The organism is Solibacillus sp. FSL R5-0449 (assembly GCF_037975215.1).
Classification (GTDB): Bacteria; Bacillota; Bacilli; order Bacillales_A; family Planococcaceae; genus Solibacillus.
In genome coordinates this window covers 2,081,414-2,196,756 of the sequence record NZ_CP150239.1, presented here as the reverse complement: position 1 = coordinate 2,196,756, position 115,343 = coordinate 2,081,414, and the positions used below count along the sequence as shown (strand labels likewise).

Genomic DNA, 115,343 nt, shown 5'->3' with positions numbered 1-115,343 from the left:
ATGGACGAACTACGTAAAATCGATATCCCGCGAATTCGCTTTACAACAAGTCATCCGCGCGACTTTGATGATCATTTAATCGAAGTCTTGGCAAAAGGCGGAAATCTCGTTGATCATATTCATTTACCGGTACAATCGGGTTCAAATGAAATTTTAAAAATTATGGCTCGTAAATATACACGTGAGCATTTCCTGCAATTAGTCGATAAGATTAAAGCGGCTATTCCAGGCGTAACATTGACAACTGATATCATTGTAGGCTATCCGAATGAAACAGAAGAGCAATTCCAGGAAACGCTTGATTTGTATCGACAAGTTGGCTTTGATATGGCGTTCACATATATTTATTCGCCTCGTGAAGGAACACCGGCTGCTAAAATGGTCGATAATGTAACAGAAGAAGAAAAGAAAGACCGTCTGCACCGTTTGAATGCGATTGTCGGGGAGTATTCTGCAAAAGCACTCAAAGACTTGGAAGGTCAAACAGTAGAAGTTTTAGTTGAAGGCAGCAGTAAAAGACGCGATGATGTGTTAGCTGGCTATACGCGCAAAAACCGTCTTGTTAACTTTAAGGCTGATCCAAAATATATTGGAAAGCTTGTAAATGTAAAAATTTTAGAAGCAAAATCATACTCATTAATGGGTGAATTTGTAGAAGAAGTGATAAAAGAGGGGGAGTTCGTAAGATGACAACAAAATTATATACAAAAGATGAGATTGTAGAAAAAGCAAAAGAAATTGCCCATATGATTGCGAATACCGAAGAAGTTGAATTTTTCAAAAAAGCAGAAGAACAAATCAATGAAAACCAATTTGTACGCGAAAAAATTGCTTCATTAAAAGCACTGCAAAAACAGGCAGTTAACTTCCAACACTTAGGGAAAGAAAAAGCACTTAAAATGATTGAAGGCAAGATTACAGGAATTGAAACAGAAATCGACGAACTACCAGTCGTTCAACAATTTAAACAATCGCAGACAGAAGTAAATGAACTGTTACAATTAGTATCAAATGCCATTGCGAACAATGTTACAGATGAAGTCATTGCTTCGACTGGCGGAGATTTACTAAAAGGCGAAACAGGCTCAAAGGTACGCAATAGTACACCAGGCTCATGCTCTTAAAATGATTTTAAGAGGCTGGGACATAAGTATAATTATTGCTAAATAAAAGGAAAGCCTTTATTAAGAAATGGATATATTGCAAAATTGATTGGAATGGAGGGCGACTCCTGCGGGAATAGCGTGACGCCTGAGACTACAGGCTCAGGCCACGCCCGCGGAAAGCGTCCCGGAATGGAAATCAATTTTAACGCTCAGCAAAAAAATGCTATTTTTCTTTCAGAGAAAAATAGCATTTTTGGGTTATGTCCCAACCTCTTTTTTAAATTTAATATTCTAAAACCTTAACAGTATGTGTAAATAATGGTGTCGATATTCCTACTTTCTTTTGTTATAATTTAAGTTAGTTAGAACTATATGGGAAGGACTTTGCCTATGTACGAATATGACGATCTAAATGTAAGTGATGAAGGAATGTACGTTTGGTTATGTCAGATGGCCAGGCAGATAGATGCGGCAGTAGCAATTATTAACCCCAATAAAGGTTATACAATTGATTTTACCAATCAGCTCTTTCTGCAAACAACAGGGTACGATGAAGCTGATGTAATCGGGTCGACATTTTCATTACTGCAAGGGCCTCTTACAGATATGGTAAATGAAAATTCAATTCGGGAAAGTATTGAAAATGGACTCACTTTTAAAACTTCATCCTTTCATTACCGTAAAGATGGTTATGCATTCTGGAATGAAGTCCGTCATTTGCCAATGTTCAATCAGCATGGAATACTCCAATATTGTGTCATCATTATGAAAGATGTAACAGACTCCATGAACATCGAATCATTGATTGAGCTGGAACGTGAAGTGTACTTCAGTCTGGAAACAGGACATCCAATCGAAAATGTCTTACGCAATATTTGCAGAACGGTTGAAATAACTTTCGGAAAGAAATGTCACTGCTCCATCGTACTTGTTGATGATAATGACCGGATGATTAATATTTACGGTGAAATGTGGAGAGATTTGAAAGAGCTCGATGAAAATATTTTATTATTAGATCTCAAAGACAAAAGAAAAAACAATAAACCTCTTATTATTAAAGATTTGGAGCAATCGGTCTATCATGAAGCATATCAGCCGATTATTGAAAAGTATCATTTAGTTTCAATGTGGAGCCAGCCAATTTTAAACTCGGAAGAAAAAACAATCGGCTTATTTACAATGTACTTTGAGCAACGGGCAGAACCAAAAGCGATTGAAATAAAATTTATGAATCGAATTGCACCCATTGTCACACTCGCATTAAAATATTTTGATCAGAAAAGTGCAATTCACCGTCTTGCTTTTCAGGATGTAGCATCCGGATTGAATAATTATGAGTGCTTTAAAATCGTATTAAAAGAGTTTGCTGCGGATCACCCAAATGGGCATTTATATATTATTGAACCGGGAGAATACCAAAATATAATTGATTTATATGGCCGCCAAGGCGGGGATGACGTGCTGCGTCAGCTTGCCAAACGAATTCAGAATATCTCGACATTCGGGGATTCAATCATTGCGAGATACACACATTCATCAATTATTGTAGCGACGTCACTGTCATTAAGGGAAATGAATATCCCACCCGTCGAAGCGGATCATGTTTTATCGGAGCCGTATTATATTGATGGAAAAGAAGTGTATTTAACTTTAAAAATAGGAACTTCATCTTTTAGTTCCAGTACTAACTACATAGAAGCAGTCCGCCAGGCGGATAATGCATTATCAAGTGCGCTGAAAGTAACGGGCAGTGCTATTAAAAGCTTTAATATGGGATTAATTGAGTCGGTCGAACAAGAGATGAAAATACTGGCCCATTTTACACGTGGTCTAAAAAACAGCGAATTTTTCCCGATGCTCCAACCGAAAGTGAACTTGATGACAGGGGAAATTGAAAGTTTTGAAGCATTGGCACGCTGGAATTCGGCCGAATTAGGTTTTGTTTCTCCAACGTTGTTTATTCCGGTTGCCGAAAATACCGGCAATATTTATAAGGTAGACCTCGAAATTTTCAAAAAGGTACTCCAATGGCAAAAACAGCGTCATGATGCGGGAATGAAATTGTATCAAGTATCGATCAATATATCACCGAGTCATTTTTATAATCCGGCATTTGTGGAAAGTTCCGTTGCCCTTATTGAAAGCTATAAAATCGATCCCAAATTCATAAAATTTGAAATTACCGAAAGTGTCGAACTGGAAGATGTATTACGGGCAAAAAAAATTATCGATGAGCTGCAACAGCTTGGTATTGAAACATCGATTGATGATTTTGGTGTTGGCTATTCCTCACTGAGTTATTTGCAGGAACTGCCGTTTAAAGAAATAAAAATTGATAAAAGTTTCGTCGATGATTTAGCGAATCCTCGGATGAATGCCGTTATAAAAACGATTATTCAGCTTTCGGATAATTTGAGCATGGTCTCGGTGGCAGAAGGAATCGAAACTGAAGAACAGCACCTTGAATTAAAGCGATTAGGCTGTCAGGTGGGCCAAGGATATTATTACTATAAACCGATGCCCATTAAACAAATTAATGAACTGCTTGATAACGAGATAAAAATTTCTTTCAACAAATAAAACTCTCAGTGGGACAAAAATATGGGCGAAACAACAAAAGGCTATGTAGGCCATATCCCGCAATAAATACAATCTACAAAAGAGACATTTGAGCGAAGGAATAGGAAAAGCGCTACTACAATTAAGGTTTGTAGTAGTTTTTTCTTTTCTAAAAACTCATTTCACCCTTTAGGCACCTGCCGCATACAATAAGTCGAGCAGTTGAAGAAAGGAGAGATGTTCGGTGAAGCGTTTACGTCAAATTGTGACGAAAGCAGTTATTGCGAAAGGGAAGAAGCGTACCGAATGTGTAGAAACGCTCTGTCCACCGAATGCGCCAACGAGCATATTAGGTTGCTGGGTGATTAATCATCATTATCAGGCAAAACGTAATGGTAAATTTGTTGAGGTGACAGGGAAGTTTGATGTGAATGTATGGTATGCATATAACAATCATTCAAAAACGGCAGTGCATACGGAGACGATTTCCTATAAGGATCGTGTCAAACTGTCATTCCGTGACGGTGAAGAAGTAGATTCGAATGATGTGAAAGTCCGTGTATTACAAGCGCCGAATTGTATTGAGGCAATTATTACAAAGCAAGGCGACAAAATTCAGGTAACGGTTGAACGTGAATTTTTAGTGGAAATTATTGGGGAAACGACAATTGTCATTAATGTACACCCGCTTGATTTTGAGGATGAGTGGTCGTTTGAAGAAAGTTCACAACAGCCATCCAGCAGTTCATCATCTTCGTCATCATCGTCGTCCGATTCCGGCGGCAAAGATTTTGGCAAAGATTATGATTCCTCATCTTTTTCATAAAAGAATCTATCGTTTAACAGGAAATATTTCGGCATAAAAAATTGTAAAATTCTATCGTAAACAGTTGGGAATTGTTTGAAGATTACTTTCAGACAATTCCTTTTCTTTGCGTTTGCAAGGCAAAATGCGAGTCAAATGGTATAATACTTGTACAAGTTTTAGCAAGTGAGGGAAATAAACATGACTACATATACACCGATGATGCAACAATATTTGCTCGTAAAACAAGATTACAAAGATGCTTTTTTATTTTACCGTCTAGGCGATTTTTATGAATTGTTTTTTGATGATGCCATTAAAGCGTCACAGCTGCTGGAAATTACATTAACAGCTCGTGCGGGGAATACCGATAATCCAATACCGATGTGTGGGGTCCCGCATCATTCTGCACAAGGCTATATCGAAACACTTGTGGCAAAAGGTTTTAAAGTGGCTGTATGTGAACAGACGGAAGATCCAAAGCATGCAAAAGGTGTTGTGAAACGTGAAGTCGTACAAGTAATTACACCGGGAACGATTACAGAAGGGAAAGCACTTGACGGGAAATCAAATCATTTTATTGCAGCGGCTGAAAGTAATGAAGATGGTGAGATCGTATTCGCCTATTTGGACGTATCGACAGGTGAAGCAAACTGTTCGGTTATTGAAGGAAGTGCAAAACAATTAATTCAGCAAGTCCAGGCCTATGCAATAAAAGAACTGATTGTGACCGAACAGCTGCAGTTACTTCTTGCCGATTATGCGGAAGCGGGAGGCATCGTCCTGTCTCTTGAAACAGAAGAAATGGATACAGATAAGGCGGACCAGTATGTTGCACACTTGCCGGTACAGCTGCAAGGTGTGGCAAAGCGATTATTACAATACGTTGAGCGGACGCAAATGCGTTCATTATCGCATATACAGCCGTTTGTCTATACGGAAGCGGATAATTTCCTTCGCATCGATACGAATTCCAAACGTAATTTGGAGCTGATTCAGTCCATACGCGGCGGAGATTCTAAAGGGACATTGCTGTGGCTTTTAGACGAAACAGTAACAGCAATGGGCGGCCGAAAACTGAAACAGTGGATGCATCAGCCGCTCGCAAAGAAAAATGCGATTGAGGCGAGACAGGCGATTGTTACGGAATTGCTTGAAGACTTCTTTTTACGCGATGAATTAACGACACTGCTGAAAAATGTCTATGATTTGGAACGTCTGGCAGGGCGTGTAGCATTTGGTTCTGTTGGTGGACGCGATCTGGCACAGCTGCGCGAATCGCTACGACAAGTACCAATGATCCAGCAAATGCTTGTAAACAGCGGGTTGGAAAAGTGTATGGTACTTGGTCAAAAGCTGGACGTGTGCGCAGATATTGAACAATTGCTGGCAGAAGCGATTACCGAACATCCGCCCATTTCAATCAAAGAAGGCGATGTCATTCGCGACGGGTACAATGCACAGCTCGATGAATATCGTGATGCATCCCGCAATGGGAAGGACTGGATTGCCCAGCTTGAGCAGAAAGAACGCGAACTGACAGGGATAAAAAATCTGAAAATCGGCTATAACCGCGTGTTCGGCTATTATATCGAAATTACAAAATCCCATTTGAATAATGCGGACCTGGCACGCTTTGAACGAAAACAAACTTTGGCGAATGCTGAACGTTTTATTACCGAAGAATTAAAAGAAAAAGAGGCACTGATCTTGAACGCTGAGGAGCAGAGCCTTGCATTGGAATATGATTTATTTGTAGCATTGCGAGAACAGTTAAAAGGGTATATACCACGCGTTCAGGCATTGGCTGCCCAGATCAGTGAGCTTGATGTTCTGATGAGCTTTGCGACGGTAACAGACAAATACCGTTTTACAAAGCCGGTATTCCATGAAGGGCGTGCCTTGAAAATTATTGAAGGAAGACACCCGGTTGTTGAAAAAATGCTCAATAAACAAAGCTATGTCCCAAATGATTGTGTGCTGACAGATGAAAAAAATATGATGCTGATTACCGGTCCGAACATGTCGGGTAAAAGTACGTATATGCGCCAAGTGGCACTGATCGTCGTTTTGGCACAAATGGGGTGCTATGTACCGGCTGATGAAGCAATCCTGCCAATTACCGACCAGATTTTCACGCGCATCGGTGCAGCCGATGACCTGGCGGCAGGTCAATCGACATTTATGGTGGAAATGCTTGAATCACAGCATGCCATTACACATGCAACAAAAAACAGTTTGCTGTTATTTGATGAAATCGGACGCGGTACTTCAACATATGACGGAATGAGTCTGGCGCAGGCAATGATGGAATACATTCATGATGAAATCGGTGCGAACACATTATTTTCAACTCATTATCACGAACTGACTGATTTGGAAAACGAGCTGGCAAGGCTGCAAAATGTTCATGTCAGTGCAACCGAGCAGGACGGCCGAGTGGTATTTTTGCATAAAGTGAAAAAAGGTGCTGCGGATAAAAGCTACGGTGTGCATGTGGCAGAACTTGCGGAAATGCCGGAAACGATTTTACAGCGTGCCCGTATATTACTGGAGCAGTTTGAAGCTACGAATGCTGAAAAGCCGCAAGCGATCAATTACGAACAACAACCACCACAAAGTCCGCAAATAGCGGAACAGGTGGCAGAGGACGATTTGCAGCTTTCATTATTTTCAATAGAGGAAGAACCAGCAATCGCACCAGAACAACAAGAAGTGCTCGATGCATTGAAAAAACTGAATGTGATGGGGACAACACCAATGCAGGCGATGACATTATTGTATGAACTGCAGCAAAAATTATTAGGAAATTAATAAAGGAGGGAACGGCTTTGGGAAAAATTCAAATAATGGATGAGTGGCTATCGAATAAAATTGCAGCCGGTGAAGTAGTAGAACGCCCTTCATCTGTTGTAAAAGAGCTAGTAGAAAATGCAATCGATGCAGGCAGTACGTCAATCGAAATTTTCCTGGAAGAAGCTGGCCTTCAATCGATACAAGTCATTGACAACGGAAGTGGTATGGACGAAGAGGACGCACTTAAATCCTTTTCACGCCACGCCACATCAAAAATAGAAAAAGAACAGGATCTGTTCCGGATTCGAACACTTGGTTTCCGTGGTGAAGCATTGGCATCGATTGCTTCGGTTTCCAAGTTAACTTTACGTACATCGGACGGGAATGGAGGTGTGCACCTGTATATGGAAGGCGGTCATTTGAAGGAACATCAGCCGACCGCCCTACGCAGGGGGACTGATATTACGGTTGCCCAGCTGTTCTTCAATACACCGGCGCGCCTAAAATATTTAAAAACGATTCAGACCGAGCTTGGACACACAATCGATTTTGTGAACCGGATTGCACTTGGCTATCCAACAATTGCGGTTAAACTTGTGCATAATGGGCAAACATTATTGCAAACGAACGGGCGCGGTCAGGTCCAGCAAGTTTTGGCAGCTATTTACGGTGCCCATAATGCGAAGAAAATGCTGCCATTTGAAGGTCAAAATCAAGATTATAAAATTCAAGGTTATGCAAGCTTGCCTGAGGTGACGCGTGCTTCGAAAAACTATATGTCGCTGTTCGTCAATGGACGCTGGGTCAAACATTTCGTGATTCAGAAGGCGATTACAGATGCATACCATACGTATTTACCGATTGAGCGATATCCGATCGTACTTTTGTATGTTGAGGGTGATCCGCAATTAACCGATGTCAATGTGCATCCGGCGAAACATCAGGTGCGCTTAAGTAAAGAACCGGAACTGCTGAAGCTTATTGAAGATACGATCCGTACTGCGATCCGCGATGTGATCCGCATACCACTCGCTGAAAAAAAAGAAAAGCCGGTTCGAACACCGACAGAGCAGATGAATATTTGGAATCCTGCCCCGGCATCCTCACAGCAGCCGACATTCAATGAAGATAAGCTGTCGACTATTGTTGAGCGATTATCAAGTGAAGCTTCTGTTGTAAAAGAGCCGTATGCTCCGGTTCCGACTTCGACTAAACAACAACCGGCCGTAGAGATTGATTCAACATCTATAACGGAAAGCGGTGAACAGCATAATCGGTCCGATTTCAATGAGCTTCCATCTGTTGAAGAGGAAATCTATCAACCTTATCCGGAAGAAACACCAATCGAAGAAACCGAATCAAAAAAGCATTTCCCACAAGTTGAAATTGTCGGTCAGATTCACGGAACGTATATTGTAGCCCAAATGGAAGACGGATTTTATTTAATTGACCAGCATGCAGCCCAGGAGCGGATCAAGTATGAGTATTTCCGGGATAAAGTCGGAGAAGTGAATGCAAACGAACGTCAGACACTCCTTATGCCGTTAACATTCCATTATGCTGCAGATGAAGCATTGCGTCTGATGGAATCGAAGGAAGCACTAGAAGAAGTAGGAGTTTTCTTGGAAGAATTCGGGCTTTCTTCATTTGTTGTACGGGAATATCCAACATGGTTCCCGAAAGGCGAGGAACAGGAAATTATCGAGGAATTAATCGAACAAGTGTTAAGTGCAAGGAAAACGGATATAAAGAAATTACGGGAAGATGCGGCGATTATGATGAGCTGCAAAAAATCGATTAAAGCGAACCACTATTTAAACAAAGAACAGATGGAAAGGCTGATCAATGATTTACGAAATGCGGACAATCCGTTTACATGTCCGCATGGAAGACCTGTACTCATTCATTTCACGTCTTATGAAGTGGAGAAAATGTTTAAACGCGTAATGTAATTCATACACAAGGGGATGGTTTTATGGAGCAAAGGTCATTTTTTGTCACCATGTCAGACGGGCATGAGATTTTCGTCCGTACGTATGCACCGAGTAAAAAGCGTATTGGACATATTCATATTTTGCACGGGATGTCGGAACATAGCGGGCGTTATGAAAATTTCGCTGAAAAGCTTTGTGACGAAGGATACTTTGTAACTGCTCATGATCATCGGGGACATGGTTTTACAGCGCAAAAAAACGGCATGTTCGGTTATTTCGGACCTGAAAAGGGTTTTGAACGTGTTGTAGAGGATGTTGTAGAAGTGCTCTCCTATTTAAAGAAAGAAACAACAGAGCAGCCTATTTTATTCGCTCACAGTATGGGCTCGTTCATAGCCCGCCGTTTTATTCAACAATATAGCGATAAAATTGAACGGTTGATTTTATCGGGAACGGGATCGCCGACATTGCTTCATAAGGCAGGACATATTATCGCGAAGCAGCTGGTAAATATGCAGGGGGCACAAATACAGAGTGATCTTATGAATGATCTTAGTTTCAGCAGTTTTAATCGAAAAATTAAGAATGCGAAAACAAACTTCGACTGGCTTACTACCGATGAAGAAGAGGTACAAAAATATATTGCCGATCCATTTTGCGGTGTAATCCCGACGAATCAATTTTTCGTTGATTTAACGGGAGGCATGCTGAAGATGGAAGATGAACAGGCTAATGCGCGTATCCGGTCTGACTTAAAAATACTCGTGGCAAACGGGACATACGATCCGATTGCAGGTCCTGAAGCAGAAGGAGCGTTTCGAGTCGGAAAACTGTTTGCACAGGCAGGTGTAGAGCATGTGAAGGTGCATATATTTGAGGGGATGCGCCATGAGATCCTTAATGAAAAAAAGAAGGAAATAGTAAAAGAAATAATTGTACGGTGGTTAAAAGATGAATAATAAAATCGATGTCGTGGCCATTATCGGTCCTACAGCATCCGGAAAAACAGCGCTAAGTATCCGCTTGGCAAAAGAGATTGACGGTGAAATTATAAACGGGGATTCCATGCAGATCTATCGCCATATGGATATCGGAACGGCCAAAATTACCGAAGCCGAAATGGAAGGTGTGCCGCATCACTTACTCGATATTAAAGAACCGACGGAAGGATTTTCCGTTGCGGAATATCAGCAGCTTGTTCGCGGTAAAATTGAAGAGATCCAAGCCCGAGGAAAAATGCCGATCATTGTCGGAGGAACGGGGCTATACGTACAATCTGTCCTGTATGATTTTCAGTTTGCCAAACAGGAAGTGGATGAAGCAGCACGCGAAAACTATTATAAAGAACTTGAAGAACTAGGTCCTGAAGCGATGCATGCAAAACTCGTGCAATTGGACCCGGCTGCTGCCGCATCCATCCATCCGAATAATACAAGACGTGTTATTCGGGCACTGGAAATGGTAGAACTGGGAGGAGTTTCTCGAGCGGAAGAGCAATTCAACCGGGGAGATATTCCGTTATATAACCATTTTATTATCGGGTTGGATATGGATCGTGAAAAGTTATATGAAAGAATTAACTTACGTGTGGATCTGATGATGGAAGCAGGTCTTGTTGAAGAAGTACGGGCATTATATGATGCGGGAATACGTGATGTTCAGGCGATTAAAGCAATCGGCTATAAAGAATTGTACGCGCATTTCGATGGACTTATTTCACTTGATGAAGCAGTGGAGCAGATTAAACAAAACTCCAGACGCTATGCGAAGCGCCAGCTTACCTATTTCCGAAACAAAATGGATATTGCGTGGATCGGAAATGATTGGAATAAAATAAAAAGTTTGTTTGAAACTCATTAAAAATAAAGGGAAATTTTGTCCGCATAACGAATAGGTAACTATTGCATGTATTTTATGGTAAGGGAGATTGAACAACGATGAAATCGATTAATTTGCAAGATACTTTTTTAAACAATTTACGTAAAAATAATGTTTTTGTAACGGTATTTTTGTTAAACGGCTTCCAATTAAAAGGACTTATAAAATCATATGATAATTTTACCGTACTATTGGAATCGGAAGGCAAACAGCAGCTTATCTATAAGCATGCAATTTCTACTTTTGTCCCGTCCAAAAATGTAGCATTATCGGAAGAAGAGTAACGCCACAGCCAAACTTGTAGCGAATTTTGGTTTGATTGATTATAATGACTAAGACGCTATAAGTATTGGAGGATTTTTGATGAAAACGATGACAACAGATGAACTGATCAACTTACTCGATGCAAATGAAGATTTAAATGTAATCGATGTTCGTGAAGATTTTGAAGTGGAACACGGAATGATTCCAGGTGCTGTACATATTCCACTTGGCTCAATCCCTGAACGTACTAATGAACTGGACAATTCAAAATCCTATATTGTCGTATGTAAAGGCGGCGTACGCAGTGCGAATGCATGCGAATATCTGGCAGAGCAAGGTTTTGATGTAACGAATTTAGATGGCGGAATGATGGCCTATGATGGAGAATTAGAATTTAAATAATTTTCAAGAGAAAGGGAGTGTCGGTTGATTCGACACTCCCTAAATTTATGCTACTTTGTATAATGAATTTTTTTCGATGGCAGGCTCCAGCCTTTTGTATAGGAATATATGCGCAAAATAGTAATGATAACAAATAATATATATAAAAACAGATCGGCCGAAAAAATTTTAAGGCCGATTAAAAATCCTGCACTGGCCGCCCATACCCCATAAATTTCGTGCCGTAATATAATAGGTCTTCTGCCGGCAAGCAAATCTCGAACAACCCCTCCTCCGGCACCTGTCAACACTGCTGCAACAATGACAGCCACAATCGGTAAATCCTGATGTACCGCATGCATGGCCCCTTGAATGGCGAAGGCGGATAGGCCGATTGCATCGGTCACATTTCCCCAACGATTCCAATGTTTAATTAGATGATGCGGAATTAAAAAGAAAATCGTAATTGCCAAAAGAGCAATTTGAAACAAAAACTCCTGGTTCCATAATGTCGATACCGGAAGACCAATCAAAATATTTCGAATGGCACCACCCCCAAAAGCTGTGACAATCCCTAATATGTACACCCCAAATAAATCGTACTCTTCTTCCATTGCCACAATGGCCCCGGAAACGGCAAAGGCAATTGTTCCGATCAAACTAAATACTTCCCAAGCCATAAACATCTCTCCCTTAATGTCCTTTCGACCATGACAATAGCAGTTTTTCAAACATTCGTCAAAACTATTTTTTTTCATGTATAATGGATACAGTTTGAACAGAATGGAGTAGTAAAAATGGCATTTCAATCAATATTAACAGCTGAAACATTAACACTTGCAGCAAAAGTGGAAGAAAAAGTCCGCACTTATCATCAGGAAGTGGATGAACGTGCGTTTTATAATCAGCAAAAGGTACTGGCAGCTTTTCGTGAAAATCAAGTAAGTGACTTTCATCTGCATCCTTCAACAGGATATGGCTATGATGATGAAGGCCGTGATAATTTAGAGCGTGTCTATGCGCAAACTTTCGGGGCAGAGGCAGCGATTGTACGTCCCCAAATTATTTCTGGGACACATGCAATTACATTAAGTTTATTTGGTGTATTGCGTCCTGGTGATGAATTGGTCTATATTACAGGCAAGCCATATGACACACTTCAGTCGATCGTTGACGGGGGCGAAAAAGATACAGGTTCTTTAAAGGACTATAAAATCGGCTATTCCCATGTAGATTTAATCGATAACAAGGAAATTGATTGGGAAGGTGTAAAACAGGCAGTAAACGAAAACACGAAAATGATTGCGATTCAGCGTTCAAAGGGTTACGCAACGCGTCCATCATTTACGGTCGAACAAATTGCTGAAATGGTTGTAAAAATACGGGTGATCGCACCGGACGCTGTGATTTTTGTCGATAACTGCTATGGTGAATTTGTAGAGTTGCTTGAGCCGACAGAAGTTGGGGTAGACTTGATGGCTGGTTCATTAATCAAAAATCCGGGTGGGGGCTTTGCTAAAATTGGCGGATACATTGCAGGTCGCGCGGATTTAGTGGAAAAATGTGCCTATCGTATGACATCACCGGGAATCGGTGCAGAAGCAGGGGCTTCGTTAAATACGTTGGCAGATTTTTACCAGGGCTTCTTCATGGCACCACATATCGTAGCACAAAGTTTAAAGGGTGCAATTTTTACATCGGCAATGCTTGAAGAAATCGGTATGACGACATCGCCGCATTACACTGATGTCCGTACAGATCTTATTCAATCGGTCTCATTCCAAACGGCGGAACAAATGGTAGCATTTTGTCGAGAAATCCAAGCTGCTTCACCTATTAACGCCCACTTTGCGCCTGAGCCTGCCTATATGCCGGGTTATGAAGATGATGTCATTATGGCGGCAGGTACGTTTGTCCAAGGTTCAAGTATCGAATTAACAGCAGACGGTCCAATTCGACCGCCATTTACAGCATTCATCCAAGGTGGCTTAACATATGAACATGTAAAATATGCCATTTGTACTGCGGTCCAAAAACTTAAATAATATATTAGGAATCGTCCTTTCATTGGACGATTTTTTATTGTGCATAAAATTCGCTTTATTCTGTCAACTATTTGCTCATTTACAAAATTAATGTGAGTTTTTCTGACATACATTTGACATTGTTAATAACAAGTCGTAATATAACTTTAAGGGAGGTGAATTAAATTGAGTAGTGAAATTCGACGTTCAATGCCACTATTATCGATAAGTATCGTCATGCAATTAACGGATCTGACAGCAAGACAAATCCGTTATTATGAAGAGCATGATTTAATTCAGCCGCACCGGACAGAAGGAAATCGACGCATGTTTTCTTTAAATGATGTCGATACTTTACTGGAAATCAAAGATATGCTTGAACAGGGCATTAATATGGCAGGGATCAAAAAAGTTTTTGCTTTGAAAAATGACCCTGCAGCTCAAAAAGCAAATAATGATATTTCAGATTCGGAATTACGCAAAATTTTACGTGAAGAAATGCGTCAGGCACAACGCATGCAAAAAACATCGTTACGCCAAGGGGATTTATCGCGCTTTTATCAATAGCGCGTAAATTATAAAAGATCGAGTAAAATCGGTACTGAACAAATTTAGGAGTGTGGAATTTAGTGGGCAAATATACAAAAGACGATATTAAACGTCTAGTAGAAGAAGAACAAGTAAAATTCATCCGTTTACAGTTTACAGATATTTTAGGAACAATAAAAAACGTAGAAATTCCTGTGAGCCAACTAGATAAAGCATTGGACAATAAAATGATGTTTGATGGTTCATCAATCGAAGGTTTTGTGCGTATTGAAGAATCAGATATGTACTTATATCCGGATTATGATTCATTCATGGTCTTCCCATGGACAGCTGAAAAAGGGAAAGTAGCACGTTTCATCTGTGATATTTACAACCCGGACGGCACACCATTTGCTGGCGATCCACGTAACAACCTGAAACGTGTATTAAAGGAAATGAAAGAGCTAGGATTCACGGATTTCAACTTAGGGCCAGAACCGGAGTTTTTCTTATTTAAACTGGACGCTAAAGGCGAACCAAGCTTGGAAGTAAATGACCACGGCGGTTATTTCGACTTGGCACCGACAGATTTAGGTGAAAACTGCCGTCGCGATATCGTATTGGAACTAGAGGAAATGGGCTTTGAAATTGAAGCATCTCACCATGAGGTAGCACCAGGACAACATGAAATTGACTTTAAATATGCGGATGCAATTACAGCTTGTGATAATATCCAAACATTTAAATTAGTTGTTAAAACAATTGCACGTAAACACGGTTTACATGCAACATTCATGCCAAAACCTTTATTCGGTGAAGCCGGATCAGGAATGCACTTCAACGTTTCATTGTTTAATGGAAAAGAAAATGCCTTCTTTGATGAATCTACTGAATTGGGTCTATCTGAAACAGCGATGCAATTCATGGCAGGTATACTTGACCATGTTCAAGGTTTTACGGCAATTACAAACCCGACAGTAAACTCTTATAAACGTTTAGTACCAGGTTATGAAGCACCATGTTACGTAGCATGGTCTGCACAAAACCGTTCACCATTAATCCGTATCCCTTCTTCTCGCGGCATTTCAACACGTGTAGAAGTTCGTTCGGTCGATCCATCAGCAAATCCATATTTGGCGATGGCTGTAATTTTAGAGGCTGGTCTTGAAGGAATTCGCAAAAAATCAACACCACCACCAGCAATCAACCGCAACATTTATGTGATGAGTGAAGAAGAGCGTAAAGCAAACGGCATCGATAACTTGCCTGCAGCTTTAGACGACGCTTTAAACTTACTTGCAAAAGATGAAGTTGTTCAACGAGCATTAGGCAACCACATCTATGCTAACTTTAAAGAAGCGAAAGAAATTGAGTTCGACATGTACCGTTCAACTGTCCATCAGTGGGAACGCGACCAATATATGAAAATGTACTAAGAAGAAAGCGCTGGAGCAAAAACTCCGGCGCTTTTTTGCGTAGTATGATGTTGAGGTCTGTTTCACATAATGAATGACAAAGAAACCGGCAATAACATGCCGGTTCTAAACTTTTTTATTTATTGCCGTTTTGGAATTTGTTCTTACCAAATTGTCCCGATGCTTGTTGTTTTTTAGCTTCGGCCTGCTGGTTTTGCTGTTTCACTTGGTTAACATCTGTTTCCATGCCGAACTCAGCGCCCATTGAAGAAAGCTTCTTCTGTAAACCGCTGTTTGCGAACAAACCGGAAGCTTGTTGCTTTTTGGCTTCAGCCTGCTGGTTTTGCTGCTTCACTTTGTTTACGTTAGTCTCCATCCCGAATTCAGCATTCAAGGAACTTGATTGCTTTTGTAAAGCGCTGTTAGCAAATAAACCAGAAGATTGTTGCTTTTTAGCTTCAGCTTTTTGGTTTTGCTGCTTTACTTGATTAACGTCCGTTTCCATACCGAATTCGACGTTTTTATTATTGATGTTGTTTTTATTTTTTGACATCAATATCACCTCCTGAAATTATTCTGTTCAGAGGTTGTTTTATTATGCGGTTAAATAATTTGCCAATTTTTAAAAAGGAGATTGAATCTTGCCTATTGGTGCTGTATATATTAACCAAATACTGTTTAAAATAGAATAGGAATCAACTGTACTGATTATTGAGAAGAACGTTATGTATGACGGACGATTACATCATATAATAGTAAGTGACAAATAATTTTACTAATGTAAGAGGAGGAAATTATGGAACTCGATACAATGATGCAAGAGTTAGAGGCTCTTGGAAAAGAACGTACGAAAAAGATCTATATGTCCAATGGAGCAAAGGAGCCGTTGTTCGGTGTAACGATCGGCTCAATGAAACCGTTCGTAAAACAAATAAAAATAGATCAGGACCTGGCTGAAAAACTCTATGCCACAGGCAACTATGATGCAATGTATTTTGCAGGTATCATTGCAGATCCGAAAGCGATGACTGAGGAAGATTATGAACGCTGGATAAAGCAGGCCTATTTCTATATGATTTCTGATTATGTAGTTGCCGTAACATTGGCGGAATCCGATATTGCGCAAGAAGTAAGCGATAAATGGATTGGCAGTGGTGAAGATCTGAAAATGTCGGCGGGTTGGCATTGTTACTGCTGGCTGTTAGGCAATCGTAAAGACGAGGAATTTTCAAAGGAAAAGTTAATGGGTATGCTTGTGTATGTAAAACAAAATATCCATAAGGCACCTCAACGCACTCAAGTGGCGATGAACAATTTTGTCATGACGGTTGGTGTTTCATTTAAACCTTTACATGAAGAAGCCATGCAAATTGCAAACGAAATCGGTCCAATTGAAACGAAACGTGAAGGGAAAAAACCGGGTCTGCTCCATGCTTATGCGGAAATTGAAAAGCAGGTGGAAAAAGGGCGGATCGGTTTTAAACGCAAATATGTACGTTGTTAATTGTAAAGAGTTATACCTTGTTTTTTCACAATAAAATTGTATAAACTAAAATCAGAAAATTTCAAGGAGGCTTATTACATGAAAAAAAGTATTGCTATCGATATGGACCAGGTGCTAGCTGACTTTTATTCGAAATTACGTGTTACATATAACGAAAATTTCGGAACAAATTTTACAGATGAAGAGTTTCTTCGGACAACTCAGCGTGATTTGCCTCGAGAAGATGCGAAAAAATTGTTTGCTTTATTAAATGAGCCGGACTATTTCAGGGATTTAAAAGTGTTGGATGAAGACGCAATTGAAGTTATTCAAGATCTGCAGGAGCATTATGAAATTTTTATTGCGACAGCTGCTATGGATGTACCGGGATCATTTACAGCGAAATACGAGTGGTTAATGGAGCATTTACCTTTTATTAAAACACAGAATATTGTATTTTGCGGTAATAAGGCGGTTATACATACCGATTATTTAATTGATGACAGTCCGCGTCAGCTAACGGCATTCAACGGAACGGGGATTTTATATTCGATGCCGTACAATCGCTCAGAAGAAGGCTTTATGCGTGTCCATAACTGGAAAGAAATAAAAGAATACTTTATAAAACAAATGGAAATTGTTTGAAAATCAAAGGGTTGCGAAGATGCAATCCTTTTTTATTTTTGTAGTCATTTAGTATAACGAAATAGTATAATTTAAATTATTGGAATTATCTATAAATTTTAAGGAGATAGAAATAATGAAACCGATGATTGGATTAACAATGTATGATTTTGACAAGAAATTGGATATTAACAATGCGTATTTGACTTCAATTGAACAGGCGGGAGGTATTCCCATCTGTATTCCGAATGCTACAGAAGAAAACGTGGATGCATTATTAAATATAATCGATGGCCTTGTTTTAATCGGGGGAGCCGATATCGACCCATTGCTGTTTAATGAAGAACCGCACCGCCATATTGGAAGTGTTGTAAGAAAACGAGATGACAGCGATCTTTTATTAATGAATGAGGCCTATAAAAGACAAATGCCTATTCTAGGAATTTGCCGCGGACAACAGATTATGAATGTAGCATTTGGGGGGACGATTATTCAGGATATCCCATCCCAAGTGGAGAATACAATTTTACATAAACAACCTTCAAAGCGCGGGGAATTGGCACATACGGTTGAAGTAAAGACATCCAAATTCAAAGAAATTTTTAAAGAGGACTCATTCCGTGTCAATACCTTTCACCATCAATCGGTCGGAAAGCTTGGGGAAGGGCTCGTCATTTCGGCTGTTGCGAAAGACGGGATCATAGAAGGGATAGAACATGCATCACATCCGTATTGTGTCGCGGTACAATGGCATCCGGAAGAGTTGGCTCCAATTGGAGACGTTTATGCACAGCGCTTATTTAATGGCTTTGTAGAAGCATGCAATAAATAATGGAAAGCTCAGTCGTCAACGGCTGGGCTTTTTAGTTTGAAAATAAAAAACTTGCCGATTCTATTAGAATGGCAAGTTTATAATTAATGGATATTTCGATAGAGGCCGACTACTTTACCTAAAATAGAAACCTGGTTGACAATGATCGGTTCCATTGAGCTATTCTCAGGCTGTAGACGGAAATGAGTTTTTTCTTTGTAAAAGCGCTTGACTGTCGCTTCATCGTCTTCCGTCATAGCTACAACAATCTCTCCATTGTTCGCAGTCGACGTTTTTTTAACGATGACATAATCCCCATTTAAAATACCGGCTTCAATCATGGATTCTCCCATAATTTCAAGCATAAACAATTCCTCTTCCGGTGAGCCGTAAGCATCAGGTAACGGGAAATATTCCTGAATATCCTCGATTGCAGAAATAGGCAGACCAGCTGTAACTTTACCGATTAACGGAACATGAATGACGCCTTGTTTCGCGATGTTCATCTCTTCCTGGTCCAATATTTCAATGGCACGCGGCTTAGTAGGATCACGGCGGATAAGCCCTTTACTTTCTAAACGAGCTAAATGCCCGTGGACAGTTGAACTGGAAGCTAAACCGACTGCTTCTCCAATTTCGCGAACTGATGGCGGATAGCCTTTAGCACGAACTTCCTCTTTTATAAAAGTTAGAATAGCTTGCTGCCGTTTTGAAATTTTTTGTGTCAACTAACTCACCTCTTTATCATGCTATTTTTCTTAAGGTAAGTATAGCAGTATGCGAACATGAATGCAAACATAAGTTCGAAAAAACGGTTGACAAAAACATATGTTCGTATTATTATGAGAACAAACATTCCGAACATACATTCGAAAGAGGGTTTTTCTAATGAAAAAAGGTAAATTAAATGGCTTCACATCAATGTTTCTACTATTCTCTGTACTCATGATGGTTTTATTCATGATGCAGGATGATAAAATTGAATTATACGAACACGTAAGCATAGAACATGGTGATACTTTATGGTCGTTGGCAGAACAATATCGTGGTAAAATGGCTAAGCATGATTGGATCAATGAAGTAAAAAAGGAAAATGGAATGCTGGATGAAAAAGTTGTTTTAGGACAAGTATTGGTTGTACCTGTAGAAAAAAATTCACAATACATTGCTCAGCTGAATGAATCCTCCGATATGCAAACGATTAAAGTGGCGAGAGGGAACAATGATAAAAACTAAAGCAGTAATATATTGCCGTGTCAGCACGGATAAAAATACACAAGAAACATCACTAGTACGTCAGCAGGAGGAGCTGACAAAATACGCAAAAACATTCGGCTATAAAGATGTGGAGATTTTCAATGATCAGCATAGCGGCTATGATGTTGATCGAGACGGATTGCTAGATATGCTTGACTATATGAAAGAGTACGGCATTAAAGCACTATTTGTACAGGACGAAACACGTTTAGGGCGCGGGAATGCCCGGATGGCGGTTCTTCATCTATTGCAAAAATATGAAGCGACAGTATATACATTAAATGATGCAGGCCCTGTCGTATTAAACGAAATGGATACAATGCTGCTCGAAATTTTAGCGATTGTCGAAGAGTATCAGCGTCGTATGCATAATGCGAAAATTCGCCGGGGAATGCGCCGTGCTGTAGAAAATGGTTACCAGCCGCAAAACAATTTGAAAAACCGTGGCAATATTGAAGGACGTGAACGAAAAGAAGTGCCTGTCGAAGAAATTGTTCAGCTACGCCAGAAAGGGTTAACTTTTGCTGAAATTGCTACGACTTTGTCAGGTTTGGGCATTTCTATCAGTAAAGCGACTGTACATAGAAGATATATTGAATATATGGAGCGACTTGAAGAGTAAACACTTGTTTTCAAGTCGTTTTTTTTATACCTTTGTAGTAGGTAGGAAGAAAGGTGAGATTCAAATGTTATCAAAAGAAAAATTAGCTCGCATTAATGAGCTTTCTAAATTAGCGAGAGAGGGCAAATTGACGGAAGAGCAGGCGAAGGAACGTACAGCACTGCGCAAAGAATATTTAGATACTTTCCGTACTACAATGCGCGATACAATCGAGCATGTGAAAGTAATTGATGAAGAAGGCAATGACGTGACACCTGAAAAATTAAAACAAATTAAATCACAGAAGAAGTTCTTAAACTAACAACATTTCATTAATATGTCACATTTAATATAAAGTATGACATATTTTATGGGACGTTTTTAGAAATTATTGTTTTCTTGTGAAAATTTGTCTACACTATAAAATGTATAAATATCGTACGAGGAAAGGATGTCACATAATGACACAACAGATGGATCAGTTAGCAATTAACGCAATCCGTACACTATCAATCGACGCAATTGAAAAAGCAAATTCAGGTCACCCAGGTTTACCGATGGGTGCTGCACCGATGGCTTATACATTGTGGACGAAGCAATTACGCCATAACCCGCAAAATCCTAATTGGTACAACCGCGACCGTTTTGTATTATCAGCTGGACATGGTTCCATGCTTTTATATAGTTTATTGCATCTAGGTGGCTACGGTTTAGAGATGGAAGAGATTAAAAACTTCCGTCAGTGGAATTCAAAAACACCGGGACATCCTGAATATGGTCATACAGTTGGTGTAGAAGCGACAACTGGTCCATTAGGACAAGGTATTGCAATGTCAGTAGGTATGGCGATGGCTGAACGTCACTTGGCTGCAACATACAACAAGCCTGGTAAAGACATTGTTGACCACTATACGTTCGCGTTATGCGGTGACGGAGATTTAATGGAAGGTGTTGCTGCAGAAGCAATTTCTCTTGCAGGTCACTTAAAGTTGGATAAATTAATTGTACTATATGATTCAAATGACATTTCACTAGATGGTGATTTAGAAAAGTCATTCTCGGAAAACATCCAAAAACGTTTCGAATCATACGGCTGGAACTATTTAAAAGTTACTGACGGTACAGATATTGTTGAAATTAATTCTGCTATTGAAAAAGCAAAACAAAATACTGGCGGCCCAACTGTAATCGAAGTGAAAACGGTTATCGGTTTTGGTTCTCCTAACAAATCTGGTAAATCAGATTCACACGGTGCTCCACTAGGCTTTGATGAAGTTACTTTAACAAAAGCTGCATACGCTTGGGAGCATGAGCCATTCTGCGTTCCAAATGAAGTATATGATACATTCAAAGCGGCAAGTGAAGTACAAGGTGTACAAGCTGAAGCAGCATGGAATGAGTTATTCGAAAGCTACAAAAACGAATATCCTGAATTGGCTGCGCAATTTGTCAATGCAATGGAAAACAAATTACCGGAGAACTTTGCTTCTGAGTTACCTGTATATGAAGCAGGTACTGCAGTAGCTACTCGTTCATCATCTGGTGATGCAATCAATGCTCTTGCAAAAACAACGCCATCATTCTTTGGTGGTTCTGCTGACTTGGCAGGCTCAAACAAAACAACGATTAAAGGCGCCGGCGATTTCTTTGCTGAAACTCCGGAAGGCCGTAACATTTGGTTTGGTGTTCGTGAGTTTGCAATGGGTGCTGCACTGAACGGTATGGCATTACATGGCGGATTAAATGTATTTGGCGGTACTTTCTTTGTATTCTCTGACTATGTACGTCCAGCCATCCGCTTATCTGCATTAATGGGATTACCGGTCACATATGTGTTTACACATGACTCAATTGCAGTTGGGGAAGATGGTCCTACACATGAGCCGATTGAGCATTTAGCATCATTACGTGCAATGCCGAATCTTTCAGTGATCCGTCCTGCAGATGCAAATGAATCTGTAGCAGCATGGAAACTAGCTGTAGAGAGCAAATCAACACCAACTGTATTAGTATTATCCCGTCAAAACTTGCCTGTATTGGATGTTGCTACAGAGACAGTTTACGAAGGTGTTGAAAAAGGCGCATATGTTGTGTCAGCTTCTGCTAAAGAAACTCCGGATGCTCTGTTAATTGCAACAGGTTCTGAAGTTGGCTTGGCAGTGGAAGCGAAAAAAGCATTGCTTGCAGAAGGAATTGACGCATCAGTTGTATCAATGCCATCAATGGATCGTTTTGAAAAACAGTCGAAGGAATACAAGGAATCCGTATTACCTAAAGCTGTAACGAAGCGTTTAGCAATTGAAATGGGCGCATCTCTTGGCTGGCATAAATATGTTGGCTTTGAAGGCGATGTATTGGCAATTGATAAATTCGGTGCATCGGCTCCAGAGAAAATTGTGTTAAAAGAATACGGCTTCACAGTAGAAAATGTAGTTGCGAAAGTAAAAGCACTTTAATTCGAAGCTTAAATGTCACTTGTCTACTATGGCAAGTGGCATTTTTTCATTTCTATACCAGTCGGAATTCAGGCCAAATATTGAAGGATAAGAAAAAAGCTTTGGCAAAAAGAGCAAATTCAGATACAATATGCCCATACTAAAAAATGGGTAACGTGCGATTTTACTGAAGAAATGGTACGATAATAAAGAAATATGGAAGTATCAGATGAAGGATGTGGATGAATAATGACAGCAGAAAATAAGCAAAAAGAAATTACTACATATATCGAACAGACACTTTATTACCTATCGAATAAAGCGGATCTTGAAAAATTCCAAACAATGCTTCAAAAAAATATCGATGAAAAAAGAGCTTCCTCCACTTCAACGACTGATTTTTATGATCGACTAATGTTAAATATTGCGTATTACGTGGAAAATAAAATGGCGTGGACAGATCTTGTTCGAGCAACATTCAGTTCAGGAAAAGTGCCTACTGTTTCTTATATCGAAAATGAATTAATGGCCCAGCAAATGCAAATCCGCAACAGTGTCGGAGAGAAAATGGACGATTATAAGAAAGCATTCCACCAGCAATATGACGCATTAAAGGTAGAAGATGAAGATGTGATATACGATTATGCATATGCATCTGTTGAACATGCTTACCGTATTGACTTTTTAACAGTTGCCTGTGCTAAAAATGCAAACATTTTAACAGAAGGCGATATCGAGGAAACAATCAAAATGCTGGATGGCTATATGGCTTATTATACGGATCAGCTTGTCAATAAAATGACGCTTTCTTAAAAGGAGATTTAAAATGAATACACCATTTACTTATTTACACAAAGCACCAAAAAAAGATGGAGATAAGCAACCTGCTATTTTTTTACTGCATGGATTAGGGAGCGATGAAAACGATTTACTTCAACTTGTTGATTCGTTTTCAACTAATTGTCATATTTTCAGCCTGCAAGGACCGATTAAGCATCGTCCCGGCTATGCATTTTATACATTCGAAGAAGAAGGTAAACCGAATCGTGCAATCTTTGATAAAGTACTGAAAGGTATTGAATTATTCATTAAAGAAGCGATTTGGGAATTCAATTTGGATGAAAAACAAATTTATGTAGTCGGCTTCAATCAAGGGGCAGCGGTTGCACAGTCACTTGCAATGGTGATGGGCAATGCCATTCGTGGAACAGCAGCATTAAGCGGTTATTTACCGGAATTCGCTGCACTTGAATATAGTAAAAAAACGATGGATAAATCCAAGATCTTTATTTCTCACGGGGAATATGATTATGATTTTCCAATTGATTGGGCAGAGCATGCCGTCCGATTTTTCAATGACTATGGCACGGATGTAACATTTAGAACGTATCCGGTAGGGCATGGGGTAAGCGAGCAAAATCTGCACGATTTAATCGCATTCCTATCGCAAGATTTACTGGACAACAATTTAAACTAAAGAAAACAGCTGACGGAAGAAGGGTGAATTACTTCATGTCAGCTGTTTTTTTCGTGTCCAGCAATTGCTCTGCTTCGGCAATAGACATCGGTTTGTAGAAATAATAGCCTTGACCAGCAGGACAGCCGAGTTGTTGAAGCATTGCCAACTGTTCTTCTGTTTCAATTCCTTCAGCAATGGGGCGCATTTGAATGTTTTTCGCCAATTGGATAATCGTTTGTACAATGGCATACATCCCAGGTTCGTTCATTGCGCTGACAAAGCTTCGGTCGATTTTGATTTCGGAAAAGGGTAACTGCGGCAAATAACTTAACGAAGAAAAGCCGATTCCAAAATCATCGATTGAGCACTCAATCCCCATACGTCTTAATTGATTCAGAATTTCTTTTGCTTTTTTGAAATCCACCAATTCGATGCTTTCCGTTACTTCCAGTTTTATATAATGCGGCGGGACATTATATTTGTAAAAGATGTCACTTATATTTTGCAGGAAATCCGGATCGTAGAAATGGTCCGGAGAAATATTGAGTGCAATCGGTAATATTCTTTTGTTCTCATTGATTCGATTTTGAAGCCAAATAAGGATCTGCTTGAAATTCAGTAAATCAATCGCTTTTATCTTACCGGTTTGTTCGGCAATCGGAATATATTTTACCGGTGAAATAAAACCAAGTTTGCTTGAGTTCCAGCGAGATAGTGCTTCAAAACCCTCCACTTCAATCGTTTGGAAGTTGATTTTAGGCTGCAAATAAACTTCGAACTCTTCATGTAAAAGCCCATAAGCCAATTGATTGAGAATATCCATTTCTTCCGTCAATTCTTTCGTACTATTATCTTCATAAATGGAATAGCTTGTCCCAGTACGTTTTTGTGCATTGGATAAGGCAATATCAGCCTGGTGAATGCTCTGTTCGACTGTCATCGACTGATTGAAAACCGTATAACCGATTTTTAAAGTAATATAGATTTCTTTACCGTCAATGATATAAGGTAATTGAGTGATCGATTCAAGATGCTGATTGTACGTAATGAAGCAATCCTTTTCGTCAACTATCCCTAAAATAAGCGAATTTGAAAATCGCGAAATCAGTGAATCATTTTCCGGAAAATAGATTTGCATTCGATCTGCCACTTGACGGAGTAAATCGGCTCCTGCGTTTCTGCCATACAAATCAACCACCTTATTAAATTCCGTAGGGTGCAGGATGGCGACTATTCCCGAATTACCATCATTAATCCATTCAGATAATTCTGACTTAAAATAATGGAGGTTCGGTAAATTTGTTTCGACATCAAAGAAGGCGAGTCTGCTAAGCTCAATTTTTTGTTCAGCATATTTAATTGCTAATTGGATCAGCAAGGCCAATCGGTTTAAGTAATTGATATCGATTTGCTTTAACTCTGTTGCATCCTGATTGAACAGTGTCAAAATGCCGCTTACTTCATTTTGAGGTGTCAAAATAGGCTTTGTCCATGAACCATGAACAACATTAAGGTCCCACTGTGTAAAAAGATCGATCTGTTGCTCTTCTTGTGCAAAGTCCTTTAAATAAACCGCATTCGAATTCAGATTCGTATTAGGGGTAATTTCTAATATGTCTAGTTGACTGAGAATCCTCTGTGGCAATGAATATGTACCTAACGATTTAATTTCTCCATGTTCATTAAAAATATGAATGGCACAATAGACATCACGAATGTAAAAAAGTTCAATCTTCTCGGTAATTAAATTTAAAATCGATTGCAGGTTATCCTCATGATCGATCGCTTCATACACTTCATGTTCCAATTTATAGACCATTTTATTTAACTCTGCTTCAGTCGTATCTTCGCAAGTTAGCAAAATATATTGAATGATATTATCTTCATTTCGAATCGGATGCAGTGTAATCGAGTTCCAAAAAGCGGATCCCTTTTTTGTATAATGCAAAATCGTGAATTTTTTTGCGACACCTGATTTTAAATGTAAATTTAATTCTTCAATAGATGTTTGATTCGTTCTGTGTCCATTAAAAATACTGATATTTTGATGCAATAATTCCTTCATTTCGAATGATGTAAACTTAAGAAACTGTGAATTAGCATGTAAAATAGATAAATTTTCATCATTTATATCAATGATGAGCGATCCTTTCGAAAGCTGGTTACTTAAGGTCTTTAGCCAATTAAATAAGCGGTCTTTAGATAGGGGTATAAATTGATCAATGGTCATTCTAACTTCCCCTTTAAAAAGTAGTGTGTATTTTAAAGTAAGTATAACAAAATTCCTATAAAATGAAAGTGGTATTATATTAATATAAAAAAATCCCTTTTATATAAGCCAAAAGTACTTATTATAAAATGGAGTATATTAACTATTTTAACGCAAAAAAAAGAAACTAGTAAATATAAAAATTACTAGTTTCTGTAAAAGCTATTTTCGATATTCATCGATTTTTGTTGTGATTTTATCTTTCACATCAGCAACTCTTTCCTGAGCTTCCCCTTTTAGCTGATCGCGTTGACCTTCCACTTGTAGAGATGGGTCATTAGTATTTTTGCCGATTTCTTCTTTTACTTCGCCTTTAATTTTGTTTCCTGCGCCTTTTAGTTTATCTGTAAATCCGTTTGACATAATATGACCTCCTAAATGTTTAGATGGTATATATATTCCCGCATATATTATTGCTAAACAAAATGGATAGAAAGGTCGGATTTAAGCAAAATAGCCAATATATTTATTTTATGTAGATTTTATAAAAGTGATGAAGGGTTTCCTGACCTGCTTCTTTTATCAATGGCTGTCCATCCATGTTCAATGTTGCTTGTGTTTTTGTTTCATCAATTTTGTAATTGTTGAATGAAAGTATTACTTCAACTTTTCCATGTTCTTTTAGCCGTTCTTTTTGGTCGGCAGAAAATGAGTGGTGTGCAAATAATCCATTATCTTGCCAAGTACCTGAGATTTTCAACAGCTTGGTTTTCCCGCTGTCGTCATATTCCCATTGGACATCGCGTAATATAGATTTAAATAGCTCGTTAATTGTAAAAGTTTGATTGTCGAATTTGATTTCTGTAGCTCGAACGGAATGAACATCGATTGAAATTGCAGAAGCTGCTTCATTCGCTTTTGAATTAATCCCTGCTGCCGCCTCTTTTAAATCTGCTACCGTATCACCACATCCAGCCAACAAAATTGAAGTAAAGAATACTACGAAAAATCTTCCCATTAGAGTCCCTCCAATGTCGTCATTTCATTCATCTTACTAAATTGCGGTGAAAGATTCGTACCGATTTTTAAACAGTTTGTGAAAAATTTGTAACAGTTCGTTTAACAGAATTCCTTTTTTCGAAAATGTTTGTTTTTACTGTTCATGAATAACGTTTGCAACTGTGGGTATGATTAGAAATAGATACGTATCGCTTGGTACTGAAAAGTCCATCATCTAAATAATCGAAAGTGAGTGATTTTATGCGGATTAATGATGAATTGCTAGACAAACTTGGAATTTACTTTGTTTATCATGAAGTATATAACAAATACGGCATTACTTTTGAAAGCTTTGTTGATCGTTGGACAAGAGGAATATTGGAAATATAATTTAGCATGATTGAAAAGTAGGAATAGAAAACAAAAACGGTTCAAATAATAATAAAGATGCGGCCTTGGTAGTAGGACGTATCTTTTTTTCTGTTTTCTTTTTGGAAAAACTTGTTTACGATGAAACGGAATACATAAATAAAGGAGAATCGACAATGAAAGTACGTGAACTAGGTATAACGATTGGACAATTGCCTTCAGGGTATAAAAATTGCATAACCGATATTGAAGGTGTAAGCGTCGGACATGTGACATTGGATTATCCATTAAATGATTCAGGAGATGCAGCCTGTACCGGAGTAACCGCTATATTACCGCATCCAGGTAATCTGTTCCGGGAAAAGGTGACAGCGGCGAGCTATGTATTGAACGGTTTCGGAAAAACAACCGGTCTTATTCAAGTGGACGAACTAGGTGTAATCGAGTCGCCCATAATGCTTACGAATACATTTGGAGTACCGAATGTAGCACAAGGGACACTTGAGTATTTACTTGAACAGAATGATGAGATAGGAATTTCGACCGGTACGGTTAATATCGTTGTCGGTGAATGCAATGATAGCCATTTAAACTCGATCCGTCATTTTCCTGTAAAACCTGAACACGCCGTTGAAGCGATACAGCGAGCAAAAACAGATGCTGTGGAAGAAGGAGCTGTCGGAGCGGGAAAAGGTATGGTTTGTTTCGGCTATAAAGGAGGAATTGGGACCTCATCACGTATTGTTGAAGATAAGGCTGGACAAAAGTATACTGTCGGATGCCTCGTACTTAGTAACTTTGGCAAGGCGAACGAATTTTTGAAAGACCGGTATAAGGTGACAGCTGCCAACGGTGAATCGACAATTAGTCCTACAGACGGCTCTATTATAATCGTAATGGCGACAGATGCACCGTTAAGCAGCCGGCAGTTGAAACGAGTTATAAAACGTTGCGGAATAGGGTTGGGGAGAACAGGCAGCCACTTTTCCCATGGAAGCGGAGATATTGTCATCGGTTTTACAACAGCTCGTACAGTACAGCATCAATTCGATGGAGAGCTGGAAAGTCGACAGCAAATTAGGGAAGATCATGACGTGATGAATGCATTGTTTATGGCAGCTGCTGAAGCGACAGAAGAAGCCATCTTGAATTCATTGTCGCAAGCTAGAAAGACAACCGGAAGAAATAATCACACAGTCCAAAATTATAATTTTGTCGAATAATGTATTTTTTTCATAAAGAAGTTTAGTGGGTCTTTTACACCATATCAGTGTAAAAGGCTTTTTCTTATGAAAATATAATACTATGGGGATAATATGTTTTGAATCTATTGTAGAAGATTGCTATTTATCAAGGTTTTAGCGCGATGAAAAATTAAAGTTTTATTTAGAAAACTATTAGAAAAAACTTCCACAATCGAAATAAGTATGGTATTTTATAGATTATAAATAAAAGACTGAAAAATCTAAATCTTTGAAATTATTATTCTAGACTGATGAACAAATAGCAATGAAAGGAGAATCGTTATAAATGAAAGTGTATATAAGTGCAGACATCGAGGGGATAACCGGCACAACGGTATGGAGTGAAACGGAACTGAACGCTCCGGATTACGCCCAGTTTCAAAAACAAATGACAAAAGAAGTGCTTGCCGCCATTGAAGGGGCATTTGCAGGTGGCGCTACGGAAATCCTTTTGAAAGATGCGCATGATTCCGGCCGAAATATTTTGATTGAAAATCTGCCTGAGAATGTAAAAATTATTCGTGGCTGGACGCAAGAGCCGATGTGTATGGTTGCGGGGTTGGACAGCAGTTTTGACAGGGCAATTTTTATCGGCTATCACAGTGAAGGCGGCAGTGAAAAGAATCCTTTGGCCCATACACTAAGTTTATTGGCCGATGTCAAAATAAACGGCGAATATGCCAGTGAGTTTTTAATAAATACATATGCAGCAGCCCTCCATGATGTACCGGTTGCTTTTGTCAGCGGAGATCAGGCGTTGACAGAACATATCGCCCGATACAATAACCAAATCGTCACATTCGCAACAAAAGAGGGAATCGGTCATGCAACAATCAATGTAAGCCCTCAAACAACATTAAAACAGACAAAACAGCTTGTAGAACAGGCAATGAAGATTGAACGTACAAAGCTTCAAATAGAGTTGCCGAAACACTTTACAGTGGAAATTATTTATAAAGATCATATTAAAGCCTACCGGAATTCGTTTTATCCAGGTGCAACATTTAAACCGCATAATACAGTCCAGTTCGAAACGAACGATTATTTTGAAGTGTTGAGACTGTTGCAATTTTTAACTTGAAGCAGGTGAATTTATGAAAATATCAAAGGTTGAGGTGGGGTTTGTCGAGGCACCTCTTATTACCCCGTTTAAAACAGCTTTACGCACAGTACATAGTATCCGAAATATTGCCGTATTAATTTATACCGACAACGGGCTGATCGGCATTGGCGAAGCTGCGCCGACCCATGTCATTACAGGAGAGACGCTTTCATCGATTCGTTATGCAATAGAAGAGGTGATTGCACCATCAATAACTGGGATCGAAATTGATGAAATTGCACTGCTTTGTCAAAAGATCGATGCGTGTCTCTACCAGAATACGAGTGCTAAAGCAGCAGTCGAAATTGCGCTTTATGATTTATGGGCAAAACAATACAATGCTCCCCTATTTAAATTGCTGGGCGGCTACAAAAAGAATATTACAACGGACATCACCATTAGTGTGAATGAAACCGATGAGATGGTGAGAGACAGTATAGCAGCTGTTAAACGGGGCTTTTCCATTTTAAAAGTGAAAGTCGGAAAAAATCCGGTAGAAGATGTTGAACGGGTCATGGCAATTCGAAAAGCAGTAGGACCTGATATTACATTAAGGGTTGACGCCAATCAAGGATGGACAGCAAAAGAAGCTGTAAAAATTATTGGACAGCTTGAGGATAAAGGCGCGGATATCGAACTCGTTGAGCAGCCTGTCCATTATAGTGATATAAAGGGCATGCAATATGTTACAAACAATACGTATACAAATATTTTGGCAGACGAAAGTGTATTTTCTCCAAAGCAAGCGATCGAGGTCATTGAAAAGCGGGCCGCGGATTTAATAAATATTAAGCTGATGAAAACAGGGGGCATTTCTAAAGCGCAGCAAATTAACCACATTGCAGAGGCAAATGGTATCGCTTGTATGATTGGCTGTATGCTTGAAACAAAAATCAGTGTCAGTGCAGCTGCCCATTTTGCTGCAGCAAGCAAAAATGTCACAATGGTTGATTTAGATGGACCAAGTTTGTGCAGTGAAGATCCAATTGAAGGGGGGCCGATTTTCGAAGGGGAAAACATTCAAATGATTGATGCTCCCGGTATCGGGTTATTCATAGAGGCTTACTTAGCCAAATAGAAAAAGATAGAAAAGAGAAATGGGGGAAATGACTTTGAAAAAATCTTTGTTAGCATTACTTTGTATGTTCGTACTCGTACTAGCAGCTTGCGGTGATTCATCGGATTCTGGTGAAACATCGGAATATCGAACAGTGTACTCAGGTGAAATTAAAACACTGAACTATTTAAAAACAGCAGAAACAAATGAATTTGCATTATCGGCGAATTTAGTAGAAGGATTAATAGAATATGATGAATATGGCGTTGTTAAGCCAGGATTAGCAGAAAGCTGGGAATCCAATGAAGATGCAACTGTATGGACATTCAAACTTCGTGATGACGTAAAGTGGGTAGACCATGAAGGAAAAGATGTAGAAAATGTTGTAGCACAGGACTTTGTAGATGGCTTAAATTATGTGCTTGATGCGAAGAACGAATCTTCGACAGCGTGGATTGCAACAGTCGTGAAAAATGGTGATGCTTTTTACAATGGCGAAGTAACGGATTTCTCGCAAGTAGGTATTAAAGCGATTGATGAAACAACGCTTGAATATACATTGGAAGCTCCGACACCATACTTTTTATCGATGCTGAACTACGTATGTTTCTTCCCTGTAAACGGCGAGTTCTTAGCTGAAAAAGGCGAGGCATTCGGAACGACTCGTGAGAATATTTTATATAACGGCGCATATATTTTAGATAAATTCGAACCTCAAAATGAGCGTGTACTTGTGAAAAACGATGCTTACTGGGATAAAGAAACAGTGAAAATCGATCGTATCCGCTATAAGTACAATAAAGAAGCAGCGACAGTTGCACCTGAACTGTTCCTACGCGATGAGATTGACGGGGCATTAATCCCGACGTCAATTTTGGATGAATGGCTAAACAGTGATGACAAAAAAGATTTAGTACGCCAAAACACAAATAACTTCTACACATACTTCTATGCATTAAACTTTGATCCTCAATATGATGCAGAGTATGAGCCAGAAAACTGGAAAGTAGCAGTAAACAATAAAGATTTCCGTAAATCACTTTATCATGCACTTGATCGTGTATCGGCAATGTTAACGATTGAGCCTTACAATCCGCAAGATTTACTGTCAAATACAATTACACCGAAGAACTTCGTGGATGTGGAAGGTGTAGATTACACAATGCTTGAGCCATTAAAAGAGATTACAGAAACAGATTCATTCAACAAAGATCTAGCGCTTGAGCATAAAGAAGCGGCAATGGCTGCATTAGCCGGGAAAGCTACATTCCCAGTCAAGGTATTGTTACCTTACAACTCTGGTTCACCGGAATGGGCTAACCGTTCACAAGTAGTGGAACAACAGCTTGAAAACCTTTTAGGTGCTGATTATATCGATGTGGAACTGTATGCAGGTCCTGCGACAGGATTCCTTAGTGAAGTACGTCGCCCTGGTAAGTTCTCGATGCTTGAAGCAAACTGGGGTCCGGACTTTGCTGACCCGTCAACGTATACAGATCCATTTTCAGAAGGCGGAACATATAACAAGCCGGAAATGGCTGAAGGCTATAACAGTGAATATAACAAGCTAGTTGAAGCTGCAAAAGCAGAAGTAGATCCGGCTGTTCGTTATGAACTGTTTGCAAAAGCAGAGGCATTTTTAATTGAGGAAGCATTTGTTATCCCGTACGCAGTAGGCGGCGGCGGTTATACTGCTTCAAAATTAAATCCATTTGAATCACAATATTCGCCATTTGGTGTTACATCCGAGAAGTTTAAAGGTCAGTCTATCCTAGAGAAGCCAATGAGTAATGAAGAATTCAAGTCTGCTAAAGAAGCATGGGAAAAAGAACGTGCGGAAGCATTAGCAAACACTTCTAATTAATACGAAGGCATTTTAAATGGAGGTAGATTAGGAGATGACAGGATGTTTCTGCATCTCCTTTCTGCTTTTATAAACTTTATTCGACCGATGTTACGGATTTAATAAGGAGTAATTGGCGCTTGAGATCAACAATTACCGGACGTCATTACACCGAGGAACTACTGAGGAGGGAACGTGTTTGTTAAAGTATATTGCGAAACGATTCGCGCAATCGATATTGACGTTATTTATCATCGTGACAATAGTTTTCTCCCTGTTACGATTAATGCCTGATGAAGGCTATTTAGGCGCAGCAGCAGAAAAAATGTCGCCGGAACAGCAGGAAATTTATTTAACGAATCTGGGCTTACGGGATCCGTTATTAGTCCAACTTAAAAACTTCTACATCGACCTTATTCAAGGCGATCTAGGAAAATCGATTACATACCGTACAGATGTACCAGTACTTGACATTATTCAGGATAAAATGATGTATTCTATATTGTTCGGATTAGGAGCTGTCGCACTATCCTTATTAGTTGGTGTACCGCTGGGCATTTTGATGGCTCAGTTTAAAGGGCGCTGGCTCGACAGGCTGGGCACAGGCTATATCGTTATAGTAGTAGCAGTACCGGCAATGGTATATTTCCTTATGATTCAAATGTATATTTCGGAGTTGTTCAACTTGCCGATGCTGTTTGATGAATACAATCCGCGTAGTTTTATTTTACCGTTAATTTGTTTGGCGCTTGGTCCGATTGCTTCTTATGCAATGTGGATGCGACGCTATATGGTGGATGAGCTGAACAAGGATTATATTAAGCTGGCTCGTGCAAAAGGTGTGACAGAACGTACGATTATGTTCCGCCATGTGATGAGAAATGCGTTCATCCCGATGGCGCAATATTTACCTGCAACGATTTTATTTACGATTACCGGTTCGATTTATATTGAATCATTATTTTCAATTCCAGGTATGGGTGGATTGCTCGTAGATGCAATCCAGCGCCAGGATAACAATGTCGTACAAGGTTTAGTGCTTGTATTTTCTTCACTAGGGATCATTGGTTTAATTTTAGGGGACTTACTGATGGCAATTGTTGACCCTCGAATTAAACTAGGGAAAGGGGACAGTGTACGCTAATGGGAATTTTTACGAAAGAGATTCAGAATATTTCGGAAAAATCAACAGAGCAGCTGCATGATCACATGTTTGACTTTGCCGCTGTCGATGATGCAAAAGCGGAAGAAACAGCTTATTCTAATTACTCTTATTGGCGTTCGACCTTCCGCTCCTTCAGGAAAAATAAAATTGCTGTATTTTTACTTGTCTTTGTCATTGTCTTGATTGCATTTACATTTGTCCAACCTTATTTGCCAGATCAAAAATCACCCACTCAAATTTATTTGAATCCGGACACTGGAATGCAGGACCGGAATGTTGCTCCTAATGATGAATATATCTTTGGAACAAACTCCATCGGTCAGGATTTATGGTCCCGAATTTGGGAAGGAACAAGAACTTCTTTATTTATCGGTTTTGCTGTAGCGATTATTGAAGTTCTGATCGGTTTTACAGTGGGGGCATTATGGGGTTACTCGCGGAAACTCGAGGCACCGATTACTCAGCTGTACAATATCGTGGATAATATTCCGACAACGATTGTACTCATTTTAATGGCGTATATTTTGCGACCAGGCATATCGACGATCATTATCGCCATGTGTATAACGGGATGGGTTGAAATGGCGCGCTTCCTGAGAAATCAGATTGTCATACTGCGTGACCGTGAGTATAATCTGGCATCCAAAACTTTAGGAACACCCGGCTATAAAATCATCTTGAAAAACCTGCTCCCATATTTAATTTCAGTCATAATGCTACGAATGAGTTTAGCGGTCCCGGCTGCAATTGGTGCAGAAGTATTTTTAACATATATCGGACTCGGATTGCCGGTAAGTGAGCCATCATTAGGTAACTTGATCAATGAAGGACGCGTACTGATGATGTCACCGGATTTACGTTATCAGCTTATTTTCCCAAGTATCGTGCTAAGTGTCATTACGATCGCCTTTTATATTATCGGGAATGCATTTGCTGATGCGGCAGATCCGAAAAATCACGTTTAAAGAGGAGGGCGTTATATGGAACAGGAAAAAATATTATCCATCGAAAATCTAGTCATAAAATTTAAACTGCGTGGACAAACCTTGACGGCTATCCGTGATATTTCGCTCGATTTATATAAAGGAGAAAGCCTTGCAATTGTAGGGGAATCAGGTTCAGGAAAATCCGTATTAGTAAAATCAATCATGGGTCTCCTTGATAAAAACGGCTATATTGCAAATGGACAAATTCACTTTGACGGCCATGATTTATCGAAATTTAAAACAGAGGCAGACTGGCTGAAGGTCCGCGGCAAAAAAATTGCCATGGTGACACAAGACCCGATGACATCACTGAATCCGCTGAAAACAATCGGCAAACAGATCGAAGAAAGTGTCGTACTGCACCAAGGATTAAAAGGGAAAGAAGCATATGAAAAAACATTGCAGCTGCTGCGTGATGTTGGGATCCATGATGTGGCGCGCCGCTATAAGCAATACCCGCATGAATTTTCCGGTGGGATGCGTCAGCGGATCGTAATTGCGATTGCTGTTGCCTGCAATCCGCAAATCCTGATTTGTGATGAACCGACAACAGCCTTGGATGTAACGATCCAGGCACAAATCCTGCAGCTGTTAACAAATTTGCAGGAGAAGTATTTGCTGACGACGATTTACATTACGCATGATTTAGGGGTTGTTGCGAAAGTCGCGGACCGGATTGCAGTTATGTATGCAGGGGATATTATCGAAGTTGGACAAACAGAGGAAGTATTTTTCGATGCGAAACATCCGTACACATGGGCTTTGATTTCGTCACTTCCACAATTGGGCAATAAAGGCGAAGAACTGTATTCAATCAAAGGCACACCACCGAATTTATTTAAAGAGATTAAGGGGGATGCGTTTGCACCTCGGAATCAATATGCACTCAAAATCGACTTTGTTGAACGTCCACCTTTTTTCAAAGTGACCGATACCCACTATGCCCGCACATGGCTGCTTGATCCGAAGGCACCGAAAGTAGAGCCTCCTGAAGTGTTGCAAGCCTTTTTCGCAGAAGGGAGACAATATGCAAATGACTAATCTAAATAAAGAAAAACTGATTGAAGTAAAAAATATTGATATTGTTTTTGGACAAGGCAAAAAACAGTTCAAAGCGGTAGACAACGTGAGCTTCGATATATATAAAGGGGAAACATTCGGACTTGTAGGGGAGTCGGGGTCAGGAAAAACGACAATCGGCCGTGCGATTATGCGCATTAATCCGATAACAAACGGAGAAATCCTATTCCATGGAAAACCGATCAATGGCCGTATTTCCAGTGCATGGGACCGTGAAATTACACAAAAGATCCAAATGATTTTCCAGGACCCGGGTGCTTCTTTAAATGAACGGGCAAAGGTTGACTATATTGTTTCAGAAGGTCTGATCAATAATAAAAGGTACGGCAATGAGCAGGAGCGAATCGATAAAGTAAAAAAAGCTTTACTGGAAGTCGGACTGCTGCCGGAATTTGCTTCACGTTTCCCGCATGAGTTTTCGGGCGGGCAGCGTCAACGGATCGGTATTGCCAGAGCACTAGTGATGGAACCGGAGTTTATTGTAGCGGATGAACCGATATCTGCGCTGGACGTTTCCATCCGTGCCCAAGTATTGAACTTATTGTCCAGCTTACAGGAGCATCGTGAGTTAACGTATTTATTTATTGCCCATGACCTGTCGATTGTGCGCTTCATAACAGATCGTACGGCGGTGATATACAAGGGGAAAATCGTTGAACTGGGTGAAACGGAAAAGCTGTTCAACAATCCGTTGCATCCTTACACGAAAGCATTACTGGCTGCTGTTCCGGAACCGAATCCGTTAAAAGAACGCAGAAAAAAGCTGCAAGTGTATGATCCGACTGTCCATCAGTATGAAATGGATCCACCTGAATTTGTTGAAATTGAAGAAGGACATTTCGTATTGGCCAATCAAGAAGAGCAGGCACAATATCGGGCGGTGCTTGCCGGAAGTGGAGTGTAGACGATGGCAATGATAATCCCAAAATCTTTGAAAAAAGGCGATACTGTCGCATTGATCAGCGCATCGGGAGCAACACCGGAACACCGTATCGAACGGGCAATCCAGGCAGTGGAACAGCTTGGTTTTCATGTAGTTGTAGGAGAAACGTGCAGAGCTCGTCACGGATATTTTGGGGGCAGTGATGAGCTGCGTGCCAAAGAATTGAATGATATGTTCCGAAATCCAGAAATCGACGGTATTTTTTGTATTCGCGGAGGCTATGGCGCGACACGGATTTTACCGATGCTTGATCTGGAGATGATTAAAGAAAACCCGAAAGTATTTGCCGGCTATAGTGATGTGACGGCACTGCACATTGTATTCAATCAGCAATGCGGCTTTGTAACGTACCATACTCCGATGCCGTCGACTGAATTTATCCGTCCAGAAATGGATGACTATACATGGGAGTATTTCATCAGCAGTGTGACAAATACCGGGTGGAATGATTATTTCCTGGAAAATGCAAAAGGCCAGGATATGAACATGGTTGTTCCCGGGACGGCTACAGGTGAATTAGCTGGAGGCAACTTAACCCTTGTTGCAGCATCTTTAGGCACACCGTATGAGATTGATTTAAAAGGTAAAATTCTCTTTTTGGAAGACATCGATGAAAATGTGCAACGAATCGACCGAATGCTGACACAGCTGTCATTGTCGGGGAAACTGCAGCAACCTTCGGGAATTTTGCTCGGTGCTTGGACGGATTGCGGACCAATGGATTTAAAAAATACAGAAAATAATTTAAGTTTGGATACAGTATTTGAAGAGATTTTAGTGCCGTTGAATATTCCAATCATAAAAGATGTAACATGTGGTCATGTACTGCCGACGATGTCATTGCCGCTCGGTAAAACCGTAACAATCGATGCGACAAATAAATCTATTCGGGTTGTAGGTTAAGCTGATGCATAAACAACTTGAACGTATTATTGCACAGTGTCCATATAAAGTGCATGGCATTGTAGAAGATTACAATACTAATGAGATTGTATTGGAAAATCGGAACGAGGAAATTTTCAGCAGTGCCAGTATTATTAAAGTGCCGATACTGATCGCTATTTTGGCTCATCTGCAAAAAACGAACGGCAATTTGAATCGCAATTACGAAATCACACCGGATAACATGGTAGATTTCAGTGTTCTAACCGAGCAGAGACAAACGCAAGCTACACTGCACGAGCTGTTACTTTGGATGATCATTACGAGTGACAATACAGCCACAAACGTATGTATTGATCTTTTAGGCATGGATGCATTTAATGATTATTTTAAAGAAATCGGTTTACATAATACTCGGGTCCAGCGAAAGATGATGGATTTTGAACGTCAAAAGCTGGGCCTTGATAATGAAACGACAGCACAGGATATGCAGCACCTTTTCGGGCAAATATATAGAGGTACACTCCTTACAAAAGAGTGGAATGCAGTTGCACTCGATATTTTAAGCAGGCAGCGCAGTCACGAGTCGCTCAAACGCTATATTGTAGATGACGTTAAAATGGCGCATAAAACAGGTGGTCTCGATACGGTCGACCATGATGCTGGCATTGTTTTTACAAGAAATCGAGATTATTTTATCGGGGTTTTCATTACAGAAGTGACCGATAACGACAAAGCGAGACAAACGATCGGCACGATTTCTAAAATCGTCTATGATCATTTTACAAAACAGGAGGAGGGAATCGATTGAATGCCGTTGTGAAAACAAAAATTGCGAATTTACATGCAGCACCAGACCGACATTCTGAGTTAATCGATGAGGCGTTGTACGGAATGCCGGTCGAAGTTATAGAAGAAATTGATGAAAATTGGGTCAAAATCCTAACCTTTTACCGTTACGAAGGCTATACATTAAAATCCAATTTGCAAGTTGGAAGTGAACCGACTGTAAACTGGGTATATGAAGCAAATGATGTCGTTATTCAAAGCTTTGCGGATGTCCTTAAAGCACCAAAAATACAAAGTGAAAATATCCTGACATTGACACGTGGCGCTTTTATCAAAGTTGTTCTGGAGGCCGGGCTTGATCCAACTTGGGCAAAAGTACAGCTTGTAACAGGTGAAGAAGGGTATGTTCGGTCGGCCTGGATTCAGGATCGTGTAAAAGTGTATACGACAAATGAAGAAGCATTCCGCAAGCAAGTAGTGGAAACTGCTTTTCGTTATTTAGGAACACCATACCGATGGGGCGGGAAAACGCCTTTAGGCATTGACTGTTCAGGTCTTGTATCAATGGCATATATGCTGAATGGTGCTTTTATTTACCGTGATGCGAAAATAGAGGAAGGTTTCCCGTTAAGGAAAATAGAAGGCGACAACTTAAAGCCGGGAGATCTGATTTTTTTCCCTGGCCATGTAGCGATGTATATTGGGAATGATGAGTATATCCATTCCTCGCTGGGTGGAAATGAGGTCAATGTAAACAGTCTGAACTTGCAGCATGACCATTACCGTGAAGATTTGGCGACAACGATTACGGAGTACGGCAGTATTTTTTAATTTAATAACTAAAAAAGGTCAACTCAGCAAGAAATCTGAGTTGACCTTTTTAGTTACATGAAAATTTGTTTTGTTCAATTAAAAGTTTTTAAGAATCCAATCGTTCGCTTCTACCCAATTATTAACGCGAATGACGTTATTCGGTACAGGCATTTGATTGTACGGGGTATCAAATAAAATAACAGGGATTTTTAGCTCTTCGGCAATTTCCACTGCATTATCATGTTTGTCTTCGAAAAAAGCTTCCACTGCATGCTTCTTTGCGATGGCAATTTTGTTATGACTGCCGATACATTCGATATGGTCGTAAGGCACTTTAAATTGATCAAACCAGTTTTTCGTAATATCGAAAACATTTTCTCCACGCGCAGAAATATAATAAAGCTCATACTGGTTTTGCCAGGCAGTTAAAATGCGATGTGCATCTGCAGCAAGCTCACTTACTTCATACATTCGTGGCTCGTTTTCTTTAAACCAGGCCTGAAACTGTGCGCGGTCTACAGGGTGCGGAAAACCACTTAAAAAATCATATTCCGTTACATCTTGTAGCGTCATATTAATATTGTATTGTTTATTAATATGTGGAATCAATGTGGCAGGACATGTAACGGTCCCGTCAATATCGATGCCGAACCGATGTTTTAAGTTTGTCATTTCCATTACCTCTTTTCTTTACACAGTTGCATTTGCTTGTGCTTCTGCTTCACGCTTTGCTACCATTTCAGCAGCTAATTTATCGATTTCTTTCTTCAGTTCTTCCACCATTGTTTCTTCAGGAACTTTACGAACTGTTTTACCTTTCATGAATAAAAGCCCTTCACCACGTGCACCGGCAATACCGATATCTGCTTCACGTGCTTCACCAGGACCGTTAACCGCACAGCCTAAAACAGCTACTTTTAACGGAACATTCAATTTTGAAATGTATTCTTCTACTTCGTTGGCAATTGAAATTAAATCAATTTCGATACGGCCGCATGTCGGGCAAGAAATTAATGTCGCCATGTTTGATGCCAAGCCGAATGATTTTAATAATTCACGGGCTACTTTAATTTCTTCCACTGGATCTGCAGATAATGAAATACGTAAAGTATTACCGATCCCTTTAGATAAAATCGCACCTAAACCGGCAGCTGATTTAACAGTACCGGCAAATAATGTACCAGATTCTGTAATACCTAAATGCAGCGGGTAATCGAATGCTTTTGATGCTTTTTCATAGGCTTCGATTGCCAGGTTTACGTCTGATGCTTTCATCGAAACAATAATGTCATGGAAATCCAAGTCTTCTAGAATTTTAATGTGATGCAATGCAGATTCTACCATTCCATCTGCAGTAGGGTAACCGTACTTTTCAAGAATATGACGCTCTAAAGAACCGGCGTTAACACCGATTCGGATTGGTATACCTTTTGCTTTTGCCGCATTTACAACTGCTTCTACTTTTTCGCGGCGCCCGATGTTACCCGGGTTGATACGTACTTTATCGATGCCACCCTCGATGGCTTTTAATGCTAATTTGTAATCAAAGTGAATATCCGCTACTAACGGGATATTAATTTGTCTTTTTATTTCAGGTATTGCATTTGCAGCACGCTCATCCGGTACTGCAATACGTACGATTTGACAACCTGCCTCTTCTAAACGTTTAATTTCGGCAACCGTTGCTTCTACATCATGTGTTTTCGTCGTACACATACTTTGGATTACGACTTCGTTATTACCACCTATTGTTAAGTTACCGACACGCACAGGACGTGTTTTCGTACGGTGAACGATTTCACTCATGAAAAATTCTCTCCTTTTCAGGCTTTTGATGTGTTATATCTCCTAAAAGATATAACGATATGTAAGCCGTCACTGTTCCTTATTTTATCAGTGTATTTAAAGAAGAACAAGGAAGAAACATTATGAAATCAATTTAGACAGTTTTCCTTCGCGTTCGAGATGATTGGGATGAGAACAGTGTCTCCTGGTACAAGCGGCTGTAAATTTAAATGCGGATTAAGTTGGTAAAATTGTGCAAGTCTTTCTGGGAATGTGGTTTTAATAGGTGAGGGAGTTGCTGAAAATAGATTGTAAATGGTATCGTCCGGCTGGATTTTTACGACAACATAGTTTCCTTGTTCACCTTCCTGACATGATTGCGGATCAGTATAAAAGGATGCTAATGGGAGCGTACCTTCCTGTAAATCAACTTTAATGACAAATGCAAACAACAAAAGAACGATGGAAGCTATTAAAAAGCGCAAAAAAATCCTCCTTCTCTCTACAATTTAACTCGTTAATAGATTGTTAAACTATATGATTCAGAAGGAGAATTTATTATTTTTGTACGGGATATTTTGTTAAGGCAATAATTATAAAGAACATTGTGATAAAAATACTGATAAGGGTTATAACAGTTTGTGAGATTATAAACAGATTTCCGAAAATCATCAATAATGTTCCCCACGTGCTTGCAAAAACAGCTGTACGCCATATTTGTCTGTATTCGCCGCGTCGTTTCATCGGTTTAATGAAAAACAGACCTGCAAGCGCATATAAACTTACTTTAATAAAATAGATGGATGTATTCAGTACGAATAAAAAAACAATGGCGATCGGATAAACAATCCACTGTATATTTTGTGCATACTGTTCAATCTCCGAATAGCCGAAAATTTCGGCTGTTCCGGCATTAATAAATTGGCTGAATGAAAAAGCAGTAATGAGGGTAATCATTAAAAAGGCATACTGCATCACTTTACCGATGGATAGAATCCGGTATGCCCCCAGCTTTTTGGGACTGGTTAAACTATGTATGAATAACTGCATATGTGAAATTTTCATAATATTCGAATGCTCCTTTACAAAAGTAGTGTAACATGAAAAAAATTCGAATTGAACTCGGAAAATTAAATTGAATCTTTTCCTCGTACATTACGTATAATTTGTGAAAACATTATAGGAAGAAGATTAGAAAGGATGTGAAATGAATGGATATTATTGCATGGATACTTATTATCGCACTTTTTATTATTGCGTTTATCGGCTTAGTATATCCAATTATCCCATCCGTCTTATTTTTGCTCGGCGGGTTTATCGTTTATGGGCTATTTTATAGTTTTACCGATTTGCCATGGTGGTTCTGGGTAATTGAGCTATTATTTGTTGCGCTGTTATTTGTGGCAGATACAATCTCGAATATAATCGGAGTAAAAAAATTCGGCGGATCAAAAGCCGGGATGTGGGGAAGCACGATTGGTTTATTGATTGGACCATTTGTTATACCGTTTGCAGGTATTATTGCGGGTCCGTTTATCGGTGCAATTATAGGTGAATTAATTGTGACGCGAAGTAATTTGAAGCAGGCAATTAAAGTCGGTGTTGGTTCAGTTGTAGGATTTTTAACATCGGTCGTCACTAAAGGGATTATTCAAGCAGTAATGATTATCATATTTTTTATGGCTATCTAGTTTAAAATTAAGTGCTAGGAAATTATTGAAGAGCAAATATTTGTAAAATCAAATCATTATCGCTTACACTAGTAATGGAAAGATTACATACAACAGGTAAGACAAGTAATCCGAAGCCTTTCCGTCAAAAGACTGAAATGCAAATATTACGGTTTTTTTCATTGAATGAGGAATCATTTTTTGATAACCTAGTACTGTAATCAACATTAATTACTTGTTCCAGGGAGGAATATTATCATGGCATTCAAATTACCAGAATTAACTTACGCTTACGACGCATTGGAACCACATATCGATGCAAAAACAATGGAAATTCACCACACTAAACACCACAATACTTACGTAACAAACTTAAACGCAGCAGTAGAAGGTACTGAATACGCTGACAAAGACATCAACGAGTTAATCTCTAACATCGATGCATTACCAGCTGACAAACAAACTGCTGTACGCAACAACGGTGGCGGACATGCTAACCACACATTATTCTGGGAATTAATCGCTCCAGGCGGTTCTAACACTCCAGTAGGTGAAGTAGCTGCTGCAATCGATGCGAAATTCGGTTCATTTGACGCATTCAAAGAAGAATTCGCAAAAGCTGCTACAACTCGTTTCGGTTCAGGTTGGGCATGGTTAATCGTTGATGGTGACGGTGTAGCTGTTACTTCAACTCCAAACCAAGACTCTCCAGTAATGGAAGGTAAAACACCAATCCTTGGCTTAGACGTTTGGGAACACGCTTACTACTTAAACTACCAAAACCGCCGTCCAGACTACATCGGTGCATTCTGGAACGTAGTGAACTGGGACGTAGTAGAAGCTAAGTTTCAAGCTGCAAAATAATAGCGCGAAGAATTAACTATATTCTAAACGGATACCAGTTTGCGACGAAAGCGAAGCGGCAGGAGCACTTCTGGGACGTAGTAGAAGCTAAATTCCAAGCTGCAAAATAATTAAAGCTAAACTGTACCGAAAGCAACGCGGCAGGTATAAAATACTTTAATCGTAAAACGCATGAGAAGTTTCATTACTTCCATGCGTTTTTTTATGTATTTTTTTCCAGTTATCTGCTACGCTCAAAATAATAAACAGAATTGGGGTGCAGTAGATGATTGATGAATTTGTCGCACAGATTGATGATAAGTGGCACGGGGCCTATATTAAATTAATGGAGACGATTGATGAAAACTTGCCGCCTGGATTTGAAAAGTCAATAGACCGGAATATGATCGTATATAATGTCCCATTAACAACTTATCTGAAAGGGTATCATGTCACACCGAATACACCATTACCGTTTTTAGCACTTGCTCCACAAAAGCGCCATATTGGGCTATATCATATGGGGATTTACAGTGATCCGGAACTTCTGAAGTGGTTTCAGGAAGCCTATGCCGAAGCGGTGCCGACAAAGCTGAATATGGGAAAAAGCTGTATTCGCTGGACCTCGACAAAACATATCCCTTATGATCTGATAGGTGAATTGAGCAAAAAAATGACGGTAGATCAGTGGATTGCCACCTATGAAAGTGAAATACAGAGATAAAATAAGAGGTTATATCACATACAAAAATACCAATGGATAAGAATAAAACTCTTTTTAGAAACGGGTATTTTGTAAAATTGATTGGAATGGAGGGCGACTCCTGCGGGAATAGCGTGACGCCTGAGACTACAGGCTCAGGCCACGCCCGCGGAAAGCGTCCCGGAATGGAAATCAATTTTTAACGCTCAGCAAAAAAAGCTATTTTTCCCTAAGGGAAAAATAGCTTTTTGGGTAATAACCACCCATTATGTCATAAATTAAATCTTCTTTTTCAAAGTTTCATTCAAGCGATAAAAATCATAAATATATTTGTTTAATGTCTCGGGTGCAAGTACATAATCTTCCTTATGCCACTGAATAAGAATGCCCATAATCGAGTTTCCTGTATAGCTTGCCAAATATTCAAGCTGTTGATCGGATATATGTTCGGTTTCTTCTAAATGCGACTCCAATATAAAGGAACGAATCGTCTCTAATAATTTGTGATAATAAAGCATCGGTGTTTTTTCATCAAAAACAATCCTGTAAAAGGCTTCATGCTTTTTGACATGGTGAAAAATTTGAATCATTTCAGGTGTTAGCATGGATAAATTATCTTTCGTCACATCGTATGGAAAATCGTACGAAAACTTTAAATCTTTCACGATGTCATTGAAATAGCGTTCAAATACTCCGTGGACATTTTTATAATGCAAATAAAATGTACCCCTGTTAATTTCTGCAATGCGGCAAATTTCTGCTATCGTAATATTCTCCAAAGATTTCTCATTCAATAAGACAAGAAGCGCTCTTTGCAGGCTGTCATGTGTCTTCTTTACACGTAAGTCCATAAATTTTCTCCTTTAATGAACAGAATATTAAAAAGTGTTGGATATTGTACAGAATTCCAAATAGCTGTTGTTTGTACAATAATTTGCTCTCAATTATAATTTTTATTGAACAGATGTACAATAACTTCAATACAAAAGGAGAGATTTAGAATGAAATTACAGGATAAAGTAGCAATCGTAACAGGTGCCGCTTCTGGTATGGGAAAAGCTATCGCGGAAGCTTATGCAAAAGAAGGAGCAAAAGTAGTTGTTTCGGATTTAAATGAAGAGGGCGCAAAAGCTGTTGCAGGTGAAATTACTGCAAACGGTGGTACAGCATTTGCAATTGCAACGAATGTTACAAAAGATGAAGACTTGCAAAGATTATTTGATGCCACAATTGAAAACTACGGACAGCTAGATATTTTAGTGAACAATGCCGGGATTATGGATGGATTCGAGCCTGTCAATGAAATTACAGATGCACGCTGGGATATGATTTTCGCTGTTAATACTACCTCAGTTATGAAGTCCATGCGTATCGCAACAGATATGTTCTTAAAACAAGGTCATGGAGTTATTGTAAATAATATTTCAGCTGGCGGTTTAAACGGTGGTCGTGCAGGTGCCGCATATACCGCTTCGAAACATGCTGTTGTCGGTTTAACAAAAAATACTGCATTCATGTTCTCTCAATCTGGTATTCGCGTAAACGGGATTGCACCAGGAGCTGTTATGACAAATATTCAACAGTCGATGCAAAATATTAGCCAATACGGTGCCGGCCAACAGCAAAAAGGTTCGGGACTGATTCCACGTGTTGGAAACCCGGAGGAAATCGCGAAACTGGCTGTATTTTTAGGTTCGGAAGACTCAAGTTTCATCAACGGTCAAATTATTACAGCGGATGCTGGTTGGACAGCTTATTAAGTATATTTAAAGGCTTTGTAACTTCGGTTGCAGAGCCTTTTTTGCATATTTTATTCTCCTCCATCTAGTCGTAAGTACACCTAAACGAAGCTGCTTATGAATAAAGTATAAAGAGGTGAGGAATAAATGAGCATGACGTACAAAAATATACTAGTTGCCGTTGATGAAACAAATGAGTCGCTGGTTGCTTTTAGAAGAGCTGTGCAAGTGGCACTGAATAATGTCGGAAGTAGGCTGTATATTGTTCATGTAATTGATACTCGTTCCTTTGCATTTTCAGAAAGCTATAACTTTGAGATGATGGAAAAATTTACGAATAATAAAAAGGATCTATTAGATTCTTTAGAGAAAAAAGCGCAGCAGTCCGGGTTAACAAATATCAAAAAAATTATTGAATACGGAACACCCAAACACGTTATCGCACGAGATATCCCTCAGCAGGAAGAAGTGGATTTAATAATTTGCGGTGTAAAAAGAAAAGGAGAGTTAGCCCGTTTTTTCCTAGGATCCGTATCAGAAGGGATTTTAAGAAATGCCCGCTGTGACGTCCTAGTTGTAAGAAATAATTAATAAAATGTCGAAGCTCCACAGAAATTTTCGTGAAGCTTCTTTTTTATGAAACTTTATAAAAGCACAGCCGTCTAAAAGATGAATAATTAAAATCTGGACTCTTTTTTCATAGAGTTTTCAGTGTTATACTAAAAGCTATGACTATACATTCATGTACTCGCTACATAAAGTAAGGAAGGGGAAGTGTTCTTTGCGCAAAATTACGCAAAATCGTCAGCAAAATCCGAAGGCAAAGCAACGGGCAAGTTTAACTTTTCGGATGAATGTCCTTTTCTTTTCAATATTTGTTTTGTTCTCATTACTAATTTTTCGTCTAGGATATATACAAATTGTAAAAGGCGAAGATTATGTGCGCGAATTGGAGCGTACAGAAGAAGTACGGGTGAATACAAGTGTACCCCGTGGCCGTATTTTTGACCGCTATGGTCGTATTTTAGTGGATAATCAGCCTGAAAATGCGATTACTTATACAAAAATGCAAACAACAAAATCTGCTGAAATGCTTGAAATTGCAGAAAAACTTGCACATCTCATTGAGCAGCCGACAGAAAAAGTAACGCAACGGGATAAACTGGATTTCTGGATTTTACGGAATCCGGAAAAAGCAAAAGAAAAAGTTACACAAAAGGAAATGACGAAATTCCAACTTGAAAATGAAGAGTTAGAAACGAAAGAAATCAATAAAGAGTATGATCGACGAATCCGTGATCGTATTACAGATGAAGAACTGGAACAGCTTTCCGATTTTGATTTGGAAGTTCTGGCAATTTACCGCGAAATGATGACAGGCTATAGTTTATCGCCGCAAATTATTAAAGGTGAAAATGTTTCAACAGAAGAGTTTGCCCGAGTTTCAGAACAATTGGCAGACCTGCCTGGCGTAAATACGACAACAGATTGGAAGCGGGTGCGCTTGTCTCCATTGGCGATTTTAGGTCGTACAACGGTACCAAGCAAAGGTGTACCAAAGTCAAAACTGGACTATTATTTAGCACGTGATTATTCTCGTAATGACCGTGTTGGAGAAAGTTATTTTGAAGCACAGTACGAGGAAATTTTGCAGGGTGAAAAATCGGTCGTTAAAAATATTACGAATAAAAAAGGTCAAGTCGTTGAAACGATGACGACTTTTGCAGGGGAGCCCGGCAAAGATTTAGTAACAACAATCGATGTGGAACTACAGCAAAAAGCCGATGAAATTTTGGAAAAGTACTTATTGGAACTGAAAGCGAAAAGTGGTTCCCAATTACTGGACCGTGGCTTTTTAGTTGCGATGAATCCCAAAACCGGCGAACTTTTATCGGTAGTCGGTAAAAAAATAGAAAAAGATAAAGACACGGGCAAACCTTATATTGTTGACTATTCATACGGTACGTTTACGTCAGCCTATGAAGCAGGGTCAACGGTAAAAGCAGCAACTGTTTTAATGGGATACAATGAAGGCGTTATTAAGCCCGGAACGGTCATGCTCGATTCACCGATGCGAATCGGGAATATTACATTAAATACATTATTCAACAAGACAGGTAGTGTCATGCTGAATGATTTGACGGCATTAGAACGTTCATCCAACGTCTATATGTTCAAAATTGCGATGGGTATCGGTGGTCGTACGTATTCACCTGGTATGCGATTTAGTTTAAAGTCAGGTACATTGCAGACAATGCGAAATGAATACGCACAGTTCGGACTAGGTGTACCAACTGGTGTCGACCTTCCTGGTGAATCTACCGGTTATCAGGCTGACCCGGATACCGATGTAAAACTACTAAACTTGGCAATCGGACAGTTTGATACGTATACAACGATGCAATTGGCACAATATATTTCAACAATTGCGAACGGAGGATACCGTATCCAACCGAGAATGCTAAAGGAAATTCGCAACCCTTCTAAAGATGGAGAATATTTAGGGCAAGTTGTGGAAGAAGTAACACCTAAAATTTTAAACAAAATCGAAAACAGCCAACAGGAAATCGATCATGTTAAAGAAGGTCTGCGCCGCGTATACTTCGGTGCAAATGGTTCTGCAAAACGTCAATTTGAAACAGCAGATTATACCGGAGCTGGTAAAACAGGTACAGCCGAGGTAGTTTACTATGGACCACAGCGTGATAAGTGGAAAACAAACACAATCAACATTGTCCATGTAGGTTTTGCTCCATATGATGACCCGGAGATTGCCTATGCAGTCATTTATCCATGGGCTACGACAATCTTTAACAATAACTATTTACCACAGGCGAACTTGACGGCCCGTGAATTAGTAGATTCGTATTTTGAGCTGAAAAACAAATATGCAGAAGAAGGCTTATCTACAAGTAAAGTAGAAAAACCGATCATTAAGCATTCTGATGAAAAACTGGATGAGGACGAAGAAGTCGAAACAGTAAATGAATAAAATAATGATCCCGTAGTTTCTGGCTACGGGATTTTTTTTAAGGAGAACATTTGATGCGAAAGAAAATCTTACATATTGTCGTCATAATCGGTGCTTTAAGTAATGCGGCAATTTTAGCTTTTATGGACATGCCGGTATGGCTCATCATTTTAATGTCGGTTATATATATCATTATGTTTGAAGGACTCCTGCTCATACTGGAACCACGCTTAGTCCGTGCTGAACGCGAACGGAATGTTAAAGCGTTTCCTTTTTTACGGGAACTGGTCGATGCAAAAAAAGCGACGGTTACTTTACGGGATGGTACGGTGTTATATAATGCGACATTTGAAGGCTATGCCCATCCGAAAGATGCAAAAACGATTTTACTTTATGTACATAAAGTAAAGACAAAAAAGGAAAAGCCGACATTTACAGAACATTCTATTAAACTTATTAACATAAAAAGTGTAAAAAAGATTCAATAAGAAGAAAATGAGACAATTTGCAGGGGGTTCCTGTAAATTGTCTTTTTTATTTACAAAGCTTTACATTCAATTAACGGCTGCATTATATATGCTTAATAAATTGTCACTATAGTTGGAATTGTAAGAAAAAACATCTATTAAACAAGCGGAGGAATTACAAATGAAAAAGTGGCAGTACTTAACATCAACAGCTTTACTAGGTTCGGCAATTCTTTTAGGAGCATGTGGCGGAGAAGAAAACAATGATGAAACAGCTACATCTGCACAAACAAATACAGAACAAGCCGAAGCTGGCAGCGCACAGTTAACAGGTAATGTAGTAGGCGATGGTTCGTCAACAGTTGCTCCAATTACAGAAGCATTAGTTGAAGAATATGCGGGGGTACAAAAAGATGTACGCGTAGCAGTTGGTGTATCTGGTACAGGCGGCGGTTTCGAAAAATTCATCAATGGTGAAACAGATTTCTCAAACGCTTCTCGTCCAATCAAAGATACTGAAGTGGAAGAGCTGAAAAATGCAGGAGTAGAATATACAGAATTTGAACTTGCTTATGATGGTTTATCGGTAGTAGTACACCCTGAAAATACTTGGGCAAAAGATTTAACAGTGGATCAGTTAAAACAGATTTGGATTGAAGACGGAACTACCAAAAAATGGTCTGATATCGATCCATCATGGCCGGAAGAAGAAATCGTGTTTTATTCACCAGGTTCTGACTCAGGAACGTATGACTACTTCGATGAAATTATTTTAGATGGTGAAGACATCGTCAAATCGGCAACATTATCTGAAGATGACAACGTGTTAGTACAAGGGGTAACAGCTGACAAAAATGCAATCGGCTATTTCGGCTACGCGTATTACCTTGAAAACAAAGATAAATTACAAGTTGTAACTGTTGATGGAGTGGAACCAACTAACGAAACAATTGAATCAGGGGAATATTCTCCATTGTCCCGTCCACTATTCGTTTATGTAAATAATAGTGCAGTTAAAGATAATGAAGCAACATATGACTTCATGAAATTTACACTTGAAAACGCAGGGGAGATGGCAGAAGTCGTAGGATATGTTAGCTTGCCGGATGAAAAGTATGAAGAAGCTTTAAAAGAGTTGGAAGCACTGAAATAATTTCGATGTTTAATAGTGTGGGGTGGCTCTCATGCCCCCCGCACATTTTTTAATGTGAAAAATTTTGATTGTTTTTTATAGATGATACTGGAAGGAGTTTTCGCAAATGGCTCTTAAACAACAGGAGCAGGTAAATGTCCAACAACTAATCGAGCGTTCGCGCAATCGCAATGGAAAGAAGGTAATCGAAAAAATCGTGCCGTTCGGGTTATTTCTAGCAGCGACGATTTCGGTACTTACGACGTTTGGGATCGTATTTACACTGATATTCGAGACATTTGAATTTTTTACGCGCGTGTCGATTACAGATTATTTATTTGGTACAGAATGGCTGCCATTCTCTAGTAAGGAGCCGTTGTATGGAATATTACCATTAGTATTCGGGACATTTAAAATAACGCTGATTGCGATTATTGTAGCCGTGCCATTCGGTTTAGGTGCGGCCATTTATCTCAGTGAATATGCGTCAGAACGTGTACGAAAAATCATTAAGCCGATTTTAGAAGTGCTTGCAGGTGTACCGACGATTATATACGGATTCTTTGCCTTGTCATTCATTACTCCGATATTACAGACGGTTATTCCCGATTTAAAAATTTTCAACGCGATCAGCCCAGGAATCGTTGTGGGTGTCATGATAATCCCCATGATCACGTCCATGTCCGAAGATGCAATGAGCTCGGTTCCGAGGTCGATTCGTGAAGGAGCGTTAGGATTGGGTGCAACAAAATTCGAAGTGGCCGTTAAAGTTGTTCTGCCAGCTGCTTTATCAGGAATTGTCGCATCTGTCGTATTAGGTATTTCCCGGGCAATAGGTGAGACGATGATAGTTTCCTTGGCAGGAGGCTCTACACCAAAATTCGACTTCGGATTTACCGATTCGATTCAAACGATGACTGCCTATATTGTGCAAGTGACAACAGGAGATGCGGGGTATGGTACAACAATTTACTATTCCATTTATGCTGTCGGATTCACATTGTTTATTTTCACGTTAGCGATGAACTTACTCGCAACCTATATTTCAAAACGCTTCCGAGAGGAGTATTAATATGCGCTATATTCAAGAAGAATTAGTAATGAAGCGAATGAATAAACGCCTAATCTCAAATAAATTATGGAAATTCATTTTTATTGTTGCTACAAGTTTTGCGCTTGTTTCATTAGGCATGCTACTTTATCGAATTTTGACGCAGGGACTTGGTTTTTTAGATATCAGTTTCATTACAAACTTTGCGTCGCGTATTCCTGAAAATGCAGGGATTAAAGCCGCATTGGTTGGATCTTTATGGCTGATGAGCGTAGTTGCACCTGTCTCGATTATTTTAGGGGTAAGTACAGCACTATATTTGGAAGAATACGCAAAACAAAATAAATTGAACGACTTTATCCGTATCAATATTTCTAACCTGGCAGGAGTACCTTCGATTGTTTTCGGTTTGCTGGGACTAACAATTTTCGTCCGGTTGTTCGGCTTCGATAAAAGTATTTTGGCGGCAGGTTTAACGATGAGTTTACTTATATTGCCGGTTATTATTGTGGCGGCACAAGAAGCGATCCGCGCGGTACCTAATGAACAGCGTGAGGCTTCATACGGAATGGGTGCGACGAAATGGCAAACGATTGTCCGTGTCGTGCTGCCGGCTGCGATTCCAGGAATATTGACAGGGAGTATTTTGGCGTTATCCCGAGCAATTGGTGAAACAGCGCCATTAGTTGTAATTGGTATTCCGGTAATATTGCAATTTTTACCAACAGGTTACCTCGATACATTTACCGCATTGCCGATGCAGATTTTCGACTGGGCAAAACGTCCACAAGAAGCATTCCAGCATGTGGCATCTGCAGGAATCATCGTATTAATGGTTTTCCTACTGACGATGAATTCCATTGCAATCTTTATCCGAAATAAATTCCAAAAACGATATTAGGAGGTAAATGGAATGGTACAACTATTAACGAAACATGAAGTGCGTCCATCTGCAAGGGGCATCGAAACAAATCAAACGAATATCATGCAGTCTCATAACTTTAATTTATGGTATGGGGATCACCATGCTTTAAAAGATATCAATCTGGAAATGAAAGAGAACGAGGTAACTGCAATTATCGGTCCTTCTGGCTGCGGGAAATCAACTTATATAAAAGCATTGAATCGCATGGTGGAGCTTGTACCGATTGTACGTACATCAGGACAGATCAATTACCGCGGCCGCAATATATTTTCGAACGGCTATGAAGTGGAGGAGCTTCGCACAAAAGTAGGGATGGTGTTCCAAAAACCGAACCCGTTTCCAAAGTCGATTTATGACAATATCGCATACGGACCACGTATTCACGGAATAAAAAATAAGAAAATCCTCGATGAAATTGTAGAAAAGTCACTGCGTGGTGCAGCAATCTGGGATGAAGTGAAAGACCGTTTAAACCAAAATGCCTATGGATTATCGGGTGGTCAACAGCAACGTATTTGTATCGCTCGCTGCCTGGCTATCGAACCGGATGTCATTTTAATGGATGAGCCGACATCAGCGCTCGATCCGATTTCAACATTAAAGGTTGAAGAGCTTGTACAGCAGATGAAAGAACAGTATTCAATCGTCATCGTGACACATAATATGCAGCAGGCGGCTCGAATTTCCGACAAAACAGCCTTCTTCCTGAATGGGGAAGTAGTAGAGTTTGATAAGACGGATATTATTTTCTCGACTCCATCAGATCAGCGCACCGAAGACTATATTTCCGGTCGTTTTGGATAATGGGAAAAGGAGAATGATACCGATGATTCGTGAACGTTTTGAACATGATTTAATGGCCGTACAACAAGATTTAATGGAACTTTGTGATTTGAGTATTCATTCTTTACAGGAGTCTTTCAAAGCTTTTTTGAAAAAGGATATCGATTTAGCATTGCAAGTCATTGATACCGATCCGAAGATTAACCGGTTGGAAGAAATCATCAATGACCGCGTAATTTTACTGATTGCAAAACAGCAGCCTGTTGCGACTGATTTGCGTCGATTGATCGTTGTCATTAAAGCGGCCTCGGATATGGAGCGAATCGGGGATCATGCGGTCAATATCGCAAAGGAATCGATTCGAATCGGAAAAGAGCCCTTTGTTACGAGTGTGGAGCCGATTGAGGAAATGTTCCATAAAACAATCTTAATGCTGCGCCAAATTGTCGACGCCTTTATAGAGGAAAATACGACAAAGGCAAAAGAAATTGCAAACCTGGATGATGAGGTCGACGAATTAACAGGCAATACGCTCAGTAACTTAATGAAACTCTCGGTTTCCAACGAGCATGTTGCACAAGTGACAAGTCTATCCTACGTTTGCCGCTGTATCGAACGCGCGGCGGACCACGCAACAAATATTGCCGAGCATTTGTTCTATCTTGTAAAAGGAAAGCATTATGAACTGAATAATTAAATGATTAAAGTATAGGGAGGAAACTTCTTATACTTTTTTGTTTTATTGAAACGTCAGTCCATTGGCAATCGTTTACAATGTAGGAAAGGGGGGCGGCGTAATATGAATGAGGATATCGGGCAGATTATTGATGAATACAGTAATCATTTATTGCGCATCGCATACTTTTACACCAAAAATCGCCATGCTGCCGAGGACATTGTACAAGATGTTTACATAAAGTTTATGCAGACCGACTACTCGGAAAGCGGTCAATTAAGAGCATATTTAACAAAAATGACGGTTAATAAAAGTAAAGATTACTTAAAGAGCTGGGCTTATAAAAAAATACAATTTGAAACGAAATGGTGGATGAAAGCGACGGACCATGATCATGTCATCCAGCAAGAAGAACGATCCAGTATCGGGGCAGCTATTTTAAAGCTGCCATTGAAATACCGGGAACCAATAATATTGTATTACTACGAAGAAATGAGTGTCCTGCAAGTGGCGGCCATATTGCAGATTAACGAAAATACCGTAAAGACCCGGTTAAGGCGGGGACGCGAACAATTAAGGCCAGTACTGGAAGGAGAATGGGAGGTGCTTCGTCATGAATGAGTTCAAAAAAGCATTAATTGATGTTGCAGGGGATCTATCGGAAAGTGAAACTGCTGTAAAAAATGCTCTATTACTTAAAAAGCCTCGCAACAAAAAGGTGAAGATAGGCTATTATTTAGTTCCTGCAGTTATTGTGACTCTGTTTATTTTTTCCTGGCAGATAGTTATTCCGAAAATGATGGATCTTAGCCAGGCTGACCAACCTACGAATGAAGATTTATTTGAATTTATCACTGCACTTGAAGAAAGGGAATATAAAGGCGGTACAGAGACAAGTCGTGCTAATGCTTACTTACAAATGGTGGAGATTATAGGTATACCGAAATATGCAAAGAGTATAGGGATTACAATTACAGATGAGGATCGTCAGCAGGCAAAAAATAGCCTTGAACAAAAATGGAGAGAAAGCGATCTTACAGGTGTGTTAGCATCAGCTTCTGCATCTAATCAAATTCCAAAAGAAACATTTGATGAAAATATTGTCCCGTTATTAATAGAAACGGTAGCCTATAGCAAAAAGTTGGAAGAAAAGATGTTTCAGGATTATTCGAAAATGCTACCGGGAATTGCAAATTCCTATGGAAATTTCATGGGATTTTCCTATATGGAAACACATTATAAGACACAATTAGATCAGTTTAAAGAGCAACATGATATTATAATTTCATCTAATAAAAGTTCAAGTAACTCTGGGACAGTAGTTGCGGTAGAGGATAATATGTTTTTATTTGTTAAGAATATGACGACTAACGAATATAATCAGATTTCACCACGTATTTTTGTAGATAAATTTGCTGCATGGTTTATAAATGATCCGCACAATCCTGTCCAAGTAGGCGATTATGTAAATTTAAAAGAAACAGTAATATCTAAAGATCGAATAGGTACTGAATTCGCTGGTGTAGGTCTACATTATGGTCTGGAAATTCTTTTACCTAAAGAACGTGCCGATGAAATAAAAGAAATAGAATTAACCGACCAAGTTCTTGAAGAATTCAACGAAATATACGGGAAAGCTGTACTTATAAATGAAGAGGCGATCGAAATAACGGAGCCGCCGATTTGCGTTATTCATAAAAAAGGGGAATCCTATACGGTTTGGCAGAACGAAAAAGGTCTTCTTTATATTCTTCCGTTTGGTAAGAGAGAATTGGCAACATTTACGGAGTCTACTTCAAAAAAAATGTTATCTTTATTTAAACAATTTGTTAATGAATAATTTATGAAATGAAGGGGTACATGGTACAATATAGGTAATTCAAATAAGTTGCGTACTTATTTAGATGTAAAGGGGTAGACAGCATGTTAAAAACTATTGTATTTGACCAATTAAAGCAAGCGATGAAAAACAAGGATGTATTAGCTAAAGGAGTGTTAACTTTAGTGAAGTCCGCTTTGGATGCTGCAGAAAAAGAAAAGGGCGCGGAATTGACGCCACAGGAAGAAACTGCTGTCATTAATCGTGAAATTAAGCAGACAAACCAGTCATTGGAAGGTGCTAAGCAAGCGGACCGTTCAGACTTAATTGAAAAGGAAGAAGCAAAACTAGTTATTTTGAAAAGCTTTTTACCAAAACAGTTAACAGAGGAAGAAATTTCAGCCGAGCTTAAGGCAGCTGGTATTACTTCAGGAATGAATATGGGAGACGCAATGAAAATTGCGAAACCATTATTAGATGGAAAAGCAGATGGCGCAACCATTTCAAAAGTTGTTAAAACGCTCATTTCCTAAATTTTAAGACTTAGAAAAGGAGGTGTGCCGCATTTATTTGGCGGTCACGTCCTTTTCGCTATATTTCTAAAACGAATCTATTGGCAATTCAAAAGGAATTAGAATAGGGAGGATTAAAATGACCTTACATGAACAGATTAATCTGTATGTACCATACAACGAACAGGAAGCGAAGGATCGGGACATCATTTTACGTGCAATGGCTACGTTATCAGATGTCCTGACACGTAATAATGAAGTTTTGCATTTTACTGCTTCTGCTTTTGTGTTCAACCCGGATCGTACACGTGTATTAATGGCGCATCATAATATTTATAATTCATGGGGCTGGATGGGTGGTCATGCAGACGGAGACCCTGATTTATTTAATGTAGCAAAAAAAGAGCTGATGGAAGAATCGGGTATTACGGAAGCAAAAGCAATTCAAGAAGATATTATATCACTGGATATCCTGCCGGTAATCGGTCATATGAAAAACGGGAAATATGTGGCTGCACATTTACATTTTAATGTGACGTATATATTTGAAGTCGAAGATGAAGCTACATTCCAAGCGAAGCTCGACGAAAATAGTGAAGTCGGATGGATCGGAATGGACGAAGTTGCCGTAAAATGTACGGAAGCGCATATGATTCCGATCTATGAGAAAATTATTGAGAAGGTCAAAAAAATTGGTTGTTAAAATGTTATTAAACAACACAGCTTTTCAAAACTTCATGCCAGCGGATGAAGTTTTTTCTTACGTAGATTTTCTGGATTCAACTGGCTGATGTACAGAAAAACACAAACGATTGCTGAAAATGAAATAATTTCACAAAACTAAACAGCCGTGTGCTAAAATAACGATGTATAAACAAAAGGGAGGCTATTTTCAAATGGCAAAAAAAGTAAAAGAATATAAAATTAACCCAGACCGAGTGGAAGAAGCATTATTAATTCAAAATCGTATGCTTATCGAATTATTCGTTCAAGTTTTACATGAACAATTAGTAATCGAACGTCCTGTCTTACACGAACGTTTAGAAAACTTAATCGAGCTTTCAGATAACGATCGTGATTTGAAAGATACTTTACACGCTTTAACTCAAAAATTATAATTACATACATTTATGTGTGGTGCGGTATCCTAGAGATACCGCTTTTTTTATGCAAAAAAACGCAAATAGAAAGTCAGTTATTCACACGCAGTATAAATTACTACTTTTTAATTTTGATTTTCGCTATACTATCGGTATTGATTTGAAAACAGATGGAGGGGTTTCACATGACAAATGAATATAAGACTGTTTTAACCGATGAAATTCTTCATTTTTTATATCGTAATGCATCTTTTCAGACTTTGGATGAAAACCAGCAGCAACAATTTCTTAAGAAATTTGGTCAGCAACCATTATTCATAGAGGTCATCGAAATTGCAATCGCACTTGAAGAAATGATTGCAGAAGTGGAAGCAACGATGCCAAAAATACAGGATAAAGATTATTTATTCCCGATTGAGCAACAAAAGCAATTGCTGAAAGAACGTACGGTTAGCGATGGGAATGTACTGTATGTCCCGTTTGAAGAGATGAAAAATCTTTATTCACCAATGATTGTCATCTTACAGCAATCTGGCGCCATGCAGGAATATGAAGCCTTTACAAAAGGGACGATATTGCCGCTATTTAACTTATGTGCTGTCCAGAAGAGGGATTTAATCATCCTTCCGTTTAGCAACATACCGGCTCAACCGCTTCTTTTCAAAAATGGAATAATGGATATTGAAAAGTTTGACCAATTTTTGCAGCAGTACGAAATAGGAGACGCTCAGATTATGCCGGCGATTGACAAGGCAATTGAAATGTTTACGCAGGACAAAATCGATAATCAGCGAGATCTGATGATTATTACAGACAATCAATTTACCGATTTTTCTAAATTGAATCAACAAGTGATGGCAGGGAAAATGCAGGAGCTTGATATCGATCTGTCCGTTATTGCAATGAGCGAGAATGATTTTGAAAAACAGCCGATTGCATTTGCCGACAAAGTATTTTTTGCAAACGATTAATAAAGTTTTCTAACGAATCCGTGACGGGTTCGTTTTTTTGTTGGCCGGATTTAGTTATGGACAAGGAATTTTAAAAGGCTATGCGGAATATTTAAAGTAAGGATACATAAATAGAGGGAAATGGAGTGTTTCGAATAATGTATACAGCCTATTGCAGAACTGTCCAAAGTTCAATGCGTGTCGGTATGAAGCTTATGAACTGGAGAAAACCGGAATTACTCCAAGGGGAAAACAGCCTGGAAAAATTGCCGGATCTTGTGAAAAGTTTAGATTTAAATATGCTCTTAGTGATAACCGATGAAGGAATTCACAAATTGGGGCTTATGGATACGTTATTAGAGGGCTTACAGCAGCAAAATATTGCATTTGTTGTCTTTGATAAAACGGTTCCAAACCCGACTTTCACCAATATTGAAGAAGCGCTGGAAATGTATTATGCGCATCAATGTGATGGGATTATAGCATTTGGCGGAGGGTCACCGATGGATTGTGCTAAGGCGGTTGCAGCAAGAATCGCACGCCCTGAAAAATCACTGGCTGATTTAAAGGGTTTATTTAAAGTACGAAAAGAAATGCCGCCGTTTTTTGCAATCCCGACAACTGCTGGTACTGGGAGCGAAGGGACGATTGCCGCCGTCGTATCTAATAGTGAAACACATGAGAAATTCGCCATTATGGATCCGGTACTTGTACCGCACTATGCTGTACTGGACCCGGTTTTAACACTTAATTTACCCCCACATATTACATCTACAACGGGAATGGATGCATTGACACATGCCGTTGAAGCATATATCGGTAAAAGCAATACGGAGGAGACGAGAAAATATGCACGAGAGGCTGTTATTCTTATTTTTAAGTATTTAGTACGTGCCTATGAAGATGGGACAGATATGAAAGCGAGGACAGAAATGCAACGTGCATCGTATTTGGCAGGGCTGGCGTTCACTCGGGCATATGTAGGCTATGTTCATGCCATTGCTCATACACTCGGTGGATTTTATCAAGTGCCGCATGGTTTTGCCAATGCGGTAATTCTTCCGCATGTACTACGGTTTTATGGTGAGAGCGCGGCCAAGCCGTTAGCAGAACTGGCGACAATTGTAGGAATCGGAAAAATAACAGATAGTGATGAAAAAAAGGCAGAGTTGTTCATCGAAGCAATTGAAGAACTGAATAACAAGATGAAGATTCCACGCAAAATAACAGGAATCGTCAACCGTGATGTGCCGTTAATGGTGGAGCGCGCGCTACAAGAAGCGAACCCGCTGTATCCGGTGCCACGCATTGTAAATAAAGATGAAATGTTTTATTTATATCAAATTATTCAGGAATAGTGGATAAGGATTTTAATCAAGTAAACCCCGATTTTCTATAGAAAATCGGGGTTTATGATTGGGTATATGTTATTAATCAAGCTGATCGTCGAAGTAGTTTAGTAAGCCTTGATAGATGCCGAGTGTTGCTTGTTCCCGGTAATAATCTGTAGTAATGGCCCGTTCTTCAGAAGCGTTGCTTAAATAGCCAAGCTCCAGCAATATAGCATTTTGACGGTTTTCACGCAGTACTAAATAGTTACCGAAGCGTGGTCCGCGGTCTTTCAGGTTCACTTTCGATGCCAGGCCGTCATGTACATATTCGGCAAGCTTTTTCTGATAACCATTTGTATAATAGGTCGTAAATCCGCTCACCGAGCTATCTTCGTTTGCATCATAGTGAATACTGATAAACGCATCCGCACCAGCCTGATGGGATACGGCAACACGTTTTCGTAAGTCGACAAAAACATCGGATTCACGTGTCATGACAACATTTGCACCGGCTGCCTGTAATTTGGAGCGGAGGAGTTCAGCTGTAAGAATATTAATATCTTTTTCGTCTGTTCCACGGACACCCGTAGTTCCGCGGTCGTTACCGCCATGACCGGCATCCAGTACGATTGTTAAGCCTTTTAATGTCCCTTTTTTACGTTCGGCTGCCTCGCTTGTATTGTTTTTGGCTGTTGTTCCTTGTGAATCGTTTTTACTTACAACCCAGTTTGCGACGTATGCCGTTTGGCGATCGTTTACTGCAACTTTAAACCAGTCGCCTTCACTTTCCACTATCGGATATGTATGACCAGCATCTGCAATGACAACAACATTTGAAGAGGTCGAAGGGGATTCCCTTAAATTTGTTCCGTTATAAATAATCGTCACAAAGTTTTTCGTATCTTCTTTTTCAGATGAAGGATTTTGTTTCAATTGTTTTGTAAACGTTCCGTAAAAACTGTAGATCCAACCTTTTTTGCCTTTTTCATATTCAATTTCGACCCAATTATGATCTCGGCTGACTACTTTAAATTGTTGGCCTTCAGTGGCAAGCCCTAATTTTTTGGCTGTTAAATCCGGTTTTTTTCGGATATTGACAGCATTGACGTTAACAGTAAATGTATTTGGATCAATTTGTTGTAATGGTTCATTGGACTGATCCTGCTGTCCATTATTGGAAGGGGCAGCCGGCACTTCCGTCTTCGCTTCTTTCACTGTGACGTATTCCGCAAATACCCAGCCTGTCGTCTCGCCGAACTGAATTTGAATCCAGTCCTGTTCCTGTTTTAAAAATTTGCTTTCCGTCCCGGAAGAGATTTTCGTCAAAACAGAAGCTGATAGTGATGGTGCTACACGCACATTTAAAGCGTTTACCTGTGAAATGACTGTTTTTTCAATTGATGAATCTGATTGTCCATTGGCTGTTTTCACAAGCCATGCCGCAACCCATCCTTCCTGCTGACCGACTTGAACATGGTGCCAATCCCCTTGTTTTTCAATTGACATAATTTCGGTACCTTCTTTTAACGTATCGAGGATCGGATAGGAAAGACCTGGACCTTCACGCAAATATAATATTTCCGCGTTTACATACAACGGTTCACCATTGGCCAGTGCAGGGCGAGCGGAAAAATAATACGGAACAATTGCCGTGAATAATAATAAAAACGATAAACCTATTATTATTTTATTTTTTTTCATAGTTTCCTCCTTTTAATTTAGTTAAATGACCTTTCACTATATACTCCTATATTATAAAAGTATTTATGACAAAAAATATAGCGTTTTTTTGAAAATGGTTGACAACTTGTCACGACATCATTAAGATTAGTGTTAATTTAACAAAAGTAACATTGCCAATGACCAAACAAGTAGCGGTTGCCAATGCTGAAAAGAGAGGGAAAGACTTAGGCTGTAATCTTTCCTGCAGTATGTAACATGTGAACAACAGTTGAGAGGCGTTTCCTCGAAAAAAATTTTTTTCTAGTAGGGGAAAACGGAGTCGGCCGTTATCCGAATTCGAGAGGATGTAGTCATACATCAATTAGGGTGGAACCGCGGAAGATTATACAAGCTTTCGTCCCTTGCAGTATTTGCAAGGGGCGGGGGCTTTTTTTATTTTCTTCTTAAATAGCACGCGAAAAGTTTGGTCAACTAAGAGAGGAGTGCTTTTTATGAATTTTAAAGTACCTAAAGGAACACAGGATATTTTACCGGGTCAATCCGAGAAATGGCAGTATGTAGAACGTGTCATTCGTGATTTATGTGATAAATATCGCTATAACGAAATTCGCACACCAATGTTTGAGTCAACAGAGCTATTCCAACGTGGTGTAGGCGATACAACAGATATCGTACAAAAAGAAATGTACACATTTACGGACAAAGGAAATCGTTCATTAACATTACGTCCAGAGGGAACAGCTTCAGCGGTTCGTGCATATGTGGAGCATAAAATGTTCGGTCAGGCAGATCAGCCAGTCAAACTTTATTACACAGGTCCAATGTTCCGTTATGAACGCCAACAGGCAGGCCGCTACCGACAATTCGTTCAGTTTGGTGTAGAAGCTATCGGTTCAGCCGATCCGGCGATTGACGCGGAAGTAATGGCACTTGCAATGGATGTGTATACAACACTTGGCTTGACGGACTTAAAATTAGTCATTAACTCATTAGGTGATAAAGAGACACGTGATGCTCACCGCAGCGCGTTAATCGAGCATTTCACACCGGTCGTTGGTGAGCTTTGCAGTGATTGTCAAAGCCGTCTGGAGAAAAATCCATTACGTATTTTGGATTGTAAAGTAGATGCGAAACACCCGGCAATGGCAACAGCACCGGCTCTAACAAATTATTTGACGGATTCTTCAGCGGAATACTTCACGAAAGTAAAACAATATTTAGATGTGCTCGGCATCTCTTATAAAGTGGACCCTAACTTAGTACGAGGACTTGATTACTACAACCATACAGCATTTGAAATTATGATTACAGGTGACGGATTCGGCTCAATTACGACACTTTGCGGCGGCGGTCGCTATAATGGTTTAGTTGAAGATATTGGCGGACCGGAATCACCGGGTATCGGATTTGCCTTATCAATTGAACGATTATTATTAGCGCTGGAAGCAAAAAATATTGAGCTTGCGACAGGTAATGATCTCGAAATGTATGTTGTGGCAATGGGTGAAGAGGCAAAACTAAAAGCAGTGGAGCTTGTAAGTTCATTCCGTGCAAAGGGTATTTCAGCAGATATGGATTATTTGGACCGTAAAATGAAGGGGCAAATGAAAGCTGCCGACCGTGCTAATGCTAAATTTGTCATTGTACTAGGTGAGTCAGAATTAGAAGAGCAAGCAGTAAACGTCAAAACAATGGAGACAGGCGATCAGACAAAAGTAGAATTCGGTCAGCTTGTCCAATACGTTTTAGAAAACAAATAGTGGAGGAATAAACAATGGCGCAAAGAACACACGCATGCGGTTTAGTAACAGCTGCAGAAGCGGGACAAGAAGTTGTATTAAAAGGTTGGGTACAAAAACGTCGTGACTTAGGCGGATTAATTTTCGTAGATATGCGTGACCGCGAAGGGATCGTACAAGTAGTTTTCGGAGATCAGGCGAAAGAAGCTTTAGAACTAGCAAATAAAATTCGCAGTGAGTTTGTCATTGAAGTAAAAGGTAAAGTAGTTTTACGTGATGCAGCTCAAATAAATAAAAATATGAAAACAGGCGAAATTGAAGTGGCAGCTTCGGAACTGACAATTATTAATGAAGCTAAAAACCCGCCATTCGCAATTGATAACAATGTCGAAGTATCGGAAGAGTTACGTTTAAAATACCGTTATTTAGATTTACGCCGTCCTGTAATGTATGACACATTTAAAATGCGCTCTGATGTAACACGTACAATCCGTAATTTCTTACAAAACGAAGGCTTCCTGGAAGTTGAAACACCAATTTTAACGAAATCAACACCAGAAGGCGCACGTGACTATTTAGTTCCATCACGTGTACATGACGGCGAATTCTATGCATTGCCGCAATCGCCACAGTTATTTAAACAGCTTCTAATGGTAGGTGGCTTTGAGAAGTATTTCCAAATTGCTCGATGCTTCCGTGATGAAGATTTACGTGCAGACCGTCAGCCGGAATTCACACAAGTGGATATTGAAACTTCATTCTTATCAATGGATGAAATTATCGAAATGAATGAGCGTCTTCTGACTCAAGTTATGAAAGATGTCAAAGGTATTGATGTCGTAACTCCATTCCCACGCATGAGCTATAAAGAAGCAATGGATCGTTTCGGTTCAGATAAACCGGATGTACGTTTCGGACTGGAATTAAAACAGCTTTCAGATATCGTGAAAGAATCTGCTTTCGGAGTATTTGCAAACGCAGTAGCAAATGGCGGCGAAGTGAAAGCAATTAATGTAAAAGGCGCGGCAGCAAATTATTCTCGTAAAGATATTGATGCTTTAGGCGAATTTGCGGGCCGTTACGGAGCAAAAGGTTTAGCTTGGTTAAAAGTAACAGAAGAAGGCTTGAATGGCCCAATCGCGAAGTTCTTTGAAGGTGAAGCAGCGGACGGCATCATCAAAGCAACAGAAGCACAAGCTGGTGACTTATTATTATTCGTTGCAGACAAATCTTCTGTAGTTGCAGACGCACTTGGCGCATTACGCTTAAAATTAGGAAAAGAGCTAGGCTTAATCGATGAGTCGAAATTCGAATTCTTATGGATCGTTGATTGGCCATTATTCGAATATGATGAGGCGGAAGGTCGTTATTATGCGGCTCACCATCCATTCACTCGTCCATTCGATGAAGACTTGGAGTTAATGAATACAAACCCTAAAGAAGTTCGTGCTCAAGCCTACGATATCGTATTAAATGGTTACGAGCTTGGCGGCGGTTCTCTTCGTATTTATGAGCCGGATTTACAAGCGAAAATGTTTGAACTGCTAGGATTCAGTGAAGAAGAAGCACGTGCACAATTCGGTTTCCTACTAGAAGCGTTTGACTACGGCGTTCCTCCACATGGCGGATTAGCAATGGGTCTTGACCGATTAGTAATGCTTCTTGCAGGTCGTACAAACTTACGCGATACAATTGCATTCCCAAAAACGGCAACGGCAAGCTGTTTATTAACAGATGCACCATCACCAGTTTCCGATGCACAGCTTGAAGAGTTAAGCTTACGTATTGCAGCAACAGCAAAAAAATAAATCATAAAAGGTATTTCTTCTCTCGGGAAGAAGTACCTTTTTTTTATAAAGTAAAATGGAACCATATATTTCTAATAAGTTAGTACAATAATAATAATTTATGAGAATGCGATGTTTTCGATTGAATAATCAGAATATTGGTGTTAATATATCATTAATACGAATCCTGAAGTGTTCGTCGCTATATTTGTTACTAAACACTTTTGACCGAACAATAAATCGTTGGGAGCTACTATTACCGTAGAAGCAAACATGCCCCATTTGGAGCGGGAAGTTTAACGCTGCGATTAGTGCACCCCCTTGCTATAGACGCGGGATCAAAACGATGTTGTAGCAAGACGGCATATTTGGGATTCGTCAATTTTCTAATTTTACTCTTCTACTTTCATGTAGAAGAGTATTTTTATTTTGCCTTCATAATTGGAATGGAAGCATTTATAAAGCAAAAAATATTGCAAATGCTATTTTCTGTCATTATATTGTTGCTTGCATCTCGTAATTGATGTCGATATAATGCCTAGTAGAATGATAAAGATTGAGGGGTAAAATTAGATGTTACATCAATTTTCACGAAACGAATTAGCTATTGGAACAGAAGGCTTAGAAAAGCTTAAAGAAACGACAGTCGCAATTTTAGGTGTAGGCGGGGTAGGCTCGTTTGCTGCAGAAGCATGTGCACGCAGCGGGATTGGCCGAATCATATTAGTAGATAAAGATAATGTGGATATTACGAATGTTAATCGTCAATTAGTTGCCTATTTATCAACGGTCGGAAAATCAAAATCTGCTGTTATGAAAGAACGGATTGCAGATATCAACCCTGAATGTGAAGTAATCGATATGCATATGTTCTACACAGAAGAAACATATGAACAGTTTTTCGCACAAGGAATCGATTATGTCATTGATGCATCCGATACTGTAATGTACAAAATCCACATTATGAAAGAATGTTTAAAACGCAATATCCCAATTATCTCAAGCATGGGTGCTGCAAACAAAATGGATCCTACACGTTTCCAAATTGCTGATATTTCAAAAACGCATACAGATCCACTGGCAAAAGTAATTCGTACAAAACTTCGCAAAGAAGGCATTAAAAAAGGTGTAACTGTTGTATTTTCAGATGAATCCCCGATTGTCGTGCGTCCTGACGTTGCACAATATGTCGGAAAACCTGAAGCAGAAATCCGCAAAGCACAATTACCGCCTTCATCAAATGCATTCGTACCATCTGTAGCTGGCTTAATAGCTGCAAGCTGGGTAATAAATACGATTTTAAAAGATGTCCAAATTAACCGCGTTCAAGGTTAAATGAAGATTTCTTTAAATAAAAAGATGTGTAAAGAGGAGGTTCGTCTCTTTTTTACACATCTTTTTTAATGGATAATTGCTATAGATTGAAAAGTAATCTACACTACCTGGCCATATGGAATTTTCTGAGTAGACTGTTTTAGAATTAGAATAACCATTCCATCAATCAAATAGCGCCTAATAAATTACATAATTTAATTAGTTATACAATAATTCCCTTAAAATAGCTTAATTATGAATATCCATTCATTTATCTGAATAAGTAGTTATTATTGTGATAAAATAATAAATATGTTTTGGAAGGGAGTTTAAAGATGGTCATTCAACAATTGGAGTACAGGGGCTTGAATTTACATGATGTCATCGGGTCGGTTGAAATTGCAATTGATGCCGATTTAAATACGATTCACATTTATGATACTGATCATATTGTTGAACCCGAATATGATTTTTTAACGAAAAACTTCAAGTTAAGTGAAGGTTTCTGGAAAATGGCGGGTGTAATAAAAGGTAAGCAATTATTTTTGAACAATGATGAAAAAAGTCTAGATAGATGGATCGAATCATTTAAATGGATTTTTTACAGTTCTGGCCAATCCATTAAAATTTATAATCAAGGTGTAATGGTCGTTTATAAAACCGGTTCTATTGAAAATGAGAAGTTATTATATGAAAAATACTTTTCTCGTCTGACAGATGAATCTTTGAATAGCAAATGACATAATATTCTATAAAGAGATTAATTATGGCAAAAATATGGCAGGATTTTAATGATTTTTTCGTTTTTGCAGAAAAATTCCTTTTTTTTGCTATAGTTAATAAAGTATTGATAATATGCATGGGGATGCAAGGAGGACGATAGAATGACAATTGAAATGAAAAATGATTTATTGAATTTGCCGAGTCTACAGTTGAAAATGGATAGAATCGTTTTTGAAAATATCGATACGAAACCAAATTGGTCGAAAGCTTTTGAGCAGCTTGATAAATTATTGCATAAAGTAGCGAATAATTTTAATGAATATATCGCGAAAAATAACGGGGAACTGCCATCAAGCAACACTTATTGGATCCTTTATATGGATATTACTTCAAAACTTTTATACTTTACAGGTTTAGCGCATGCTAATTTAATCGCAGAAAATGATGCAGATGCACGTGACCATGTCATCAAGCTATATGAATTAAGTGCGAGCTGTATTCCAAATGCACATACTGAGAGTAATGAAGAATTGCTATCGGAAATTCAAAAAAGTATTCATCTGTTAAATGGTGAAGAAGTTAAACTATCAGTTGCCGACAATGTGGAACAATGCATTAAAGCATTTAAGCAATTTGCTGATTCATACGAAAAGTAATAGATAAAAGAGTCATTTTCACGAACGTGAAAATGACTCTTTTTTGTGTAAATCCGCTTATTTCTTAAAAGATTTCAGTTTTTCATAGATGGCGGCCATTCTTTTTTCTTCCCCTGCAATGACGGGCTTGTAAAATTCGGTTCCTGCAAGTTCATCCGGTAAATATTGCTGAGGGACCCAGCCGCCGAATGTTCCAATAGGGGAGTCATGCGGGTATTGATATCCGACATGGCCTAAAGTTGCCGCACCGGCATAGTGAGCATCTTTTAGGTGGTTCGGAATATCACCGGTTTTCCCTTCATGAATTGCTGCGATCGCCGCATCCAAAGCTTTATAGGCTGAATTTGATTTGTCCGATAAACACATTTCCACGACTGCTGTTGCGAGCGGGATGCGCGCTTCCGGCAACCCAAGTTTTACGGCTGCTTCTGTTGCTGCCTGTACATGTGCCCCGACACTTGGATTGGCAAGACCTATATCTTCATATGCCATGACGAGCAGTCTTCGACATACCGCAACCAGGTCACCATTTTCGAGTAAATGTGCCAAGTAATACAGCGCAGCATTCGGATCGCTGCCGCGTACCGACTTTTGGAGCGCCGACAATAGGTTGTAGAAATGGGAGCCGCCCTTATCCCCAAAAACCCCGATTCTTTTTGCAAGGGCATCGATCGCATTATCATTAATGATCGTGATCCCGTCTTTTTCATCTGAAGCATAATAAACCGATTCCAATAGAGTTAATGCTTTTCGGGCATCGCCATTTGAGGCATTCGCAATTTTTTCGATTTGCTGTTCCGTAATATCGATTTCCAAATGGCCAAGGCCGCGTTCTTTATCTGACATTGCCTGGTTAAGCAACTGGACGATATCATCGCCTGTTAAGCGTTCTAGCTGTAAGATTTCCCCGCAGCGTGAACGGATGGCAGGGTTTACATCATGGAATGGATTTTCCGTAGTTGCCCCGATCAAGACGATTGATCCGTTTTCGACATGCGGCAGCAAAGTATCTTGCTGCAGTTTGTTGAAACGGTGTATTTCGTCCAAGAACAAGAGGACTTTACCACTCATTCGGGCATCCATCACGATTTGCTCGATATCCTTTTTTCCGGCATGTGTAGCGTTTAATGCAAAGAAAGGAAGTTTTGAACTACCGGCAATCGCATTTGCAATCGAAGTTTTTCCTACCCCGGGAGGCCCGTACAGCAGCATCGAAGGTACATGTCCTTTTTCAATCATTTTAAATAAGGGTGTTGCCGGTCCAATAATATGCTGCTGACCAACAACTTCACGAATAGTGCGAGGTCTCATTTTATAGGCGAGCGGTTCATTTTGCATAATTTTTCGCTCCTTTTCTTTTCAGTTGAATAAAATGGTTTTGTTAATAATCATAAAGTATTTCCGAGTGGTTTAAAAGGAGTTGTGTTATAATGAAGTATATTAAAGGACTAGAAAATAAGAGGTGTAACGATGAAAATATCGACTAAAGGACGTTACGGTTTAACGATTATGATTGAATTGGCGAAGCATTATGGTGAAGGACCGATTCCGCTTCGACAAATTGCTGCAGATAAAGATTTATCTGAAGCATATTTAGAGCAGTTAGTGTCACCATTGCGAAATGCAGGACTTGTCAAAAGTGTCCGCGGTGCATATGGCGGATATATGTTAGCACACAAGCCAAATGAAATTTCAGCAGCTGATGTTATCCGTGTATTGGAAGGGCCGATTCAGCCGGTTGAAGGAATTGAAAATGAAGAAGCGCCACAGCGTGAATTATGGATGCGTATTCGCGATGCAGTAAAAAATGTATTGGATACAACGACGATTGACGATTTGGCTAAATATACGAATAATGAAGTATCTGACGGCTATATGTTTTACATTTAGTGTTATTTAAAGGAGTTAGTTTGTTTTGAAAAATACAATTTATCTTGATCATGCCGCAACTTCACCCATTGCACCGGAAGTAATCGATGTAATGGCACGTGCAATGGCCGAGGAAAGCGGTAATGCATCAAGTATTCACACAGTTGGACGCAGTGCACGTAAAGCACTGGATGATGCTCGGGCAAGTTTAGCAGCAAAAGTAAATGCGAAACCCTCTGAAATTATTTTTACAAGCGGTGGAACAGAAGCCGATAATATGGCTATTTTTGGAACAGCGTATGCGCGCCAAAAAGAAGGCAAACATATTATTACAACAGCAATTGAACACCATGCCGTTTTACATGCGTGTGAAAAGCTTGAAAAAGAAGGTTTTACGGTGACGTATTTACCTGTGGATAAAACAGGGCGAATCAGTGCTGAACAGGTGAAAGAGGCATTACGTGATGATACGATTTTAGTTACGATTATGTATGGTAACAATGAAGTCGGCACAATCCAGCCTATCGCCGAAATTGGAGCGATTTTAAAAGAACATTCCGCAACATTCCATACAGATGCCGTCCAAGCATTCGGACTGGAAAAAATGGATGTAGAAGCTCTTCAAGTTGATTTGCTCAGTGTTTCTGCCCATAAAATTAATGGTCCTAAAGGGATTGGTTTTTTATATGCAAAAACAGGAGTTAAATTAACCAATATCCTATATGGCGGTTCCCAGGAGAAAAAACGCCGTGCAGGAACGGAAAATGTACCGGCGATTATTGCATTTGCAAAAGCTGCCGAGTTAGCTGGACAATCTGCACTTGAGCGTATCGAGCAGTACAACGGATTCAAAAATATTTTAATCGAACAGTTCCAGCTGGCAGGTGTTAAGTTTCATCTGAATGGTCATCAAAAGAGCGTGTTACCGCATGTATTGAATGTCACTTTCCCAGGAACGGATGTTGAATCATTTTTAATCAATCTGGACATGGCAGGTGTACTTGTATCAAGCGGTTCTGCTTGTACGGCTGGTTCGATTGACCCGTCCCATGTACTCGTTGCGATGTATGGACAGAATGCGCCTGAGCTTCGTAGTTCCATTCGCTTCAGTTTTGGGTTAGGATTAACAGATGAGTTAGTACAGGAAGCAGGAAAGCGTACTGCTGAAATTGTGAAACGACTAACTTCGTAAATTTATAAGAAAGACTTCGCGCCTTTTACGCGATTTGTCTAAGAAAAGGTGAATAGTAAATGGTAGAAACAAGAGATCCATCTCAAATTCGAGTAGTTATTGGAATGAGTGGAGGCGTAGATTCATCAGTAGCGGCATATTTATTGAAACAGCAAGGCTATGATGTAATCGGTATTTTCATGAAAAACTGGGATGACACGGATGAGTTTGGTGTATGTACAGCGACAGAAGATTATGATGATGTTATCGCAGTATGCAACCAAATCGGCATTCCGTATTATGCTGTCAACTTTGAAAAACAATATTGGGACAAAGTATTTACGTACTTCCTGGAAGAATATAAAGCAGGTCGTACACCGAACCCGGATGTTATGTGCAATAAAGAAATTAAATTTAAAGCCTTCCTGGAGCATGCACTGGCACTTGGCGCAGATTATTTAGCGACAGGCCATTATGCACGAGTAGCACATGATGAAAATGGTGTGAAAATGCTTCGAGGCATTGATAATAATAAAGACCAAACATACTTCCTGAATCAGTTAACTTCTGAACAACTCGAAAAAGTCATGTTCCCGATCGGTCATTTACCGAAGCCGGAAGTTCGCAAAATTGCGGAAGAAGCAGGTTTGGCTACAGCGAAGAAAAAAGATTCAACGGGAATCTGTTTCATCGGTGAACGTAATTTCAAAGAATTTTTAAGCCAGTACCTTCCAGCACAGCCAGGCAACATGGAAACATTTGATGGTGAAGTAAAAGGTACGCACGACGGTCTAATGTATTATACATTAGGGCAGCGCCACGGCTTAGGAATCGGCGGAGACGGTGAACCTTGGTTTGTGGTCGGGAAAGATCTAAAACGAAATGTATTATATGTAGGCCAAGGCTTCCATCACGATGCACTGTACTCGGATGCATTGACTGCGGTAAAAATGAGCTTTACAGGAGAAGCCAGAACAGGCACATTTAACTGCACGGCAAAATTCCGCTATCGTCAGGAAGACTCGCCGGTAACAGTGACAATGCGTGAGGACGGTACAGCGTATATCGAATTTGCAGAGCCGGTTCGAGCAATCACACCTGGACAAGCGGTTGTTCTGTATGATGGTGAAGAGTGTCTGGGCGGCGGCACGATCGATGGTGTATTTAAAAACAGCGAACAGTTAACATATGTAGGGTAATAGACGATAGACGTTCATTTTAAATGAGCGTCTATACATATTTTTAGAGGTGAAAAAATGGATACAAACTATAATGAAATCGGGATTAAAGCATTTCAGGAAAAGCGTTATGAAGAAGCTGCACAAGCTTTCACACAGGCAATTGAAGCACAGCCCAACGATGCAATCGGCTATGTAAACTTCGGTACATTGCTTGCGGCAATGGGCGATATCGAACGTGCCGAACGCTTTTTCCAAAAGGCGATTACAGTAGATGAAAAAGCTGCTACTGCATATTACGGATTGGCGAATTTATATTATGAAGCAGAGCGCTATACAGAAGCCGCAAAACTTTATCAAAAATCGATCGATTACGGTATCGAAGGGGCAGATGCCTATTACATGCTGGCAAAATCATTTGAACGCGAGCAGCAATTCAAATTGGCGCTGCCATTTATGCAACGTGCAGCAGAGCTTGCGCCAAAAGATCTGCAAATACGTTTATCATACGGCATCTTGCTTTGCTCTTTGGAAATGTTCGATTTTGCGAAGCCGGAGCTGGAATTTGTTATTGAAGAAGACTGGAACAATGCGGATGCACATTATAATTTAGGTGTATTATACGCAGTCTCCACGCCAGATACCGATAAAGCAAAATATCATTTAAAACAAGCTTTCACATTGCAGCCTGAATTCGATCAGGCGAAGTATTTATATGATATGATTTGCCAACGTTCAAATTAATTGAATTGAAGAAAATATAGAGTGATGTGTTGAGAAGAGAATTTTCAGCCATCACTTTTTTATATTAAAATGATAATTCAAAACAGTAAGTTTATGATATGATGGATGAAACTGACAATTATTTGAGGTGAGATATGTAACATGCACGCTAAAATAGATAAAGCAGATTGTATGTTTTTAATTTCTGATGAGACGATGTACCAATTTCAGCAATTGATTGATGAGCTTAATTTATTCACTTTAATACTTCCATTCAGTGAAGAGTCATACCAACGTACAGTCATCATATTTGATATTTGGTATTTATTATCTACTGAAGAAATCAATTGTATTTCCAATCCGGAAAATACGATGATTTATCCAATTCGAAAATTCTTGTTGGATAAAATTAAAACTTTCCAAATAAAACGCTATATTCAGCTTGCTTTATATGAAAACGAGAAGCTGGCGTTCATTTGTGCAATTTATATTTATTTAAAGCTGGAGCAGTTCCTTAAAGAAAAATTAGCAGCAACTGAGGAAATGGCGGCGAACTTTCAGGCCCTTAAAAGTTTCAGCAGTAAAAGTTTACGACCATATTTTGATGCGAAATATATTGAAGTTGAAAATTACCCGCAACAGCTCGCTTTATTGCAAAGTACGATATTAAAAGAATTGCAGGAGATTGTGAGTAAGTTCGAACAGCCGCTCCTCTACATCTATGAACAGGCAATTACTGAGGCAAGTGAGATTTATGAATCTGTATTTGGATTAATCAATGACTGGGGTGGACGTGTAACATGAAAATTTCAAACCAGATTGAACATTTGCGAAACCTTTTCAACGAGTTGCGCTATATGGAAGTGATTCAATTCGGCACGATTACATTGCCGATTGCGCTTGAAGAAAAAAGGTATGCAGAAGCACTTCTTTGCTATGAGTATTTAGCTTCAACCTATTTTGAAATAGGCAGCTATCAAAACTTTCATGCGGTCATGGATGATTATGAAAAGCTTTGTTTAACATATGGCAAAGATGAAAATAAAATGGTTTATTACTATTTGTACAGTCTTGAACATATCTTTACAAAACATCATGAACAATCGATAGAAGCAGCAAAAAAATCCCTTAAATATGCACATCTTCTGCAAAACGATGAGCTTATTATCATTAATTATTTTAATCTGGCAGCACAGTACCGTTATATAAACGAACCGGAAAATGCGCATATCTCCCTGAAATTGGCGGAGTATTATAAACAGAAAATTCCTGCTGTCAGCGCAACAATTGTTAGAGGTTATTTAGGAGCGCTCTATTATTATGCTTCAACGAGTAGAGACATGGAATTTAACCAGACAAAGCAGGATATATTGCAGCATCTGGAAGGAAAATACTCTTATTATGCCGGTAATATACTGTTTGCGGAAGCGATTTTAAACTATAGGGCTGGCAATGGGAATGAAAGCCTGGAACTATTTGAGCAGGCGTTTTTTCAATTGGAGAAACAACAAAATTATGTACTCTTGTCCGTAATTGAGAGATACCTTCAACGTTTTGGGCTAATCGATCAGTTTCGTTATAAAAAGGAACTGCAGCAGCTGGTCGATAAGCATAAAAGTGAGCCGAGCAGTGTTCACAAAGTTCGTAACATACATGCTGACTTATTTTTCGAAGAGGAAACGAGTGCGCTTACAGTTAAATTCCCGCATGTCGTTTCGAAAGAGAACACAATCGAGTTTGTGGAAATGTCGCTTACGAACAATGAGGCGATTTACTGTGTTCACTGGTGTTTTATCACGGATAAAATTGAAGAGCTGTTCGGCACCTTATTTACTGAGCAGTTACTATTCACATTGTTTGAGTCGATTTATTCAAATATTTTCGAGTATGAGGCAAAGGTTAATGTACTGTCGAAAAATGCTGGAGAAGCGTTTGTAAAAAATATTTCCGAAAGCGACTTTTTCAAGTTGTTGATGAAGCTGGAGGAAAAACTTCGAACAACTGCTGTTCATACGACATCAGGTATTGTAGAAATCCCGATTCATTTCGGATTTATCCATTCGGATCAATTGAAGAAAGAAGATGTATCGTATGAACAATTAGCGGCTTTTGCCGATGCAAGTCTGTACTATGCAAAATCACACGGACAACTTTACATTTACAGTTAATTTAAAATAGTTTGTAAAATTCGGGTTGAAACGATACAATAGCTAGTATAGTAAAAGCGATGATGAAAAAAGAGTAGTAAAGCGGCGTTTTTTAGAGAGCTGACGGTTGGTGGAAGTCAGTAAACGTACTTTATGAATGGACTTTCTAGCTGCACAGAGGAAATGCTGTGCCGTAGTGCTCACGTTACGAGTTTTGAGTGGACTAAATAGATTTTATTTAGTCAATAAAGGTGGCACCACGGCTCTTTCGTCCTTTAAAAAGCGAAAGGGCCTTTTTGTGTTCCCAAATAGAAAAGCTGAGGAGAGATGAGCATGGTAGTAAAGACAGACAAGTATGTAATAAAGCAGGTAAATGGCGATACATATACGCCAATTTCGATTTTTGAATCAATTGTCGGAACAAAGAAGGTATTATTCGAATCCAATGCAAAATTTAAGCAAAATGGACGCTATTCCTTCATCGCCTTTAATCCGGTCGGTGAGTTAAAAGGAAATGCGGAATCCAGTTCTTATTCGATTCATAATCGGGAGCTGACGACTGAACAGAAACCGGTATTAACTTTATTGAAAGAGCTGTTGCCGATTCAAAAAGAAGATGCTCCTTTTGCTTTTTTCGGTGGGGCAATCGGTTATTTTGGTTATGAAACAGCCTACCATTTTGAACAGATTGGGGAAATTGTAGGCGATGTATACAATATGCCCGATGTACATGTTTATTTTTATGAAACGTTCATCGTGATCGATCATTTGTTACAGCAAGTTTCCATTGTGGCAATGGATTTGTTTCAGACGGGTCATACGATGGAGTTAATGGAGCAAAAAGTGGATGATATTGCACAAATGATGATGTCATCTTTAGCATATAAGCACACAACAGAAATGGATGTACAGTTTGTACCGACTATAAAAAAAGAACGCTTTATTGAAATGGTTGAAACAGCAAAAGAGCATATTCGTAATGGTGATATTTTTCAAGTCGTTTTGTCTCAAACATTTGAAGCCGATTTCCGGGAAAATCCTTTGACGCTTTACCGGAAATTACGTACATCAAATGCTTCGCCGTATATGTTCTATATGGAATTAGGGGACTATACGGTTCTTGGTACATCGCCGGAAAGTCTTGTGAAAGTTCAAAAAGGTCTTGTCACGACAAATCCGATTGCAGGAACGAAGCCGCGAGGACGGAATGCACAGGAAGATGAAGCGATTGCAAATGCATTGCTGCAAGATGAAAAGGAAATTGCCGAACATAAAATGCTTGTTGATTTAGGGCGTAATGATGTTGGCCGTGTTGCCCAGATCGGAACAGTAGCTGTTACAAAATACATGGAAATCGAAAAATATAAATATGTAATGCATATCGTTTCTGAGGTAACAGGAAAATTGCGGGATGATGCCCACTTGGTCGATGTAATCGCATCAAGCCTGCCAGCCGGTACGGTATCGGGTGCTCCGAAAATTCGTGCGATGCAGATTATTAATGAGCTGGAACAGAGAAAGCGCGGAATTTATGCGGGTGCCATTGGTTATTTATCGGCATCAGGGGATATGGACTTAGCCCTTGCCATCCGTACAATGGTAATCAAAGATGAGAAAGCGTATGTTCAGGCAGGCGCGGGGATTGTTTATGATTCAGTTCCTGAAATGGAATACGAAGAAACGTTAAATAAAGCAAAAGCATTGCTGGAGGTGCGCAAATGATTTTACTGATCGATAATTATGATTCATTTACCTATAATCTGTATCACCAAATCGCCCAATTTGGGGAAGACGTAAAAATTGTCCGGAATGATGCGATGACGGTTGAGGAAATCCGCACATTGCAGCCGAAAGCGATTGTTATTTCTCCTGGACCCGGGGAACCGAAAGACGCAGGAATTGTCATTGAAATGATCCGCCAGCTTTATCAAGAGATTCCGATATTGGGAATCTGCCTCGGCCATCAGTCGATTGGTGAAGCGTTCGGTGCAACGGTGAGCCGTGCCCGAAATATTATGCATGGGAAAACGAGTACCCTTCAATATGAAAAAACAGGTTTGTTTGCACAGTTCGAAGAGGAAGTAGAAGTGATGCGCTATCATTCACTTATTATTGAAAGGCAAACATTGCATGAAGATTTCCGAGTGATTGCTACAAGTGCGGATGATGGAGAAATAATGGCCATTCAACATGTACAATATCCGGTATATGGGCTGCAGTTTCATCCGGAGTCCATCGGAACAGAACGGGGTACTGCCATGATTAGCGAGTTTTTAAAGAAAGTGGAGGTATTGGCATGATTCCGAAAGATAAACATGACATTGCAGCAGTGGAAATACTGAACACTGCGGATGCAGAAGCGGTCATTCCTTTACTGCCGAAGCTGCTTGAATGGGTGCAGGATATGAATTGGCCAGTTGCGGAGCCAATGGTTGAACTGCTGCTTCGCTATCCGAATGAGCTGACACCACTTGTTGAGGAAGTGCTGCGCGGCGAAGATGATATGTGGATTTACTGGTGTCTCGTTGCGATAGTACCGAAGCTGCCGTTTTATTCGAAGCTCGTATTGGCAGATGCCGTCGAACAAATTGCCGCAATGGAAAAAACACCATTCAATGAAGAGAATATTGAAGCAGCTCAAGAAGCCTTAATAAGTTTTCAACCATAATAGATTCGCCTAATCGTACACTGGTTAGGCGATTTTTTTATAAATTTATAAGAAAAATGCGTCCAAATTAAATTTGTTTCCGTCTATAAGGGTGAAAGGAGGGCGGCTGGTGGAAATTGAGAAATTAATTGATACATACAGTGATTATTTGTACCGCATCGCCTTTATATATACGAAGGATCGTTTAACAGCTGAAGAAGTCGTCCAAGACGTATTTATAAACTATTATCATAAATCAGATCAATTTGAACGGAAAGCATCGATTAAAACCTATTTAGTGAAGATGACGATTAACCGCAGCTATGATTATTTGCGCAGCTGGAAAAACAGGAAATTCGTAATTACTCAGTTTTTTCAGCAACATGAAAAAGGTGTGGAGCAGATTTATGTAGAGAAAGAATTACAGGGGGAAGTAACCGCCGCTGTTCTTACATTACCGGTAAAAGACCGGGAAGTATTATTACTTTATTATTATGAGGAAATGACAGTTTTTGAAATCGCCGAATTATTGGAATTGGCGGTATCGACTGTTAAATCGCGTTTACAGCGAGCTCGAGCGAAATTAAAGCCAAAATTAAGCATGGAGGTGATGGAGAATGATTAAGGAAAAATGGCAGCAAGAGTTAAGCAAACTGCAGTTAACGGATCAACAGAAGTCAAAATTAATGCAAACAATCGATCAGTCCAAACGCCCGAAACGACAAATGAATTGGACCATTGTTATTGCCCCGATATTTGTTTTTACAGCAGTATTTTTCCTGTATTTATTCGCTAATGGTGGAATCGTATCGCCTCCGAATCAGGCATCAAGCCCGGTAGTGGAAAACTTTGAACAAGATCAATTGGCCGAAGTTGCGAGAAGAGGGAAGTATGTGGCCATCATCAGTTTATTGCTGATTGTGAATGGAGTTTTCACCACAATCGTTTTCTTTAAAATGAAAAGATGGCAAAATCCGAAAACACGTAAACTTCGTAAAACAGTTTATAAATTACGCTATTTGCTCATTACACTCTCGCCATTTGCCGTCTATGCAATCGGGAGCGCTATCCAAATGTTCGAAGTGGACATTCAGTGGCTGAAACTTACTATTTTCATGCTGATCATTATTTTGCAAATCGTACTTTTGTTTTATTTTGCCCGCAATACAACAGGAGAGGTAAGCTGTCCGCATTGCCGCCATTCGTATTCAAAAAAAGAGCAAAGAAAAATAGTATGGCAATTAAAAATGGAATTGCGCTGTCCAACTTGCAATGAAAAATTGTTTTATACTAAAAAGAACCGCCAAATAATCGGCGGAATATCGATGCTTACGTCACCAACAATTATTTTTTCTTCTTCTTTCGGTTTACCGATTTTATTGACTATTCTTTGTCTGGCTATTTATGTGCTGACTGTATTTTTCGTAGTGATGCCATTATATCTTGAACTGACAGATGAAGAAGTATTTTTATATTAAAAAAAGCAGCCGAATTTAATCTTCGGCTGCTTTCTTCTATTATATAAGTTAACCTTAAAGTAATTTTGCAATATCATTTTCTGCTTTTGTCGGTGAATCCTGCGGGGCGTAACGTTTAATAACATTGCCATCACGGTCGACTAAAAACTTCGTGAAATTCCACTTAACCGACTGTCCTAAAAGACCTTTAGCTTCAGAAGATAAATGTTTAAACAAAGGATGTGCTTCTGAACCGTTCACTTTCACCATTTCGTGCATCGGGAACGTTACACCGTAATCCAGACGGCAGAATTCGGCTGCTTCTGCACCGGAAGACAACTCCTGTTTAAATTGATCAGAAGGAAAACCGAGTACGACAAATCCTTCCTCTTTGTATTTATCGTATAATTCTTCAAGCTCTGTAAACTGATTTGTAAATCCGCACTTGCTTGCTGTATTAACAATCATCATTACTTGGCCTTTATAGCGGTCTAATTCATATTGCTCGCCTTTTTCTGTCTTAACAGGAATATCATAAATATTCATGCTTTCGTTCCTCCTCGAAGCTACCAATTTAATTGTTTGTACGTTTATCGTACGGAAAAAAAGCCCATCTGTAAAATAATCGGTATTACTTAAAACTGAAAATAAAACTCGAATCTTGTCGAAATGATGTCGGCTCCGGAACTTATCCATTCAAATATGACATGTGTCACTGTGCCGTTACGATGATTGCGCTTACATTTTGGTGAGACATAAAATTTTAACATAAGGAGTTTTGTAATGAATAAAAAGATTGCTTGGATAACAGATACTGCTGCACTATTACCGGAAAGTTTTATTAAAGAACATTCAATTCATGTGCTTGCATTGAACATCGTTTTTGAAGAGGGCGCACTTCGTGAAACAGTGGACATGACGCACGATGAATTTTACGATAAATTAAGAAATTCAACATTACATCCGAAAACATCTCAGCCTGCATTCGGAGAGCATGTCGCTTTATATGAAAACTTAAAAGAGCAGGGCTATGACTGCGCTATTGCGATTCATACATCAGAGCAACTATCGGGAACTGTACTAAGTGCTCCAATGGCTGCTGAACAGGCGGGTTTCAAAAGTTATGTTATCGATGCGAAAATTGGTTCCTATCCAATGCAAGTCATGCTGGCGCTCGGAATTGAGCTTGAAAAACAAGGACATGCCCCGGAAGTAATCGTCGAGAAAATAGAAGCAATGCGCGGCAAGTCGGAACTTGCTTTTATCCCTGCAAGCTTGGAGCAATTGCATAAAAGCGGACGTGTTTCAGGGATGGCGATGTTTCTCAGCAACTTGCTTAATATTAAACTAGTGATTGAATACAATAAAGAAGGCGGCGTTGAAGTGGCGAAAAAAGTACGTGCTGATAATCGCGCCAAAAAAGCCGTCATTGAAAAACTTGAGCAAGCTATTTTGAAGTCACCTGTAAACGAAGTTGCTATTATTCACTGTAATAATGAAGCGGGGGCGATCGAGTGGAAAAAAGAATTATTGAAGGACTATCCGTCAATTGAGTTTACCCCAACGCCACTTTCTGCTTGTGTAGGTGTCCATGCAGGAGAAGGGACATTAGGGTTGACATGGGTGCGGGAATAAAAAAATGCAGGGCCCCTTTCTAGGCGCTCTGCATTTTTTTGTATTTAGATTGAAAGTATTGAATAAATCCTGCAAAAATAAATGTTACTACAAGTGCGGATCCGATGAAAAGGACAATGCCAGTCCAACCGTAGTGCATCCAAAAGATACCGCCGATTGTTCCTCCGATACTTGACCCCATATAATAGGCGAACAGATATAAAGAGGAGGCCTGGGCTTTATCGACTTTGGCTAAATGGCTGACCCATCCGCTTGCGATGGAGTGGGCGCCGAAAAACCCAAACGTAAATATAACGAGTCCGCTTATTTTTAAAGGTAAACTTACGGGGAATGTAAGAACCGCACCTAAGAGCATAATGACAATGCCGCTATATAGAACATTTTGCCTTCCATATCGATCAGACAAGCTTCCGAACCATGTAGAGCTCCACGTTCCTACTAAATAAACAACAAATAGCCAGCTTACAAAAGTCATGCTTAAATTATAGGGAGACTCGACCAACTTGAAACCGATATAATTATACATAGTCACAAAGCTGCCCATTAATGTAAATCCAATCCCGAATAATAATACAAGTCGTCTATCTTTTATATGCTGGAATAGTGTTTTAGTCAGTAACCGGAACTGTAGTGGGCGTGGTGTGAAATGTTTGGATTCAGGTAATGCCCATACGAAGTAACAGCTGATAATAATGCTTAAAACCCCGAGTACAATCATTCCAATTTGCCAGCTGAATAAATCAGTCATCGTGCCGATTATAATACGGCCCGATAAACCGCCAATCGCATTTCCGCTTATGTAAAGACCCATTGCCACTCCTAAGCTTGAAGGTTCCATTTCTTCTCCTAAATAAGCCATCGCAATGGCAGGAACCCCAGCAAATACAAAACCTTGAATAATCCGCAGTAAGAGAATCGTTTCAAAATTAGGGGCAAATGCCAGGGCGAGTGTTAAAACGGAAGCGGCAAATATTGAAGCGGTCATCAATTTTTTTCGTCCCCATGCTTCCGATAATGAACCAAAAAGTAAAAGGCTAAATGCCAAAACGGATGTAGCAGCAGAGAGTGATAAACTGGCTATTGCAGGCGAAACATTGTAATCATTTGAAAACTGGGGCATCAATGGCTGCGTTATATAAAGGTTGGCAAAGGTGATGAAACCTGCAGCAAATAACGCGATATTCGTCATTGTAAAAGCTTTTGTTCCTCTTTTTATATAGTCCATATAATCCCTTCAATCTTATAACTTTTGAATAATCGCTCGTTTGGATAGCTTGCTATCTGTTATTTATCATTACAATTATTCAGTTGGTTGCCCTGTCAGTACTTGGGCGATTTCTTCGATTGTCATATCAGAGCGGAGATCAAATGCACCTTTTTGAATAGAACGCGCAAATTCCGGTTTGGACAAATAAAGCTCAAGCTCTCGTCCATTTGTGACAATACCTAGATCTTCCGCTTGTTGTCCGATTGTATAAATGGATACATTTTCGTATATATAAATGGTCTCTTCCACTACATCTGATTTGTTTTGTTCCTCTGTGGCAGCAGACTTCTTTTCGGTTGTACGGGTTGTTTGCTCATCCGTTTTATTAGAAGTGTCACTATCAGGCTTTTGCTCGTTTAACTGTTTTGTCAATTCGGCGATCTGTTTTTCATAGTCGTCTAATTGCTTTTCATAAGCCGTGTTATCTTTCTGAATGGAATCTGAAGACAAATTGTCGAACAACGCCATGCTTGCACCTGCCAAAAAAAGACCGATACCAAATGCTCGCAACGATGATTTCATTATTGACCTCCATTTGCTAAAATCGATTGGATTTGAGCATGTGATAATGTCGAGCGCTTACTGATTTCCTCAATCGATAAGCCTTGGTTATTAAGCGCAAGTACTTGACTAACTAAAATGCCGTTAATCGGCTTTGCATTATTTTGCGGAGTCGCCTTAGGAGATGCTCCATAGCTTTGAGCTGCTTTTACTTGGGCTGCTACTTCCTGAAAAGAGGAGAAAGCAGCTTGTTGTTCTGAATTTTGCTGTTGGACAGAAGAAGGTTTGCGTACTTGAAAATTTGGTTCGACAAGCAGTTCCTCTTCCAAAGCTTTTACGCGTCGTTTTAAAGCATTCGTTTCCTGATAAATATTGATCGATAAATCTTCAACATCTCTTTCAACTTTTGCTGATTTGTCTTTAAATAATAGGGAAATAATAATGACAGCAATACCAGCAATCATTAATATTGAAGAAAGTCCCATATGAAGTCCTCCGTTTCTTTTGATCTATAGCATTGTCTTGACAGTAAACTTGCATTTGAAGTGGTTAATTGTTTTCTTACTGCAGATTCCCTTTATTTTAACATAGTAAAACTTATTAAGAAATCATACTAGATTTTTTAAAACAGTGTGTTATAATAGGTAAGTCGTATAAATCATGCTCAAATAAATTTATTCTTAATTTAGAGTGGGAGGGTTAATGATGCGCGTAAACATTACTTTAGCTTGCACAGACTGCGGCGAACGTAACTACATTTCAAAAAAGAACAAGCGTAACAATCCAGAGCGTCTTGAACTTAAAAAATATTGCTCTCGCGAGAAGAAGTACACTCTTCACCGTGAAACAAAGTAATAATCGCTCATTTAGCCAAAACCACTCGTTGGTTTTGGCTTTTTACTTGATATCCTATTAAATCTTACTATGATGATTCAACGAATTTGATTTATGATAGTAATGTTTAACATAAAACAGCTTTTTTGAAAGTAGGGATTTGTTTGGAGAAAAGAGACTATCGTATAAAAGTGCAGGAAAAGTTGTCCAATATGACCGATCAGGAATATCGTGAACGTTCTTTGGAAATCGCTCAGCAATTATTACAGGAACCATCTATTCAAAAAGCAAATATTATCGCAATTACTTTATCAAATCAGCCGGAAGTGGATACGACGTTTATTATTGAAGAATTATGGAAATTAAATAAATATGTTGCAGTTCCGAAATGTAATCCGAAAGATCGTTCGATGCAGTTTTACAAAATTAACAATTTTGATGAAACCGAACGAGCATATCAAAATATATTAGAACCGATACGAGAAAGAACGGAACTGGTCGAAAAAGAACGAATTGATGTAATGGTCGTGCCGGGGGTTGTCTTCGATCATCACGGATACCGCATCGGATTTGGTGGGGGCTATTATGACCGCTATTTAGTGGGATTTAATGGAAAGCGGATATCCTTGGCATTTGAGGAGCAGTTGTTAAACGAAATACCGAGAGAATCACATGATCTTCCGGTACATATACTACTTACAGACAAAAATCGCATAATATGCGAATAATTGGTGGAGGAACGAGAATGAAGTCAATGTTGGATGTGCTCGACATCTTAAAACAATACGGCATTTACATTTATACAAAGGACCGTATTGGAGATTTATACTTAATGGAAGACGAAATTAAGGAATTATATAAATCGAAATTTATTGATACGAAAGATTTTCAGATGGCTTTATTAATCCTGCGTCAGGAAGAGCAAAGGCTTAAAGCAGGAAAATAACTGGAATTTAGCGTATAATAGTATGGATCGTATAGAGGTATGCTTGTTTACTTAGGGTTTTACACTTTTTGACGAACATATCCTGAGTAAAACAGCGGGAATAAACCGCTGTTTTCATATTTAACGAAACCTTTTCAAGTTTAATACGTACTAAATAATAGTGCTATTTTATGAATGTAAACTGTTTAAACGAAATAATGTTGCGGATTTGTTTGAAAAGCTTTAACATAGATTTTGTTTGAATGAGAATTTTACACAAATAAAACAATGTATTTAAAAAAAATCGAATATGTAAAGAGAGGATGTATAGGATATGAAAGATTTTAAATGGCCTAAACATTCGATATTAGCGATTGCCGTAATAGCAACCTGGATTAAAACTGTAATTGTTTATGAAACTAGCTTTGATATGAAGATAGAAAATGCAATGCAATTGTTAATTTTGATTATCAATCCATTAAGTTTCTTATTATTCTTCTATGGATTGTCATTATTCTTGAAATCACAAAAAGCGCGAAATCGCTATATTGTCGGCAGTAGTATTTTACTGGCCTTAGTTGTATACGGAAATGTTGCCTTTTACCGTTTCTACAATGACTTTGTAACATTGCCTGTATTATTCCAAACGAGCAATTTTGGAGAGTTAGGTACATCAGCAGCAGCAATTATCAGCTGGATGGACATATTCTATTTTGTTGATGTATTACTGATTTTTATTGCTGTGAAGCTTTTACCGAAAGCACAAGAGCAGTTACTGCCGGTACGTAAAGATGCACGTAAAGCATACTTTGTCATGACGGCTGCTATTTTATTTTTAAACTTAGGTTTAGCAGAAACAGAGCGACCGCAATTATTGACACGAGCATTTGACCGTGAACTTTTAGTGAAAAATATCGGAACATATAACTATCATCTATACGATGTCTATGTTCAGTCGAAATCGTCTGCTCAGCGCGCGTTGGCAGACGGCAGTGAGCTTGTTGAAGTAAGCAACTACGTTCGTGCAAACCAGGCGGAACCTAATGCGGAAATGTTCGGCAAGTATGAAGGCCGAAATGTTATTGCAGTTTCCCTGGAATCATTGCAGTCATTTGTTATTAATGAAGAAATGAACGGGGAAGTCGTTACACCGTTCCTGAATTCATTGACAAACGATAAAGATACGTATTACTTCAGTGATTTTTACCACCAGACTGGATTAGGAAAAACTTCGGATTCCGAGTTTATTTTCGAAAACTCGATATATGGCTTAGGTCGGGGTGCAGTATTCTTTACGCATGGTGAAAATACGTATAACTCCTTTGCGGAGCGCTTAGGGGAAAACGGCTATTTCACAAATGTTATGCATGCGAACAACAAATCATTCTGGAACCGTGATATGATTTACAAATCATTTAAATTAGATCAGTTTTATGATATCGAATCATACGAAGTAACGGAAGAAACATCTGTAAACTGGGGATTAAAGGATATTCCATTCTTTGAACAATCTGCAGCATTGATGAAAGAAATGCCACAGCCGTTTTACAGTCGTCTCATTACTTTAACAAACCATTATCCGTTCTATTTAGATCCGGAAGATATGATGATTCCTGAATATGATTCAAATTCAGGTACGTTAAACCGTTATTTCCAAACGGTTCGCTATTTGGATGAATCGGTGAAGGAATTTTTCGATGATTTAAAGGAACAGGGTTTATATGAAAACTCGATTATTGTGATGTACGGAGACCACTACGGAATTTCCGAAAATCATAATAAAGCGATGGCTAAATTTTTAAATAAAGAAGAGATCACACCATATGACAGTGCACTTTTACAGGCTGTCCCATTATATATCCACATTCCTGGTTCAAATGATGGACAAGTGATGGATAATGTAGCGGGTCAGTTGGATATTCGTCCGACATTACTGCATCTGTTAGGTATTGAGACTTCAAAAGATATGCAATTAGGTGCTGACCTTTTCTCGGAAGAACATGAAGATTTCGTTATTTTCCGTGATGGTCGCTTCGTAACAGATCAATATGTGTATGCAGGTGAAGTATGCTACGACCGTGAAACGGGAGAAGCAATTGATACGGAAGCATGTCAGCCATTTATTGATCGTGCAACACAAGAACTGGAATACTCGGATCAGATTATTAATGGTGACCTGTTACGTTTTTATGATTCAGAAACAGGGAACTTACTGATTGATACGAACTATAAAAATTAAAGCTGCCCCGGAGAAATCCGGGAGCAGCTTTTTTCTTCATATAAAAAACGCATTGCTTCAAGAGCAATACGTTTTTTGGTTGCAATTAGTGAGTTGGTGGATAGCCTTGATTTAAAACCGTCATAATGACGAACCAACCGAAAACACCTGCAGCTAAAGCGTTAAAGGCAGCAGCTAAAAGGTTTTTCTCTTTGATTGATTGGAATATGCCAATTACGCCAAAAATTGCAACTAAACCAAAAATAATCATTAATAAGTTCATAAAAAATTGACACTCCTTTCGACATTCCAAAAAATGTCTCAACAATATTCCTCTTTTATTGTAAAGGTTTCCAAATCGTTTGTCGAGGAATAAAAGTGGCGTTTGTTTGAACGATAACTTTCACTATGAGAAAGATAGAAAAAATGTATAATGGAAACTGAGGTGATGATTTATGTTAAATGTTAGAAAATATAGTCTAGGACCGATCCAAACGAATTGCTACATTGTCAGCAATAAAGAAAAAGACTGTTTAATTTTTGATCCAGGTGAAGAAGGGGCACGCATTGTAAATGAATTACGTAAAAATGGCTTAAACCCATTAGCTATTTTATTAACCCATACACATTTTGATCATATCGGTGGAGTGGATGCGGTACGGGCAATATACGATATCCCGCTGTATGTCCATGAAAAAGAAGTGGATTGGCTTGCTGATCCGATGAAAAATGGTTCAGGCAAATACGCGGAATTGCCAAATTATATCGTGAAAAAACCTGATGAAGAACATATTATCCGTAAAGAAGGGGAAATGACAATCGGTGCATTTACCTTTACGGTAGCCCATACACCAGGACATTCTCCGGGAAGTGTATCCTTTATTTTTAAAGACGACGCGTTTGCGATTGTAGGCGATACATTATTTGAACAAAGCATCGGACGCACAGATCTGATTGGCGGTTCGATGAATGTCTTGTTGAAATCGATTCATGATAAGCTTTTATCATTACCGGAAGATACAATTATTTATCCAGGGCATGGCGACTATACGACACCAGCTGCAGAAATGGATTCCAATCCTTTCTTAAATGGCTTTTAACCATACTTATGTAAATAAAAAACGACCGCTCTCTATTGAAGAGCGTGTCGTTTTTTAATGTCCGCCACCTGGAGTGTGTATGAATGTTGTGTAATAGGTGAAACCGGCGAAGAAAACAGTCAAGTATGCGCCAAAAATGTACATGTACATGCGTTCTGAAAGATTTAAGAAGCCTAATAATAAAAATAAACCTGTATTACCTACGAATAATAGCGAAACCTCGTTCATACCACCAAGGTAGAACATAACGGCGAAAATAGCAGTCCAGAATGCCATAACTTTATACATATTGCTCATCAAATATCCCTCCTTTTCTAAAAAAATAGAATAGTCTCTCATTCATTATAAATCAAGTTTCTGGATAATGTAAACTGTGAGATATAGAAGAGTTGTGACAAATGCATGTTTTTTCCATTAATTGTGTACGGAAATTTTGTATTTACAAAAGTCACAGTCGTTAACCATGCTTTCCATTTTCTTAACTTCATGCCGATCAAACAGTACATCAACTTGTCCATACAAATAGGATTCATGGAGCTGACAAACGATTTCTCCGTAGTTCGATATCTGTTCTTGGAAGGGGCAGTTGAAAAGAGAGAATATGATGGTTTTGGATTGGTCATGTTCAATTACTTCAGGAATATAACCGATTAATGTGGCACTTTTCGTAATCATGGCCAATTTCTCGTCAAAAGTAAATGGAGATTTTCGTTTTATAGACTTCATTTGTTCAAGCATCGATTGTTTTCCGTCGCGGTAGCTGATTTCCTGTGCTTTGCTCAACGCTGCTTCACCAAGTTCTTGAATCAATTCAAGTGACCATTTAATTAATGAAGATGTATCACGTCTAGGGATGCTTAAATTGATTCCTTCCTGTTTTGCTTTATATACTCTACCAGGTCGTCCGCCTTTTCCGGTTTTTAAATGTTCGGAGGAAATAGCGCCAATTTCTGCAAGTTTCGTTAAATGCAGACGTGCTACATTGGAATGGATTTTAAATTGCTCTGCAATATCCTGAACGGATAAAAATTGCTTTTGCTGCAACATAAACTCATAAATTGAAAACCTGGTTTCATCTGCAAAAGTGCTGGAAATTTTAATCGGATGTATCATAAGTAGACCCCCAATACGGTAAAAATTTAAAAAATGCTAACTTTATTATTATTCTACATGAAATATTAGCAAATTTGTTAATATTGAAAGAAAATTCCTATTAAAAAGAAATTTTATCTGTTTTTATAGGAAAGAGTGGACATTCCATTTATAATGGAGTCACATCTAACGAATTGGTGAAGGGGTGATTACCATAAAACAATTATCGATCATTGAACAAAAATGTTTGGAGCTTTTATCTAAGGCCGCACAACTTCATGTTACAGACATCCATTTACTCCCTAGAGAAAGGTGCTATGATCTGTTGATGAGAAAATACGGTCGCTTTGAAAAGGAGGATGAACTCCCTACAGAGCTTGCTACCCGAATGATTTCCTATTTTAAATTTCTTTCTTCGCTTGATATTAGTGAAAAGCGAAAGCCTCAAAGCGGTTCCTTCCAAAAATTTATCGACCAGTCGATGTATGCCTTCCGGATTTCCACATTACCTTCCAGCTTCTTTAAAGAAAGTTTAGCAGTTCGAATATTACGACAGAACTACACCGTCCCGCTGCAAACATTATGTCACTTTCGGGAAAGTGTTGAACAGTTGTATAGACTGGCCAGACTGGAAAGCGGGTTAATATTACTTAGCGGTGCGACGGGAACCGGTAAAACGACCACGTTATATTCATTGCTCCACTATTGTTCACAGCATTTATCTCGACACGTCATTTCTTTGGAAGATCCAGTAGAAAGCAGGCAAGAGCAGCTGTTGCAAATTCAAGTGAATGAGCGAGCCGGAATGACATATTCGGCAGGTTTAAAAGCAATTTTGAGACATTCGCCTGAAGTGATAATGCTCGGGGAAATCCGGGACAGGGAAACAGCAAAGGTTGCCATAGAGGCGGCATTTTCCGGACACCTTGTTATTTCAACGATTCATGCAAAGGATACGGTGAACTGTATTTACCGGCTTCATGATTTGTCGGTTTCATTTGAAGAAATGCGGCAGATGCTAAGAGCGGTTGTTTCGCAGCGTCTAATCCAGACAGAGGAAAACGGTTATAAAGCTATTTTTGAATTTTTAACCGATGAACAATTGGAGCTTGCCTTTGAATCGATTATTCAGGAAAAATACTTTACATTACCTTATGAGCAAACATTGGCAGGTCAAATTGCAAAGCTTCAAGGAGACTACTATGAATACACCACTCCTTAAAAGGGCCACATCTGTTACTTTATTAAAAAAACCTGCCATAAAATCCTCGGAGCTCCCTACATTACTCCAACGAATTTCCACACTACTATATGAAGGTTATACATTTGGTCATAGTATCGAAATGCTGTTGCCCTATCATATAAAACAATATGAACCTGTCCAACAGGAAATATCATCAATATTGCGTGGTGGTGGCAGTGCAACGCAAGTTTTCCAGCTGCTTCGTCTAGATAGACAATATTTAGTCTCAATTGAGTTGGCAGAAGTGACGGGTAAGTTGAGCGAAGCAATTGCTCTTGTTGCAAAACAGCTCGTTTTCCAACAGCAGGCGAAAACAAAACTATTAAAAATAATATCGTATCCGCTCATTTTATTTTCATTTTTAATCGTATTATTTATCGGCTTCCGAACGTATTTTCTTCCTAACATGTCCACTGTTATTACATCCCGTGTTCATAGCGAATCGTCCGCGAGCATTCAGTGGTCGACGTTTTTCCTCCATATGCCGGACTACATTATAGCAGTCGGCATCGTTCTAAGTATTGTACTCTCCTTGGTAGTTTACCAAATTCGAAAAAAACGAATTGATCTCCAGCTTCATCTTCTGTTTAGAATCCCGTTAATCGGACTTTTTTGGCGCCTGTTTCTGACAAGGCAGTTTGCCCGCCATTTAGGAAATCTGCTATTAGCGGGGTTCTCGCTTCAAAAGGCATTCGACCATTTAAAAACACAGCAGCACCAGAAACAGATTGCCTATATTGCCGGTACCCTCCAAGAACGCATTCTTATTGGCGATTCATTGGAGCGGGCAGTGGAAATTGTCGGCTTTTTCTATCCGAAATTTGAACATTTTATAGCACATGGTGAAGCGAGCGGTTTGCTGGGACGGGAGCTGATTTTATATTGTGAACTTTTGGATGAAAAGCTTCAGAAAATTATTGAACGAATGCTGGCGATTATTCAGCCCCTGCTTTTTGTGATTATTGCCATTTGTGTCATTGCTGCGTATTTAAGTATTTTAATCCCGATGTATGATGTCATTGATTTTATATAAGAAGAGGTGGAACAGATGAAAAATGAAAAAGGATTTACATTAGTTGAAATGCTTGTGGTCTTATTGATTATCTCTGTTTTGATACTCGTAACTATTCCAAATATATCCAAACACTTCACATCGATCGATGAAAAAGGTTGTGATGCCTATATACTGATGCTTCAAGGACAAGTCGAGGCGTATAAGCTTCATAATAATGAATATCCCGCTTCAGTCTCAGATTTAATTACGAAGGGTTATATTATGAAAAAAGAAAATGAAGAGGATAAGGATTTGAAATGTCCGGATAATACGAAAATCGATATTGTAGAGGGTAAAGTTGTATTGGTAAAAGGAACGTAGTGATGAAGCAGAAAATTAAATCAGCTGTAACGGATGAAAAAGGTTTTACATTAATGGAAATGCTTATTGTTCTCTTTATTTTTTTAGTAATCAGTTCAATGATTCTCTATTTTTCACAAAAACCGTTGATGGTCTACACAGAAAAGCAGGTGATGGACCAAAATGAGATGTTAATTCGCATGACACAATTATTATCCATTGAGAAAGGAACACCTCATAGTTTTGAAATTCTTAACTGTCAGTGGATTCGAATAAAGGAGCGCAATACTGCTGACATTGTTTATGATCAGAAAATAGCGCGGCCTATCGATATGTTTTTATCTACACCTTATAACCGGCTCATATTCAATACCCAGGGGAACGTCCAGGCGTTTGGTCGTCTTACGTATCACTTTGAGGATACAAGCTATCAGTACTCCGTCAATATCGGGAAAGCGAGAATTTTTGAAAAGGAGGTTTTTCATGAGCCAGGAAGGACTAACACTTGTTGAAACACTGTTAGCGGTCGTCATTTTATTTTTCCTTTCGTCGACAATCATTCCGCTCACATTTAATATGAAACAGCAAATTGCCATTCAAAAAGTTCAAACACATGCAGCGGAAGCAGCTTTTATAGGAGCGATGAAATATAAACGGTATGGACAAACATCCGGGATGCAGCAAATTGACGATGTACAGTTTCAATGGCATTATGACGGGCGCCAAGTATGTGTGCATTATGATCTTAATAATAAGAATGAGGAACTGTGTGTATGAGGGAGAGGCGAATATTAAATGAGCGGGGTTTTACATTACTGGAGAGCTTATTTCAGTTAACCGTGTTTGTATTTTTTAGTTCGATTACCCTGCTAATTCTTTTATGGGTTCGGGATCTTAGACAGATTGAAATGATGAAAGATGAAGTGAACTGGGAATTGTTCGTATATGATCTTCATCAATACAATATGAATTCCGCATCCGGTAAAGTGCTCAGTTCGAGTATGCTGCAACTTGAAATATTAAATGATCCCGAGGAACGGTTATTTGTCTTCGATAAATCTGCAGAGCATTTACGTAAAAGGTCGAATAAAGGAGGAAATGAAATTATGCTGCCTTTTGTTGAGAACTGGGAGCTTGCGATTATCGGAAATGAATTGAACATGAAGGTAGTGATGAAAGATGGAACAAAACGGGAAAGGGACCTCGTATTACCATTACCTCCAAAATGACAAAGGTACACTATTTCTCTTGGCCGTATTTTTATTATTCATCGTTTCCGGAGCTGCCGTTTTCTATACAAATGCATATTTTGCGCAAATAAAAGTATATAATTCATTGGAATCTATTTACGTTCGTGCTACGATAAATATACTAAATTTACCTTAAAGTTCGACTTCTTTTTGCAAAGTCGAAAAAATGTCACATTATGCGATATGATTGACAAAAACAATTGGATGAACAACGCAAAATGAGAACGATAAAGGTGAAGGTGTAATGAATTAAGTAGTCCGTAATTAGAAGAAGGTGAACAGCATGCGTAAAATTTATTTAGTTGGATTTATGGGGTGCGGAAAAAGTGCGATAGGCAGACGTTTAAGTTTTTTCTTGAAAATGCCGTATTACGATATGGATCATGAAATTGTAAGACAGCAGGGTATGACGATCCCAGAAATTTTCGAGAAATACGGCGAAGCACACTTCCGAAAAATCGAGACGGAATTTTTAAAGAATTTCCGTGATGAAGCATGCATTATCGCTACAGGCGGTGGGGTAGCCGTGAATGAAGAAAACAGGAGAATTATGCGCCAAACAGGGCTTGTATTTTTTCTGGATGCAAAATTTGAAGATATTTATATGCGTATTCGGAATGATAAGAACCGTCCCATTGTTCAATCGACAACGGAGCAAGAATTGGAAAACCTGTATCACCAACGAAGAAAGAGTTATCGACTAGCTGGTCATATACAAGTACTGACAGCCGGGAGAACATTAAGACAGATTGTTGAGTACATCGGCTTTCAAGTAAAACGTCTTAAAGGCGAATGATATATCGATATTTATTGTTAATGTTCGTGTTTTGAATAAAATTAAAAAAAGATTGCGTTTGCATTATATTCAATGTTAGGATATTGCTAAGAAGAGCAATAACATGAAGTAAATAATCTAACGCGGATGATGGTACGGGGAGAGAACGTGATGTCACGTCGCCGAAGGAGCAAATAGCGATGCTATGAATCTCTCAGGCAAAAAGACTCGTATTGGACGCAACTCTGGAGAGTGCTGTAATAGCAAATGTTGCAAACAGCCACCAAAGGGGAAAGCCTGTATTGTGATAGTGGATCAAATTCAGGTGTAACTTTCAGGTGCAAGGACAGAGAATCTCGGTAAAGGGGATTCGTCTGTCTTTTTTTTATGAAGAAATCAGCTCTGAAATATTCTGATGATTCTAATAAAAAGATAGATTTACATTTCAATCGTGTAATGTTGCTTCCCCTTTGCAAGATAAAACGAACCTACATAACTAAAGGAGGAAATGAACATGACAAATGAATTAATGCTAAAGCGCACACCACTTTTTGACGAATACGCAAAGTATGGTGGGAAAACAGTTGATTTTGGCGGCTGGGAATTACCAGTACAATTTTCTTCAATTAAAGAGGAGCATGATGCGGTACGTAACCGTGCAGGGCTTTTTGATGTATCCCATATGGGGGAAATTATCGTAGAAGGTCCGGATGCACTTGCTTATTTACAAAAGATGCTATCTAACGATATTTCCAAAATTGCAGTTGGCGGTGCCCAATATAGTGCCCTTTGCTACGAAGATGGCGGTGTTGTGGACGATTTACTGACATACCGTTTGGAAGAGAACCGTTATCTTCTTTGTGTAAATGCAGCAAATATTGAAAAGGACTTCGAATGGTTACAGCAGCATGTTGAAGAGAATGTCAAAGTGACAAATCTGTCAGATGACTATGCTCAAATCGCCCTGCAAGGACCATTATCTCAAGAAGTGCTCCAAACATTAACAGCAACAGACTTATCGGGAATCAAATATTTTAAATTCCAGGATAATGTGGATGTAGCAGGTCATTCGGTTCTTGTGTCCCGCTCTGGTTATACAGGGGAAGACGGATTCGAAATCTACGGTGCACCAGCAGCGATTGTTGATCTTTGGAACAAAATTTTGGAAGCAGGAAAAGACAAAGGGGTAGTAGCTGCCGGTTTAGGGGCACGTGATACACTTCGTTTTGAAGCTTGCCTGCCATTATATGGCCAAGAAATTTCAAAAGACATTTCACCACTGGAAGCGGGCATTGGCTTTGCAGTGAAATTGGCGAAAGATCCGCAATTTATTGGTCAGCAAGCATTAATTGACCAAAAAGAAAATGGCCTGACACGTAAATCTGTAGGTATCGAAATGATTGATAAAGGTATTCCTCGTCACGGCTATAAAGTATTTAAGGATGGCGAAGAGATCGGCTTTGTAACTACAGGAACCCAGTCACCAATGACAAAGCGCAATATCGGTTTAGCTTTAATTGACGCAAAATTCACAGAAGTTGGAACTGAACTTGAAATTGAAGTCCGAAAAAATAGAGCAAAAGCTGTTGTAGTGGAAACGCCATTTTACAAGCGTGCAAAATAAAGGAGAACTTCAATCCGCGGGGATTCTCCCCCTTGATTGATAGTTGAACCAATCTCCTGCCTTTCGAGGAAGATAAATAACTACCCGTGATTGCGGGATAAAACTTTTGAAAAGAGGGTTAACAATGAAACATCGTTATTTACCAATGACGGAACAAGATAAACAAGAAATGTTAGACCGTATCGGGGTTGCGACAATTGATGAGCTTTTCGAGGATATTCCTGAGAAAGTTCGCTTCCAAGGAAGCTACAATATAAAGCCTGCGAAGTCAGAAGCCGCTTTAATGAAGGAACTTGCACAACTTGCAGCAAAAAATAAAGATACAGCGAGCAATGTTTCGTTTTTAGGTGCAGGTGTCTACAATCACTATAAACCGGTAATTGTTGATCACGTGATTTCACGTTCGGAGTTCTATACAGCATACACACCATACCAGCCGGAAATTTCTCAAGGTGAACTTCAAGCAATTTTTGAGTTCCAGACGATGATCGCAGAACTGACAGGCATGGATATTGCAAACTCTTCTATGTATGATGGCGGTACGGCATTGGCAGAAGCAGGTATGCTTGCTGCAGGACATACACGTCGCGGTAAATTACTTGTTTCAGGAGCTGTTCATCCGGAATATCAAGATGTTGTAAAAATGTATGCGACAGGACAATCAATAGAAGTCGTGACAATTCCGACAAAAGACGGTGTGACAGATATCGAAGCTCTTAAAGGCCTTATTGATGATCAAACAGCCGGCGTGATCGTTCAATATCCGAACTTCTTTGGTCAAGTAGAAAATCTGCAGCCGCTTGCTGATATTACACATGATGCAAAAGGATTGTTTATCGTATCTGCTAACCCGTTAGCTCTTGGCGTTTTAACACCACCAGGAAAATTAGGCGCAGATATTACAGTTGGGGATGCACAAGTATTCGGAATTGCAGAAGCATTCGGTGGTCCACACTGTGGTTATTTCGCGGTAACGAATAAATTAATGCGTAAAGTACCTGGCCGCCTTGTTGGGGAAACAGTAGACCAGGATGGACGTCGTGGTTATGTATTAACATTACAGGCACGTGAGCAGCATATCCGTCGTGATAAAGCGACATCTAATATTTGTTCAAACCAGGCATTGCTGGCCCTTGCTTCTTCAGTTGCAATGACAGCTCTTGGAAAACAAGGGATGCAGGAGATGGCGAAACAAAATATCGTAAAGACACGCTTTGCTAAAAATGCATTTGAAGCAGCTGGCTTTGAAGTGATCTACCAAGGCGCACACTTCAACGAAATCGTAGTAAATACAAAGCATAATGTAACAGAACTAAACAAAGCATTAATCGAAAAAGGCATTATCGGCGGCTTTGACTTAGGTCGTGTTTATCCGGAATTAGAAAATCATGCACTCATTGCTGTTACGGAAATCCGTACAAAAGAAGAAATCGAGCAATTAGTTGCAGAAATGGGGGCTTACAATGCATAACGAAAACCAATCACTCATTTTCGAAATTACAAAACCAGGTCGTGTCGGCTATAACTTAGAGCCATTGGATGTTCCTGATTTTAATCTAGAAGAACTTCTGCCGAAAGAGTTAGTACGTCAGGAAGCGGCTGAACTGCCGGAAGTTGCAGAATTAGATATTATGCGTCACTATACAGCACTTTCAAAACGTAACCATGGTGTGGATTCAGGGTTCTATCCACTTGGTTCATGTACGATGAAATACAATCCGAAAATCAATGAAACGGTTGCACGCTATGCTGGTTTTGCCAATGTTCACCCATTACAAGATGAGTCGACAGTACAAGGTGCAATGGAATTATTATATGACCTGCAAACATCTCTTCAGGAAATTACAGGTATGGATGAAGTAACATTACAACCTGCAGCAGGCGCACATGGTGAATGGACAGCATTAATGATGATCCGTGCATTCCATGAGGCAAATGGTGAAGGACACCGTAACAAAGTAATCGTACCGGACTCAGCACACGGTACAAACCCGGCTTCTGCTACAGTTGCAGGTTTTGAAACTATTACAATTAAATCAGGTGAAGACGGCTTAGTTGATCTTGAAGATTTACGTCGTGTTGTCGGTTCTGATACAGCAGCACTTATGCTGACAAATCCGAACACGTTAGGTTTATTCGAAGAAAATATTTTAGAAATGGCTGAAATCGTACACGGTGTCGGCGGTAAAGTTTACTATGACGGCGCGAACTTAAACGCTGTTATGAGTAAAGCACGCCCTGGCGATATGGGCTTTGACTGTGTTCACTTAAACTTACACAAAACGTTTACAGGTCCACATGGTGGCGGTGGTCCTGGTTCAGGTCCAGTAGGGGTAAAAGCGGATTTAATTCCATTCCTGCCTAAACCAGTATTAATGAAAAAAGAAGATGGTACATTCCACTTCGATTACAACCGTCCACAATCAATCGGTCGTGTGAAACCTTACTACGGAAACTTTGGCATTAATGTCCGTGCCTATACGTATATCCGTTCAATGGGTCCAGATGGCTTAAAAGCTGTAACTGAATATGCAGTATTAAACGCAAACTACATGATGCGCCGATTGGAAGAGCACTTTGATTTACCGTACGACCGTCACTGTAAGCATGAATTCGTGCTATCAGGCCGCCGTCAGAAAAAATTAGGTGTTCGTACATTGGATATCGCAAAACGCCTTCTTGACTTTGGCTACCATCCACCAACAGTATACTTCCCGTTAAACGTGGAAGAGGGGATCATGATCGAGCCAACAGAAACAGAATCAAAAGAAACATTGGATGCATTCTGTGATGCAATGATTCAAATTGCTCAAGAAACGATCGATAACCCGGCAATCGTACAAGAAGCACCACATACAACGGTAATCAGCCGTTTAGATGAAACGCGTGCTGCACGTACACCTGTATTACGTTATGCAAAAAAAGAAGAAGTCACAATTTCATAAATTGTGACAAAAAGGTCAGAGCAATTTTCTGACCTTTTTTCTATGAGTAAGGTTAGACTTCTTACGTGCTACTATATAATAGTAGAAACTACTGATAATCAGTCAATTTGGAATCGTAGAGCAACTAAATGAAAATTAAAAAGTCCTCTACAATGTAGAGAACTTTTAAAATTAGTTTTTCGATTTAACTTTACCTGTCCAAGTTTTGAAGCCGCCTTGTAATTGGAACAGTTGGCTATAGCCTTTTTTCTTTAATGTCAGCGCTGCTCGTGCACTACGGCCAGAGTTTTGGCAGTAAAGGTATACAGGCAGGTCCGGACGGATTTCTTTATGACGTGTATTAAGCTGCGTCATCGGAATGTTTCGAGCACCTAAAATGTGTCCCGCTTCAAATTCTTTAGGTTCGCGTAAATCGATTAATTGTGCTTTACGGTAGCCTTCGATAAATTGCTCCTGTGTTAAATTTGTTACGGATTTTTTTAAGCGCATAGAGTTGATTACTACGTAAGCAACGATTACTACTAAAATTACTAGTATCGTATATAAAATTGTCACTGCGATATTGCCCCTTTCTTTCTGTACTATCTATTATAAGAGATGAACTAGAGTTAGTCGAGCGAGTTTGTTAAAATGAATTGGTGGAGGCGAGAAATTGTGAAAAAACAATGGTATTTTATAAATTCGGGTCCGTGCAGCCCTGCCTATAACATGGCACTGGATGAAGCGTTGCTGGACTGGCATAGCCAAGGGGAAATTCCGCCGGTTATTCGTTTTTACGAGTGGAATCCTGCTACATTATCAATCGGTTATTTCCAGCAAGTACATAAAGATATTAATTTAGAAGCTGTAAAAAAGCAAAACTTAGGTTTCATCCGTCGACCTACAGGCGGACGTGCCGTTTTACACGACCAGGAGCTTACATATTCGGTCATTGTAACAGAGAGCTACCCAAATATGCCCGAGACCGTTACAGAGGCGTATCGTGTCATTAGCGAAGGAATTTTACAAGGGTTCCGTCTATTGGGACTGGATGCTTATTTTAGTGTGCCGGAGACGAAGGAACAACTGGATGACCTGAAGAAACCGAAAAGCGCAGTATGTTTTGATGCACCGAGCTGGTATGAGCTGGTGGTTGAAGGAAAAAAGGTAGCGGGCAGTGCGCAAACACGTCAAAAAGGTGTTATTTTGCAGCATGGCGCTATTTTACTGGATCTGAACGAAGAACTGCTGCTATCGGTATTTAATTTTGCTACGGAAGAGGCAAAAGAACGAATGCGTAAAAAGTTACCGGAAAAAGCGGTTGCCATGAATCAGTTTGTTGACACACCATTTACAATCGAGCAATGTGTGAATGCATTTTCCAAAGGGTTTGAAGAAGCATTGGACATAGAACTAATTCCTTACGAATTAACAGAGCAGCAAACGCAATATGTAGAACAATTGATGCAAAATAAATATTTAACAGATGACTGGAATTTCAAAAAATAGATTACGAACGTGTGTTTTTATTTTTTGTAAAAAAATTTTTATACCCGAAACGTTGATATAGATGGATTTAACAAAAAGAAAAAAAAATCAACCCCTTGTTTGAAAAAAAGATTTATTGTAATCTTTTTAAATGAAATCATTTAACCCTACATATAGAATAAAAATATCCAATAAAACACAATATATTGTATATAAAAGTGTTTAGTGGAGAAAAATGTAGGGAATGGAATTTACAAAATCGTTCAAAGGGGGGCTTACGCGGTGGCAAGTGTTTTAGAACAATCCATCCAAGTCAATCAGTTAAATCAAGATATTGAGCAATTTCCTCAAGTGCACCCGGTCACACCGGATATGCATATTACGCATAAAGGTGTATCTCGTCTTGTAATGATTGACCGTTATTCTTTTAAAGATACGGAAAAGAAAACATTAAAAACAGGGGATTTTGTTGTTTTGACAGTAAAACAAGATCCAAAGTTCCCGGCGCGTGGACTTGGCATTATTCATTCCATTAATCAGGAAAAGAAAACCGCTCTTATTAAAATTGATGAAGATTACCGTCACGTATTAGAAGGCGACGAACAAGAAACAGGCATTATCGAACGGTCTTTAGATATTATTGAAAAGCCGCTCGAGATTTTTTATGAGCAAATTGCGAAACGCAATGCGACAGGCTTAGCCTCAGTTGAAAAAACAGAAGAAAAGCGCAAGGAATGGTTTGGGAAGTTTTACGAAGAACTTGTGTCCATGAACTTTATTCCTGCAGGCCGTGTAATTTATGGGGCAGGTTCTGAAACAGAAGTAACCTTCTTCAACTGTTATGTAATGCCATTTGTAGCCGATTCCCGTGAAGGCATCAGTGATCACCGCAAGCAAGTAATGGAAATTATGAGCCGTGGTGGTGGTGTTGGTACGAACGGTTCGACACTTCGCCCCCGCAACACATTGGCGCGCGGTGTAAACGGTAAATCAAGTGGATCGGTAAGCTGGCTTGATGATATTGCCAAGCTGACACATCTTGTTGAGCAAGGTGGAAGTCGCAGAGGCGCTCAAATGATTATGCTGGCAGACTGGCATCCGGATATTGTGGAATTTATCATTTCAAAAATGCAAAATCCGCGTATTCTGCGCTATTTGATCGAAAATACAGCAGATGAATCTATTATCCGCCTGGCAAAAGAAAAATTAAAATTCAAGCCTTTAACACAGCAGGAAGATGCGATGTATCAAGGCATTGTGAACTATAAAAATATTGAAGGTTTTGGCGGTTTTAACGAAGCGATTATTCGTGACGCTGAAACGAAACTTCGTGATGGCGGAACATATTCAGTCCATAATCCGGATTTCCTGACAGGCGCCAACATTTCGGTTACTTTAACGAAAGAGTTTATGGATGCTGTAGAAAACGATCTGGACTTCGAATTACGTTTCCCGGACGTAGAAAACTATACTCCGGCTCAAATGCTGGATTACAACGAAAAATGGCATGAAGTTGGCGATGTTCGCGAATGGGAGAAACTTGGTTATCCGGTTCGTACGTATCGTACAATCAAAGCAAAAGAACTGTGGAATCTAATTAATGTCTGCGCAACCTATGCAGCAGAACCTGGTATTTTCTTCATTGATAACGCAAACGACATGACAAACGCAAAAGCGTACGGTCAGAAAGTTGTTGCGACAAATCCGTGTGGAGAACAACCATTAGCACCATATTCAGTTTGTAACTTGGCTGCTGTTAACTTGGCGAAGTTTGCAAACAAAGAAACAAAAACAGTTGATTTTGACGCGTTACGCAAAACGGTAAAAGTTGGCGTACGTATGCAGGATAATGTAATTGATGCAACACCGTACTTCCTGGAAGATAACAAAAAGCAGGCACTAGGTGAACGCCGAGTTGGTCTGGGTGTAATGGGTCTTGCCGACTTGTTGATCTACTGTGAAAAAGAGTACGGCTCTGAAGAAGGCAATGCACTTGTTGATGAAATCTTCAAGACAATTGCGGTTGCAGCGTATGAAGAGTCAGTTGAGCTGGCAACAGAGCGCGGCAGCTTCCCATTCCTTGAAGGGCAGACAGAAGCTGAAACAGCACGTTTGCGTGAAGCCTTCATCAACACAGGTTTCATGAAAAAAATGCCACAGCACATTCGCGAAAATATTGTGGCAAACGGTATTCGTAACTCGCATTTATTGACGGTTGCACCTACGGGTAAACAAGTTGCCCCGTACATTTGTAAAAATGTAGCGTAAACTTGGCTGTATGCGGGAAACCCTGGCGTATCTTTTACTACCTAGCTTTGCCAGCATTAAAAAGGTAAAAATGTAAAAGTGTTGATAAGAAATTATCTACCAGACAATCCGCAGGGAAGTCGTGGCTGACCCCTCAACGACTACACGCCGAGCACCATTATTTTACGAACTCCTGTTCCTGTTTTATAATTGATAAAACAGGTGAAGGGTGATTCGATGAAAAAGAATTGTCTTAATTGTGGAAAAGAAATTAATGTAAAACCAAGTCAATTTGAACGGAAAAAATATTGTTCTAGAATCTGTAAAACAGAATATCAAAAAAACAATCCCCCTCAATTTTGGAGTGAAATGTCAAAAAAAGAATTGATTTCATGTACTTATTGTAAACAACAAATATTGAGGAAACCTTCTAACATTAATAAAACAAATTTTTGCAATATAAATTGCAAAAAACTATATCAAATACAAAATGGTCATTTATTTAATCAGCATTTAAGAAAAGATGTTGAAGTTAAATGTCTAACCTGTCATCAATTGTTTATTGTACCTAAAAATCGTGAGCATACAGCAAAGTTTTGTTCTAAAGGATGTTTGGGGAAAGCTAATGGTAACAGAGGAAAGGAACAATATCGTAAGCGGATTGTTGTTTCTTGCAGTAATTGTCATACTGAGTTTGAAAAAACTCCCTCTTCTATTAGAAAATTAAACTTTTGTACTGGAACATGTATGTCCAACTATTATGTCGAGAAAGAACTGTTTTCTGGTGCTAACAGTGGTACATGGGCAGGTGGTAGGGTGTCATATTATGGGCCTAATTGGTATAGCCAACGGAGGAAGGTTAGAGCAAGAGATGAGTATACTTGCCAGGATTGCGGAATTACAGAAGCAGAATATGGACAGGAGCTTTCCGTACATCACATTATTCCTTTTAAACAATTTAACGGGGACTGGAAGAAAGCGAATCAGCTTTCAAATTTAATTTCTTTATGTGAATTCCCGTGTCATCGTAAGAGACATTCTAAAATGGTTGATGATATAGTCTGACCCATATGGCGACATATGGAGCGGGTAATAATAATCCCGCCCTCTAAAATTAGAGAGTAACAAAAGTGAGTACAGGTACAATGGTCGGAGTTGCAACAGGGCTTGAACCTTACTTCAGCTTCACATACTACCGTTCAGGTCGTCTAGGGAAGTTTATTGAAGTGAAAGCTGAAATTGTAAAAGAGTATTTAGATGCGAACCCGGATGTGGATGAAAATAACTTACCGGACTGGTTCAAATCATCAATGGAGCTTTCTGCGGAAGCACATGCAGATGTTCAATGCATTATTCAAAACTGGATTGATTCATCGATTTCGAAAACAGTAAATGCCCCAAAAGGCTATGGCGTAGAGCAAGTACAAAAAGTGTATGAGCGTCTATACCGTGGTGGTGCTAAAGGCGGTACAGTGTATGTCGACGGATCTCGTGATACACAAGTACTGACTTTAAAAGCTGAAGAAGCCAATTCAGATGAACAATTAGAGTTTGAAGAATTAAAACAATCGGAAGACCAAGTGAAACGTCAAGTAGTGTTAGTAGATACAATCAAACCGTTAACAGATACAGACGTGACAATTGGTTCGGAAGTAGGTAATACATGCCCGGTTTGCCGTCAAGGTACGGTAGAGGAAATGGGCGGCTGCAACACATGTACAAACTGTGGTGCACAGCTGAAATGCGGTTTATAAACTAAAGAAAACGCAACTCATATAATATGGGTTGCGTTTTTTTGTAATAGAAAAAAAGTCACCTAATCTAAAAATGTAATTTGCCGGTAGCAGGACTTACTAAGGGCCAAGCGCGGACATCGATTTTTTTGGAGAAATGCAGGATCGGCCGGTCATTATCCACAATAATCCCTTGCTTGGACAGCATTGTATTTAAGGTGATTTCACCTTCTGCTTGTTGTAAAATCCATGGGTGGTGCAAAATATCACAGCGCACCGGGACACCTGAAGCATTTATTGTGTAGAAACAGTAACGCTCGGACATCCATTCTTCAAAGCTCCCTTTTACCGCAAGAGATGGTTCAGAGACCGGTTTATAACGGGCTGCGAAAACAATGTCTGTTTGATCACGTCTTTTGCTTTCAAACAGCACAGTATCCCCGAAGTTTTTAATATCCATCTTGGCGTAATGATACGGTAAATGGAAAAATGTTCGGGCACCTTTTACAGCCGGCCAATTATCCGCATCCAAACTGAAAAAATATACCCCCGTTTTTCCGTCAATCATTACATAGGTACGCACATTAAGTTCCGGAAATTCATCGGTACCGGGAACTGGTGGCAATCCGCGTAGCCTTACACCAGACATGCGAAACGGAACGACCCCGATCCAGCACACACCGTCATAGGAATCTAATTCAAGTCCTTCCGGTACTAACTTCCGTAACACATCATATTGAATCGGGTAATGGGCGAATAAAAGATCTCCCCACCTTTGTTTCATCCCCCAAGGGTAATTTGGCAGCGGCCAGGGACGATGACTGTCATCCCATTTATTTTCTTGCATGTTTAGGAGTTCCACCATAGTTCGTCACTTCCTTCACATCTATCGTATTTTATATAAATCCTTTTGAAAAGAATTAAAACCGTTCGCGGATTTGTTTTTTCCGCATCCATTGGGTAGCAACCCATTTTTCGCCTCGAATTACGGGCTCACCGCTATGAAGGGTAAGTTCATTTAATTTCTGGTCGTTGTAGAAATATTCAAAGTAAACTGCTGAACCTCTCTTAGGTACAGTTACGATACCCAAATTAGGAAACGTTGTCACGCCTCCTTCTTCTACATCATTTAAGTAGACTACTAACGTGCTAATGCGATTATTACTGCTTGAAGGGTGATTTGGACCGAAAAAATCGAAATGCGCCTTAAATTCCTGGCCCGGTTCGTAATGCAAAATTTGCAGACCCTCGGCATGTTCAACCGGAAGATGCATCAACTTGCTAATCCGTATTTCTAGTTCTGAAATAAGCGGATTTTCATTTTCCTCAAAAAACATGCCACTACTTGTACGAATCGGACTAATTTCTTTTTTTGCCAGTTTGGATCTTTCCAAACGTGAAGAAGCACAATCGATTAAATTCTGACATTCCTCATCACTTAAAACATTCGAAAACTTTACAATGAGTGGTTCTTCATGTAGAACCTCTGCAGTTATCATACGATCGTCAATTGAATAAACAGATTGAATAGGTAAAATTGAAACTTCTGTAATCATATGTTATATCCTTCCGCAAATGCTTATAAGTTAGTACAAAAACATTACTCTCACTCTTTTATGTAGGACAAGAATGTATTTCTACTCCAATACATATAATACCATTTAATTGAATTTAATGGTATTTAAGTAATAGAATAATAATAGAATAATTTTTTGGATAATCCCTAAGTGCTAGTATTTGCATAGTAATTAATACGGATAAGGAAAAGTTATCGATTTATATAATTTACCTGTTATTTTATTTATGGATTATTTAAAGTAAGATATTGGAAGGAGAAATTGTAAAGGAGGAAAAGCAAATGATTATTGGATTACACCATGCGCAAATAACCATTCCTAAAGGGACTGAGGAAGCAGGGAAAGAGTTTTATTGCAGCGTATTAGGTTTAAAGGAAATATTAAAACCTTCTGCACTCCAGGGGAGAGGGGGATTTTGGCTGCAAGTAGGGAACCAGGAAGTTCATGTAGGGACAGAAGAAGGCTTTAATCGGTACACAACTAAAGCACATCTGGCCTACAAAGTTGAAGATATCTCCTATTGGCGAAAAGTATTGATAGAAAATAAAATTGAGATTTTGGACTCTGTACCCATTCCAAATTACGAACGGTTTGAATTTAGAGATCCTTTTGGGAATCGAGTAGAGATGATTCAACAACTCTAACTTATTGCAGTCGATTATCTTCGTCCACAACATTTTTGGAAAAGAGCTCAATGATTTCTTTGTTCTGTGAACGTATGTCTTTTAAAATTCTTTCAATTGCTAATGCGGTAAAAGTAATAATGACGAGTAAAACAAAGCCCAATAAGCCCATAATAAATCCTCCATTTCCCTATTATTTCACCTATTATACTAATATTAAAAAGAATAGTTAATTATTTCTAAAAACCTCCGCCTAATTAATGATGGCAATTTTAGTGTAAATCACGTATCATTGTAAGGTAGTTTTAAACTATCAGGTATATCCTGCAAATATATTGAATGATAGGTGAAAAAAATGAATTATCAAGTATTATTGTATTATCATTACACAACGATTGAAGATCCAGCTGCTTTTTCAGAAGAGCATTTAGCTGCATGTAAGGAAATTGGATTAAAAGGACGTATTTTAGTTGCCCGTGAAGGGATTAACGGTACGGTTTCCGGTACGATTGAACAAACACAAAGCTATATCGAAATGATGGAAGCACATCCATTATTCAAAGGGATTGTTTTCAAAATCGATCCAGCAGAAGGCCATGCGTTCAAAAAAATGCATGTACGTCCACGTCCAGAGCTTGTAAATTTAGGTTTAGAAGAAGATGTGAACCCGCATGAATTAACAGGCCGCTATTTATCTCCAGAGCAATTCCTGGAAGAAATGCAAGACGAAAACACAGTCGTACTAGATGTACGTAACACATATGAATATGATGTCGGTCACTTCCGCGGCGCAATCCGTCCAGAAGTTAAGAACTTCCGTGATACACCGCAATGGGTACGTGAAAACCGTGAATTATTTGAAGGTAAAAATGTATTAACATATTGCACAGGCGGTATCCGCTGTGAAAAATTCTCAGGTTGGATGAAGCGTGAAGGTTTCGGTGATGTTGGTCAATTACATGGCGGCGTTGCAACATACGGAAAAGATCCGGTTGCTAAAGGTCAGCTGTGGGATGGTCAAATGTACGTATTCGATGAGCGTTTGACAGTGCCAATCAATCAAGTGGAACATGTGATTGTTGGACGTGACCACTTTGATGGAACACCATGTGAACGTTACATTAATTGTGCTAACCCTGAATGCAATGAGCAAATCATTGCATCAGAGGAGAACGAAGCGAAGCATTTAGGTGGCTGTACAATCGAATGTACGAAACATGAACGCAATCGTTATATCGTCCGTCATAACCTAACGGAAGAACAAGTACAACAAGCGATTGAATTACTAGAAGCGGAAGCGGCAGTAAAATAGAGTTTAAATGCATCTCTTAATAGAGGTGCATTTTTCTTTTTTGTAAACAAAACAGCCTTTTGTAAAGGCAGTGTAAACAGATTTTTCTAAATATTCATTGCAAAATGTCTCTTTTCTAATTTAATTACATGTTTATTTTAATGTTTGAACATATTATCGACAAATTTGCTTTTCCCTACTAAATTTCTTTTTAATTTCCTCATTAAAAATCCCCCTTACTTGTTAAAGAATCTCATAAATATTTACAATTTCAGTCTATTATTTTAAATTTTCAGATTTAACTGAACAATTTTACATAACAAAAAAACCATTTCTTCATAATTTACATAAGGTTTACAAGTTTAATACATGCCATTAATTTTGTGAATGTATTGTTAAAGCAGGTAGAAAACATTCATGTTGATGGAGGAGTGAAGTATGTTGAAAAAAACATGTTACTTCATTGGGTTAACAATTCTAATGGTAGTATTAGCAGCCTGCAGTAATGAAGATTCAGCAGAGTCATCATCTGGCGGCGGAGACTTAGTAACGATTTCAGGTTCTACATCTGTTGGGCCTTTAGCAGAGAAGCTAGCAGCAAAATATGAAGAAACAGAAGACGTAAAAATTGAAATAAACCAAATCGGTTCATCAGCAGGAATTACAAATGCAATTAATGATGTCTCGCAAATCGGGATGTCATCACGTGATCTGAAGCAGGAGGAAATCGATTCCGGAATCCAGGAGTTGGTCATTGCTTATGATGGGATTGTAGTTGTTGCACATCCATCAAACCCAGTCAAAGATTTAACGATGGATCAAGTGAAACAAATCTTCACAGGTGAAATCACAAACTGGAAAGATATTGGCGGTAAGGATATGGAAATCGTCGTTGTTTCACGCGAAGACGGATCGGGTTCACGTGATGCATTCCAGGAAATTGTCGGCTACGAATCAGGACAACTGATACGTAATGCCATCGTAGCAAGCGGAAATGGAAATATTAAAACAACGGTCGCAATGAACAAGCATGCGATTGGATTCATCTCATTCGAATATATCGATGAAACGGTATCAGCGATGGACATTAATGGCGTAAAAGCAGAAGCGGGCAATGTATTGGAAGGTAAATATAAATTATCTCGTCCATTCCTGTTTGTTTATAAAGAGAATGTACCGGAAGCAGCGACAAAGTTTATGGAATACATTTTAACTGCAGATGGACAAAAGATTGTGGAAGAAGCCGGAGCGATTCCATTAACGAAATAATCAGTGCTGGAGGACAAATTTGTGAACATACAAAACAGAAATGAAGTAGAACAGCAAATAAGCAAAGGCAATAAGCGTAAATACTTTTTGGAAAGCTTATCATCGAAAATATTTTTAGCATGTGCGCTTCTATCAGTAGTGAGCTTGCTGCTAATTGTAGGATTCGTATTTTATAAAGGTGCCAACCCTTTCGTAACAGGCGGCTATAGCTTCTTCGACTTCCTTTTTGGCAGTGATTGGGTCCCATCGGAAGATAAATTCGGTATTTTCCCGATGATTGTTGCATCCATTTACGCAACGATCGGAGCACTTGTCATCGGGGTACCAATCGGATTATTAACGGCGATCTTTTTGGCGGAAATTGCCCCGAAATCAGTAGCTAAAATCGTATCACCGGCAATTCAGCTATTGGCCGGTATTCCGTCAGTATTGTACGGGGTATTCGGGTTAGCGATTATCGTTCCTTTTTTACAGGACAATCTCGGATTAGCACGTGGACAAAGTTTAATCGCCGTCATTTTAGTACTGGCGATCATGATGTTACCGACAATTGTAACAGTTGCCGAAACAGCGATTCGTGCAGTGCCGAAAACATATCGTGAAGGTTCACTTGCTCTAGGAGTTTCACAAATCGGGACAATCTTTAAAGTTGTAGTACCGGCCGCAAAGTCAGGTATTATGGCAGCGATCGTTCTTGGATTGGGCCGCGCATTAGGTGAAACGATGGCCGTCATTTTAGTTGCAGGTAACTCACTCATCATCCCGACTAGCCTGACAGACAGTGTGCGTCCATTGACGACAAATATTGCACTTGAAATGGGCTATGCAGCAGGAACACATCAGGAAATGCTGTTTGCAACAGGGATTGTATTATTCTCGTTCATCTTGATTTTAAACTTTGTACTAGCACGTATTACAGCGAAGGGGGCTCAGTAACATGCGACAATTTAAAGATAATATGTTTCGCGGCTTACTATGGGGTTCCGCATTCGTTTCAGTAGCCGTATTGGTTGTCATCGTTGGCTATATTTTCTATAAAGGTTTTTCATATATCAGTTTTGATTTCATATTCGGTGATTATTCGCCAACAGGTGGCGGCGGGATTTTCCCGATGATTGTCACTACAATTTTAACGATTGTTATTTCTCTATTAATCGCAACACCAATCGGAATTCTGGCAGCTGTTTATTTACACGAGTATGCAAAGCAGGGACGTCTTGTACGCGTCATTCGTTATGCGACAGAAAGTTTAACAGGGATTCCGTCGATTATTTATGGTCTATTCGGTGCTGTATTCTTCGTAGCGATATTAAAGCTGGGGATGTCGATTATCGCAGCATCCTTAACATTAACGATTATCGTATTACCGGTCATCATCCGTACGACAGAAGAAGCATTGAAAACAGTGCCGGCAACATATCGTGAAGGGTCGCTGGCATTAGGAACGACAAAATTACAGACATTAATTAAAGTGATTTTGCCAAGTGCCATGCCGGGAATTTTATCGGGGATCATTTTATCGATCGGCCGTATTGTCGGTGAATCGGCGGCAATCTTCCTGACTGCAGGGACAGTTGCAGCAATGCCATCAAGTATTTTCTCTTCTGCCCGTACTTTGACGGTTCACTCGTATTTAGTAACACAGGAAGCCGGAGATATCGGACTTGCAGCAGCTATTGGAATTGTGTTGATCGTCATTATTTTAGTACTGAATCTAACGGCAACATATATCTCGAAAAAATTAAACAAAGCGGACTATTAAAAGGAGCGAAACCTATATGACTATGACTATTTCTGAAGCATCAATTTTCAAATCTACGACGACTTCTACTGGCGCTTTACCAACAAAAATTAAAGTAAATGATTTAAACCTGTATTATGGTGAAAAACAAGCGTTGTTCAATGTCAATCTGGATATTAAAGAAAAAGAAGTAACGGCATTAATCGGTCCTTCAGGCTGCGGTAAATCAACATTTTTACGTACATTAAACCGTATGAACGATCTTATTGACGGAGTACGTGTAATTGGGAATATTCATATCGATGGTGAAAATGTATATGAATCAAGTGACGTTATTAAGTTGCGTACTAGAGTAGGAATGGTTTTTCAAAAGTCGAACCTGTTCCCAATGAGCATCTATGATAATGTAGCCTATGGTCCGCGCATGCAGGGAATTAAAAATAAGAAAATCCTGAATGAAATTGTGGAAGAGTCTTTACGTGGAGCAGCGATCTGGGATGAAGTAAAAGATCGTCTAAAGTCATCAGCATTAGGTCTTTCTGGAGGTCAGCAGCAACGTATTTGTATCGCACGAGCAATCGCAATGAAGCCGGACGTTATTTTAATGGATGAGCCGACTTCGGCACTTGACCCGATTTCTACATTGAAAGTAGAAGAACTGATTACACAAATGAAAAAAGATTACACAATTGTGATTGTAACGCACAACATGCAACAAGCAGCACGTATTAGCGATAAGACGGCATTCTTCTTAAACGGGGAAGTCATCGAATATGACGATACAAATGTCATTTTTTCAACGCCTAAAGATGAGCGTACAGAAGATTACGTAACAGGACGATTCGGATAAAAGGGGGATTTGGGAATGATTCGCGAAAATTTTGAAAAGAACATGCTTGAACTGCAAGACAAAATGGGTGAAATGGTCGACATGACAGTTACTGCAATGGAAAAGGCATTCAAAGCCCTTCAGGAGCAGGATATGGTGTTGGCGCTGGATGTCATTGAAGAGGATAACTACATTGATGATCTTGAAAATGAAATCAATCAAATGGCAATCTGGCTGATGGCGAAAGAGCAGCCGGTAGCCCGTGACATGCGCCGTATTATCAGTGTTATTAAAATGTCGTCTGATATAGAGCGAATTGCCGACTTTGCGGTTAATACAGCAAAAGCTACGATTCGCATTAGCAAAGCCGATACAATTTTAGAAAGAACATCATTAGTTGCAATGAAAAATGTCGCGATGGATATGCTGAAAAAATCAATGAAGGCATTTATCGATGCAGATATCGCATTAGCTAAAGAAGTAGGGGAACTTGATGATATTGTGGATCGCAATAATCATGAAAACTATACACTTTTAACGGAGTATTTAAAAGAAAGCCCGCAAGAGATCGAGCAAACATTGCAATTGTTATTCATTAACCGCTTTGTTGAACGAGCTGCGGATCATATTACCAATATGGCGGAATCAACAGCTTACTTTATTAAAGGACAGCTATTTGATCTAAACTAAGATTTCCATCGGGTTTTCACATGGCTTGCTGAAAGAAGTTAATGCCTCTGGAGCATGTCACAGATCGCAAAACGGATCTGGACACAGTTATACCGAGGCGTAATTGATGAGAGAAGCGGGGAATCATTCATGACGAAAAAGATATTAGTCGTTGAAGATGACGAAAATTTAGTGAATTTACTGCAAATTTATTTAGTAAAGGACAGCTACGAAGTCCACAGTGTCCGGACAGGTAAAGAGGCATTGGCTGCAATCCCTATATTCGAACCGGATGCGATGCTGCTTGATTGGATGCTTCCGGATATGGAAGGAATCGAGATTTGCCGTCAAGTCCGCTTCAAGTATGATTTTCCGATTATTATGATCAGTGCGCGTACGGATGAGTTGGATATTGTTTTGGCGCTTGAAATGGGGGCGACGGAGTATATCCGTAAACCGTTTGGCTTCCGGGAAATGCTGACACGCCTACGGATTCATTTAAAACGCTACGAAAAAGAACAACAGCAGCAAGCGCGTGTTTCCCAAATGCTGATCGGTCCGTTTCGTGTTGATTTAATCATGTTCAAAGTATATAAAGACGAAGTAGAAATTCCTTTGACAAAGCGCGAGTTTAAATTGCTGCTTCATTTGCTGGAACAGCCGGGCACTATTAAATCCCGTGAAGAAATTATTGATATACTGGACTTTACAAAAGGGGATCGCCGTACAGTCGATGTACATATACGCAGGCTCCGTGAAAAGATAGAAGAAGAACCAAGTGCACCGAAGTGGATTAAAACTAAAAGTGGGTTAGGCTATTATTTTAATCTTTCATCACAGGAAGTGACGTACAGTTCATAAATGAAAAAACATTTTGGAGCGATTGAAAGTTTCAGAATGTTTTTTTATGCTGTAATTTACACATTTCTTTTACAAATGCAGCGGCATCGGATTATACTTAGAAAAGTAGATTGATGAGGAGGTCTGAATATGTCTGAACAAAATGAAAAAAAGAAATTAAGCCTGCAGGAATTAGTGAAGCAACAGCTGGAAGCGAAGAAAAACAATGCAGCCGGCAACAAAGGGAATTTAAAAGGTGATACATCAACGAAAAAGATGAAAAGCCAACAAACAAAGAAAACGAGCAATACCCGTCGTAAAATGGGTGTGTAATGATGAGAACCTGGGCAAAGAAAAAATTTGTCCGGGTTTTTTTTGTCAAAGTGATTCCAAATAATCGCTCGATCGTCTTTAAGGTAGAAGGGGGGCTGTAAGGTTGAGACGCGAAGTTTTTGATATGCATTACGACGCTGTTTATAAATATATACGCTATTTAACGAATGATACAGAATCAACACATGATTTACTGCAAGAAACTTTTTACCGTTTTTATCAAAAAAATTATACCGAACATGAACGGACTTATTTATTAAAAATTGCCAGAAACCTTGTATATGACCATTTTCGAAGAAAAAAGATTATTGGTTTTTTTCAGTTGAAAACCGAGCCGGTAGCAGTGGCAGATTTGCCGGAAGTAGTTGTCGAGCGAAATGCGGAAAATGAAAAACTGTATGACGCCCTCCAGCAAATTAAATGGAATTACCGTGAAGTAATCGTGCTGCGCTACATAGAAGAGTATTCGGTAAAAGAGACGGCAATGATCTTAAACTGCAGTGAAGTGAAAGTGAAAAATAATACAGCACGCGGTTTAAAAGCATTACGGGAACTGTTAGGAGGGGAAGAGGATGTTTGAAGAAGAAAAATTAAGTCAGCTCAAAAAGATTCAAGTCGATTCGGAGAAAAAAGAGGAGGACTTCAATAAAATTCAGCAGCGCCTCAATTCAAAACCTTTTCATTGGCAAATCCCGGCCGTAATGATTGCCATTGCATGCATCACGCTATTTTTAGTCGGTACATTTCCACAAAATCAGCAAACGACTTCTGAGAATTTGGATAGCAGTGCATTGCAAGCCGTTTATTATATGGATTGGGAAGGGGATCCCAAATCCACACTGCAGGCAGGTGTTAAAAAAGTAAAAAGTGAAGAAACCTTAATAGCGGTGGAAACTTTATTGGAACAGCTACAGAAAACCGACATTATTATAGAAGAACCCTCTATTGATAAAAGCTATCGATTGGAGTTTGAAGATAGCACGGTCATGCGCCTCCAAGAATACCATGGAAGCGAAGCAACGTATTACCGGGAGATAGGGACAGGTCAGAGATATCTATTAGAGGATCAAACTTTGCGTGGAATGATCGAATTACATGAACCGGCTGACGGTAAAATTTCTTCCATCATTAATGTAGTAGTTTTTATTCTATTGATTTTGGCAATGAATCGGGTGAGCAAAAAGCTGAGGGACCCTGAAGATCCGAAACGCCATCTACCGACACATTCTACATATTGGCAAAGTGTAGTGGAGATTTTTACTTTTTTAATTCTTGTTTTGTTTGTTTCGGTTCCTCAACTCCATTTGTTTCAGTTGATCGCATTTTTATTGTTGTCAGCACTGATAAATATTCTTTTAGAAGCAAAATACGGAAAGAATAAGTGGCGAATGGTGCAATTTATAATAAGTAAATTATTTTTCTTAATAATAATGTACGGATTATTATGGGGATGATTTCTATAGCTTACCTTATTACGAAAGGTAAGCTTTTTTTATATACAGAATACTTTGACAACCGCTGCTATCCCCCGTACGATATTAATAAGTTACTAGAAGGGGTGGAAGCATGACGACGTTGGAAAGAGCAAAACAACTCGATGAATTGGATGGTCTGCAGAAGTATGCAGATGAATTTTATAAAAAAGAGGGACAAATATACTTGGACGGCAATTCGCTCGGTTTGCTGTCTAAGCGTGCAGAACAGTCGGTGCATACACTGCTTAACTCGTGGAAAGATTACGGGATCGATGGTTGGACAAATGGGGAGCATCCTTGGTTTTATTTCTCGGAGAAGCTATCTGCGATGTGCGCTCCTTTAATAGGTGCCAATAGTGAAGAAGTAATGCTGACGGGTTCGACAACAACAAACTTGCACCAGCTGTTGGCTACGTTTTTCAAACCGACTGCGGAACGCTATAAAATTTTAGCAGACGAACTGAATTTCCCGTCAGACTTATATGCAATTGCCAGTCAAATTGCTTTGCACAATTTGCCGGAAAGCAGTATGCAGCTCGTAAAAAGTGAAGACGGGCAAACAATTACGACAGAAGCCATCATCGAAGCGATGACCGAGGATGTGGCGGTTGCGGTTCTGCCGGCTGTCTTATACCGCAGTGGCCAAGTATTGGATCTGCAGGCAATTACGGAAGCAGCACATGAACGTGGCATATTGGTCGGATTTGATCTATGCCATTCAATCGGTTCTGTTCCGCATCATCTTCATGAAATCGGCGCGGATTTTGCTTTTTGGTGCAATTATAAGCATTTGAACGGTGGTCCGGGTTCCGTTGCAGGATTGTTCGTTCATGAAAAGCACTTTGGTACAGCACCTGGTTTGGCCGGCTGGTTTGGCTCAGCTAAGGAAAAACAGTTTGATTTAGATGTAACAATAACTGCTGCACCGCATGCAGGAGCTTACCAGATCGGTACACCCCATATATTGAGCCTGGCACCGATTGAAGGCGCACTGTCGCTGTTTGAAGAGGCAGGCATCGAAGCGGTTCGTGAAAAGTCTCTTGCCTTAACACAATTTATGATGGATTGTATTGAACAGGAGATGCCAAATACGT

Annotated in this window: 123 protein-coding genes, 1 other RNA gene, 1 pseudogene, 1 riboswitch and 2 other annotated features (2 of these 128 running past the window's edge); of the genes and pseudogenes, 101 read left to right on the top strand and 24 right to left on the bottom strand. The window is 39.3% G+C overall.

The window, feature by feature from the left end:
- From miaB to MKY27_RS10930, 10 genes are all read left to right on the top strand, one after another.
- On the top strand, window positions 1–690 hold the 3' portion of the coding sequence (gene miaB, locus MKY27_RS10975) for a tRNA (N6-isopentenyl adenosine(37)-C2)-methylthiotransferase MiaB (RefSeq protein ID WP_339195074.1). It extends 846 nt beyond the left edge of the window; 690 of the gene's 1,536 nt are visible here — the last part of the coding sequence; its start codon lies beyond the left edge, outside the window; it ends in the stop codon at window positions 688–690.
- On the top strand, window positions 687–1,124 hold the full coding sequence (locus MKY27_RS10970; RefSeq protein ID WP_339172056.1) for a RicAFT regulatory complex protein RicA family protein: 438 nt from the start codon (window positions 687–689) through the stop codon (window positions 1,122–1,124). Before miaB ends, MKY27_RS10970 begins: the two co-directional genes overlap by 4 nt.
- Window positions 1,125–1,496: 372 nt before the next feature.
- Window positions 1,497–3,686 (top strand): EAL domain-containing protein, encoded by a 2,190-nt coding sequence (locus MKY27_RS10965; protein ID WP_339195071.1) that lies wholly within the window; start codon window positions 1,497–1,499, stop codon window positions 3,684–3,686.
- Window positions 3,687–3,909: 223 nt separating this feature from the next.
- Window positions 3,910–4,491 (top strand): outer spore coat protein CotE, encoded by a 582-nt coding sequence (gene cotE, locus MKY27_RS10960; RefSeq protein ID WP_339172050.1) that lies wholly within the window; start codon window positions 3,910–3,912, stop codon window positions 4,489–4,491.
- 180 nt (window positions 4,492–4,671) lie between these two features.
- Complete coding sequence (gene mutS, locus MKY27_RS10955) at window positions 4,672–7,284, top strand: DNA mismatch repair protein MutS (RefSeq protein WP_339195069.1); 2,613 nt, start codon at window positions 4,672–4,674, stop codon at window positions 7,282–7,284.
- Between the two features lie 17 nt (window positions 7,285–7,301).
- Window positions 7,302–9,218, top strand: a complete 1,917-nt coding sequence (gene mutL / locus MKY27_RS10950) for a DNA mismatch repair endonuclease MutL (protein ID WP_339195066.1) — start codon at window positions 7,302–7,304, stop codon at window positions 9,216–9,218.
- Between the two features lie 23 nt (window positions 9,219–9,241).
- Window positions 9,242–10,159, top strand: a complete 918-nt coding sequence (locus MKY27_RS10945) for an alpha/beta fold hydrolase (protein WP_339195064.1) — start codon at window positions 9,242–9,244, stop codon at window positions 10,157–10,159.
- A complete protein-coding gene (gene miaA, locus MKY27_RS10940; RefSeq protein ID WP_339195062.1) occupies window positions 10,152–11,060 on the top strand; it encodes a tRNA (adenosine(37)-N6)-dimethylallyltransferase MiaA in 909 nt (302 codons plus the stop codon). The genes MKY27_RS10945 and miaA overlap by 8 nt, the downstream gene beginning before the upstream one ends.
- A gap of 77 nt (window positions 11,061–11,137) precedes the next feature.
- Window positions 11,138–11,362, top strand: coding sequence for an RNA chaperone Hfq (gene hfq, locus MKY27_RS10935; RefSeq protein WP_079527893.1), 225 nt, complete (start codon window positions 11,138–11,140; stop codon window positions 11,360–11,362).
- 79 nt (window positions 11,363–11,441) lie between these two features.
- On the top strand, window positions 11,442–11,744 hold the full coding sequence (locus MKY27_RS10930) for a rhodanese-like domain-containing protein (protein ID WP_014823385.1): 303 nt from the start codon (window positions 11,442–11,444) through the stop codon (window positions 11,742–11,744).
- A gap of 50 nt (window positions 11,745–11,794) precedes the next feature.
- Here MKY27_RS10930 and MKY27_RS10925 read toward each other — a convergent pair whose 3' ends face one another.
- Window positions 11,795–12,403, bottom strand: coding sequence for a trimeric intracellular cation channel family protein (locus MKY27_RS10925; protein WP_339195060.1), 609 nt, complete (start codon window positions 12,401–12,403; stop codon window positions 11,795–11,797).
- Between the two features lie 117 nt (window positions 12,404–12,520).
- Here MKY27_RS10925 and MKY27_RS10920 point away from each other — a divergent pair, with 117 nt between their 5' ends.
- The 3 genes from MKY27_RS10920 to glnA all read left to right on the top strand — a co-directional run bounded on the left by MKY27_RS10920 (window position 12,521) and on the right by glnA (window position 15,711).
- Window positions 12,521–13,768 carry a methionine gamma-lyase family protein gene (locus MKY27_RS10920; protein ID WP_339172032.1) on the top strand — a complete coding sequence of 416 codons (1,248 nt, stop codon included), beginning with the start codon at window positions 12,521–12,523 and terminating at the stop codon, window positions 13,766–13,768.
- A gap of 165 nt (window positions 13,769–13,933) precedes the next feature.
- On the top strand, window positions 13,934–14,314 hold the full coding sequence (locus MKY27_RS10915) for a MerR family transcriptional regulator (RefSeq protein WP_339172029.1): 381 nt from the start codon (window positions 13,934–13,936) through the stop codon (window positions 14,312–14,314).
- A 62-nt stretch (window positions 14,315–14,376) separates the two neighbouring features.
- The gene (gene glnA, locus MKY27_RS10910) at window positions 14,377–15,711 is read left to right on the top strand and encodes a type I glutamate--ammonia ligase (protein ID WP_339172026.1); all 1,335 of its coding nucleotides are present in this window, start codon (window positions 14,377–14,379) and stop codon (window positions 15,709–15,711) included.
- A gap of 115 nt (window positions 15,712–15,826) precedes the next feature.
- On the opposite strand, the gene MKY27_RS10905 is transcribed toward glnA, so the two are convergent.
- Entirely contained in the window at window positions 15,827–16,243 is a 417-nt protein-coding gene (locus MKY27_RS10905; protein ID WP_339195057.1) for a gamma-type small acid-soluble spore protein, read from the bottom strand.
- 243 nt (window positions 16,244–16,486) lie between these two features.
- Between MKY27_RS10905 and MKY27_RS10900 the strand changes: the two genes are divergently transcribed.
- From MKY27_RS10900 to MKY27_RS10890, 3 genes are all read left to right on the top strand, one after another.
- Entirely contained in the window at window positions 16,487–17,194 is a 708-nt protein-coding gene (locus MKY27_RS10900) for a DNA alkylation repair protein (RefSeq protein WP_339172021.1), read from the top strand.
- Window positions 17,195–17,272: 78 nt separating this feature from the next.
- Window positions 17,273–17,818, top strand: a complete 546-nt coding sequence (locus MKY27_RS10895; protein ID WP_339195055.1) for a 5'-3'-deoxyribonucleotidase — start codon at window positions 17,273–17,275, stop codon at window positions 17,816–17,818.
- A gap of 115 nt (window positions 17,819–17,933) precedes the next feature.
- Window positions 17,934–18,629: a gamma-glutamyl-gamma-aminobutyrate hydrolase family protein gene (locus MKY27_RS10890; protein ID WP_339195053.1), complete on the top strand. Its 696-nt coding sequence runs from the start codon at window positions 17,934–17,936 to the stop codon at window positions 18,627–18,629.
- Window positions 18,630–18,712: 83 nt separating this feature from the next.
- Here MKY27_RS10890 and lexA read toward each other — a convergent pair whose 3' ends face one another.
- A complete protein-coding gene (gene lexA / locus MKY27_RS10885; protein ID WP_079527874.1) occupies window positions 18,713–19,336 on the bottom strand; it encodes a transcriptional repressor LexA in 624 nt (207 codons plus the stop codon).
- Window positions 19,337–19,496: 160 nt separating this feature from the next.
- Between lexA and MKY27_RS10880 the strand changes: the two genes are divergently transcribed.
- The 6 genes from MKY27_RS10880 (at window position 19,497) to MKY27_RS10855 (ending at window position 24,378) form a co-directional block, all read left to right on the top strand.
- Window positions 19,497–19,844 (top strand): LysM peptidoglycan-binding domain-containing protein, encoded by a 348-nt coding sequence (locus MKY27_RS10880; protein WP_339172013.1) that lies wholly within the window; start codon window positions 19,497–19,499, stop codon window positions 19,842–19,844.
- On the top strand, window positions 19,831–20,487 hold the full coding sequence (locus tag MKY27_RS10875; RefSeq protein ID WP_339172010.1) for a recombinase family protein: 657 nt from the start codon (window positions 19,831–19,833) through the stop codon (window positions 20,485–20,487). Before MKY27_RS10880 ends, MKY27_RS10875 begins: the two co-directional genes overlap by 14 nt.
- 64 nt (window positions 20,488–20,551) lie before the next feature.
- Window positions 20,552–20,788, top strand: coding sequence for a DUF896 domain-containing protein (locus MKY27_RS10870; RefSeq protein WP_079527868.1), 237 nt, complete (start codon window positions 20,552–20,554; stop codon window positions 20,786–20,788).
- Between the two features lie 139 nt (window positions 20,789–20,927).
- Window positions 20,928–22,922 (top strand): transketolase, encoded by a 1,995-nt coding sequence (tkt, locus tag MKY27_RS10865; RefSeq protein ID WP_339195050.1) that lies wholly within the window; start codon window positions 20,928–20,930, stop codon window positions 22,920–22,922.
- 228 nt (window positions 22,923–23,150) lie between these two features.
- Complete coding sequence (locus tag MKY27_RS10860) at window positions 23,151–23,714, top strand: DNA helicase (RefSeq protein ID WP_339172005.1); 564 nt, start codon at window positions 23,151–23,153, stop codon at window positions 23,712–23,714.
- Between the two features lie 13 nt (window positions 23,715–23,727).
- Entirely contained in the window at window positions 23,728–24,378 is a 651-nt protein-coding gene (locus MKY27_RS10855) for a dienelactone hydrolase family protein (protein WP_339195048.1), read from the top strand.
- Between the two features lie 28 nt (window positions 24,379–24,406).
- Here the strand turns inward: MKY27_RS10855 and MKY27_RS10850 are convergent, their stop codons facing one another.
- The 3 genes from MKY27_RS10850 to MKY27_RS10840 all read right to left on the bottom strand — a co-directional run bounded on the left by MKY27_RS10850 (window position 24,407) and on the right by MKY27_RS10840 (window position 27,587).
- Window positions 24,407–26,590 carry an EAL domain-containing protein gene (locus MKY27_RS10850; protein ID WP_339195046.1) on the bottom strand — a complete coding sequence of 728 codons (2,184 nt, stop codon included), beginning with the start codon at window positions 26,588–26,590 and terminating at the stop codon, window positions 24,407–24,409.
- A gap of 201 nt (window positions 26,591–26,791) precedes the next feature.
- Window positions 26,792–26,992, bottom strand: coding sequence for a CsbD family protein (locus MKY27_RS10845; RefSeq protein ID WP_339172000.1), 201 nt, complete (start codon window positions 26,990–26,992; stop codon window positions 26,792–26,794).
- A 103-nt stretch (window positions 26,993–27,095) separates the two neighbouring features.
- Complete coding sequence (locus tag MKY27_RS10840; protein WP_339195045.1) at window positions 27,096–27,587, bottom strand: 23S rRNA methyltransferase; 492 nt, start codon at window positions 27,585–27,587, stop codon at window positions 27,096–27,098.
- 526 nt (window positions 27,588–28,113) lie between these two features.
- Between MKY27_RS10840 and MKY27_RS10835 the strand changes: the two genes are divergently transcribed.
- The 11 genes from MKY27_RS10835 (at window position 28,114) to MKY27_RS10785 (ending at window position 39,859) form a co-directional block, all read left to right on the top strand.
- Window positions 28,114–29,160 (top strand): P1 family peptidase, encoded by a 1,047-nt coding sequence (locus tag MKY27_RS10835; protein ID WP_339195044.1) that lies wholly within the window; start codon window positions 28,114–28,116, stop codon window positions 29,158–29,160.
- A gap of 307 nt (window positions 29,161–29,467) precedes the next feature.
- Entirely contained in the window at window positions 29,468–30,262 is a 795-nt protein-coding gene (locus MKY27_RS10830; RefSeq protein ID WP_339195042.1) for a M55 family metallopeptidase, read from the top strand.
- Window positions 30,263–30,275: 13 nt separating this feature from the next.
- Complete coding sequence (locus MKY27_RS10825) at window positions 30,276–31,361, top strand: dipeptide epimerase (RefSeq protein WP_339195040.1); 1,086 nt, start codon at window positions 30,276–30,278, stop codon at window positions 31,359–31,361.
- A 34-nt stretch (window positions 31,362–31,395) separates the two neighbouring features.
- The gene (locus MKY27_RS10820; RefSeq protein WP_339195038.1) at window positions 31,396–33,204 is read left to right on the top strand and encodes a peptide ABC transporter substrate-binding protein; all 1,809 of its coding nucleotides are present in this window, start codon (window positions 31,396–31,398) and stop codon (window positions 33,202–33,204) included.
- A gap of 178 nt (window positions 33,205–33,382) precedes the next feature.
- Window positions 33,383–34,327, top strand: a complete 945-nt coding sequence (locus MKY27_RS10815) for an ABC transporter permease (protein ID WP_339171988.1) — start codon at window positions 33,383–33,385, stop codon at window positions 34,325–34,327.
- Window positions 34,327–35,313: an ABC transporter permease gene (locus MKY27_RS10810; RefSeq protein ID WP_339171986.1), complete on the top strand. Its 987-nt coding sequence runs from the start codon at window positions 34,327–34,329 to the stop codon at window positions 35,311–35,313. The genes MKY27_RS10815 and MKY27_RS10810 overlap by 1 nt, the downstream gene beginning before the upstream one ends.
- Before the next feature lie 15 nt (window positions 35,314–35,328).
- Window positions 35,329–36,375, top strand: a complete 1,047-nt coding sequence (locus MKY27_RS10805) for an ABC transporter ATP-binding protein (RefSeq protein ID WP_339171983.1) — start codon at window positions 35,329–35,331, stop codon at window positions 36,373–36,375.
- Entirely contained in the window at window positions 36,368–37,318 is a 951-nt protein-coding gene (locus MKY27_RS10800) for an oligopeptide/dipeptide ABC transporter ATP-binding protein (protein ID WP_339171980.1), read from the top strand. Before MKY27_RS10805 ends, MKY27_RS10800 begins: the two co-directional genes overlap by 8 nt.
- Before the next feature lie 3 nt (window positions 37,319–37,321).
- Entirely contained in the window at window positions 37,322–38,260 is a 939-nt protein-coding gene (locus MKY27_RS10795) for an LD-carboxypeptidase (protein WP_339195034.1), read from the top strand.
- Window positions 38,261–38,264: 4 nt separating this feature from the next.
- Window positions 38,265–39,050 (top strand): serine hydrolase, encoded by a 786-nt coding sequence (locus tag MKY27_RS10790; protein WP_339195033.1) that lies wholly within the window; start codon window positions 38,265–38,267, stop codon window positions 39,048–39,050.
- On the top strand, window positions 39,047–39,859 hold the full coding sequence (locus MKY27_RS10785) for an NlpC/P60 family protein (RefSeq protein WP_339195030.1): 813 nt from the start codon (window positions 39,047–39,049) through the stop codon (window positions 39,857–39,859). The genes MKY27_RS10790 and MKY27_RS10785 overlap by 4 nt, the downstream gene beginning before the upstream one ends.
- Window positions 39,860–39,937: 78 nt before the next feature.
- Here MKY27_RS10785 and MKY27_RS10780 read toward each other — a convergent pair whose 3' ends face one another.
- The 4 genes from MKY27_RS10780 to MKY27_RS10765 form a co-directional block, all read right to left on the bottom strand.
- The gene (locus MKY27_RS10780) at window positions 39,938–40,513 is read right to left on the bottom strand and encodes a hypothetical protein (RefSeq protein ID WP_339195028.1); all 576 of its coding nucleotides are present in this window, start codon (window positions 40,511–40,513) and stop codon (window positions 39,938–39,940) included.
- An 18-nt stretch (window positions 40,514–40,531) separates the two neighbouring features.
- On the bottom strand, window positions 40,532–41,647 hold the full coding sequence (ispG, locus tag MKY27_RS10775; RefSeq protein ID WP_339171971.1) for a flavodoxin-dependent (E)-4-hydroxy-3-methylbut-2-enyl-diphosphate synthase: 1,116 nt from the start codon (window positions 41,645–41,647) through the stop codon (window positions 40,532–40,534).
- A gap of 128 nt (window positions 41,648–41,775) precedes the next feature.
- The gene (locus MKY27_RS10770; protein ID WP_339195026.1) at window positions 41,776–42,111 is read right to left on the bottom strand and encodes a hypothetical protein; all 336 of its coding nucleotides are present in this window, start codon (window positions 42,109–42,111) and stop codon (window positions 41,776–41,778) included.
- A gap of 73 nt (window positions 42,112–42,184) precedes the next feature.
- Window positions 42,185–42,691, bottom strand: coding sequence for a DUF1189 family protein (locus tag MKY27_RS10765; protein ID WP_339195024.1), 507 nt, complete (start codon window positions 42,689–42,691; stop codon window positions 42,185–42,187).
- A 146-nt stretch (window positions 42,692–42,837) separates the two neighbouring features.
- On the opposite strand from MKY27_RS10765, the gene MKY27_RS10760 reads away from it, so the two are divergent.
- From MKY27_RS10760 to MKY27_RS10750, 3 genes are all read left to right on the top strand, one after another.
- A complete protein-coding gene (locus MKY27_RS10760; protein WP_339195022.1) occupies window positions 42,838–43,317 on the top strand; it encodes a DUF456 domain-containing protein in 480 nt (159 codons plus the stop codon).
- A gap of 237 nt (window positions 43,318–43,554) precedes the next feature.
- Window positions 43,555–44,160: a superoxide dismutase gene (locus MKY27_RS10755; protein ID WP_079527822.1), complete on the top strand. Its 606-nt coding sequence runs from the start codon at window positions 43,555–43,557 to the stop codon at window positions 44,158–44,160.
- Between the two features lie 265 nt (window positions 44,161–44,425).
- Window positions 44,426–44,863 carry a DUF1801 domain-containing protein gene (locus tag MKY27_RS10750; protein ID WP_339195018.1) on the top strand — a complete coding sequence of 146 codons (438 nt, stop codon included), beginning with the start codon at window positions 44,426–44,428 and terminating at the stop codon, window positions 44,861–44,863.
- 257 nt (window positions 44,864–45,120) lie between these two features.
- On the opposite strand, the gene MKY27_RS10745 is transcribed toward MKY27_RS10750, so the two are convergent.
- Window positions 45,121–45,693 carry a TetR-like C-terminal domain-containing protein gene (locus MKY27_RS10745; RefSeq protein WP_339195016.1) on the bottom strand — a complete coding sequence of 191 codons (573 nt, stop codon included), beginning with the start codon at window positions 45,691–45,693 and terminating at the stop codon, window positions 45,121–45,123.
- A 150-nt stretch (window positions 45,694–45,843) separates the two neighbouring features.
- Between MKY27_RS10745 and MKY27_RS10740 the strand changes: the two genes are divergently transcribed.
- The 16 genes from MKY27_RS10740 to MKY27_RS10665 all read left to right on the top strand — a co-directional run bounded on the left by MKY27_RS10740 (window position 45,844) and on the right by MKY27_RS10665 (window position 60,325).
- Complete coding sequence (locus tag MKY27_RS10740) at window positions 45,844–46,602, top strand: SDR family oxidoreductase (protein WP_339195014.1); 759 nt, start codon at window positions 45,844–45,846, stop codon at window positions 46,600–46,602.
- 126 nt (window positions 46,603–46,728) lie between these two features.
- Complete coding sequence (locus tag MKY27_RS10735) at window positions 46,729–47,172, top strand: universal stress protein (protein ID WP_339171951.1); 444 nt, start codon at window positions 46,729–46,731, stop codon at window positions 47,170–47,172.
- A 190-nt stretch (window positions 47,173–47,362) separates the two neighbouring features.
- Window positions 47,363–49,573: a penicillin-binding protein 2 gene (locus MKY27_RS10730; protein ID WP_339195012.1), complete on the top strand. Its 2,211-nt coding sequence runs from the start codon at window positions 47,363–47,365 to the stop codon at window positions 49,571–49,573.
- A 53-nt stretch (window positions 49,574–49,626) separates the two neighbouring features.
- Complete coding sequence (locus tag MKY27_RS10725) at window positions 49,627–50,040, top strand: response regulator (protein ID WP_339195009.1); 414 nt, start codon at window positions 49,627–49,629, stop codon at window positions 50,038–50,040.
- 160 nt (window positions 50,041–50,200) lie between these two features.
- Window positions 50,201–51,172, top strand: a complete 972-nt coding sequence (locus MKY27_RS10720; protein ID WP_339195007.1) for a PstS family phosphate ABC transporter substrate-binding protein — start codon at window positions 50,201–50,203, stop codon at window positions 51,170–51,172.
- 106 nt (window positions 51,173–51,278) lie between these two features.
- Window positions 51,279–52,223, top strand: a complete 945-nt coding sequence (gene pstC / locus MKY27_RS10715; protein ID WP_339195004.1) for a phosphate ABC transporter permease subunit PstC — start codon at window positions 51,279–51,281, stop codon at window positions 52,221–52,223.
- A 1-nt stretch (window position 52,224) separates the two neighbouring features.
- Window positions 52,225–53,103: a phosphate ABC transporter permease PstA gene (pstA, locus tag MKY27_RS10710; protein WP_339195003.1), complete on the top strand. Its 879-nt coding sequence runs from the start codon at window positions 52,225–52,227 to the stop codon at window positions 53,101–53,103.
- 84 nt (window positions 53,104–53,187) lie between these two features.
- Entirely contained in the window at window positions 53,188–53,931 is a 744-nt protein-coding gene (gene pstB, locus MKY27_RS10705; protein WP_339199710.1) for a phosphate ABC transporter ATP-binding protein PstB, read from the top strand.
- A gap of 22 nt (window positions 53,932–53,953) precedes the next feature.
- Window positions 53,954–54,607 carry a phosphate signaling complex protein PhoU gene (gene phoU / locus MKY27_RS10700; protein WP_339195002.1) on the top strand — a complete coding sequence of 218 codons (654 nt, stop codon included), beginning with the start codon at window positions 53,954–53,956 and terminating at the stop codon, window positions 54,605–54,607.
- 102 nt (window positions 54,608–54,709) lie between these two features.
- A complete protein-coding gene (locus MKY27_RS10695) occupies window positions 54,710–55,207 on the top strand; it encodes a sigma-70 family RNA polymerase sigma factor (RefSeq protein ID WP_339194998.1) in 498 nt (165 codons plus the stop codon).
- Window positions 55,200–56,426 carry a hypothetical protein gene (locus MKY27_RS10690; protein WP_339194995.1) on the top strand — a complete coding sequence of 409 codons (1,227 nt, stop codon included), beginning with the start codon at window positions 55,200–55,202 and terminating at the stop codon, window positions 56,424–56,426. Before MKY27_RS10695 ends, MKY27_RS10690 begins: the two co-directional genes overlap by 8 nt.
- Window positions 56,427–56,509: 83 nt before the next feature.
- On the top strand, window positions 56,510–56,938 hold the full coding sequence (locus tag MKY27_RS10685; RefSeq protein ID WP_339194992.1) for a GatB/YqeY domain-containing protein: 429 nt from the start codon (window positions 56,510–56,512) through the stop codon (window positions 56,936–56,938).
- Between the two features lie 118 nt (window positions 56,939–57,056).
- Window positions 57,057–57,620, top strand: a complete 564-nt coding sequence (locus tag MKY27_RS10680) for an NUDIX hydrolase (protein ID WP_339171933.1) — start codon at window positions 57,057–57,059, stop codon at window positions 57,618–57,620.
- A 193-nt stretch (window positions 57,621–57,813) separates the two neighbouring features.
- Window positions 57,814–58,035: a phosphate-starvation-inducible protein PsiE gene (locus tag MKY27_RS10675; protein ID WP_339171931.1), complete on the top strand. Its 222-nt coding sequence runs from the start codon at window positions 57,814–57,816 to the stop codon at window positions 58,033–58,035.
- Between the two features lie 167 nt (window positions 58,036–58,202).
- A complete protein-coding gene (locus MKY27_RS10670; RefSeq protein ID WP_339194989.1) occupies window positions 58,203–58,988 on the top strand; it encodes a hypothetical protein in 786 nt (261 codons plus the stop codon).
- A 137-nt stretch (window positions 58,989–59,125) separates the two neighbouring features.
- Complete coding sequence (locus tag MKY27_RS10665) at window positions 59,126–60,325, top strand: iron-containing alcohol dehydrogenase (protein WP_339199707.1); 1,200 nt, start codon at window positions 59,126–59,128, stop codon at window positions 60,323–60,325.
- Window positions 60,326–60,397: 72 nt separating this feature from the next.
- On the opposite strand, the gene MKY27_RS10660 is transcribed toward MKY27_RS10665, so the two are convergent.
- Complete coding sequence (locus MKY27_RS10660) at window positions 60,398–61,999, bottom strand: N-acetylmuramoyl-L-alanine amidase (protein ID WP_339194986.1); 1,602 nt, start codon at window positions 61,997–61,999, stop codon at window positions 60,398–60,400.
- 149 nt (window positions 62,000–62,148) lie between these two features.
- Window positions 62,149–62,386 (top strand) — a binding site (T-box leader).
- An 86-nt stretch (window positions 62,387–62,472) separates the two neighbouring features.
- Between MKY27_RS10660 and hisS the strand changes: the two genes are divergently transcribed.
- The 6 genes from hisS (at window position 62,473) to MKY27_RS10630 (ending at window position 68,200) form a co-directional block, all read left to right on the top strand.
- A complete protein-coding gene (gene hisS, locus MKY27_RS10655) occupies window positions 62,473–63,741 on the top strand; it encodes a histidine--tRNA ligase (protein WP_339194984.1) in 1,269 nt (422 codons plus the stop codon).
- A gap of 14 nt (window positions 63,742–63,755) precedes the next feature.
- Entirely contained in the window at window positions 63,756–65,528 is a 1,773-nt protein-coding gene (gene aspS / locus MKY27_RS10650) for an aspartate--tRNA ligase (protein WP_339194981.1), read from the top strand.
- Between the two features lie 160 nt (window positions 65,529–65,688).
- Window positions 65,689–65,886: non-coding RNA, 6S RNA (gene ssrS / locus MKY27_RS10645), on the top strand.
- A gap of 194 nt (window positions 65,887–66,080) precedes the next feature.
- Window positions 66,081–66,842: a tRNA threonylcarbamoyladenosine dehydratase gene (locus MKY27_RS10640; RefSeq protein ID WP_079527771.1), complete on the top strand. Its 762-nt coding sequence runs from the start codon at window positions 66,081–66,083 to the stop codon at window positions 66,840–66,842.
- A 314-nt stretch (window positions 66,843–67,156) separates the two neighbouring features.
- Window positions 67,157–67,561, top strand: a complete 405-nt coding sequence (locus MKY27_RS10635) for an aminopeptidase (RefSeq protein WP_339194979.1) — start codon at window positions 67,157–67,159, stop codon at window positions 67,559–67,561.
- A gap of 144 nt (window positions 67,562–67,705) precedes the next feature.
- Window positions 67,706–68,200: a GTPase gene (locus MKY27_RS10630; protein ID WP_339194977.1), complete on the top strand. Its 495-nt coding sequence runs from the start codon at window positions 67,706–67,708 to the stop codon at window positions 68,198–68,200.
- A gap of 57 nt (window positions 68,201–68,257) precedes the next feature.
- Here the strand turns inward: MKY27_RS10630 and MKY27_RS10625 are convergent, their stop codons facing one another.
- The gene (locus MKY27_RS10625; RefSeq protein WP_339194975.1) at window positions 68,258–69,538 is read right to left on the bottom strand and encodes a replication-associated recombination protein A; all 1,281 of its coding nucleotides are present in this window, start codon (window positions 69,536–69,538) and stop codon (window positions 68,258–68,260) included.
- Between the two features lie 132 nt (window positions 69,539–69,670).
- On the opposite strand from MKY27_RS10625, the gene MKY27_RS10620 reads away from it, so the two are divergent.
- From MKY27_RS10620 to MKY27_RS10570, 11 genes are all read left to right on the top strand, one after another.
- Complete coding sequence (locus tag MKY27_RS10620) at window positions 69,671–70,090, top strand: Rrf2 family transcriptional regulator (protein WP_008408540.1); 420 nt, start codon at window positions 69,671–69,673, stop codon at window positions 70,088–70,090.
- 25 nt (window positions 70,091–70,115) lie between these two features.
- A complete protein-coding gene (locus tag MKY27_RS10615) occupies window positions 70,116–71,261 on the top strand; it encodes a cysteine desulfurase family protein (protein WP_339194973.1) in 1,146 nt (381 codons plus the stop codon).
- A gap of 59 nt (window positions 71,262–71,320) precedes the next feature.
- A complete protein-coding gene (mnmA, locus tag MKY27_RS10610) occupies window positions 71,321–72,439 on the top strand; it encodes a tRNA 2-thiouridine(34) synthase MnmA (RefSeq protein WP_339171907.1) in 1,119 nt (372 codons plus the stop codon).
- A gap of 57 nt (window positions 72,440–72,496) precedes the next feature.
- On the top strand, window positions 72,497–73,162 hold the full coding sequence (locus MKY27_RS10605; protein WP_339194971.1) for a tetratricopeptide repeat protein: 666 nt from the start codon (window positions 72,497–72,499) through the stop codon (window positions 73,160–73,162).
- 141 nt (window positions 73,163–73,303) lie between these two features.
- The gene (locus MKY27_RS10600; RefSeq protein ID WP_339194968.1) at window positions 73,304–73,945 is read left to right on the top strand and encodes an ATPase; all 642 of its coding nucleotides are present in this window, start codon (window positions 73,304–73,306) and stop codon (window positions 73,943–73,945) included.
- Entirely contained in the window at window positions 73,942–75,309 is a 1,368-nt protein-coding gene (locus MKY27_RS10595; RefSeq protein ID WP_339194964.1) for a hypothetical protein, read from the top strand. Before MKY27_RS10600 ends, MKY27_RS10595 begins: the two co-directional genes overlap by 4 nt.
- A gap of 50 nt (window positions 75,310–75,359) precedes the next feature.
- Window positions 75,360–75,567: a binding site (T-box leader), on the top strand.
- A gap of 54 nt (window positions 75,568–75,621) precedes the next feature.
- Complete coding sequence (trpE, locus tag MKY27_RS10590; RefSeq protein WP_339194961.1) at window positions 75,622–77,010, top strand: anthranilate synthase component I; 1,389 nt, start codon at window positions 75,622–75,624, stop codon at window positions 77,008–77,010.
- Window positions 77,007–77,588 (top strand): aminodeoxychorismate/anthranilate synthase component II, encoded by a 582-nt coding sequence (locus tag MKY27_RS10585; RefSeq protein ID WP_339194958.1) that lies wholly within the window; start codon window positions 77,007–77,009, stop codon window positions 77,586–77,588. The genes trpE and MKY27_RS10585 overlap by 4 nt, the downstream gene beginning before the upstream one ends.
- A complete protein-coding gene (locus MKY27_RS10580) occupies window positions 77,585–77,956 on the top strand; it encodes a DUF5071 domain-containing protein (protein WP_339194956.1) in 372 nt (123 codons plus the stop codon). Before MKY27_RS10585 ends, MKY27_RS10580 begins: the two co-directional genes overlap by 4 nt.
- Before the next feature lie 109 nt (window positions 77,957–78,065).
- Window positions 78,066–78,560, top strand: a complete 495-nt coding sequence (locus MKY27_RS10575) for a sigma-70 family RNA polymerase sigma factor (RefSeq protein ID WP_339194954.1) — start codon at window positions 78,066–78,068, stop codon at window positions 78,558–78,560.
- Window positions 78,553–79,413 (top strand): TIGR04104 family putative zinc finger protein, encoded by an 861-nt coding sequence (locus MKY27_RS10570; RefSeq protein ID WP_339194953.1) that lies wholly within the window; start codon window positions 78,553–78,555, stop codon window positions 79,411–79,413. The genes MKY27_RS10575 and MKY27_RS10570 overlap by 8 nt, the downstream gene beginning before the upstream one ends.
- Window positions 79,414–79,467: 54 nt before the next feature.
- On the opposite strand, the gene MKY27_RS10565 is transcribed toward MKY27_RS10570, so the two are convergent.
- Window positions 79,468–79,938 carry a glutathione peroxidase gene (locus MKY27_RS10565; RefSeq protein ID WP_339194952.1) on the bottom strand — a complete coding sequence of 157 codons (471 nt, stop codon included), beginning with the start codon at window positions 79,936–79,938 and terminating at the stop codon, window positions 79,468–79,470.
- Window positions 79,939–80,175: 237 nt separating this feature from the next.
- Between MKY27_RS10565 and MKY27_RS10560 the strand changes: the two genes are divergently transcribed.
- Window positions 80,176–81,027: a DegV family protein gene (locus tag MKY27_RS10560; RefSeq protein WP_339194950.1), complete on the top strand. Its 852-nt coding sequence runs from the start codon at window positions 80,176–80,178 to the stop codon at window positions 81,025–81,027.
- Between the two features lie 19 nt (window positions 81,028–81,046).
- Here the strand turns inward: MKY27_RS10560 and MKY27_RS10555 are convergent, their stop codons facing one another.
- From MKY27_RS10555 to MKY27_RS10545, 3 genes are all read right to left on the bottom strand, one after another.
- A complete protein-coding gene (locus MKY27_RS10555) occupies window positions 81,047–82,252 on the bottom strand; it encodes an MFS transporter (RefSeq protein WP_339194948.1) in 1,206 nt (401 codons plus the stop codon).
- Between the two features lie 75 nt (window positions 82,253–82,327).
- Window positions 82,328–82,816, bottom strand: coding sequence for a hypothetical protein (locus MKY27_RS10550; RefSeq protein ID WP_339194947.1), 489 nt, complete (start codon window positions 82,814–82,816; stop codon window positions 82,328–82,330).
- Window positions 82,816–83,280, bottom strand: coding sequence for a hypothetical protein (locus tag MKY27_RS10545; RefSeq protein WP_339171881.1), 465 nt, complete (start codon window positions 83,278–83,280; stop codon window positions 82,816–82,818). The genes MKY27_RS10550 and MKY27_RS10545 overlap by 1 nt, the downstream gene beginning before the upstream one ends.
- A 220-nt stretch (window positions 83,281–83,500) precedes the next feature.
- Between MKY27_RS10545 and rpmG the strand changes: the two genes are divergently transcribed.
- The 4 genes from rpmG (at window position 83,501) to MKY27_RS10525 (ending at window position 86,793) form a co-directional block, all read left to right on the top strand.
- Window positions 83,501–83,650 (top strand): 50S ribosomal protein L33, encoded by a 150-nt coding sequence (gene rpmG, locus MKY27_RS10540; protein WP_008408521.1) that lies wholly within the window; start codon window positions 83,501–83,503, stop codon window positions 83,648–83,650.
- A gap of 143 nt (window positions 83,651–83,793) precedes the next feature.
- Entirely contained in the window at window positions 83,794–84,357 is a 564-nt protein-coding gene (locus MKY27_RS10535) for a 5-formyltetrahydrofolate cyclo-ligase (RefSeq protein ID WP_079527735.1), read from the top strand.
- A gap of 17 nt (window positions 84,358–84,374) precedes the next feature.
- Entirely contained in the window at window positions 84,375–84,575 is a 201-nt protein-coding gene (locus MKY27_RS10530) for a YqgQ family protein (RefSeq protein WP_079527733.1), read from the top strand.
- 313 nt (window positions 84,576–84,888) lie between these two features.
- Window positions 84,889–86,793 (top strand): LTA synthase family protein, encoded by a 1,905-nt coding sequence (locus MKY27_RS10525; RefSeq protein ID WP_339194944.1) that lies wholly within the window; start codon window positions 84,889–84,891, stop codon window positions 86,791–86,793.
- A gap of 85 nt (window positions 86,794–86,878) precedes the next feature.
- On the opposite strand, the gene MKY27_RS10520 is transcribed toward MKY27_RS10525, so the two are convergent.
- Window positions 86,879–87,055 (bottom strand): DUF2759 domain-containing protein, encoded by a 177-nt coding sequence (locus MKY27_RS10520; RefSeq protein ID WP_339194943.1) that lies wholly within the window; start codon window positions 87,053–87,055, stop codon window positions 86,879–86,881.
- Window positions 87,056–87,227: 172 nt separating this feature from the next.
- On the opposite strand from MKY27_RS10520, the gene MKY27_RS10515 reads away from it, so the two are divergent.
- Complete coding sequence (locus MKY27_RS10515; protein ID WP_079527729.1) at window positions 87,228–87,872, top strand: MBL fold metallo-hydrolase; 645 nt, start codon at window positions 87,228–87,230, stop codon at window positions 87,870–87,872.
- Window positions 87,873–87,926: 54 nt separating this feature from the next.
- On the opposite strand, the gene MKY27_RS10510 is transcribed toward MKY27_RS10515, so the two are convergent.
- Both MKY27_RS10510 and MKY27_RS10505 read right to left on the bottom strand, forming a co-directional pair.
- The gene (locus MKY27_RS10510) at window positions 87,927–88,169 is read right to left on the bottom strand and encodes a DUF2626 family protein (protein WP_008404362.1); all 243 of its coding nucleotides are present in this window, start codon (window positions 88,167–88,169) and stop codon (window positions 87,927–87,929) included.
- 117 nt (window positions 88,170–88,286) lie between these two features.
- Complete coding sequence (locus MKY27_RS10505) at window positions 88,287–88,985, bottom strand: transcriptional regulator (RefSeq protein ID WP_339194941.1); 699 nt, start codon at window positions 88,983–88,985, stop codon at window positions 88,287–88,289.
- A gap of 184 nt (window positions 88,986–89,169) precedes the next feature.
- On the opposite strand from MKY27_RS10505, the gene comGA reads away from it, so the two are divergent.
- The 10 genes from comGA (at window position 89,170) to gcvPB (ending at window position 98,155) form a co-directional block, all read left to right on the top strand.
- Window positions 89,170–90,186 carry a competence type IV pilus ATPase ComGA gene (gene comGA, locus MKY27_RS10500; protein ID WP_339194939.1) on the top strand — a complete coding sequence of 339 codons (1,017 nt, stop codon included), beginning with the start codon at window positions 89,170–89,172 and terminating at the stop codon, window positions 90,184–90,186.
- The gene (gene comGB / locus MKY27_RS10495; protein ID WP_339194937.1) at window positions 90,167–91,240 is read left to right on the top strand and encodes a competence type IV pilus assembly protein ComGB; all 1,074 of its coding nucleotides are present in this window, start codon (window positions 90,167–90,169) and stop codon (window positions 91,238–91,240) included. The genes comGA and comGB overlap by 20 nt, the downstream gene beginning before the upstream one ends.
- Before the next feature lie 15 nt (window positions 91,241–91,255).
- Window positions 91,256–91,582 (top strand): competence type IV pilus major pilin ComGC, encoded by a 327-nt coding sequence (gene comGC, locus MKY27_RS10490; RefSeq protein ID WP_339171858.1) that lies wholly within the window; start codon window positions 91,256–91,258, stop codon window positions 91,580–91,582.
- A gap of 2 nt (window positions 91,583–91,584) precedes the next feature.
- On the top strand, window positions 91,585–92,073 hold the full coding sequence (locus tag MKY27_RS10485) for a prepilin-type N-terminal cleavage/methylation domain-containing protein (protein ID WP_339194936.1): 489 nt from the start codon (window positions 91,585–91,587) through the stop codon (window positions 92,071–92,073).
- Window positions 92,045–92,338: a type II secretion system protein gene (locus MKY27_RS10480; protein ID WP_339171853.1), complete on the top strand. Its 294-nt coding sequence runs from the start codon at window positions 92,045–92,047 to the stop codon at window positions 92,336–92,338. The genes MKY27_RS10485 and MKY27_RS10480 overlap by 29 nt, the downstream gene beginning before the upstream one ends.
- Complete coding sequence (comGF, locus tag MKY27_RS10475; RefSeq protein ID WP_339194934.1) at window positions 92,335–92,790, top strand: competence type IV pilus minor pilin ComGF; 456 nt, start codon at window positions 92,335–92,337, stop codon at window positions 92,788–92,790. The genes MKY27_RS10480 and comGF overlap by 4 nt, the downstream gene beginning before the upstream one ends.
- Window positions 92,791–93,094: 304 nt before the next feature.
- A complete protein-coding gene (locus MKY27_RS10470; protein WP_339171850.1) occupies window positions 93,095–93,607 on the top strand; it encodes a shikimate kinase in 513 nt (170 codons plus the stop codon).
- Window positions 93,608–93,733: 126 nt separating this feature from the next.
- Window positions 93,734–93,826, top strand: a riboswitch (glycine riboswitch).
- Window positions 93,827–94,100: 274 nt separating this feature from the next.
- Entirely contained in the window at window positions 94,101–95,210 is a 1,110-nt protein-coding gene (gene gcvT / locus MKY27_RS10465) for a glycine cleavage system aminomethyltransferase GcvT (protein WP_339171849.1), read from the top strand.
- A gap of 124 nt (window positions 95,211–95,334) precedes the next feature.
- On the top strand, window positions 95,335–96,681 hold the full coding sequence (gcvPA, locus tag MKY27_RS10460; protein WP_339171847.1) for an aminomethyl-transferring glycine dehydrogenase subunit GcvPA: 1,347 nt from the start codon (window positions 95,335–95,337) through the stop codon (window positions 96,679–96,681).
- Window positions 96,674–98,155, top strand: coding sequence for an aminomethyl-transferring glycine dehydrogenase subunit GcvPB (gene gcvPB / locus MKY27_RS10455; protein ID WP_339194932.1), 1,482 nt, complete (start codon window positions 96,674–96,676; stop codon window positions 98,153–98,155). Before gcvPA ends, gcvPB begins: the two co-directional genes overlap by 8 nt.
- Window positions 98,156–98,326: 171 nt before the next feature.
- Here gcvPB and MKY27_RS10450 read toward each other — a convergent pair whose 3' ends face one another.
- Window positions 98,327–98,710, bottom strand: a complete 384-nt coding sequence (locus MKY27_RS10450; RefSeq protein ID WP_079527702.1) for a rhodanese-like domain-containing protein — start codon at window positions 98,708–98,710, stop codon at window positions 98,327–98,329.
- Between the two features lie 153 nt (window positions 98,711–98,863).
- Between MKY27_RS10450 and MKY27_RS10445 the strand changes: the two genes are divergently transcribed.
- The 4 genes and pseudogenes from MKY27_RS10445 (at window position 98,864) to MKY27_RS10430 (ending at window position 103,623) form a co-directional block, all read left to right on the top strand.
- Complete coding sequence (locus MKY27_RS10445) at window positions 98,864–99,643, top strand: biotin/lipoate A/B protein ligase family protein (protein WP_339199704.1); 780 nt, start codon at window positions 98,864–98,866, stop codon at window positions 99,641–99,643.
- Window positions 99,644–99,904: 261 nt separating this feature from the next.
- Window positions 99,905–101,851, top strand: a pseudogene (locus MKY27_RS10440) (vitamin B12-dependent ribonucleotide reductase); the annotation flags it as partial.
- Window positions 101,852–102,106: 255 nt separating this feature from the next.
- Entirely contained in the window at window positions 102,107–102,934 is an 828-nt protein-coding gene (locus MKY27_RS10435) for an HNH endonuclease signature motif containing protein (protein WP_339171845.1), read from the top strand.
- A gap of 65 nt (window positions 102,935–102,999) precedes the next feature.
- Window positions 103,000–103,623: a response regulator SirA gene (locus MKY27_RS10430; RefSeq protein WP_339171843.1), complete on the top strand. Its 624-nt coding sequence runs from the start codon at window positions 103,000–103,002 to the stop codon at window positions 103,621–103,623.
- Between the two features lie 67 nt (window positions 103,624–103,690).
- On the opposite strand, the gene MKY27_RS10425 is transcribed toward MKY27_RS10430, so the two are convergent.
- Window positions 103,691–104,449, bottom strand: a complete 759-nt coding sequence (locus MKY27_RS10425; protein WP_339199702.1) for a DUF2071 domain-containing protein — start codon at window positions 104,447–104,449, stop codon at window positions 103,691–103,693.
- 73 nt (window positions 104,450–104,522) lie between these two features.
- A complete protein-coding gene (locus MKY27_RS10420; protein WP_339194930.1) occupies window positions 104,523–105,158 on the bottom strand; it encodes a 2OG-Fe(II) oxygenase in 636 nt (211 codons plus the stop codon).
- Between the two features lie 302 nt (window positions 105,159–105,460).
- On the opposite strand from MKY27_RS10420, the gene MKY27_RS10415 reads away from it, so the two are divergent.
- Window positions 105,461–105,823 (top strand): VOC family protein, encoded by a 363-nt coding sequence (locus MKY27_RS10415; RefSeq protein WP_339171837.1) that lies wholly within the window; start codon window positions 105,461–105,463, stop codon window positions 105,821–105,823.
- Between the two features lies 1 nt (window position 105,824).
- Here the strand turns inward: MKY27_RS10415 and MKY27_RS10410 are convergent, their stop codons facing one another.
- Window positions 105,825–105,974 (bottom strand): hypothetical protein, encoded by a 150-nt coding sequence (locus MKY27_RS10410; protein WP_339194928.1) that lies wholly within the window; start codon window positions 105,972–105,974, stop codon window positions 105,825–105,827.
- 183 nt (window positions 105,975–106,157) lie between these two features.
- Here MKY27_RS10410 and MKY27_RS10405 point away from each other — a divergent pair, with 183 nt between their 5' ends.
- From MKY27_RS10405 to kynU, 11 genes are all read left to right on the top strand, one after another.
- The gene (locus tag MKY27_RS10405; protein ID WP_339194925.1) at window positions 106,158–107,114 is read left to right on the top strand and encodes a rhodanese-related sulfurtransferase; all 957 of its coding nucleotides are present in this window, start codon (window positions 106,158–106,160) and stop codon (window positions 107,112–107,114) included.
- A 417-nt stretch (window positions 107,115–107,531) separates the two neighbouring features.
- Window positions 107,532–108,362 (top strand): phosphate ABC transporter substrate-binding protein, encoded by an 831-nt coding sequence (locus MKY27_RS10400; RefSeq protein ID WP_339194923.1) that lies wholly within the window; start codon window positions 107,532–107,534, stop codon window positions 108,360–108,362.
- Between the two features lie 21 nt (window positions 108,363–108,383).
- Complete coding sequence (gene pstC, locus MKY27_RS10395) at window positions 108,384–109,298, top strand: phosphate ABC transporter permease subunit PstC (RefSeq protein ID WP_339171829.1); 915 nt, start codon at window positions 108,384–108,386, stop codon at window positions 109,296–109,298.
- Window position 109,299: 1 nt separating this feature from the next.
- Window positions 109,300–110,124, top strand: a complete 825-nt coding sequence (gene pstA / locus MKY27_RS10390) for a phosphate ABC transporter permease PstA (RefSeq protein ID WP_339171828.1) — start codon at window positions 109,300–109,302, stop codon at window positions 110,122–110,124.
- Window positions 110,125–110,140: 16 nt separating this feature from the next.
- Complete coding sequence (gene pstB, locus MKY27_RS10385) at window positions 110,141–110,953, top strand: phosphate ABC transporter ATP-binding protein PstB (protein ID WP_079527680.1); 813 nt, start codon at window positions 110,141–110,143, stop codon at window positions 110,951–110,953.
- 15 nt (window positions 110,954–110,968) lie between these two features.
- Window positions 110,969–111,622 carry a phosphate signaling complex protein PhoU gene (gene phoU / locus MKY27_RS10380; RefSeq protein WP_339171827.1) on the top strand — a complete coding sequence of 218 codons (654 nt, stop codon included), beginning with the start codon at window positions 110,969–110,971 and terminating at the stop codon, window positions 111,620–111,622.
- 54 nt (window positions 111,623–111,676) lie between these two features.
- Window positions 111,677–112,462 (top strand): response regulator transcription factor, encoded by a 786-nt coding sequence (locus MKY27_RS10375; RefSeq protein ID WP_339194921.1) that lies wholly within the window; start codon window positions 111,677–111,679, stop codon window positions 112,460–112,462.
- A gap of 129 nt (window positions 112,463–112,591) precedes the next feature.
- Entirely contained in the window at window positions 112,592–112,774 is a 183-nt protein-coding gene (locus tag MKY27_RS10370) for a hypothetical protein (RefSeq protein ID WP_008404313.1), read from the top strand.
- 103 nt (window positions 112,775–112,877) lie between these two features.
- Window positions 112,878–113,354, top strand: coding sequence for a sigma-70 family RNA polymerase sigma factor (locus tag MKY27_RS10365; protein ID WP_339171822.1), 477 nt, complete (start codon window positions 112,878–112,880; stop codon window positions 113,352–113,354).
- Window positions 113,347–114,228, top strand: coding sequence for a signal recognition particle (locus MKY27_RS10360; protein ID WP_339194918.1), 882 nt, complete (start codon window positions 113,347–113,349; stop codon window positions 114,226–114,228). Before MKY27_RS10365 ends, MKY27_RS10360 begins: the two co-directional genes overlap by 8 nt.
- A gap of 112 nt (window positions 114,229–114,340) precedes the next feature.
- Window positions 114,341–115,343, top strand: the 5' portion of a protein-coding gene (gene kynU, locus MKY27_RS10355) for a kynureninase (protein WP_339194916.1). 257 nt of this gene lie beyond the right edge of the window; only the first 1,003 of its 1,260 coding nucleotides appear in the window; it begins with the start codon at window positions 114,341–114,343; its stop codon lies off the right edge, out of view.

Bases quoted from the DNA above. Each gene is read 5' to 3' on its own strand.
- MKY27_RS10410 (WP_339194928.1), bottom strand. From the start codon at position 105,974: ATGGGCTTATTGGGCTTTGTTTTACTCGTCATTATTACTTTTACCGCA.
- MKY27_RS10515 (WP_079527729.1), top strand. From the start codon at position 87,228: ATGTTAAATGTTAGAAAATATAGTCTAGGACCGATCCAAACGAATTGC.
- rpmG (WP_008408521.1), top strand. From the start codon at position 83,501: ATGCGCGTAAACATTACTTTAGCTTGCACAGACTGCGGCGAACGTAAC.
- MKY27_RS10925 (WP_339195060.1), bottom strand. From the start codon at position 12,403: ATGGCTTGGGAAGTATTTAGTTTGATCGGAACAATTGCCTTTGCCGTT.
- phoU (WP_339195002.1), top strand. From the start codon at position 53,954: ATGATTCGTGAACGTTTTGAACATGATTTAATGGCCGTACAACAAGAT.
- MKY27_RS10470 (WP_339171850.1), top strand. From the start codon at position 93,095: ATGCGTAAAATTTATTTAGTTGGATTTATGGGGTGCGGAAAAAGTGCG.
- MKY27_RS10780 (WP_339195028.1), bottom strand. From the start codon at position 40,513: ATGACAAACTTAAAACATCGGTTCGGCATCGATATTGACGGGACCGTT.
- MKY27_RS10920 (WP_339172032.1), top strand. From the start codon at position 12,521: ATGGCATTTCAATCAATATTAACAGCTGAAACATTAACACTTGCAGCA.
- MKY27_RS10850 (WP_339195046.1), bottom strand. From the start codon at position 26,590: ATGACCATTGATCAATTTATACCCCTATCTAAAGACCGCTTATTTAAT.
- MKY27_RS10695 (WP_339194998.1), top strand. From the start codon at position 54,710: ATGAATGAGGATATCGGGCAGATTATTGATGAATACAGTAATCATTTA.
- comGB (WP_339194937.1), top strand. From the start codon at position 90,167: ATGAATACACCACTCCTTAAAAGGGCCACATCTGTTACTTTATTAAAA.
- MKY27_RS10745 (WP_339195016.1), bottom strand. From the start codon at position 45,693: ATGGACTTACGTGTAAAGAAGACACATGACAGCCTGCAAAGAGCGCTT.
- MKY27_RS10945 (WP_339195064.1), top strand. From the start codon at position 9,242: ATGGAGCAAAGGTCATTTTTTGTCACCATGTCAGACGGGCATGAGATT.
- MKY27_RS10555 (WP_339194948.1), bottom strand. From the start codon at position 82,252: ATGGACTATATAAAAAGAGGAACAAAAGCTTTTACAATGACGAATATC.
- mutS (WP_339195069.1), top strand. From the start codon at position 4,672: ATGACTACATATACACCGATGATGCAACAATATTTGCTCGTAAAACAA.
- MKY27_RS10435 (WP_339171845.1), top strand. From the start codon at position 102,107: ATGAAAAAGAATTGTCTTAATTGTGGAAAAGAAATTAATGTAAAACCA.
- mnmA (WP_339171907.1), top strand. From the start codon at position 71,321: ATGGTAGAAACAAGAGATCCATCTCAAATTCGAGTAGTTATTGGAATG.
- MKY27_RS10565 (WP_339194952.1), bottom strand. From the start codon at position 79,938: ATGAATATTTATGATATTCCTGTTAAGACAGAAAAAGGCGAGCAATAT.
- comGC (WP_339171858.1), top strand. From the start codon at position 91,256: ATGAAAAATGAAAAAGGATTTACATTAGTTGAAATGCTTGTGGTCTTA.
- pstB (WP_339199710.1), top strand. From the start codon at position 53,188: ATGCAGTCTCATAACTTTAATTTATGGTATGGGGATCACCATGCTTTA.
- MKY27_RS10405 (WP_339194925.1), top strand. From the start codon at position 106,158: ATGAATTATCAAGTATTATTGTATTATCATTACACAACGATTGAAGAT.
- MKY27_RS10765 (WP_339195024.1), bottom strand. From the start codon at position 42,691: ATGAAAATTTCACATATGCAGTTATTCATACATAGTTTAACCAGTCCC.
- MKY27_RS10685 (WP_339194992.1), top strand. From the start codon at position 56,510: ATGTTAAAAACTATTGTATTTGACCAATTAAAGCAAGCGATGAAAAAC.
- MKY27_RS10560 (WP_339194950.1), top strand. From the start codon at position 80,176: ATGAATAAAAAGATTGCTTGGATAACAGATACTGCTGCACTATTACCG.
- tkt (WP_339195050.1), top strand. From the start codon at position 20,928: ATGACACAACAGATGGATCAGTTAGCAATTAACGCAATCCGTACACTA.
- MKY27_RS10870 (WP_079527868.1), top strand. From the start codon at position 20,552: ATGTTATCAAAAGAAAAATTAGCTCGCATTAATGAGCTTTCTAAATTA.
- MKY27_RS10550 (WP_339194947.1), bottom strand. From the start codon at position 82,816: ATGAAATCATCGTTGCGAGCATTTGGTATCGGTCTTTTTTTGGCAGGT.
- ispG (WP_339171971.1), bottom strand. From the start codon at position 41,647: ATGAGTGAAATCGTTCACCGTACGAAAACACGTCCTGTGCGTGTCGGT.
- MKY27_RS10675 (WP_339171931.1), top strand. From the start codon at position 57,814: ATGGCAAAAAAAGTAAAAGAATATAAAATTAACCCAGACCGAGTGGAA.
- MKY27_RS10725 (WP_339195009.1), top strand. From the start codon at position 49,627: ATGCGAAAGAAAATCTTACATATTGTCGTCATAATCGGTGCTTTAAGT.
- MKY27_RS10810 (WP_339171986.1), top strand. From the start codon at position 34,327: ATGGGAATTTTTACGAAAGAGATTCAGAATATTTCGGAAAAATCAACA.
- MKY27_RS10805 (WP_339171983.1), top strand. From the start codon at position 35,329: ATGGAACAGGAAAAAATATTATCCATCGAAAATCTAGTCATAAAATTT.
- MKY27_RS10480 (WP_339171853.1), top strand. From the start codon at position 92,045: ATGAGCCAGGAAGGACTAACACTTGTTGAAACACTGTTAGCGGTCGTC.
- MKY27_RS10600 (WP_339194968.1), top strand. From the start codon at position 73,304: ATGCACGCTAAAATAGATAAAGCAGATTGTATGTTTTTAATTTCTGAT.
- MKY27_RS10845 (WP_339172000.1), bottom strand. From the start codon at position 26,992: ATGTCAAACGGATTTACAGATAAACTAAAAGGCGCAGGAAACAAAATT.
- MKY27_RS10580 (WP_339194956.1), top strand. From the start codon at position 77,585: ATGATTCCGAAAGATAAACATGACATTGCAGCAGTGGAAATACTGAAC.
- MKY27_RS10800 (WP_339171980.1), top strand. From the start codon at position 36,368: ATGACTAATCTAAATAAAGAAAAACTGATTGAAGTAAAAAATATTGAT.
- MKY27_RS10880 (WP_339172013.1), top strand. From the start codon at position 19,497: ATGAAAAAAGGTAAATTAAATGGCTTCACATCAATGTTTCTACTATTC.
- MKY27_RS10400 (WP_339194923.1), top strand. From the start codon at position 107,532: ATGTTGAAAAAAACATGTTACTTCATTGGGTTAACAATTCTAATGGTA.
- MKY27_RS10795 (WP_339195034.1), top strand. From the start codon at position 37,322: ATGGCAATGATAATCCCAAAATCTTTGAAAAAAGGCGATACTGTCGCA.
- MKY27_RS10670 (WP_339194989.1), top strand. From the start codon at position 58,203: ATGACAAATGAATATAAGACTGTTTTAACCGATGAAATTCTTCATTTT.
- MKY27_RS10740 (WP_339195014.1), top strand. From the start codon at position 45,844: ATGAAATTACAGGATAAAGTAGCAATCGTAACAGGTGCCGCTTCTGGT.
- aspS (WP_339194981.1), top strand. From the start codon at position 63,756: ATGGCGCAAAGAACACACGCATGCGGTTTAGTAACAGCTGCAGAAGCG.
- MKY27_RS10505 (WP_339194941.1), bottom strand. From the start codon at position 88,985: ATGATACATCCGATTAAAATTTCCAGCACTTTTGCAGATGAAACCAGG.
- MKY27_RS10690 (WP_339194995.1), top strand. From the start codon at position 55,200: ATGAATGAGTTCAAAAAAGCATTAATTGATGTTGCAGGGGATCTATCG.
- MKY27_RS10720 (WP_339195007.1), top strand. From the start codon at position 50,201: ATGAAAAAGTGGCAGTACTTAACATCAACAGCTTTACTAGGTTCGGCA.
- MKY27_RS10585 (WP_339194958.1), top strand. From the start codon at position 77,007: ATGATTTTACTGATCGATAATTATGATTCATTTACCTATAATCTGTAT.
- MKY27_RS10855 (WP_339195048.1), top strand. From the start codon at position 23,728: ATGAATACACCATTTACTTATTTACACAAAGCACCAAAAAAAGATGGA.
- MKY27_RS10680 (WP_339171933.1), top strand. From the start codon at position 57,057: ATGACCTTACATGAACAGATTAATCTGTATGTACCATACAACGAACAG.
- miaA (WP_339195062.1), top strand. From the start codon at position 10,152: ATGAATAATAAAATCGATGTCGTGGCCATTATCGGTCCTACAGCATCC.
- MKY27_RS10860 (WP_339172005.1), top strand. From the start codon at position 23,151: ATGACAGCAGAAAATAAGCAAAAAGAAATTACTACATATATCGAACAG.
- MKY27_RS10930 (WP_014823385.1), top strand. From the start codon at position 11,442: ATGAAAACGATGACAACAGATGAACTGATCAACTTACTCGATGCAAAT.
- MKY27_RS10545 (WP_339171881.1), bottom strand. From the start codon at position 83,280: ATGGGACTTTCTTCAATATTAATGATTGCTGGTATTGCTGTCATTATT.
- MKY27_RS10830 (WP_339195042.1), top strand. From the start codon at position 29,468: ATGAAAGTGTATATAAGTGCAGACATCGAGGGGATAACCGGCACAACG.
- MKY27_RS10605 (WP_339194971.1), top strand. From the start codon at position 72,497: ATGGATACAAACTATAATGAAATCGGGATTAAAGCATTTCAGGAAAAG.
- MKY27_RS10370 (WP_008404313.1), top strand. From the start codon at position 112,592: ATGTCTGAACAAAATGAAAAAAAGAAATTAAGCCTGCAGGAATTAGTG.
- MKY27_RS10755 (WP_079527822.1), top strand. From the start codon at position 43,555: ATGGCATTCAAATTACCAGAATTAACTTACGCTTACGACGCATTGGAA.
- MKY27_RS10530 (WP_079527733.1), top strand. From the start codon at position 84,375: ATGAAGTCAATGTTGGATGTGCTCGACATCTTAAAACAATACGGCATT.
- MKY27_RS10905 (WP_339195057.1), bottom strand. From the start codon at position 16,243: ATGTCAAAAAATAAAAACAACATCAATAATAAAAACGTCGAATTCGGT.
- MKY27_RS10970 (WP_339172056.1), top strand. From the start codon at position 687: ATGACAACAAAATTATATACAAAAGATGAGATTGTAGAAAAAGCAAAA.
- MKY27_RS10595 (WP_339194964.1), top strand. From the start codon at position 73,942: ATGAAAATTTCAAACCAGATTGAACATTTGCGAAACCTTTTCAACGAG.
- MKY27_RS10875 (WP_339172010.1), top strand. From the start codon at position 19,831: ATGATAAAAACTAAAGCAGTAATATATTGCCGTGTCAGCACGGATAAA.
- MKY27_RS10630 (WP_339194977.1), top strand. From the start codon at position 67,706: ATGACAATTGAAATGAAAAATGATTTATTGAATTTGCCGAGTCTACAG.
- pstB (WP_079527680.1), top strand. From the start codon at position 110,141: ATGACTATGACTATTTCTGAAGCATCAATTTTCAAATCTACGACGACT.
- MKY27_RS10825 (WP_339195040.1), top strand. From the start codon at position 30,276: ATGAAAATATCAAAGGTTGAGGTGGGGTTTGTCGAGGCACCTCTTATT.
- MKY27_RS10640 (WP_079527771.1), top strand. From the start codon at position 66,081: ATGTTACATCAATTTTCACGAAACGAATTAGCTATTGGAACAGAAGGC.
- hfq (WP_079527893.1), top strand. From the start codon at position 11,138: ATGAAATCGATTAATTTGCAAGATACTTTTTTAAACAATTTACGTAAA.
- phoU (WP_339171827.1), top strand. From the start codon at position 110,969: ATGATTCGCGAAAATTTTGAAAAGAACATGCTTGAACTGCAAGACAAA.
- MKY27_RS10415 (WP_339171837.1), top strand. From the start codon at position 105,461: ATGATTATTGGATTACACCATGCGCAAATAACCATTCCTAAAGGGACT.
- MKY27_RS10420 (WP_339194930.1), bottom strand. From the start codon at position 105,158: ATGATTACAGAAGTTTCAATTTTACCTATTCAATCTGTTTATTCAATT.
- MKY27_RS10445 (WP_339199704.1), top strand. From the start codon at position 98,864: ATGGCACTGGATGAAGCGTTGCTGGACTGGCATAGCCAAGGGGAAATT.
- MKY27_RS10570 (WP_339194953.1), top strand. From the start codon at position 78,553: ATGATTAAGGAAAAATGGCAGCAAGAGTTAAGCAAACTGCAGTTAACG.
- pstA (WP_339195003.1), top strand. From the start codon at position 52,225: ATGCGCTATATTCAAGAAGAATTAGTAATGAAGCGAATGAATAAACGC.
- MKY27_RS10625 (WP_339194975.1), bottom strand. From the start codon at position 69,538: ATGCAAAATGAACCGCTCGCCTATAAAATGAGACCTCGCACTATTCGT.
- hisS (WP_339194984.1), top strand. From the start codon at position 62,473: ATGAATTTTAAAGTACCTAAAGGAACACAGGATATTTTACCGGGTCAA.
- MKY27_RS10525 (WP_339194944.1), top strand. From the start codon at position 84,889: ATGAAAGATTTTAAATGGCCTAAACATTCGATATTAGCGATTGCCGTA.
- MKY27_RS10485 (WP_339194936.1), top strand. From the start codon at position 91,585: ATGAAGCAGAAAATTAAATCAGCTGTAACGGATGAAAAAGGTTTTACA.
- MKY27_RS10965 (WP_339195071.1), top strand. From the start codon at position 1,497: ATGTACGAATATGACGATCTAAATGTAAGTGATGAAGGAATGTACGTT.
- MKY27_RS10890 (WP_339195053.1), top strand. From the start codon at position 17,934: ATGAAACCGATGATTGGATTAACAATGTATGATTTTGACAAGAAATTG.
- MKY27_RS10735 (WP_339171951.1), top strand. From the start codon at position 46,729: ATGAGCATGACGTACAAAAATATACTAGTTGCCGTTGATGAAACAAAT.
- comGF (WP_339194934.1), top strand. From the start codon at position 92,335: ATGAGGGAGAGGCGAATATTAAATGAGCGGGGTTTTACATTACTGGAG.
- MKY27_RS10895 (WP_339195055.1), top strand. From the start codon at position 17,273: ATGAAAAAAAGTATTGCTATCGATATGGACCAGGTGCTAGCTGACTTT.
- gcvT (WP_339171849.1), top strand. From the start codon at position 94,101: ATGACAAATGAATTAATGCTAAAGCGCACACCACTTTTTGACGAATAC.
- MKY27_RS10665 (WP_339199707.1), top strand. From the start codon at position 59,126: ATGTATACAGCCTATTGCAGAACTGTCCAAAGTTCAATGCGTGTCGGT.
- MKY27_RS10900 (WP_339172021.1), top strand. From the start codon at position 16,487: ATGGAACTCGATACAATGATGCAAGAGTTAGAGGCTCTTGGAAAAGAA.
- pstA (WP_339171828.1), top strand. From the start codon at position 109,300: ATGCGACAATTTAAAGATAATATGTTTCGCGGCTTACTATGGGGTTCC.
- MKY27_RS10620 (WP_008408540.1), top strand. From the start codon at position 69,671: ATGAAAATATCGACTAAAGGACGTTACGGTTTAACGATTATGATTGAA.
- MKY27_RS10360 (WP_339194918.1), top strand. From the start codon at position 113,347: ATGTTTGAAGAAGAAAAATTAAGTCAGCTCAAAAAGATTCAAGTCGAT.
- MKY27_RS10510 (WP_008404362.1), bottom strand. From the start codon at position 88,169: ATGAGCAATATGTATAAAGTTATGGCATTCTGGACTGCTATTTTCGCC.
- pstC (WP_339195004.1), top strand. From the start codon at position 51,279: ATGGCTCTTAAACAACAGGAGCAGGTAAATGTCCAACAACTAATCGAG.
- MKY27_RS10375 (WP_339194921.1), top strand. From the start codon at position 111,677: ATGTCACAGATCGCAAAACGGATCTGGACACAGTTATACCGAGGCGTA.
- MKY27_RS10790 (WP_339195033.1), top strand. From the start codon at position 38,265: ATGCATAAACAACTTGAACGTATTATTGCACAGTGTCCATATAAAGTG.
- MKY27_RS10840 (WP_339195045.1), bottom strand. From the start codon at position 27,587: ATGGGAAGATTTTTCGTAGTATTCTTTACTTCAATTTTGTTGGCTGGA.
- MKY27_RS10425 (WP_339199702.1), bottom strand. From the start codon at position 104,449: ATGCAAGAAAATAAATGGGATGACAGTCATCGTCCCTGGCCGCTGCCA.
- MKY27_RS10750 (WP_339195018.1), top strand. From the start codon at position 44,426: ATGATTGATGAATTTGTCGCACAGATTGATGATAAGTGGCACGGGGCC.
- MKY27_RS10660 (WP_339194986.1), bottom strand. From the start codon at position 61,999: ATGAAAAAAAATAAAATAATAATAGGTTTATCGTTTTTATTATTATTC.
- MKY27_RS10635 (WP_339194979.1), top strand. From the start codon at position 67,157: ATGGTCATTCAACAATTGGAGTACAGGGGCTTGAATTTACATGATGTC.
- MKY27_RS10520 (WP_339194943.1), bottom strand. From the start codon at position 87,055: ATGAACTTATTAATGATTATTTTTGGTTTAGTTGCAATTTTTGGCGTA.
- gcvPA (WP_339171847.1), top strand. From the start codon at position 95,335: ATGAAACATCGTTATTTACCAATGACGGAACAAGATAAACAAGAAATG.
- gcvPB (WP_339194932.1), top strand. From the start codon at position 96,674: ATGCATAACGAAAACCAATCACTCATTTTCGAAATTACAAAACCAGGT.
- trpE (WP_339194961.1), top strand. From the start codon at position 75,622: ATGGTAGTAAAGACAGACAAGTATGTAATAAAGCAGGTAAATGGCGAT.
- MKY27_RS10760 (WP_339195022.1), top strand. From the start codon at position 42,838: ATGGATATTATTGCATGGATACTTATTATCGCACTTTTTATTATTGCG.
- MKY27_RS10835 (WP_339195044.1), top strand. From the start codon at position 28,114: ATGAAAGTACGTGAACTAGGTATAACGATTGGACAATTGCCTTCAGGG.